Origin of the sequence: Castellaniella sp. (assembly GCF_049650445.1) — a bacterium.
GTDB lineage: Bacteria > Pseudomonadota > Gammaproteobacteria > Burkholderiales > Burkholderiaceae_B > Castellaniella.
On record NZ_JBASAD010000035.1, the window covers coordinates 57672 to 153764 of the forward strand.

Here is a 96093-nt window from a genome sequence, read left to right on the forward strand (position 1 = left end):
GGCCACGGCGCATGACGTGCTGGGTCACCGCGATCTGCTGCGTCTGAACTTTGGCGTCTTCTGCCTGCATTTCATCCTGATGTCGCTGTTCATGGTGGCGCCCGGTCTGCTCAGCCGCCTGGGGGGCTACGATTCCGCCAGTCTGTGGCAGGTCTATCTGCCCGTGATCCTGGCGTCTTTCGTCCTGATGGTGCCGGCCGTCTTCTATACCGAAACGCGCAAGGCCCACAAGCCTGCGCTCGAATGGGCGGTGCTGGGCCTGGCCGTGGTGCTGGGCGCGCTGCCCTGGCTGACGAATTCATTCTGGCTGGTGGTGGTGGCCTTCGTCCTCTTTTTCGTTGCCTTCAACATCCTGGAAGCCCTGCAGCCCTCGCTGGTGTCGCGCGTGGCGCCGCCCGCCTACAAGGGTCTGGCGCTGGGGTTCTACAACACCGCCCAGTCCCTGGGCGTATTCGCCGGCGGCGTGCTGGGGGGCATTTTGGCACGCAGTGGCGGCACTTCCATGGTGTTCTGGACCGGCGCCATGCTGGCGGCGGTCTGGCTGTACACGGCGCGCGGGGCCAAGCCCGTGCGTTGATCTGTGGGCGGCCCCCGCTTGTAGTGGAAAACCCGCCTGGGCGATAATGATCATTTGGCGCATTTCGATGCGGCATGTGCGATCATCGTCCCCGATAATGGCAGCCACATCGTTCAACTACAGGATTTTCCACCATGGCCTCCGTCAACAAAGTCATCCTCGTCGGCAACCTGGGGCGCGACCCCGAAGTCCGCTACAGCCCGGACGGCGCCGCCATCTGCAACGTGTCCATCGCCACCACGTCCCAATGGAAGGACAAGGCTTCGGGCGAGCGCCGCGAAGAAACCGAATGGCACCGCGTGGTGTTCTACAACCGCCTGGCTGAAATCGCCGGCGAATACCTGAAGAAAGGCCGTTCGGTCTACGTCGAGGGTCGCCTGAAGACCCGCAAGTGGCAGGACAAGGAAAGCGGCGCTGATCGCTACAGCACCGAGATCGTCGCCGACCAGATGCAGATGCTGGGCGGTCGTGAAGGTGGCGAGATGGGCGGTGGTGACGCGGGCGGATTCTCCCAGCCGCCGGCCCGACGCGCGCCGCAACAGCAGCAATCGCGTCCCGCCGCCCCGGCGACGGCTCCGGCCAGCAACCTGGGCGATATGGACGACGACATTCCGTTCTGAGATACACCTGAGACCAGAATGTAAAGTATTGCCTTGAGACCCCCGCGCTGCGCCATCGGTGCGGACGGTTTTTTCTTGCGATAGATCAAGGAGGGCCGTGGAATAGAAGAAGAAACTCTGAGGAGACTTCTGGAGATTCGATATGGGCAGGCTCATTTTCTTTTTTGCGGTGTTGCTTGGGATGCAGCCCTATGCCTGGGCTCAGATCGGCCAGCAAGTGACCGACATTCCCACGAGGCCCGGGGTCACACAGCGAATACTCGTGCTCTCGCCGCCCGACCCGAAGGCTGCGGTGATACTGTTCCCGGGCGGCCATGGCGGCTTGCAGGTTACCGGGAACGGTTCCATGAAATGGGGGGACGATAACTTTCTCGTCCGGACGCGGCGGACGTTCGCGGATCGAGGGCTCCTGGTCGCGGTCCTCGACGCTCCATCAGACCGGCAGGCTCCGCCTTTTCTTGCGGGTTTTCGACAGACACCAGCGCACGCCGCTGATGTCAAAGCCACCATCGCGTGGATACGCGGCATCGCAAAGATTCCCATCTGGCTCGTCGGAACCAGCCGTGGCACTCAGTCAGTCGCCTACCTGGCCACCAAGCTGACCGGCCCCGAAGGCCCGGATGGGATCGTTCTCACCGCGACGATCCTCACGGACGACAAGTCGCAGCCCGTGCCGTCCCTGCCGCTGGAGGATATCCGCGTGCCCGTGCTGGTGGTGCATCATGAGAAAGATGGCTGTAGGTACTGCGCTTTCGACAAAGTTCCGGCCTTGATGGCTCGGTTTGGCAATGCGCCCGAGAGCCGGATGTTGCCCTTCAGGGGCGGCGTGAGCACAGGGGATCCGTGCAAGGCCCACGCCTATCATGGGTTCAATGGCCTCGAACAGGATGTCGTTCAACAAATCACCGCCTGGATTCTTGCGAGGTAGCAGGGCTCGGGGGTCGGGGCGGTCGACACACAGCGCCAGCCACGCCGAGGCAAACATCAACAACCTCAACGTCATGCCGGTTGGCTTGGCGGCGTGCCGCAATTTGACGGCTGGACGTGCTTACAACAAGTGCTCTATGGGCAGCAAAGACAAAGCGCCGACATACAAGCGCTTCCAGAAGGTGATGTTGTGTACACAACTTTTTTAGAATGAGCACATCCCGCCCTCGGATTGGACTGGCTCTCGGCAGCGGCTCGGCGCGTGGCTGGTCGCACATCGGCGTCATCCGCATCCTGGAGTCGGCCGGCATTGCACCGGACATCGTGTGCGGGACGTCGATCGGCGCGCTGGTTGGCGCGGCCTACGCGGACGGGCAACTGGAAAAGCTCGAGACCTGGGTGCGGGGGCTGACCTGGCAGAGTGTCGTGGGCCTGCTGGATTTCACCGTCAGCGGCGGACTGATCCCTGGCGAGAGGCTGTTTTCCTTTCTGCGTTCGCATCTGGACGACAAGACGATCGACAGCCTGCCCAAGGCCTACGGGGCGGTCGCCACTGAACTGGTTTCGGGGCGCGAGGTCTGGCTGCGCGAGGGTTCCATCATCGATGCTGTACGTGCCTCCGCCGCCCTGCCGGGCCTGTTCACGCCTGCGCGGCGCGAGGGCCGTCTGCTGGTCGACGGCGCCCTGGTGAATCCGGTGCCCGTATCCCTGTGCCGCGCGATGGGGGCGGACCTCGTCATCGCAGTGGATCTGAATGCCGACTTGATCGGGCGGCATTCCGAAGTGGAAGCGCCGCCGGCGGAACCCAAGGCGTCCGGGACGCCACCATCCGGCGCGCTCGTCTCGATGCTGAGCAGGCTGCCACTGGGCTTCGGTGGCAGCAAGGGCGGCGCGCCGGATGCGCCGCCCGGCATGCCGTCGATCTTCGATGTACTGGGCATGAGCTTGAACATCATGCAGGTGCGCATTACGCGCAGCCGCCTCGCGGGGGAGCCGGCGGATGTGCTGATCCGGCCTCGGCTGGCGGATTTCGCCCTGATGGACTATCACCGCGCCGCCGCCGCGATCGATGAGGGCGAACAGGCTGCGCGACGGGCGCTGCCGGAACTGCGGCATGTGGTCGGCAAGGCTCCGTAAGCTTCCGGGCGCCGCAGTTCCGACAGCGCCCGCGTCCGGTAGCGATCGGTTACGACCGCTCCGTCCGCTTCTCTTTAGCATGTTGTTTTTCCCTATCGAGCGAAGGCGGGCACCGTGAATGCGATTGCGGGTGTGCGTATCCGGGGCCCCTTGGCGGGTGCGGGAGTTGAGAGCCTGTCGGCCTGGCTGTCCGACGATCGCTGGGCCGGCGCCGTCGAGGAAACACATGGGATCGACGCCCTCGGCGCGTATCGGGACCTGCGCCTGGCCCGGGACGCAGCGCGGCGCTGGATGCCTGACGGCGACACGACGCAGATCGCGCAAACCCTGGCGCTGGACCCGGACGCGCACGACGCCGATCTGGAAAAAGAGATCTTCGTCGCCTTGCTGTGCTCGCCGCTGCAGTTCGAGTTCCCGAGCGCGGGCGAACTGGCCGCCGCTGTGCGTGTGCGTCGCCGCATCGTCCAGGCGGCCCGGCGTACCGTGCTGGCCTTCGACACCGAACAGGCCGAGCGGCCCGAATGCTGGTCCTGGACCGAGGCGACCGGTTTCGTTCTGAAGCCCGGCTACGAACTGATCCCTTCGCTGGAGCGCACCCTCTGGCCGGATCTGTCGGGCCAACTGTTTTCCTTTTCATGTTATCGGGCGACGGAATATGTGCTCTTGCTGGCTTTGGCCCAGGAACTGGCCGAGAGCCACCCTGCCGCGCTCGGGGCGCTGCAGTGCCAATGGCGCACGAAGGCGATCCAGTCGGGCGCCTTCCACGACGTGTTCCTGCGGGAATACGGATCGCTGCAGGCGCCGCTGCCGCCCCGCTATTACGTCCCGGGCGACCGGCTGTGGTTCCGCAATCCGGACGCCGCTTCGGCCGAGGTCGAGGGCTACGAGGGGTCCTGGGTGTTCTATCTGGGATCGGGCCGGTTCACGAACTTCTGGAAACCCGGACAACCCTATACCCTGGTGTCGAAGTGCGTGGAGCTCTACCACTGGCGCGACGGCCTGCGCCGGGACGGCACCCGCCCGTGGATCGATGAGACGGTGGTCGAGGCCCGGGTGGCCGAGTCTCTGGCTGATCCGGCGGTGACGGCCCGCATCCTGGCGCGCATGATGCGCCTGCGCGATCCGGGCGGCGTGTATGCCGAGGGCGGCTGCATCGACGCTTCGCGCGAGGCGCTGCGCAGCCTGTTGTCCGGCACCTGGGACCTGGGGTTGCCCAGTCTGGCCGCCACGGCCTGAACTACAGGAAGTGATCCAGAATCCGGCGGCTGGTCTTGTCCAGCGCCGCCATGTCGCGCACCAGGAACTGCACGCCGTGGGCGTCGGCAATCAGCAGGGCGCCGGCCGGCAGGCGGCGGATGTCTTCTTCGGCCCTCAGCGTCAGGCGGGTCGGCCCCCGGTCCGTGTCCACGTCCCAGTGGCTGGGCGTTGCCCAGGTCGAGGCGTGGCGGATACGCAGGATTTCCGGCCGGAATTCCCGCTGGGCCAGTTCTTCCTCCACCAGGCGGCCTGTGTCGGGCGGTAGCGCGTCCAGGTGTTCGATCCAGGCCAGTTCCTGCCCCTGGGCACTGACCAGGGCGATGCTCTCGTCCGGCGCATTGATGGGAAAACTGCGCACCGGTGTCACCGTCGTGTCGGGATGTCCGGGGCGGACCAGGACCAGCCGGCCGAAGGTGTCGCGTACCAGCGACCAGTCGGGGCGGAAGGGGGCCTGGGCGCTCGCGCCTGGATGCGCGGGGTGGTCGTCGGTCCGCGCCAGTGCGGGTCGAGCAGGATCAGGACGCATCCAGGGCCTCGTCGGTATCATCGGCTTCGTCCCAGCCGGGCGGTGCGGTCGGGGACTGGCCCTGCTGCTGAGCGCGGTGCAGGCGGGCATAGGCGCCGTCGCGGGCCAGCAGTTCCTCGTGGCGGCCGATTTCCACGATTCGACCGCGGTCCATGACCACCAGGCGGTCGGCCTCGCGCAGCGTGCTCAGGCGGTGGGCGATGGAGATCGTCGTGCGGCCGCGCACCAGATTGTCCAGTGCCTTCTGGATCTCGTTCTCGGTGGTGGTGTCCACCGAGGACGTGGCTTCGTCCAGGATCAGGATGGGCGGATCGATCAGCAGCGCGCGGGCGATGGAGATGCGCTGGCGCTCGCCGCCGGACAGGGCCTGGCCGCGCTCGCCGACCAGGGAGTCATAGCCCTGCGGCAGGCGCAGGATGAATTCGTGGGCATGGGCGGCACGGGCGGCGGCGACGATCTCGGCATGGCTGGCATCGGGGCGGCCATAGGCGATGTTTTCCGCCACCGTGCCGTAGAACAGAAAGGGTTCCTGCAACACCAGGCCGATGCGGCGGCGGTAGTCGGCGATGGCGTAGCGGCGGATGTCCGTGCCGTCCAGGCGGATCACCCCGCCGGATACGTCGTAGAAGCGGCAGATCAGGTTGACCAGGGTGCTTTTGCCCGAGCCGCTGTGGCCGACCAGGCCGACCATTTCGCCTGGTGCGATATCCAGGCTCAGGTCGTGGATCACCGTGCGGTTGCCGTAGCGGAAACTGACGTGACTGAGCTCGATGCGGCCCGCCACCTGTTCGGCGTGATGCGGTGCGGCGGGTTCCGGCACGCTGGAGACGTGATCGAGGATGTCGAAAATGCGCTTGGCGCCGGCCGCTGCCCGCTGGGTGGTCGAGACGATGCGGCTCATGGAGTCCAGCCGCACGTAGAAGCGGCTGATGTAGGCCAGGAATGCGGTCAGCACGCCGACGGTGATCGAACCCTGGGCGACCAGCCAGATGCCGAAGATCCATACCACCAGCAGGCCCAGTTCCGTCAGCAGCGTGACTGTGGGTGTGAACAGCGACCAGAGGGCGTTGACGCGGTCGTTGATGGCCAGGTTGCGGTCGTTGGCCTCGCGAAAGCGTGCGACTTCCCGGCGTTCCTGGGCGAAGGCCTTGACCACGCGGATGCCGGGGATGGTGTCGGCGAGCACGTTGGTGATCTCCGACCAGACGCGGTCGGCTTTTTCAAAGCCGTGGCGCAGGCGGTCGCGCACCCAATGGATCATCCACAGGATCAACGGCAACGGCGCCAAGGTCGCCAGCGCCAGCAGCGGATCGATCGTCAGCAGCACGGCAGCCGTCATCACGATCATCAGCACGTCGGTGACGAAGTCCAGCAGATGCAGGGACAGGAACAGACAGATGCGGTCGGACTCCGAGCCGATGCGGGCGATCAGGTCTCCGGTGCGCTTGCCGCCGAAGTACTGTAGGGAGAGTTGCTGCAGGTGCTGGTATGTGGCGGTGCGCAGGTCGGCGCCGATGCGTTCGCTGACCCAGGCGAGGATGGCGCTGCGTGCCCAGCCCAGGCCCCAGGCGAGGATCGAAGACGCCAGCAGGCCGCCCAGGTACAGGGTCACCAGGTGGTAATCGATCGGGACCCCGTTCTGGAACGGGATCAGCACGTCGTCCATCAGCGGCATGGTCAGGTAGGGCGGGACCAGTGAGGCCGCCGTGGCCGCCAGCGTCAGGAGCAGGCCGATGGTCAGTTGCCGGCTGTAGGGGCGGGCAAAGCGCCACAGGCGAAACAGAGAACTGGCGCGTGGCGCGGCGGACACCGGGACCAGGGAGGGCGCTGTGGAGGTTTCGGGGGCCATGCCGGGCGGCGCGGGTTCACGCAGGGTCTGCCAGGCGGACGCCAGGCGCTGAGCTTCGGGCTGGCGCTCCAGCGTGTAGCGCCACCGCGCCAGACGGGCGTGGCCGTCGGCCAGCTCCAGGCTGCCCACCCCGGCGTGGTCTTGCAGCCGTGCTTCCAGGTCGGGACGCAGCGGCCAGGACCGGCTGGTCTGGGCGTCCGTCCCGCAGGCCAGCCAGCGTCTGTCGGTCAGGACGACCAGGCCGTCGCCGTAGCGCAGGTGGGTATCCAGGTCGGTGCGCAACCAGCCCAGGACGCGTTCACCGGTGGTCAGTTGCGCGGTCAGGACGGTGCGCCATGGCTCAGGCAGGCCAAGCTGATAGGGATCGGCTGACGAAAAATCGGAGGGGAGGCCCGGCATGAACGAGGAGGGTTGGGATGGGGTAAGAAAGGTCGCGGGTCGGGGTTGGGATCGGGCGGGTGTTCAGGGGCCTGTCAGGGTGCTTTCAGGAAGCTGTCAGCACAGAAAATCGCGTCACAATTTTCAACTTTTTTTCTGTACTGCGCAATAATGGCGAGATTAATATGTGTGCCGATGTTTTTCAGCGGCCACCGAAAAATGCCTCCACGCTGCGCCTTCGGCTTGCGTCCACCTCGCAGCTTGCATGCTGCTCGGATTCGTCAGGCTCGAAATAGTCCGCAGGGACTATTTCGTGTCCTGGCTCATCCCCCCAAGGGGGACGCTTTTTGCCTTGGGACGGCCTGGCGGCAAAAAATCCTGCCGTTTTCGCCGGTCCCGGCACCCTGACGCATGGTTCTATCATGAACGAAAAGAATATTGAGTTTCTCAATATGGTGCATCTGAGGGGGCCGAATATCTGGGCCTACCGTCCCGTCATCGAGGCGCTGGTGGACATCCACGACCTCGAGGACTGCCCGTCCAATCTCATCCCCGGTTTCTACGAACGCCTGAGCGCCTGGCTGCCGTCTCTGGTCGAGCACCGCTGCAGCGTGGGCGAGCGGGGCGGATTCCTCAAGCGGGTGCGTGAAGGCACCTGGCCGGCGCATATCCTGGAACACGTCACACTGGAATTGCAGAGCCTGGCCGGCATGCAGGGCGGGCTGGGGCGTGCGCGGGAAACACCGTTGCGCGGTGTCTACAAAGTCATCGTGCGCGCCTGGCACGAGCCCTTGACGCGCGAGGCACTGCATGCTGCGCGTGACCTGGTGATGGCCGCCATCGAGGACCGGCCTTTCGACGTGGCCGGCGCAATCGAGCGCCTGAGGGATCTGGCCGATTCGCTCGGCCTCGGGCCCAGCACGGCCTGCATCGTGGACGCGGCAGACGACCGTGACATCCCGGCGATCCGCCTGAGCGACGCCAATCTGTTGCAGTTAGGCTACGGTGCCCGTCAGCAGCGGATCTGGACGGCAGAGACCAGCCGCACCAGCGCCATTGCGGAAAGCATTTCGCGCGACAAGGACCTGACCCGCCGGCTGTTGCAATCGTGCGGCGTGCCGGTGCCCGAAGGGCGTCTGGTGGACAGCGCCGCCGACGCCTGGGACGTGGCGCAGGACCTGGGACTGCCGGTGGTGGTCAAGCCGTCGGACGGCAATCATGGACGCGGTGTGTTCACTTGCCTGAACACGCGCGAACAGATCGAGGCCGCTTATGCCGTGGCCGTGGACGAGGGCAGTGGCGTCATGGTCGAGCGCTTCATCCAGGGCGACGAGCACCGCCTGCTGGTGGTGGGCGGACGCATGGTGGCCGCCGCGCGCGGCGAGGCCGCGATGGTGGTGGGCGATGGCGCGTCCACCGTGCTGCAACTGATCGAGAGCCAGCTCAATTCCGACCCGCGCCGCGGCCGCGACGAGGATCATCCCCTGAACTTCATCCGTCTGGATTCGGCGGCCCGCCTGGAACTGGAGCGCCAGGGCCTGCAGGGCGACGCCGTCCCCGAACGCGGCCGCGCGGTGCTCGTTCAGCGCAGCGGCAACGTGTCCATCGACGTCACCGACGAAGTGCATCCCGACGTGGCCGAGCAGGTGGCGCTGGCGGCCCGCGTGGTCGGGCTGGACATCGCCGGGATCGATCTGGTGGCGCTCGACATTTCCCGGCCCATGGCCGAGCAGCGGGCGGCCATCGTCGAAGTCAACGCCGGCCCCGGTCTGTTGATGCACCTGAAGCCCGCCGCAGGCAAGCCCCGGCCGGTTGGTCAGGCCATCATCGACGATCTGTTTCCCGCACCCGAGGACGGGCGCATCCCGGTGATCGGGATCAGCGGAAGCAGGGGCGCCACGCCGGTCGCGCATCTGGTTGCGCACCTGCTGCGCCTGACCGGTCGCGTGGTCGGCCTGGCCTCGGCCGAGGGGCTGTTCATGGGGGCGGCCCAGGTGACGGCGCAGGATTCCGCCCACTGGGAGGCCGCGCGTCGCGTCCTGCTGAATCGGGCGGTCGAATATGCCGTGATCGAGAACGGCGGCCGCGCCATCCTGGGTGAGGGGCTGGCCTACGATCGCTGCCAGATCGGCGTGGTCACCGGGATCGATCCGGGCGTGACCTGGCCGGAGTTCTACATGGATGCGCCGGAACAACTGGTGCGCATCTTCCGCACTCAAGTGGACGTGGTCCTGCGGGGCGGGGCGGCTGTCCTGAACGCCGACGATCCCCTGACGGTAGAGCTGGCACCGCTGTGCGATGGCGGTGTGTTGTTTTACGGACTGGATCCCGATGGCGGTGCGCTGCGTGCCCACCTGGACGGCGGCGGGCGCGCCGTGTCCGTGCTGGGCGGCGTGGCGATGCTGATCGAGGGTGGCATTCAGATCCCGGTGATCGGCCTGGACGAGCTCGCTCCGGCAATCGATGCGGATGGCCCCGCGCCCGTGTTGGCGGCCCTGGCCGTGGTCTGGGCCCTGGGTCTGGACGTCGAGCGCATGCGCATCGGCCTGCGGACCTGGAACGTCCGGTTGCAGCCGGGCGAGACCACGCTTGCAGCCTGAGACCCGGTGCACTTCGATGTGTCCCTGACGGCACGGACGTACTGACCCTGATTTTTCCCGATCCGGCGGAACGTCCGTCGGACCTCCTACCCTCCGAGGACATTGGTCATCATGGAAGTCTCCCGAGTACGCGCCCTGCGCGGGCCCAATCTGTGGTCGCGCCAGACGGCAATCGAGGCTGTCGTCGCCTGCTCCGAGAGCGAGCGCGCGATCAGCGACATGGAGGCGTTCGAAACGCGCTTGCGTGCGCGCTTTCCGGACATCGACCTGCCGCGGCCTCCGGGCCTGGAGGGCAATCATTCGCTGGCACACATCCTGGCGGTCGCCGCCTTGCGGCTCCAGACTCAGGCGGGTTGTCCGGTCGCTTTCTGCCGCAGCGCGCAGACCGTGGACCCCGGGATCTACCAGGTGGTGATCGAGTACGTCGAGGAGGACGTCGGTCGCCTGGCGTTCGACCAGGCACTGGCACTCTGCATGGCTACATTGCGCGACGAGCCCTTTGACCTGGGACCGGTGATTGCCGAACTGAAGGCCCGGTACGAGGACGTGCGGCTGGGGCCCAGCACCGGTTCCATCGTGCAGGCTGCCGTGCGCCGGGGCATTCCGTACCGGCGGCTGACCGAAGGCAGTCTGGTGCAGTTCGGCTGGGGGCGCCGCCAGCGCCGCATCCAGGCGGCAGAGACCGACGCCAGCGGTGCCATCGCCGAGTCCATCGCCCAGGACAAGGCCCTGACCAAGACGCTGCTTGCCTCGGCCGGCGTGTCCGTGCCCCGGGGGCGTTGCGTGGAGGACGCCGAAGACGCCTGGGCCGCCGCCCGGGAGATCGGCGGGCCGGTCGTGGTCAAGCCGCTGGACGGCAACCAGGGCAAGGGCGTGGCGGTGAACGTGCAAGGCCGTGAGCCCGTGATGGCCGCCTACGCCGTGGCGCGTGTCCACGGTTCGGGCGTGCTGGTGGAAAGCTATTTTCCCGGCCACGATTTCCGCCTGCTGGTGGTGGGTGACCGCCTGATCGCGGCAGCGCGGCGCGATCCGCCGCAGGTGGTGGGTGACGGCCATCGCACCATCGCGGAACTGGTCGAGCAGATCAACCAGGACCCGCTGCGCGGCGAGGGCCACGGTACGTCTTTGACGCGCATCCGGCTCGACGAGATCGCCCTGCAAACGATGGCTGCCCAGGGCTGCGGCCCCGATTCGGTGCCGGCGCCCGGCGTCTGTGTGGTGCTGCGCAACAACGCCAATCTGAGCACGGGCGGGTCCGCCACGGACGTGACCGATCACGTGCATCCGGACCTGGCGGCCAGCGCCGTGATGGCGGCGCGCATGGTGGGCCTGGACGTCTGCGGCATCGATCTGGTGAGCCGCGACGTCTATCAGCCGCTGACACCGGAGACCGGCTGCTTCGTCGAGGCCAACGCGGCGCCGGGGCTGCGCATGCACCTGAGCCCGTCCTTTGGTACAGGGCGCGACGTAGGGGCCGCCATCATCGACATGATGTATCCCGCTGGCGACAACGGCCGGGTCCCCGTGGCGGCGGTGACCGGCACCAACGGCAAGACCACGACCGTGCGCCTGCTCGCACACCTGTGCGCCCAGTCGGGCGCCTGCGTGGGCATGACCAATTCCGACGGCGTCTACGTCGGCGCCCGGTGCATCGACACGGGTGACTGCAGCGGCCCGCGCAGCGCGCGCAACGTGTTGTTGCATCCGGACGTGGATATGGCGGTCTTTGAGACCGCGCGCGGCGGCATCCTGCGCGAGGGCCTGGGGTTTGACCGTTGCGACGTGGCCGTGGTGACCAATCTGGGCATCGGCGACCACCTGGGCCTGAACTACATCAGCACGGTCGAGGACCTGGCCACCGTCAAGCGCGTGATCGTCGAGAACGTGGCGCCGACGGGCACGGCCGTCCTCAATGCACAGGACCCTATCGTCGTCCAGATGGCGTCCAGTTGTCCCGGCAAGGTGACCTTCTTTGCCCGCGACGGCCGCCATCCGGTGATCGAGACCCACAGGGCGCAAGGCGGCCGGGTGGTGTTCGTGCACCAGGGCGATCTGGTGTTTGCGGAAGCCGGCACCGAGACGCGCATCGAACTGGCTGCCGTGCCCCTGACCCGCGCGGGCAGCATCGGCTTCCAGGTCGAGAACGCCATGGCCGCCGCTGCTGCGGCCTGGGCTCTGGGGGTGGACTGGGTGCAGATCCAGAAGGGTCTGGCTTCGTTCGTCAGCGACGCCGGGACGGTGCCGGGCCGCTTCAATGTGTTTGAGCACCGGGGGGCGACGCTGATCGCCGACTACGGCCACAACCCGGACGCGATCCTGGCGCTGGTGGAGGCCGTCGAGACCATGCCCGCGCGGCGCCGCACCGTGGTGATCAGCGGGGCAGGGGACCGGCGCGACCAGGACATCCGCCGCCAGACGGAAATCCTGGGCGACGTGTTCGATACGGTCGTCCTGTACCAGGACCAGTGCCAGCGCGGGCGCGGCGATGGCGAGGTCCTGGCGCTGCTGCGCGAGGGCCTGGGGGCGGCCCGGCGCATGAGCCGCCTGCAGGAGATCCACGGCGAATTCCTGGCCATCGACACTGCGCTGGATGCCCTGGAGCCTGGCGACCTGTGCCTGATCCTGATCGATCAGGTCGAGGAGGCCCTGGCCCACATTGCCCGGCGTATCGAGCCCCGGGCCGATGATGTGGATACAATGCCCGCCAAAGAGGAACGAGTGCGCGCGCATGCCTATCCGTAGTATCCGTCGTTCAAGTCTGTCGCGCCTGGCCGCCGGCCTGACGCTGTGGGTCGCGGCCCTGTTGGGGGCCGTGCCGGCCAATGCGCAGGGCTATATCGCACGCAAGCTCGATGTGCCCGTGCCGGGCGGCGTGGCGGTGGTGCCGCTGGGCGAGGCCGCCCAGGCGCCGCAGGCCCGTTATGCGGACCGGCGCGTCATGGTGGTTCGCGACAGCGATCAGCGCTGGATTGCGCTGGTGGGCATCCCGCTGGACACCAAGCCGGGCCGCCGGACCCTCCAGGTGCAAGGCCGTCCGGATGCCGCATTCGAGGTCCGCTCCAAGACCTATGCAGCCCAGCACATCACGTTGAAGAATCGCCGGCAGGTCACGCCCTACCCCGATGACCTGAAGCGGATCGAGCGCGAACTGGCACTGCAGACGGCGGCCTATCGGACCTACCGGGACGGTGTCGTGCCCAGCAACGTCCTGCTGGACCGTCCCGTCGGCGGGCGCCTGTCCAGCCCGTTCGGTCTGCGGCGCTTTTTCAACGGCCAGGAGCGCAACCCGCATTCGGGATTGGACTTTGCCGTGCCGACCGGCACCCCCGTCAAGGCGCCGGCCGCCGGCCGTGTGGTTCTGGTGGGGGATTATTTCTTCAACGGCAAGACCGTGTTCGTCGATCATGGACAGGGCTTCATCAGCATGTTCTGCCATTTGTCGGCCATCGACGTGAAGGTGGGCGATGACGTCGCGCGCGGCGCCATCGTGGGCAAGGTGGGTGCCACGGGCCGCGCCACGGGGCCGCATCTGCACTGGAACGTCAGCCTGAACGATGCGCGGGTGGACCCCGCCATTTTCATCGGCGCGGCGAAGCGGCCGTAGGACAGGCGCACCGTCGCTGGCCGATGGGGGCGAATTCCATGGCTACCCGGACCCGCTTGATTTAATATATGAAGCTTCACCTGCGCCGACCACCTGCGGATCCGGGCTGGCCGGCGTTTTCCAATCGACCGGCCCACAAGGCAGGCTCCCATTCGGAATCAATCATGGATACGTCTGTTTCCCGCACGCTTTTTTCCCAACGCGCCAATCAGCTGACCAGTTCGGCCATCCGCGAAATCCTCAAGATCACCGAACGGCCCGAGGTCACCTCGTTTGCCGGCGGTCTGCCTTCGCCCGAAGGCTTCCCGATTCCCGAGTTGCGGGCCGCCTTCGACCGGGTGCTGGCCACCCAGGGCGCCACGGCGCTGCAGTATGGCCGCACCGAAGGCTACACGCCGCTGCGCGAGTGGGTGGCCCAGGATCTGTCGCGTCCGGGGCTGACCATCGATCCCGAAGAAGTCCTGATCGTATCGGGTTCGCAGCAGGCGCTGGACATGCTGGGCAAGCTGTTCATCGACGAAGGCTCGCCCGTGCTGGTGGAAGCCCCCAGCTACCTGGGCGCCTTGCAGTCGTTTTCCCAATTCCAGCCGGAATACCGGGCGGTGCCCACCGACGCGCTCGGTCTGGTGCCCGAAGCCCTGAACGATGACCTCGTCCGCGACGCGCGCTTCATCTATGTGCTGCCCAATTTCCAGAATCCCACCGGCCTGACGCTGGACCAGGCGCGCCGCCAGGCCCTGGTCGAACGTTGCGCGCATCTGGGTCTGCCCATCATCGAGGACGACCCTTACGGCGAACTGCGCTACGCGGGCGAACCGCAGCCCGGCCTGCTCGAACTGGGCCGTCCTGTGGGCGCCACGGTGATCCGCCTGGGGACGTTCTCCAAGGTCCTGGCGCCCGGCATGCGTCTGGGCTACGTCGTGGCGCCGCGCCACATCATCTCCAAACTGGTGCAGATCAAGCAGGCTACCGACCTGCACACTGCGTCGGTGACGCAGATGGCGGTGTACGAGGCCGTGCGCAGCGGTTTCCTGCGTGAGCACCTGCCGAAAGTGCGCGAGCTCTACCGCCGCCAGTGCGGCTACATGCTCGACGCCCTGCAGGAATACTTTCCGTCTGACGCCCACTGGACGCGCCCGGAAGGCGGCATGTTCATCTGGGTCACGCTGCGTGAATCCATCGACACCACGCAATTGCTGCAGGCGGCGATCCAGCGCAACGTGGCCTTCGTGCCGGGTGCGCCGTTTTACGCCGTCCATGCGCCGGTCAATACCCTGCGCCTGAGCTTCGTGACCGTACCCGAGGACCGCATCCGCGCCGGCGTGCGCACGCTGGGCGAACTCATCGGTCCGGCGCCCGCGCGCGGATGACGGCGGGCGGCACCCCCACCGGCACGGAGCGCACCGGTCCCGACTTGTCGGACATGCGTTTCGATGACTGGGTGGCCCGCTGGCTGCCCGCGTCCTGGGGGCCGTATGCACGTCTGTGCCGACTGGATCGACCCGTCGGCACCTGGCTGACGCTGCTGCCGGCGCTGGCCGCGCTGGTGCAGGCCGCCGACGGTTGGCCGACCCTGTGGCGTCTGGTGGTGTTCTCTCTGGGCGCGCTGTTGATGCGCGGCGTGGGCTGCACATTCAACGACATCTTCGACCGGGATTTCGATCACCGCGTCGAACGCACGCGTTTCCGGCCCCTGACCAGCGGCCAGCTCACTCTGCGGGCGGCGCTATGGTTCGCCGTGGCGCAGATCCTGGTCAGCGCCACGCTGCTGCTGGCCATCAATGCCTACAGCCGCTGGCTGGCACTGGCGCTGATGCCGCTGGTGGTGATTTATCCCTTGTGCAAACGCTACACCTACTGGCCGCAGGCCGTGCTGGGGGCGGCCTTCAACTGGGGCATGCTGATGGCCTGGTCCGACACGCGCGATGTCGTGCCCTGGGCCGCCGTCGCGATGTGGCTGGGCGCGGTGCTGTGGCAGATCGGCTACGACGCCATCTACGCCTACATCGATCTGCGTGATGACCGCATGCTGGGTTTGAAATCGGTCGCCATGCGTTTCGGCGACCGGGGTCGGACCTGGATCGGCGGCATGTACGCCGCCACGGCAGCTTTGTGGCTGGCGGCCGGCCGGGGCATGGACATGGATTGGCCCTACTACCTGGTCATGGCGGTCATCATCGGTCATTTCATCTGGCAGATGCGCGTCTTCGATGTGCGCCACCCGGAACGCGGGCTGCGCCTGTTCCGCTCCAATATGCAGGTGGGCGTGCTGCTGATCGTCGCCGCGCTGGCCGGCACGGTGCTGCGGCCCTGGCTGTAGGCCAGGGTGCCGGGACCGCGCGGGCGGGCCGTCTGGCGCCGGCCCGGTGTTGCGGATAGACTGTTTCCATCAAAATAGCGAGGCCGTCCGACGGCCCCGCAGGAGACACACCATGACCGCAGCAACGCCGGACGCCACCGCGCTGGAGTTCGATTACGTCATCGTGGGGGCGGGTTCAGCCGGCTGCCTGCTGGCCAACCGCCTGTCGCGCGAACACCGTGTCCTGCTGCTGGAGGCTGGGGGGGCCGACGATTGGCGCTGGATTCACATCCCGGTCGGTTACCTGTATTGCATCGGCAATCCGCGCACGGACTGGTGCTACCACACCCAGCCCGATCCGGGTTTGAACTACCGCTCGCTGGGCTACCCGCGCGGGCGGGTGCTGGGCGGTTCGTCCTCGATCAACGGCATGCTCTATCTGCGCGGACAGGCCGCCGACTATGACGGCTGGGCGGCGCTCGGCAATCCGGGCTGGTCCTGGGCCGACGTGCTGCCGCTGTTCCGCGACGTCGAAGACCACCATGCCGGGGCCAGCGAATTCCACGGCGCTTCGGGCACCTGGCGGGTCGAACCCCAGCGCTTGCGCTGGGAGGTGCTGGATGCGTTCCGCGACGCGGCCGCTCAGGCGGGGATCGAACGCACCGACGATTTCAACCGGGGCGACAATGCCGGCTGCAATTATTTCGAGGTCAACCAGCGCCGGGGCGTGCGCTGGAACGCGGCCAAGGCCTTTCTGCGCCCCGTGACGCACCGGGATACCTTGCGCGTGATGACCGGCGCCCGGGTCGAGCGCATCTGTTTTTCCGGACGGCGTGCGACCGGGGTCGATTGTGTGGTGGACGGCCGCCGCCTGCGGGCCGTGGCGCGGCGGGAACTGATTCTGGCGGCCGGGGCGATCGGCTCGCCGCAGTTGCTTCAGGTTTCCGGTGTCGGCTCTGCCGAACGCCTGCGCAAGCTGGGCATCCCGATGGTCCTGGATCTGCCCGGTGTGGGCGAAAATCTCCAGGACCATCTCCAGTTGCGCACGATCTATCGTCTGCAAGGCGCCCGCACCCTGAACACGCTGGCACATTCCTGGTGGGGCAAGGCTGCGATGGGCCTGCAATATGCCTTGTTCCGCAGCGGGCCACTGTCCATGGCGCCCTCGCAACTGGGGGCCTTCGCGCGCTCGGATCCGTCGCGGCCGCGTCCCAACCTGGAATACCACGTCCAGCCCCTGTCGCTGGACAAGTTCGGCGACCCGCTGCACGACTTCCCGGCCCTGACGGCTTCGGTCTGCAACCTGCAGCCCGGCAGCCGGGGCCACGTGCGGATCGTTTCGCCCAACGCCGCCGACGCGCCGAACATCCTCTGCAATTATCTCCAGACCCCGGAAGATCGCGCCGTGGCGGCCGACGCGCTGCGCCTGACGCGGCGCATCATGGCCCAGCCTGCCCTGGCGCGCTATCAGCCCAGCGAATACCTGCCGGGCGAAGCGGTCCAGACACAGGAAGCCCTGGAGGCTGCGGCGGGCAATATCGGCACCACCATCTTCCATCCGGTCGGTACATGTAAAATGGGCGCCGATCCGTTGGCTGTAGTCGATGCGGAGTTGCGCGTCCGAGGGCTCGAAAGTCTGCGGGTGATCGATGCATCCATCATGCCGGTCATCACTTCGGGCAACACCAATTCGCCGACGATCATGATTGCAGAAAAGGGCGCACGCCTGATCCTGGGCGGCGTCTGAATCCCTTTCAGCCTTTCACACAGGACCCGGACATGGTCAGTCATACCGAGGTCGTGGCAAGCATTCTGTTTGCCATCGCCATCATTCACACCTTTTCCGTACCCGTCTTCGCCCGCCTGGCCAACAAGGGCGGATCGCATGCCGGCCTGTGGCACTTGCTGTCCGAAGTCGAGGCCGTATTCGGCGTCTGGGCCTGTGCTCTGTTCGTGTGGATGGGGCTGACCCTGGGGGTCAAGGGGGCGGTCGAATACCTCGATACGCGCAACTTCACCGAGCCGGCCTTCGTCTTCGTGATCATGGTGGTGGCGGCCAGCCGGCCCATCATCGAAATGGTCCGGCAGTTGGTCGATCTGGTCTCGCGTCTGTTGCCGGTGGCCCGCGAACTGTCACGCTTCTTCGTCATCATGACTCTGGTGCCGCTGGCCGGGTCGCTGATCACGGAACCGGCTGCCATGACGCTGGCTGCTCTGTTGCTGCGCCGGGCCTATTTTGGCCGGCATGGCCAGGACGGCTTCAAATACCTGACCGTCGGTGTGCTGTTCGTCAACGTGTCCATCGGCGGGGTGCTGACGGCCTATGCTGCGCCGCCGGTGCTGATGGTGGCCCAGACCTTTGGTTGGGACACGGCCTTCATGGCGACCCATTTTGGCTGGCGCGCCGTCACCGCCGTGCTGCTCAACGGCCTGATCCTGACGCTGATCTGCCGGCCCTTCCTGCTCGACGGCAGCATCGGCATCCAGGAGGACGAGGGCGAGCGCCGGCCGCCGGTGTCCATCGTGGTCATGGCCGTGCACGTGCTGTTCCTGGTGGGGGTGGTGCTGTCCTCGCATCACATACAGATCTTCATGGGCCTGCTGGTGCTGTTCATCGGCTACGCCCATGCGTACAAAAAGCACCAATCCCCCCTGCTGCTGCGAGAAGGCCTGATGGTCGGCTTCTTCCTGGCGGGTCTGGTGGTGCTGGGCGGCCTGCAGCAGTGGTGGCTCCAGGACCTGCTGGGCGGCTTGTCGCCCTATGTGCTGTTCCTGGGGGCGACGGCCCTGACGGCGGTCACCGACAACGCAGCCCTGACCTATCTGGGCTCGCTGGTCGAGGGCACGGGCGACCTCTGGCGCTACATGCTGGTGGCCGGCGCGGTGACGGGCGGTGGTCTGACCGTGATCGCCAATGCGCCGAACCCGGCCGGTTTCTCCATCCTGAAGGGCTGCTTCGGCGATGGCTCCATTTCGCCGCTGCGCCTGCTCGGCGCCGCCGCCGTGCCGACGCTGATCGCCGCCGTGATGTTCCTGCTGCCCAATTCCTTCAGTTGAAGAAGCATTTGTCCTAAAAGGATTAAAATCCAGGCGTTTGATTTATTTGGAATTGCTGTGCCTATTTACGCCTATCGTTGCAGCCAGTGCGGCCATGAGCAGGACGTGCTGCGGAAAATCTCGGATCCGCTGCTCAAGACCTGTCCGGCCTGCGGTCAGGACACCTATGAAAAACAGGTGACGGCAGCCGGTTTTCGCCTGAAGGGCTCCGGCTGGTACGAAACCGATTTTCGCGGGGGGAGCAAATCCGCCCCGAAGCCCGCCGAAGCGTCGGGCGGCGCTCCGGCGAGCCCGACGCCCGCTTCCAGCGGCACACCGCCGGCCTCGACGCCGAGCTGACGGCCCGGGGCCATGCGCTTTCTCAAACGCTACTTCATCACCGGCCTGCTGATCTGGCTGCCGCTGGTGGCCACTGTCTGGGTGCTGGCCGTGCTGGCCCGCACCCTTGGCTCTCTGGTGCCGTCGTTCCTGTCGCCCGAAGCCTTGTTCGGGATCGCGATTCCGGGCTTCGAGTTGGTCCTGGTCCTGGTCGTGATCCTGACCACGGGACTGTTCTGCGCCAATTTCATCGGTCGCGCCATCCTGTCGCGCTGGGAATCGCTGCTGGGACGCATCCCTTTGGTGCGCTCCATTTATAATTCGGTCAAGCAGGTCAGCGACACCGTGTTCGCGCCCAACGGCCAGGCCTTTCGCGAGGCCGTACTGGTGCAGTATCCGCGCCAGGGCGCCTGGACCATCGGCTTCCTGACCGGTACCCCCTGCACCGAAATCGCCGCGCTGCTGGACGGCGATTTCGTCAGCGTCTATGTGCCCACGACGCCCAACCCGACGTCGGGTTTCTTCCTGATGATGCCGCGTACCGATGTCCAGGTGCTCGACATGTCGGTGGAAACAGCACTGAAATACATCGTGTCCATGGGTGTGGTGGTGCCGCCCGCCCTGCCGCCCCAGACACAGATGGACTTGCCCGCCGTGGAATCCCCCGACGGGCGGTCCCATTGAAACTCGAACAATTCCTCTGACGGAGCCATTCTTGAACCGCACTTGCTACACCGGCGAGGTATCCAAAGCCCACCTCGATCAGACCGTGACCCTGTTCGGCTGGGTGCATCGCCGCCGCGACCATGGCGGCGTGATCTTCATCGATCTGCGCGACCGCGCGGGTCTGGCCCAGGTGGTGGTGGACCCGGACAACAAGGCCGCGTTCGAGACCGCCGAGCGGATCCGCAACGAATACTGCCTGCGGATCACCGGTCTGGTTCGCCTGCGCCCCGCCGGGACCACCAATGCCGACCTGCTCTCGGGCGAGATCGAGATCCTCTGCCGTGAAATCGAGATCCTCAACGCCTCGGTCACGCCGCCGTTCCAACTGGATGACGATAATCTGTCCGAGACCACGCGCCTGACGCACCGGGTGCTGGATCTGCGTCGTCCGCAGATGCAGCGCAACCTCATGCTGCGCTATCGCGTGTCCATGGTGGCGCGCAATTATCTGGATGCCCTGGGTTTCGTCGACATCGAAACCCCGATGCTGACCCGCAGCACGCCGGAAGGCGCGCGCGACTACCTGGTGCCCTCGCGTGTGAACCCGGGCGAATTCTTCGCGCTGCCCCAGTCGCCGCAACTGTTCAAGCAGTTGCTGATGGTGTCCGGCTTCGATCGCTACTACCAGATCACCAAGTGTTTCCGCGACGAGGACCTGCGCGCCGACCGCCAGCCGGAATTCACCCAGATCGATTGCGAAACCTCCTTCCTGGACGAAGTCCAGATCCGCGAGATCTTCGAAGGCATGGTGCGTGAAATCTACCGCCAGGTGCTGGATGTCGCGCTGCCGGAATTCCCCACCATGAGCTGGGAAGAAGCCATGCGCCGCTTCGGTTCGGACAAGCCCGACCTGCGCGTGAAGCTGGAATTCACCGACGTGGCCGACCTGATGCGCGACGTGGGCTTCAAGGTCTTCGCCGCCCCGGCCAATGACCCGGCCTGCCGTGTGGTGGCCCTGCGCGTGCCCGGCGGCGGCAGCATGCCGCGCAGCGAGATCGACGCCTACACCCAGTTCGTCGGCATCTACGGCGCGCGCGGCCTGGCCTACATCAAGGTCAACGACGCAGCCTCCATCCCCGAGGGCCTGCAGTCGCCCATCGTCAAGAACATCCACACGGACGCCCTGCGCGCCCTGATCGAGCGCACCGGCGCGCAGAACGGCGATCTGATCTTCTTCGGCGCCGACCGCGCCAAGGTCGTCGCCGATGCCATCGGCGCCCTGCGCGTGAAGATCGGCCAGAGCGAATTCGGCCGCGCCAACGGGCTGTTCGAGCCGGGCTGGAAGCCGCTGTGGGTGGTGGACTTCCCCATGTTCGAATACGACGAAGAAGAAGACCGCTACACGGCCGCGCACCACCCCTTCACCTGCCCGAAGCCGGGCCACGAGGACCTGCTGGAAACCGAGCCGGGCAAGGCCATTGCGCGCGCCTACGACATGGTCATGAATGGCTGGGAAGTCGGCGGCGGGTCCGAGCGTATCCATCGCGCCGACGTCCAGACCAAGGTCTTCAAGGCCTTGAAGATCGACGAGGAAGAAGCCCGCCTGAAATTCGGCTTCCTGCTCGACGCCCTGCAATACGGCGCACCGCCGCACGGCGGCCTGGCCTTCGGCCTGGACCGCCTGGTGACGCTGATGGCGGGCGCGGAGTCCATCCGCGACGTGATCGCTTTCCCCAAGACGCAGCGTGCCCAGTGCCTGCTGACGCAGGCGCCCTCGGCCGTGGACGAGAAGCAACTGCGCGAACTGCACATCCGCCTGCGTCAGACGGAAGCCAAGTAGGGCGGGGGGCCGGCCATGCCCGTCCTGCGGATCGTCAGTTACAACATCCACAAGGGCCGTTCAGCCACGGGTGGGCGGGAGTCGCTGGCCGACCTCCGGCTGGGTCTGTACGGCCTGCGGCCCGATCTGCTGTTTCTGCAGGAAGTCCAGGGCCGCAACCAGGTGCGTGGCAGTCTGGACGCGCAGCACGAATCCCTGGCGGCGGCATTGCGCATGGAGGCCGCCTACGGCTGCAATGCCGTGCACCACGCCACTGACCACGGCAACGCGCTGTTGTCGCGCTATCCCATCCTGTATTACGAGAACCAGGACGTCTCCGATCATCGCCTGGAGCAGCGCGGCCTGCTGCACGGTGTGGTCCGGGTCGGCGACGTGCCGGTGCACTGTCTGGTGGTGCACCTGGGCCTGCTGGCGGGCGGGCGGTCGCGTCAGGTACAGGCGCTGGCCGACCGCATTCAGCGCCTGGTGCCCGCGCACGAGCCGCTGCTGATCGCGGGCGATTTCAACGACTGGACCAACCGCCTGGCACCGCTGTTCGTCGAACAACTGGGCCTGGTCGAGGTCTTCGCGGCGGCTCCGCAGGGGATGGACGAGGTCTACCGGCTGCGTCGCACGGTGTCTCGTCTGCGTGAACGTCTGGCCTGGCTGCCGGGTCAGGCGCTGCCGCCGATGCCGGAATTATCCATCAACGGGCATGCGCGTCTGACGCCGCCGCCGCGCACCTTCCCGTCCGTGTTTCCCTGGTTGCGGCTGGACCGCATCTACCAGCGCGGCTTTGCCGTGCGCCGTGCGCGGGTCCTGCACGGTTTGCCCTGGAAAAAGCTGTCGGATCACGCGCCGTTGGTCGCGGAACTGGAGCTTCCCTGATTCCAGGGAACTTTTCCGCCGCAGGGCAGCCTAACTTTCGTTACCTTGAAATTAGCACTCTGCCCCATGGAGTGCTAACATCGTTGCATTCAGCACGAGGAACCTTGTCACCATGACCCCCTCTTCGTCCGCCCTGTCGCTCGCACCGTCCCAGCTTTCGCTGGCGATCGCCAATCCCGGAGCGCTCGGTACCATCGATGCCTACATCAGCACCGTCAATCGTTTGCCGATGCTGACTGCCGAACAGGAAGCCGACCTGGGTCGGCGCCTGCACGACCATAACGACCTGGACGCTGCGCGCGACCTGATTCTGTCGCACCTGCGGCTGGTCGTGTCCATTGCCCGGCAGTATCTGGGCTATGGCCTGGCGCACGCGGACCTGATCCAGGAAGGCAATATCGGCCTGATGAAGGCCGTACGCCGCTTCGATCCCGACCGTGGCGTGCGGCTGGTATCTTTTGCCGTGCACTGGATCCGCGCCGAAATCCACGAATACGTGATCCGCAACTGGCGTCTGGTCAAGATCGCTACCACCAAGGCGCAACGCAAACTGTTCTTCAACCTGCGCCGCATGCGGCCCGACGGTCGCAGCCTGGACCCGGATCAGGTCGCCGACATCGCCCGCAAACTCGATGTGCGCCCGGAAGACGTCGCCGAAATGGAAGTCCGTCTGTCGGGCGGTGATTTTGCCCTGGACGCCCCGGCCGACGACGAGGACCGCTATGCGCCCTCCGACTGGCTGGCCGACGAGGCCCAGGAGCCCGCCCAGGTGCTGGCACGCCGCAGCATGGATGCGCTGCAGGGCGAAGGTCTGGAACACGCCCTGTCGTCCCTGGATGCGCGTTCCCAGCACATCGTGCGTGCCCGCTGGCTGGCCGACGACGGCGGTGCCACGCTGCACGAACTGGCCGCCGAATATGGCATCTCTGCCGAACGGGTCCGCCAGATCGAAGCCGCCGCCCTGAAAAAATTGCGGGTTGCCCTGAGCGAGCAGCAGGCGGATTTCGAAGCCGCCTGAGCCGATGCCCCGCGGGTGCGGACACACTCTTTTGCATCTTCCCCGCGCCCGGCCGTGAACTTTCGGCACCGGAGGCGGACCAACCCTTCATGAGCGCGTGCCGGCCATGCCGGCCCCCACGTTCTGTCGTCCGCTTCTGCTTCTCCTCTTCCCCTCCCTATCGAAGCGGATGTTCATGGGATGCCGCCTGGCATCCCTTTTTTTGTCGCCTGACAGTCTTTTTTTCACATCTTTTTTCTAGGAAGCCGATCCTCCGGGCCTGTAACATATCAGCCAGATGATTTGAGCGCGCTTCCTCATGAAAATCGGCCTTCTGGTATTTGGCCTGGCCGGCCTCCTGGCTCTGGTGTCTTTCATGCCCCCCCTGGCCGGACGCCTGCGCATGCCGTATTCCGTGCTGCTGGCCATCGTCGGCTTTATCCTGGGCGTCATCATCCACGTGCACGGCTGGGCGCCGGGCGTGGCGGCTGACTTCCTCGATACGCTGCAGCACTTCGAGATTTCCTCCGAGACCTTTTTGTTCGTGTTCCTGCCCGTGCTGCTGTTCGAGACGGCATTGGCGACGAATCTGCGGCGGCTGATGGACGACATCAGCCCGATCCTGGTGATGGCCATCGTGGCCGTCGTGGTCTGCACCGTGGCGGTCGGTTTTTCGCTGGCGGCGATTTCCACTTACGGGCTGGTGGTCTGCCTGATGCTGGGTGCCATTGTGGCGACCACCGACCCGGTGGCGGTCGTGGGCATTTTCCGCGAGGTCGGCGCGCCGCGCCGCCTCACGAATCTGGTCGAGGGCGAGGCTTTATTCAACGACGCGGCCTCGATCGCCTTGTACTCGGTGCTGCTCAGCATCCTGTTTGGCGGCACCACGCCCACCGTGACGGAAATCATCAGCGGCTTTCTGATCAGCTTCCTGGGCGGCGGCCTGGCCGGGCTGGTCATGGGGCGGGCGGCCATCGAACTGTTCCGCTGGCTGCGCGGCTGGCCCACAGCCGAAGTCACGCTGACCGTGGCGCTGGCCTACCTGGCCTTCTTCATCGCCGAGCACTACTTGGGGGTGTCGGGGGTGGTGGCCACGGTGATCGCCGGCCTGGTGGTGGGTTCCAGCGGCCGTACCCGCATGTCGCCCACGACCTTCGAGCAACTCGAGGGGACCTGGGCACAGTTCGGCTTCTGGGCCAATTCTCTGATCTTCCTGTTCGCTGCCATGCTGATCCCGCGCATGATGGCGGAGATCACCTGGATGGAGGTCCTGCTGATCCTGGTCGTGTTCATCGTCACGCTGTGTGCGCGCGCGGTGATCGTCTACGGTCTGCTGCCTCTGCTGGGGCGGCTGCGGCTCAGCACCGAGGTCAGTCGGTCCTATCGGGCCGTGATGCTGCTGGGCGGCCTGCGCGGGGCCGTGTCCCTGGCCCTGGCCCTGGCCGTCACGGAGCAGCCGGCGGTGCCCCACGAGGCGCGTCAGTTCATCGCCGTCGCCACGACCGGCTTCGTGCTCATGACCTTGTTCATCAATGGCCTGACCCTGCGGCCCCTGATCCATCGGCTGGGGCTGAACCAGCTTTCGCCGGTGGACCGTACCTTGCGCGACCAGGCGCAGGTGGTGGAACTCGAAGCCCTGCGTCTGAGGATCGACGAGATCGCCCACAACGAACATATCGGCCGCGAGGTTCTGGAGCGCCTGCATGCGGTATTTGACGCCAGCCAGGCCGGCGTGGACGCGTCACAGGTGAACCAGTTGTCCCTGAACCAGAAGGTCGCGGTCGGCATGAGCATGCTGGCGGGCCGTGAAGAAGAAATGTTCTTCGAGACTCTCAAGGCTCAGATCGTCGACTGGCGCACGGCCGAGTCCTTGCTGGCGCGCGCCGAGCGGCTGGGCGATGCGGTGCGTTCGGGCGGGCTGCTGGGCTTCGAGGCGGCGATCGAGGGCGACTTGCGCTATTCGCGTGCCTTGCGCCCGGCGCTGCGCCTGCATCACCTGACGGGCTGGCAGGGCTGGCTGGTGCGGGAACTGGCCCGGCGCTTCACGAACCTGATGTGCAAGTGGTCGGTGGCGCGCCGCCTGATCCAGTTCGCTCGCACCGACGTGCAGCCGCTGCTGGGGCTTGAGGTCACTGAAATCATCGTGGCTGCGCATCAGCGCCGCCTGGCGCTGCTGGAAGGCGCGTTGCAGGCCCTGGCGCTGCAGTACCCCAATTACGCCCAGTATCTCCAGGAAGCCTATCTCGGACGCATGGCGCGCGCCATGGAGCGCATTCGCTATCGCGACATGCTGGCGCACAACCTCATCAGCGGGGAAACCTATTCCGACCTGATTCAGCAGGCGGATGCGCGTTGGGGGGCTCTGGAAAAAAGCGGCGTGCTGGACATCACCATGAGTGCGGCGACGCTGGTGCAGCGGGTGCCGATGTTCGAGGGGATGGACGAGCACACCATGGCGGCCATCCGCCGCGCGCTCAAGCCCCGCCTGATCATGCCGGGTCAGGAAATTCACACCCGCTTCGGCCGCAGCCACGCCATGTATTTCGTGGCGTCGGGCGCAGTCGTCCTGGATCTTCCCGATGGCACCACGGCGGAACTGGGCAGCGGTCAGACCTTTGGTGAAATGGCGCTGGTCATGGGTGATGATTTCCAGGCGCGTGCGCGATCGCTGGGCTACAGCCGCCTGCTGCTGTTGCAGGAGCGCGACTTCAAGCGCCTGCAGGAGCAATACCCGATGCTGCGCGAAAAAATCGACCTGATCGTCCGTCAGCGCCTGCGGGCGGTGGAGGTCTGGCGGCAGTTCGAGTCTGGCGAGCGCCAGCACGAGCCTTTGCCGGATCTGCCTACATCAGCAGTTTGACGTCGTGCGCCATGTCCTCGGGCGTCAGCGACGGTCCGAGCAGGGCGCGGGCCTCGCCCTCGCGGTCCAGCAGATAGAAGGCCGACGAATGGTTCATGGCGTAGTGCTCCGGCGACGGGCCGGGTTCCTTGGCGTAGAAGGCCTTGAAGGAGCGCGCGGTCTTGTCCAGTTGTTCCGGGGTGCCCGTCAGGCCGATGAAAGACGGGTCGAAGGCCTGCACGTAGGCGCCCAGAATGTCAGGCGTGTCGCGCGCAGGGTCTACCGAAATCATGAGGACACGTACGTCGCGGGCCTGGTCGCCCAGCAGTTGCATGACCTGGGCGGCCTGCGCCATGGCGGTGGGACAGACGTCCGGGCACTGTGTGTAGCCGAAGAACACCAGCAGGACCTTGCCCCGGTAGTCCGCCAGCGTGCGCCGCTGGCCGGTGGTGTCGATCATGTCCAGATCGCGCCCCAGGTGGGTTCCGCTGATGTCATTGCCCTCGAAGGGCAGGGGCTCGGCTTTTGAGGTGCAGCCCGGCAGGGCCAGGGCGAGAGGCAGGGTGGCGAGCGCGCCGGCCAACAGCCTGCGGCGCGGAATTGAAAGCGACATGGTCCTTCATCCAGATCGGTGAATCGGCCGGAACGGCACTGTGGCGCGTTCCGGTCGGGTATCCGCTGGGTCGGGCCGGGTGAGAACCCGTCTAGAAGTTCCCCAGGGTCAGGCCGACCCAGTGATCCAGCAGCAGCGCGGCGAACAGCAGCGACAGATACAGGATCGAATAATGGAACAGTTTACGCGCCTTGGCGTCCGAGTAGTTTCGATATAGCGCAAGGGACTGCCAGACAAAGCGGCCGCTGAGCAGACAGGCGGCGGCCAGGTAGGCGGGGCCGCTCATGCGGACGACGTAAGGCATCACGGACGCCGCGAACAAGGCGATGCTGTAGAGCAGGATGTGCAACTGGGTGAAGTTCTGGCCGTGTGTCACCGGCAGCATGGGCAGGCCGGATTTTTCGTAGTCGTGATGGCGGTACAGCGCCAGCGCCCAGAAGTGGGGCGGCGTCCAGATGAAGATGATCAGCACCAGCAGCCAGGCCTCGGCAGGCACGGCGTCGGCCATGGCGGCCCAGCCCAGGGCCGGCGGCATCGCGCCCGACAGGCCGCCGATGACGATGTTCTGCGGCGTGAGGGGTTTCAGGATGGCGGTGTAGATCAGGGCGTAGCCGACGAAGCTGGCGAAGGTCAACCACATGGTCAGTGCGTTGACCTGGGTGTACAGGATCCACATGCCGGCACCGCCCAGCACACCGGCCATCATCAGGACCTGATGGCTGCCGATCTGGCCGGAGGCCGTGCCGCGCCGTGCCGTGCGCAGCATGCGCGCGTCGGTTTCTCGTTCGACCAGACAGTTGATGGAAAAGGCCGCCGCCGACAGCAGCCAGATGCCCACCGTGGCGTTCACGGCCAGCCAGGGATCGGGCAGGCCGGGGGTGGCGAGGAACATGCCGATCACCGCGCAGAACACCGCCAGTTGCGTGACGCGCGGCTTGGTCAGTGTCAGGTACTGGCGCAGCAGGGAGGGGGTGCGGTGGGCGGCGGCGGTGGCGGTGGTCATAGTAGGATTCTAGGCGCTTCCCGGGGCGTCGTGGCGTGCTCCGTCTAATGGGTTTCCCTGCATTGGGGACCTTTGAACAAGTCCTCGCGCCGCGTGCATCTGCGGACTCGGGCGGTCGATTTTTCCGGCCCGGGAAAGGCGCCACAGCAGTGTGACGCCCACCAGGACCAGGCCGGCGGCGCCGCCGTTGTGCATCACGGCGATCAGCAGAGGCCATTGAAAAAAGATCGTGGTCAGCCCCGTCAGCAGTTGCAAGGCCAGCAGGGCCAGCAGCAGGCGCGCCGGGCCGGACAAGCCGGGGGTGCGGCGCCAGCGCCAGGCCAGCGCGCCCAGCAGGGCGATGACCAGGAAAGCGAAATTGCGGTGCGTCCAGTGGATGGCGGTGAGCGCGTCCTGGGAAATGAGTTCGCCCGACGAGAGCTGGCCCAGACCGCGCAGCAGGGCGTAGCCCTCGCGGAAGTCCATGGGCGGCACCCAGGCGCCGTGGCAGGTGGGGAAGTCCATGCAGGCCAGGGCCGCGTAGTTGGTGCTGACCCAGCCGCCCAGCGCCACCTGCAGGAACAGGACGGCCAGCCCCAGAATCATCCAGGCGCGGCCGGTGCCCGGATCGGCGGGGACGGGGGCGTGGCGCTTTTCCCGGGCTGCCAGCCAGGTCATCAGGGCCAGCAGGCCCATGCCCAGCACCAGGTGCGTGGTCACCACCAGCGGCATCAGCCGGTGAGTGACGGTCCAGGCGCCGAACGCGCCCTGGACGCAGACCATGACCAGCACGCAGCCGGCCAGCGCGGGGCTGCGATCCGGCAGGTGGCGCAGTCGCCAGGCGCATACGGTGATGGCGATGATCATCAGGCCCAGGATGGCGCCCGCGTAGCGGTGAATCATCTCGACCCAGGCCTTGAAGGCGCTGACCGGGCCGTAGGGCATGGCCTCCAGGGCGGCGCGGATGTGATCCCCGGCGCCCAGGGGGCTGAGATGGCCGTAGCAGCCCGGCCAGTCGGGGCAGCCCAGGCCCGAATCGGTCAGGCGCACGAAGGCGCCGAACATGATCAGATCCAGCGTCAGGAACCAGGCCAGGAACACCAGCCTGCGATAGCGCGTGAGGAGCCTGGTGGGGGAAGGTGTGCCCGGTCCGGACGCGTCGCGGCGTGCGGCGGACGTGCTGGCGGGGGTGCTTGCCATGCGGTTCATCAGCCGATCCGGGAATTCTTCAGCAGCGTGCGGAGGTCGTCGCGCACGGCTTCCGGTTGTTGTGCATCGGGGAAGCGCATCATCAGGTGGCCCAGGGGGTCGACGATCCACAGGCCCTGCGCCAGTTCGGCGGCGGGATCGGCGGCGCCGGGAGCCAGCCAGTCCGCCAGCCTGGCGGGGTCGGCGCGCAGGACGTGCGTGCCGACGTAGGCCTCGCCGACCACGGGGGCGGCGGGCGCGTCGTCGGTGATGAACCAGATACGTTCCAGGCGATCGACTTCCTTGCCCTGGCTGGCGTGGGAATTACGCAGCACGAACAGTCCGCGTACGCAGGATTCCGGGCAGGCGCCGGGCCCTGTGCTGATCAGCAGCCACTGGCCCTTGAGCTGGTTCAGGTCGTAAGGCTGGCCCTGCGCGTCCCGTAGTGCGAGGTCGCCGGGGATGGGGCGCTGCGGCTCGATCAGTTGGCCGTAGCGGGGGCGCGAGTCCGGACGCAGGCCCAGCGACGGCATGTAGTAGGCCAGCAGGGCGAACACCACCGGCGCCAGGGAGACCAGCAGGACGGCGATGAGGGGGCGGATGGAGCGGGTGCGAGCGGGGGAGGGTGCAGAGGTCATGCGTGCGAAGAAGGTGAGGGGCGGCGCAGGGTGCGCCAGGCCGTGAAGCCCGCCGCGATCAGCGCGATCGCGGCAAAGCTGAACCATTGCAGGGCGTAGTTGTAGTTCTGGCTGGCGTCCGTCGAGGGCCCGGGCCAGTCCTGGATCAGATCCGCGTCGTGCGTGGGCGCCTGTTGCAGCACGACCGGCAACAGGTCCAGGCCGGTGGCCGCAGCCAGAGCGTCCAGCGGCAGGTTTTGCACGGAGGGTGGCTGGCCGTCGGCAGCGGGAAAGGGTTTGGGCAGGGCAGTGTCGGGCTGACCGCCCAGGCTGCCCAGATCGAACAGGCGGGGCACCCGATGCAACAGGGTGCCCTGGACCTGGACCGGGCCGGCGGCCGCACTCAGGTCCGGCAGGTGGGTGGATGGCATCGGTCGGGCAACCCAGCCGCGCAGCACCAGCACGGCGGTGCCGGGGCTGTCTTGCAGCTCCAGCGGGGTCGCCACCCACAGGCCGGGCTGACCTTTGAGGTTGCGATTGTCCAGGAGTACAGTAAACGGGTTCAGCCAGTGCCCTCGGGCGCTGGCCGGATGCCAGTCGGGGCCGTCGCGGTGTTGTGCATCCAGCACCCGGGCCGGCGCCTGCCGGCCCGCTTCGATGGCGGCCAGAAGCCCTTCGCGTTCGTGGGCGCGGCGCAACTGCCATAGCCCGGCGCCGATGCAGGCCGCACCCACCAGCGCCAGCAGGATCAGGGCCAGGATGGCCTTGGTGCGGGTTGCGGGTTGCTGCGAGGTCATACGATGCTTATATCCTGGTGTTGCGGGGGATGCCCATGAAAATTCTGATTGTCGTGCTGTTCCTGGGAGTGCTGGTCAGCCTGGGTTCAGCCATGAAGTATCTCTTGCAGGACCGGGGCCAGACCGACCGGATGGCCTGGGCCCTGACGTGGCGGGTGGGCTTGTCGATCCTGCTGTTTCTGTTCCTGCTGCTGGCGCATGCCTTGGGGTGGATAAGCCCGAACATGGGATAGTCCCTGCGGACAATCCCATGTCTGGCGAATCCGAGCGGCGTGTAAGCCGCGAGGTGGAGAGATGCCACGGTTGAAGATCCCGTGGACTTCCAGGCGAAGGGGCGCGGCGGCCTCGGCCTGAACAGATTTACAGCCAGTACACGAAGATATACAGACCCAGCCAGACCACGTCCACGAAGTGCCAGTACCAGGCGGCGCCTTCGAAGCCGAAGTGATGTTCGGCAGTGAAGTGGCCGCGCACCAGGCGGAACCAGATCACGGTCAGCATGGTGGCGCCCAGGATCACGTGAAAGCCGTGAAAGCCCGTCAGCATGTAGAACAGCGCGCCGTAGGCACCCGAGGTGAAGCGCAGGTTCAGTTCGGTGTAGGCGTGATGGTATTCGTAGGCCTGGCAGGCGACGAAGGCGAAGCCCAGCAGCACCGTCAGACCCAGCCAGAAGATCGCCTTGGACCGGTGCGCCGCGCGCAGGGCATGGTGGGCAATGGTCAGGGTGACGCCGGAGGACAGCAGCAGCGCGGTGTTGATGGTGGGCAGCCAGAACGGCCCCACGGTCTGGAAGGAGGCGACGGTGCCCGCCGGGCCCTGGTTCGGCCAGGCGCCGCTGAAGCCCGGCCACAGCAGGGTCTGGGAGTCCAGGGTGCTCAGCCACGGCGTGGAGACCTCTCGGGTGTACCACAGCGAGCCGAAGAAGGCCGAGAAGAACATGACCTCGGAGAAGATGAACCAGGTCATGCTCCAGCGGTAGGAGTGATCGATGCGCTGGCTGTTCATGCCGCCTTCGGACTCGCGGATGGCGTCGCCGAACCAGCCGAAAAGCACGATGAACAGGCTCAGGATGCCGGCCAGGACGAGCCAGGGGCCGATTGCGTAGCTGTTGACCCACAGGGCCGCGCCGACCAGGGTGGCCAGCATGCTCAGACTGGCCCGGATCGGGTGGGCCGAATGTGGCGGGACGTAGTAGTAGGGGGCCTCGCCGGCGTGAGCCATCTGGGCGGTCGTCATCGTTGTTCTCCTCTGGATTTCGTCTTCTAGGCCGTCGCCAGGCGCACGGCCAGTATCAGCAGCAATACGAACACCGCTCCGCTGATCAGGCCCGCCGCGATCAGGTGCGACGGGCGCAGATGCGACAGGTCCTCGTCGTGGCCGGAGCGCTTGCGCAGCCCCAGAAACGCCCAGGCGACCGTGCGCATCGAGCGCAGGAAGGTGTTGCGTGGTTCGGTCATGATTCGATCCCCCACAGATTGGCGCGCACAAAGGTCCACACCAGGATGGCGACGGCGAACAGAGCCAGGACCCATCCGGTGCGACGATTGCGGCGGCGTTGCTCTGGGGTCATCTCATCCATCTCAGTGGCTGGCGTCGTACTGGGGCGGCGTCACGAAGGTGTGGTAAGGCGCCGGCGAGGGCACCGTCCACTCCAGACCTTCGGCGCCTTCCCAGGGGTTGGCTGCCGCCGGGGCGCCGTTGCCGCGTGCCGCTTTGATCACGATGTAGGCGAACAGCAGTTGCGACAGACCGAACCAGAAGGCGCCGATCGTGGCGATCTGGTGGAAGTCGGTGAACTGCGCGGAGTAGTCCGCGTAGCGGCGCGGCATGCCGGCCAGGCCCAGGAAGTGCATCGGGAAGAAGGTGATGTTGAACGAGATCATCGTCATCCAGAAGTGCCACTTGCCCAGACGCTCGTCGTACATGGTCCCGGTCCATTTCGGCAGCCAGTAATAGGTGGCGCCGAACAGGGCGAACAGCGATCCGGCCACCAGCACGTAGTGGAAGTGCGCCACCACGTAATAGGTATCCTGGACCTGGATGTCGATCGGCGCGACCGCCACCACCAGGCCGGTGAAGCCGCCGATGGTGAACACGAAGATGAAGCCGATGGCGAACAGCATCGGGGTTTCAAAGGTCATGGCGCCGCGCCACATGGTGGCCGTCCAGTTGAAGACCTTGACCCCGGTGGGGATGGAGATCAGCATCGTGCCGTACATGAAGAACAACTGGGCGGTGACCGGCATGCCGGTGGTGAACATGTGGTGAGCCCACACCAGGAACGACAGGATGGCGATGGCGCAGATGGCATACACCATCGACGCGTAGCCAAACAGCCGCTTGCGCGCAAAGGTCGGCACGATCTGCGACACCATCCCGAAGGCCGGCAGAATCATGATGTAGACCTCGGGGTGACCGAAGAACCAGAACACGTGCTGGTACAGCACCGGGTCGCCGCCGCCGGCGGCGTTGAAGAAGTGGGTGCCGAAGTGACGGTCGGTGAGCAGCATCGTGACGGCGGCGGCCAGCACCGGCATCACGGCCAGCAGCAGGTAGGCCGTGACCAGCCAGGACCAGCAGAACAGCGGCATCTTCATCAGGCTCATGCCGGGGGCGCGCATGTTCAGGATGGTGACGATGATGTTGATCGCGCCCATGATGGACGAGGCGCCCAGGACGTGGACGGCGAAGATCGCGAAATCCATGCCCGGCCCCATCTGCAGCGACAGCGGCGCGTACATGGTCCAGCCCGAGGCGTTGGCCCCGCCCGGCACGAAGAACGAGGCCGTCAGCAGGATCGCACCCACCGGCAGCAGCCAGAAGCTGAAGTTGTTCATCCGCGCGAAGGCCATGTCGGACGCGCCGATCTGCAGCGGGATCATCCAGTTGGCGAAGCCCACGAAGGCGGGCATGATCGCGCCGAAGATCATGATCAGCCCGTGCATCGTGGTGAACTGGTTGAACAGTTCGGGCTGGAAGAACTGGATGCCGGGTTCGAACAGTTCGGTACGCAGCAGCAGGGCCAGCGTACCGCCCTCCAGCAGCATGCAGAACGAGAAGATCAAATACATCGTGCCGATGTCTTTGTGATTCGTGGCGAACACCCAGCGCCGCCAGCCCGTCGGGGCGTGGTGGTGGGCGTGTTCGTCATGCCCGCTGTGGGGTGGAATGTGGTCGACCGTAACGCTGCTCATTGAATGCCTCCTTCCTGGGACGCGCCGCCTTCCGGGGCGGCGCGAGGGAAATTCGTGTGTTTTCGCCGTGTGGGTTGCGGGCCGGATCAGCGCAGGGCCTTGACGTCCGAGGGCTGGACGACAGGGTCGGGACCCTTGCCCGCATTGTCCCACGCGTTGCGCGTATACGTGATGACTGCGGCGATCTGCGTGTCGCTGAGCTGGTCGCGGAAGGCGGCCATCGCTGTGCCCGGATGCCCGTTCAGCACCGTCTCGATCTGGCCTTTCATCGGTGCCAGCACGAATTTGGTGTTCCCGTTCAGGGCCGGGAAGGTGCCCGGAATGCCCTGGCCGTTGGCCTGGTGGCAGGCCACGCAGGTGGTGGAGAAGACTTCCTTGCCCTTGGCGATCAGTTCGTCCTTGGACCAGGTCTTGTTCGGATCTTCGGCGGCAGCGGCCATGGCGGTCTTTTGCTGCGTGACCCACTGAGCGTAGTCTTCCTGGGATTTGACCTCGACTACGATCGGCATGTAGGCGTGGTTCTTGCCGCAGAGTTCGGCGCACTGGCCGCGGTAGATGCCCGGCTTGTCGGCACGGAACCAGGTGTCACGCAGGAAGCCCGGGACGGCGTCCTGCTTGACGCCCAGTTCAGGCACCATCCAGGAGTGGATCACGTCGTCGGCCGTCAGCACGACACGGACTTTCTGGTTGACCGGCACCACCATGGGCTGGTCGACTTCCATCAGGTAAGTGTTGCCGATGGGCGCCTTGCCGTTGATCTGTTCCTGAGGCGTGGTCAGGTTCGACAGGAAACGCACCCCCGTCGCCGGACCGTCGAGGTATTCATACCCCCACTTCCATTGGTAGCCGGTGGCCTTGATGGTCAGATCGGCGCTGGAGGTGTCCTTCATCGCGACCACGGTGCGGGTGGCCGGGATGGCCATGCCGATGATGATCAGAAAGGGGATCACCGTCCAGGTGAGCTCCAGACCGAGGTGTTCCTCGAACTTGGCGGCCTTGTAGCCTTTGTCCTTGCGGTGGCGGATGATGGAATACAGCATCACGCCGAACACGCCGATGAAGATCAGCGTACAGATGATCAGCATCATCCAGTGCAGGGAATAGATTTCCCGCGCGATGGGCGTGACCCCGGTGTGGAGGTTGAGCTGGTTGACCGCCGGGCCCCCCGGCATATCCTGAACCTGTGCCCCGGCAATTGTCGCCCACGATAGCGCGATCATGCCCAACGTCCCTCTGACCATCTTCATGTTGTCCCTTTGTTTGGCGTGTATTTCTCAGGGTCGGTTGACCTTCATCAAAGAAAAACGGGAGAACAACCGGGTCCTGCACACATGGCTGGATCGCCAGGCCGTAAAATGAATCGCGGATGCTGTAGCCTGGGTACCCTTATAAACCTGAAGGGATTATAGCCACTGCCCGAGGCTTGTACAGGCGCGTCCCTGCTCTCTTTGTAGGCTTTTCCGGGTTTCCACCAATCCCCCAGCCTGCGTGGATGCTGCTTGTATGCCGCTTGCGCATGCATCTCCTGCGATCCGCGCATGCATCAACGATGCATGCATCAATTACAATGCCCGGATGGATTCTTCTTCAGTGGCCTTTGCCTTGGATGACCTCCAGACGCGCAATGCGCGTCTGGTCCGCCGTGCCCAGCAATTGCCGCCCGCAGGCGCCCGGCCGGTCACGATTGCGGGCCGGGTCGGGGGCTGGATCGGGCCGATTGCACAGACGGCCGTCGCCGATCTGCCGGGCGTGCACATCGAGCCAGAGGCCGTGCATTTCACGGCCGCGCCCACTGCGCGGCTGAGCCTCGACGCCGTGCTGCGCGAGGTGGCGCTGGCGTTGCGGGACGCGGGCTGCATCCGCGCCTGGCGCGATGAACTGCTGGACGTCATGGCCGAGGGCCAGACGCTGGCGCGCATCGAGCGTGGCGCCGTGCGGCCTCTGGGCCTGTTGACCCAGGCCGTGCACCTGAATGGCTGGTCGCCGGACGGCCGACTGTGGGTGGCGCGCCGTGCCTTGAACAAATCCACCGATCCCGGCCTGTGGGATACCTTGTCAGGCGGTCTGGTCGCTGCGGGCGAAGACCCTGAATCCGCACTGCTGCGCGAGACCTTCGAAGAAGCCGGTCTGCCGGCCGTGGCGCTGGCGGCGCATGGCCCGTTGCGCACGGTGCTGCGCATGCATCGCCGCCTGGGCGATGGCTATCAGGTCGAGAACGTGCTGCTCAGCGATTGCGTGCTGGATGCGGGTGTCGCGCCCCGCAATCTGGATGGCGAAGTCCTGGAGTTCCGCTGCCTGGCGATGCCGGAGCTCTGGGATATGATCGTGCGTGGCGCCTTCACGCTGGAAGCCGAGCTGGCCATTCTGGATTCGCTGCGGCATCGCCTGAAGGCCGCGCCCGGCGGGGTGGCGTTCTAATTCAATCATCCCGGCATGGTGCCGGCGGAGGCAATCCATCATGGCGCAAGACTCCACCAATCCTTTCGTGCTGCCCGGCTTTGGCCAGCAGGGCGATGCCGCCCGCAATCCGCTGTTCGCCGGTCTGGACATGATGCGTCAGGCCTGGCAGAACATGGCGGGTGCAGGCGGCCTGAATGCGACGCAACTGACACCGATGTCGCTCGAAGAGCTCGACCGGCGCATCCGCGAGTTGCAGACGGTGCAGAACTGGCTGCAGTTGAACGCCACGATGCTGGCCAACACCATCCAGGGGATGGAAATCCAGCGCAGCACCCTGAGCACGCTCAAATCCTTCGCCGGCGGCGCCTTTCCGGGGGCGGCGGCGGATGCTGCCAGCCAGCCGGACGCGGCGAGTGCAGACTACGCTCGCGCGGCAGGCGACTGGTGGAACATGGTGCAGCAGCAGTTCGAACAACTGTCGAGCGCGACGGCCGCCGGCCTGCAGGGCATGGCCGAATCGGCCGAGCAGGCCATGGCGCCCGCTGCAAAGAAGCGCGCTCCGGCCCGCAAGAAACCGGCTGCCTCGGCACGCAAGGCACCGGCCAAGAAGGCCGCCCGCCGATAGGGCAGGTTCATATTCCACTTCCACGCGTATCTTCATGCTGAATATCATCATTCTGGCCGCCGGCCTGGGCAAGCGCATGCAGTCCGACCTGCCCAAAGTCCTGCACCCGATCGCCGGCAAGCCCATGCTGGCCCACGTCCTGGATTCGGCGCGCGCCCTGACACCCGATCGGATCGTGGTCGTCGCCGGCCATGGGGCCGAGCGGGTCCAGGCGGCTTTCGCGGGTCAGGATCTGTGCTTTGCCCTGCAGCAGCCCCAACTGGGCACGGGCCATGCGGTGATGCAGGCGCTGCCCCAGTTGCTGGAAGGCGATGCGGACGACGTCAGTCTGGTGCTGTACGGTGACGTGCCGCTGGTGCGCGCGGACACCCTGCGGGCGCTGCTGCAGGCGCGTGGCGCGGGCCTGGCGCTGCTGACCGAGACGCTGGCTGATCCGGCCGGCTACGGCCGCATCGTGCGCGACGATCAGGGCCACATCTGCCGCATCGTCGAACACAAGGACGCCAGCCCGGCTGAGCTTGCCCTGCGCGAGGTCAACACCGGCATTCTGGCCGCTCCCACGGCGGCGTTGCGGGACTGGTTGGGCCGGATCGACAACCGCAATGCCCAGGGCGAATACTATCTGACCGACATCGTCGGCCTGGCCGTCGCCGATGGCGTGCCCGTGTCGCACGCTCAGCCCTCGGCCGGCTGGGAAACGCTGGGCGTGAACAGCCGCGTGCAGCAGGCCCAGCTCGAGCGCGTCTGGCAGGGCGAGCAAGCCCGCGTGCTGCTGGAACAGGGCGTCACCCTGGCCGACCCGGCACGCTTCGACCTGCGCGGCTCGCTGTCCTGCGGGCGCGACGTCTTCATCGACGTGGGGTGCGTCTTCGAAGGCGAGGTCCATCTGGCCGACGGCGTGCGCGTCGGGCCGCATTGCGTGATCCGCGACGCACAGATCGGAACCGGCTCGACCTTGGACGCCTACACCCACGTCGAAGGTGCCCGGGTGGCCGAAGGCGCCCGGATCGGCCCCTATGCCCGCCTGCGGCCGGGCGCCGACATCGGCCCGGACGCTCATGTGGGCAATTTCGTCGAACTGAAGAAAACCCGTCTGGGCCGGGGGTCCAAGGCCAATCACCTGGCCTACCTGGGCGACGCCGAGATCGGCGAGCGCGTCAACGTCGGCGCGGGCACCATCACCTGCAACTACGACGGCGTCAACAAATTCCAGACCGTGATCGAGGACGATGCCTTCATCGGCTCGGACACGCAACTGGTCGCGCCGGTGCGAGTCGGCAAGGGGGCCACGCTGGGCGCGGGCACGACCCTGACGAAGGACGCGCCCGCAGGCGAACTGACCCTGTCGCGGGCGCGGCAGCAGTCCGTGCCGGGCTGGAAGCGGCCGACGCGCAAGTCCTGACACAGTCTGGCGCGCCATGCGCATCCTGCATCTGAATCTGGAAAAAGGCTGGCGGGGCGGCGAACGCCAGACCCTGTTCACGCTGCGCGGCCTGCGTGCGGGCGGCCACGAGGTCGCTCTGGCGGCGCGCGCGGGCGGGCCGTTGGCCGAACGTGCCGCCGCCGAAGGCATTCCGGTGCTCGCTTGCCGTGGTGCCCTGGGTCTGGCGCGCGTCCTGCTGACGGCGGGCTGGCGTTACGACGTGCTGCATGCGCAGACGGCCCAGGCCATGAGCCTGCTGGCGGTTTTCCGGCCGTTGCTGCGCGCCGCGCTGGTGTTCACGCGCCGCACGGCGTTCGACGCCCCGGGCGCGGCGGACCGGCATCGCTGGAAATGGGCGCGCGCCGATGCGCTGGTGGCGATCAGCGAGGCTGCTGCGGCGGCGCCCCGGGCGCTGGGCCTGCCCGTCACCGTCATTCCCAGCGCGGTCGAGGCCGTGCCGGCCGATCCGCAAGGGATGGACGATCTGCGGATGCGCTTTGGTCTGGAAGGCCGCCGCGTGGTGGTCACGGCGGCGGCGCTCAGCCCGGAAAAGGACCCGTTGACCCTGATCGATGCGATCGACATGCTGCGCCGCGATCACCCGGACGTGCTGTGCCTGCATTGCGGTGCGGATGGCGCGGCGGCCGGCGCGGCGCGCGCACGCGTGACCGAGCTGGGGCTGGGCGATCATTACCGGTTCGCGGGCTTTCTGTCCCGCGTGGCGGATGCGCTGGCGCTGGCCGAGGTCTACGTCAGCAGTTCGCGTTTCGAGGCGCTGGGCACCAGCGTGCTGGATGCCTGTCTGGCCGGACTGCCGGTGGTCGCCACGGAGGTGGGCGGGCACCGCGAGATCCTGGCTCCGGACCGGGGCCTGCTGGCCCCGGCGGGCGATGCCGCGATCCTGGCACGCCGCCTGGCCTGGGTGCTGGATCACCCGCAGGCCGCCCGGGACATGGGCGAACGGGCGCGGGCGATGACGGCGCGGGAATACGCCGTGCCCGCCATGGTGGCGCGCTACGAAAGCCTGTATCGCGGGCTGAGGCGGGTGTAGGGGCCTTGCGAAGCCGTGCCGCGGGGCTTCTGTGGGGCTTTACAGCGGCCGCAGCGTTTCGCGGTAATGCAGTCCGCGTTCGGCGTAGCTGCGGGCGCTTTCTTCCAGGTGGGCGACTTCTTCGTCGCTGAGGGTGCGCACCGCCTTGGCCGGCGTGCCCAGGATCAGGGATCGTTCCGGAAAGGTCTTGCCCTCGGTGACCAGGGCGCCTGCGCCGACCAGGCTGTGGCGGCCGATCACGGCGCCGTTCAGGACCACGGCCTGGATGCCGATCAATGCGCCGTCTTCGACCGTGCAGCCATGCAGCATGGCCTGGTGGCCCACGGTGACGCTGCGGCCGATCCGCAACGGCTTGCCGGCGTCCACGTGCAGCACGGCGCCTTCCTGGATGTTGCTGTTTTCGCCAACGACGATGGGTTCGTTGTCGGCGCGGATGACGGCACCGGGCCAGACGCTGGCGCCGGCTTGCAGCGTGACGGCGCCGATCAGGGTGGCCTCGGCCGCCACGAAGGTGGACGGGTCGATCTGCGGGGTCAGGTCCCCCAGGGCGTAGCAGGTCATCGGGTAGTCTCCGGGCAGGCCGCGCGGGGCGGGTGTCCGGCCCCCGAGGGGGCGGGCCGGTGCGGGCGGCGGGATGGTGTTTCGATCGTAGCACGCCCGTCCGGAGGCCCTGGGCCGGCCCTATAATCGCGCCATGACGACACGCATCCTCATCGTACGCACGTCCTCGCTCGGGGATCTGGTGCACATGCTGCCCGCCATCAGCGACATCGCCCGGCACGTGCCGGACGCCACGATCGACTGGCTGGCCGAGGAATCCTTCGCCGACATCCCGTCCTGGCATCCGGCCGTGCACGAAGTCATTCGCGTCGCGCACCGGCGCTGGCGCAGGCACTGGTGGGCGGCCGACACCCGCCGCGAACGCGCTGCCCTGCGCGCCACTCTGGGCGAGCGCCGCTACGACGTCGTTCTGGACATGCAGGCCCTGATGAAATCGATCTGGCTGGTCCGCCAGGCGCGCGGCGTGCGTCATGGGCTGGACTGGAAATCAGCGCGCGAACCGCTGGCCTCGCTGTTCTACGACGTGCGTCACCGGGTGGAATTCTGGCAGCCGGCCATCACCCGCCAGCGGACCCTGGCGGCGGCGGCGTTTGGCTACGCGATCGAAGGACCGCCGGATTTCGGCCTGCAGACCCTGACCGACGGGGTGGAGATCGAACCGGCGGCCCTGATCATGCCCTCGGCCAGCCGCGACGACAAGCTCTGGCCGGATGCCGATTGGCAACAGGTGTTCGATGATCTGCAGGGGCGCGGCCTGGGGCTGCGGCTGCTGGCCGGCAACGAGGCCGAACAGGCGCGTGCACGGGCGTTGATCCAGGGGCGGTCGGATGCGGTCGTCCTGCCCCGCATGGGGTTGCGGCAGGTGGCGGACCAACTGGCCCGGGCGCGCATCATGGTGGGCCTGGACAGCGGCCTGACGCATCTGAGCGCCGGCCTGGGCCGTCCGACCATCGGCATCTACAAGGCCTCGACTCCGGTGCGGACGCCCCTGCAAGGGCCGGCCTATACCGCCAGCCTGGGCGAACGCGGGCAGGCGCCTGACGCCGGGCGCGTACAAGCCGCCATCGCCGAGGCCCTGGACGAAGCCCGCGCCGACCCGCCCCGGGCGGATGCCCCGGTCCTCGTGGGTGGGACCTGAGCTTGGCTGCCGCCTTGCGTGTCCGGCCTCTCGGGAGTGCATGATGCGTGTCCTGTATTCCCTGCTGCTGGTCGTTCTGTCTCCCGTGCTGCTGGGCTGGATGGCCTTGCGTGCCCGCCGCGCCGGGGGCCGGTGGTCGGTGCTGGGCGCGGTGCGTTTCGGCCGCTACGGACGGACCGAGGCTGAACCCGGCGCCGTCTGGGTCCACGCGGTCAGCCTGGGTGAGACCCGGGCCGCCCATCCGCTGATCCGGGCGCTGCTGGATCGCGGCCATCGGGTGCTGCTGACGCATCTGACGGCCACCGGTCGGGCCGAGGGCGCGCGCGTCTATGCGGCGGAACTGGCCGATGGCCGGCTGCGCCAGGACTGGCTGCCCTACGATTTCCCCGGTGCGGCGCGCCGTTTCATGCGCCATCACCGTCCGGCGGTCGGGGTGCTGATCGAGCGCGAGGTCTGGCCCAACCTGGTACACGCCGCTGCGCGCGCCGGCGTGCCTCTGGTACTGGCCAGCGCCCGCATGTCTGAATCCTCGCTGCGCGGTACGCTGCGGCTGGGCGCACTGTTGCGGCCCGCCTATGGCGCGCTGACGCGCACCTATGCCCAGTCGCTGACGGACGCCTGGCGGCTGGAGCAGGCCGGTGCGCGGCAGGTCGCCGTGTCGGGCAACTTCAAGTTCGACCTGCGGCTGGATCATGAGCGAATGACACGGGGCGCAGGCTTCGCCGCCCGGCTGGGCCGCCGGGTCGTGGTGATTGCCAGTACCCGCGAAGGCGAGGACGCGCCTTTCATCGAAGCCATCCGCCGCGAGATCGGACAACGGCGCGTGCGTGGCGACGATTCCGGTCCGCCGTTGCTGTTCATTCTGGTGCCGCGACATCCGCAACGTTTCGAGGCCGCCGCCGAGTTGCTGCAGGCTGCCGGTCTGCCCTACGTGCGGCGCAGCCGTCTGCTGGAACTGGGGGACGACAGCAGCCCGGCCGTCCAGGCGTGCCATGACGCGGTCGTGATACTGGGCGATACGCTGGGCGAGATGGCCTGGTACTACGCCTGCGCTCAGGTGGCGATCGTGGGCGGCAGTTTTGCGCCGCTGGGCGGCCAGAATTTCATCGAGGCCAGTGCCCAGGGGCGGCCGGTGCTGGTGGGGCCGCACACGGAAAATTTCGAACAGGCCGTGGGCGACGCCCTGGCCGCCGGCGCCATTGCCCGGGCAGCGGATCCGGACCAGGCTGTGCGCCAGGCCGTGCGCTGGCTGGACGATCCGGCCAGCCAGCACCGCATGGGCGAGACGGCCCGCGACTGGGTCCGGCAGCATGCCGGCGCTGTGGCGCGCGTGGTGGACGGGATCGAGACGCTGCTGGCTTCGGCGCCTGGTCCCGCCATGCTGCGTTGCAAATCCTCGCGATAGTCTGACTATCGCTGCGGTTTGCGCCTTGCCTGACAAGCCCAGGCATCCGAATCAGTTAGGACGCTGGACAATCAGGCCGGCGTCAGGCCGTGGTATTTCTGGCCCAATGCGATCGTCGCCTGGAAGAAGCCTTCTTTGCTGCCGCAATCGTAGCGGACCCCGTCGTAGCGGTGGGCCAGCACGCGGCGCTGCTTGAGCAAATCGGCGATGGCGTCCGTCAATTGGATTTCGCGGCCGACTCCGGCCCGGGTGCGGCGGAGGTGGTCGAAAATTTCGGGTTCCAGGATGTACCGGCCGACGACGGCCTGGTTCGAGGGGGCGTCCTGCGGTTCGGGTTTTTCCACGATGCGTTCGACCCGCGTGTTGCGCGCGTCGATGGCCGTGCCGGCAATCATCCCGTATTTGCGTGAATCGACCGGATCGATGGTCTGGATGGCGAGCACGCTGCCATCGTGCTGATGTGCCGCGTTCACCAGTTGGCGCGTGACGGAGGTGTCGGCGTCCAGCAGGTCGTCGGCCAGCAGCACGGCGAAGGGCTCGTTGCCGACGATGGGCTCGGCGCACAGCACGGCATGACCCAGGCCCAGCGGCTGGGCCTGGCGGGTGTAGATGCAGTGGACGTGCGGTGGCAGTATGGTGCGGACCGTGTCCAGCAGGGCCTGCTTGCCCTTGGCTTCCAGCTCGGCTTCGAGCTCGGGCATGCGGTCGAAGTGGTCCTCGATGGCCCGCTTGTGGCGGCCCGTGACGAAGATCAGTTCCGTGATGCCCGCAGCCAGGGCTTCTTCGACGGCGTACTGGATCAGGGGCTTGTCGATGACCGGCAGCATTTCCTTGGGCATGGCCTTGGTGGCCGGCAGGAAACGGGTGCCCAGGCCTGCAACAGGGAAGACGGCTTTGCGGATCGGTTTCATCAGGGGGTGGCGGCGGGAGGGATGGGCGCGCCCAGCGTCAGCATCTGCTGGTTGCGTTGCGACAGCGGCCGGGGCGTGCGCCCCTGCTCGGACGGCGGCGGGCCGAAGAAGCCCTGGCCGTAGGCCAGCAGCGCCAGATTGGCGATGACCGCGAGAATCAGCAGGAAACGCATGCGTCAGCCTGGATGGAGAAAGGGATGCCTGCCAGTATATCAGCGGGGTTCGGGCATCCCGACGGAACTCAGGCCGCTCGCAGCGCAGCCCAGGCCTGCGCGAAGGCCTGCGCGTCCTCCCGGACGGCCTGTGCGCTTTTGCCGGGCTTGTACAGCGACGAGCCGATCCCGAATCCCGTGGCACCCGCCTGGGTCCAGGCGGCCATCGTGCCGGTGGCGATGCCCCCCACGGGGAATAGGTCGCTGCCCCGGGGCAGCACGGCCAGCAGGGCCTTGACCACGGCAGGCGAGGCCAGTTCGGCGGGGAACAGCTTCAGGCCGTGCGCGCCATGCGCCAGCGCGCTGAAGGCTTCGGTCGGCGTCAGGATGCCGGGCAGGCTGATCATGCCGAGCCTGACGGTCTCGTCGATCACGGCCGGATCGGCATTGGGCGAGATGATCAGTTGTCCGCCTGCGGCGTGCACATCGCGGACCTGTGCCGGGGTCAGCACGGTGCCTGCGCCCACCAGCACATCGGGAAAGGCGGTGCGCAGGGCCGCGATGCTGGCCAGCGGATCGGGAGAGTTCAAGGGCACTTCCCACAGCAGGAAGCCGGCGTCGTGCAGCGCCTGGCCGATGGCAACGGCCTCGGCCGGCTGGAGACCGCGCAGAATGGCGATCAGCGGCAGGCGGGGCTTGAGTTCGGCATAGCGTTGATGCAGCGGGTGCGGGGCGTTCATGCGGCAGTCTCCGTCAAATGTGTCTGGATGGCCAGGTGGCCGGCCCAGGTGGCCTCGTCGCCGAAGACGACCGTATCGCAGGACAATTGCGCCAGGGCCAGGCGGTAGCGCAGGGCCAGCGCGTCGTTGCCGATCAGTGCGACCGTGTCCCCGGCAGCGGGTTGCATGTCGCGCAGTTCCTGGCCGATCAGCAGGCCCGAGAGGAAACTGGACGATTGTGCGGGGTGCAGGGTGTCGAACAGACTGAGGGTGCGGACGCCGAACAGCAGGTGGCCGAGCGCCTCGTCCCGCAGGCCGCGTTGCACGCCCTGCAAGAAAGCGGTCTCGTCCAGCGGCGCCTGGACGTCCGTGGTCCGGCCCAGGATGGAATGTCGGGTGAGCAGGGCGAACAGTTCGCCCGTCATGAAGGTCCTGAAGCGGGTGACGGCACCGTCCTGCATCTGCACCCATTTGCTGTGCGTGCCAGGCAGTACCAGCAGGCCGTCGCGCCGCTGCATGAGCCGCAGCGTGCCGAAGACCTGGATCTCCTCGCCGCGCATCACGTCGGGTACACCGGCGACAGCGTCCACGCCGTCGGGCGGCACCACGCTCATGCCGGGCACGATGGCCATGGGTACGCCGTTCATGGCGGGCAGCCACGCGAGGCTGCGGCACAAGGCATCGAAGCTGGCGGGGCAAGGGCAGTAGGGGGCCTCTTGCCAGCCCTGGCGGCTGCCGACCATGCCCGAGAGCAGGCACAGCGTGGGCGCCTGTTCCAGCCAGTCGCCGAAATGCTGTTCGAAGGCCGCAGCGAAACCGTCCGGCGCCACCTGCAGGATGCCGTGCGGCAACGCGCGTCGCGCCGCGATCCGGCCTTGCGCGTCAATCAGTACGCCGCGCAGCGAGGTGGTGCCCCAGTCGATGGCGAGCAGGCGGGGGCGGGCGTCTTGCGGGCCGCGCGAGGGCGGCGTCAGGGTGTCGGTCACAGGCGGGTCTGCGCGTCAGCGTGAGTAAGAGCCTTACAGCGGCTTGTAGGCCGTGACGTCGATCTCGACCTTGGCGTCGATCATCAGGCGCGATTCCACCGTGGAGCGGGCGGGGCGGTGATCGCCGAAGCATTCCATGTAGACGCGATTGAAACTGCCGAAGTCGCGCGCATCATCGAGCCAGACATTGACCTTGGCGACGTCCTGCAGAGTGCAGCCCGCCAGCGCCAGCGCGGCTTCCAGGCGCTGGAACACCTGACGGGTCTGGGCTTCGATGCCGCCGGTCACGACCTGACCCTGGTCGTCGGTGGGTACGGTGCCCGACACGAAGACGAAATCACCCGCGCGCACGGCGGGCGAGAGCGGGCGTGACTGGCGGTCGGATGCGATGGGGGACTGACCTAGGGTAATTACCGGCATGACATCATCTCCTGAATGTAAGAATATTACATAAACAAAGCACGAAAAACACTTTTTTAAATGATAAAACGGTTTTTTGTGGTTGTGGATGTAATTTATTTTCCTAAATTATTTTCCTGAACCATCTGACCCGATCAAAGGCGAAGCCCATGAACGCACACCCCTTGTTTCCGCAAATGACGCGTCGTCGTCTGCTGGTCTCCGCCCTGCTGGTGGCCGGCTGTATGAGCCTGCCCCTGGAATCCGTGTACGCGCAAGCGAGTGTCCGGGGCGGTTCGGCCAACCTCGCCATGATCGGCGAGTTGCAGAGCATGGACCCGATGACCACACCGACCGACCTGGTGGGTACGGTGATGCAGCACGTCTACGAACCGCTCTATACCTTTGATGGTCAATGGAACATCCAGCCCATGCTGGCCGACACCATGCCTGCGATCTCGGCTGATGGCAAGACCTACACCATCGCGCTGCGCCAGGGCGTGAAGTTCCACAACGGCAAGGACATGAGCGCCGACGATGTGGTGGCCTCGCTGAAGCGCTGGATGGCGGTGTCCGCGCGCGGCAAGGCCGTGGGGCAGGTCGTGACCAGCATCGCCGCTCAGGGGCCGCTGACGGTGGAGATCCAGCTCAAGACCATCTACGCGCCGCTGCTGGCGCATCTGGCCATGCCCAGCGGCATGGCCGGCATCATGCCCAAGGAAGCGATCGCCACGCCGCTCACGGACATCGTCGGCACCGGACCCTACAAGCTCAAAGAGCGCAAGCCGGACCAGTACACGGTGTTTGTGCGTTTCGACGAGTACGCGGCGCGCAGCGAGCCCGCCAGCGGGTACGCCGGCAAGCGCGAGGCGCTGCTCGATGAACTTCGCTTTGTGCCGGTGCCCAATGCGACGACGCGCCTGGAAGGCGCGCTCGCCGGCCAGTTCCATTACGCCGACCTGTTGCAGGTCGAATCGATGGGCCGTCTGGAAAAGGCCGGTCCCGCCGTAGTGCCGATCCTGACGCAGAACTTCGGTTTCCCCTACATCGTGTTCAACACCAAGGAAGGCGTGCTGGCCAGCCAGCCGATGCGTCAGGCCGTGCAGACCGCGATGGGCGAAGCCGAGATGCTGATGGCCGGTTTCGGCGATCCGCGCTTCTTTACCGCCGAACCCAATTTCTTCCCCAAGGACACCCCCTTCTATTCCGACGCGGGCGCTGCGCTCTACAACCAGAAGAACCCGAAACTGTCCAAGGAACAGGCCGGCAAGGCAGGCTACAAGGACGAGCCCGTCCGGATCATGGTCAGCCGCCAGTACGAGTTCCACTACAACATGGCGCTGGTGATGGCCGAGCACCTCAAGCGCGCCGGCTTCAAGACCGATCTGATGGTGGTGGACTGGGCGACGTTGGTGCAGCGCCGCAACGATCCCAAGCTGTGGGACATCTACGTGACGCACTCGGGCCTGTTCCCCGAGCCCATGCTGTCGCCGCCGCAATTGGGCGAAGGCGCGCCCGGCTGGTGGGAAACCGACACCAAGAAGGCGGTGCTGGCCGCCTTCAACAGCGAACCGGACGTGGCCAAGCGCGGTCCGCTGTGGGGCCCCGTACAAGAGCTGGTCTATCAAGAGGTGCCGTTCGTGGAGGTGGGCCGCTTCAATGGCCTGTCGGCGCGCTCGGCCAAGCTGCAGGGCTATACGCCGGCCACCTGGCCGTTCTTCTGGAACACTTCGCTCGCCCAATAGGCGGGCCGGATCGCCCCGATGCTGAGTTTTCTGATCAGGCGCCTGTGCGGCGCGGTGCTGGTGCTGGCCATCGTCGCCGTGCTGGTCTTCCTGCTGACACGCCTGGCCTCGGGCGATCCGGTGGCGCTGCTGCTGGGCGACCAGGCCACGGCCGCCGACATCGCGGCTGCGCGTGTGCAGTATGGGCTGGACCAGCCGCTCTTCACGCAGTTCGTGCTGTGGATCGGCCAGGTGCTGCGCGGCAATCTGGGGCAGTCGATTTTCCTGCAGATGCCGGTTTTGCATGCGCTGGCCGAGCGGGCCGAGCCGACTGCGTTTCTCGCCCTGTTCTCGGTGGCGATCGCGGCCGGCATCGGCGTGCCCTGCGGCATGGCGGCCGCCGTCTGGCGCGGCAGCCGGGGCGATCAGATCGTCAGCACCGTGGCCATGCTGGGCGCCAGCATTCCCAGTTTCTGGTTCGGTCTGATCCTGATACAGGTCTTTGCCGTGCACCTGGGCTGGTTCCCGGCCTCGGGCTATGGCGAGCCGGGGGCGTCGATGAGCGACCGCGTCCTGCACCTGCTGCTGCCGTCCATCGTGCTGGGCGTGCTCAATTCGGCCTTGGTGATCCGTTTCACGCGCGCCTCGGTGCTCGACATCCTGGGCGAGGATTATGTCCGCACCGCGCGCGCCAAGGGACTGGCCGAACGCGTGGTGCTCATCAAGCACGTGCTGCGCAATGCGCTGGTGCCCATCGTCACTGTGCTGGGGCTGACTCTGGCGCTGATGATCGGCGGCACCGTGGTGACCGAGACCGTGTTCAATCTGCCCGGCGTGGGCAATCTGGTGGTGCGTGCGGTGCTGCGCCGCGACTACCCCGTGATCCAGGGCACTTTGCTGGTGATCGCCGCGATCTATGTGTTCATCAACCTGGCGATTGACCTGCTCTATACCGTGGTCGATCCCCGCATCCGTCTGGGGGGCTCGTCATGAACGCGCCGTCTTCCGCCATCCAGGGGACCTCGGCCACCCGCGCGCGTCCGGGCAAGTCGCGCGCGCCCTGGGTGAAAGCCCTGCGGCACCTGTTCGCCCGCCGGGTCGTGCTGGCCTCCGCCCTCGTCCTGCTGCTGACGGTCGTCGTGGCGGTGTTCTATCCCATGCTGTCCGACGCCGATCCAGGCGACATGAACATCGCCATGCGGCTGCATGCGCCTTCGTGGGCGTATTGGGCCGGCAATGACGAACTGGGCCGCGACGTGATGCTGCGCATCATCTACGGGGCCCGCTATTCGCTGATGATCGGTTTCTTCACGGCCCTGGGCGCGGTGGTGCTGGGGACGGTGCTGGGCATGCTGGCGGGGTACTTCCGCCGACTGGACGCGCCGCTGATGCGTCTGGTGGACGCGATGATGGCCTTTCCCGACATCCTGCTGGGCATCGCTCTGGTGTCGATCCTGGGGGCCTCGCTGTGGAACGTGATCCTGGCGCTGGTCATCGTCTACACGCCGCGTGTGGCGCGTGTGGTGCGTGCTTCTACCCTGGTGCTGCGTGAACTGTTGTTCGTCGACGCCGCCAAGGCCCTGGGTGTGAGAACGCCGATGATTCTGTGGCGCCATATCCTGCCCAATCTGCTCTCGCCGGTGCTGGTGCAGGTGACCTTCATCTTCGCCTACGCGATTCTGGCCGAGGCGGGGCTGTCTTTCCTGGGTGTGGGCGTGCCGCCCGAGATCCCGACCTGGGGCACCATGATCACGGGCAGCCTGCAATACGCCGATCAGGCATTCTGGACCATCCTCGCACCCGGTATCGCCATCGTGCTCACCGCCCTGTCGCTGCAGCTATTGGGCGATGGCGTGCGCGATTTGTTCGACCCCAAACTGAAGCAGAAATCATGACGGCTCACGAGTCCGTTTCCGCGCAGATCGTGCCTCGGCTCGACGTGCGCGCGCTATCCACCTCCTTTGCCACCGAGGACGGGCGCATCCAGAGCGTGGCGGACGTCAGCTTTCGCCTCATGCCCGGCCAGACGCTGGCGCTGGTGGGCGAATCCGGTTCGGGGAAGTCGGTCACCAGCCTGTCGCTGATGGGGCTGCATGCCAAGACCTCGCATGCCCGGATCGAGGGTGAGGCGCATTTCGTGCTGCGCGATGGCCGCAGCGTCGATCTGCTGCGGCTCGACCAGAAAGCGCTGCGCGGCCTGCGCGGCAACGAACTGGCCATGATTTTCCAGGAGCCCATGACCAGCCTGAATCCGGTGCTGACGGTGGGCGAGCAGATCGCCGAATCGGTGCGTCTGCACATGGGGCTGGACAAGGCCGGCGCCCTGGCCCATGCCCGCCGCATGCTGGAACTGGTGGAAATCCCCGCTGCCGCGCAGCGGGTGAGCGAATATCCGCACCAGCTTTCGGGCGGCATGCGCCAGCGTGTGATGATCGCGCTGGCCATGGCCTGCAATCCGACCCTGCTGATCGCCGATGAACCCACGACGGCGCTGGACGTCACCATCCAGGCGCAGATCCTGTCGCTGATGGGGCGGCTGCAGCAGGAGACGGGCATGAGCATCCTGTTCATCACTCACAATCTGGGCGTGGTGGCGCAATACGCCGATGCGATCGCCGTGATGTACGCGGGCCGCATCGTCGAGAGCGCCAGCGTGCACGACCTGTTCGCCACGCCGCGCCATCCTTATACCCAGGGTCTGCTGGGCTGCCTGCCGGGAGTGGTGCGCAAGCGCGAACGGCAGGCGGGGGCCGGGGCGCTGCGCCGCCGGCTGGATGCCATTCCGGGGCAGGTTTCCAGTCCGCTGGCTCCGCCGCCCGGTTGTGCCTTTGCGCCGCGCTGCAGCCGGCGCCTGGAGACCTGTGATGCGGCGATGCCGGCCCTGGAGGTGATCAATGCGGACCGCTGGCCCTTGCGCCAGGTGCGCTGCATCCGCGCGGGAGAAACGGCATGACGCAAACTCCGGCATCCGCAGAGCCTTTGCTGCGCATCCAGAACCTGAGCAAGCAGTTCGGCGTCGGCCCCGGCGCGGTACGCGCGGTGCAGGACGTGTCGTTCGACATCCTGCCCGGAGAAACCTTGGGCCTGGTGGGTGAATCCGGTTCGGGCAAAAGCACGATCGGCCGCATGCTCACCCGCCTGATCGACCCGACCGACGGCAAGCTGCTTTACCGGCACGAGGCGCGCGAGGTCGATCTGGCGCGCCTGAGCCAGGGCGCCCTGCGCCCGCTGCGCGCGGATATCCAGATCATCTTCCAGGACCCCTATGCCAGTCTGAATCCACGCATGCGCATCCGCGACGTGCTGAGCGAGGCGCTGTCTACCCATGGCCTGGCGCGAGGCGCGGCACGGCAAAAGCGCATCGAGGAATTGCTGGAACAAGTCGGCCTGCGGCCCGAGCACGCCGAACGCTTCCCGCACGAGTTCTCCGGCGGGCAGCGTCAGCGCATCGGCATCGCCCGCGCCCTGGCGGTGGAGCCCCGCTTCATCGTTGCCGATGAGCCGCTTTCGGCGCTCGACGTGTCCATCCAGGCTCAGGTGGTCAATCTGCTGGGCGAACTGAAAGAGCGCCTGAACCTGACGCTGCTGTTCATTTCCCACGATCTGGACGTGGTGGAATACCTGTGCGACCGGGTGGTGGTACTGTATCTGGGCCGCGTGGTCGAGGTCGCTCCGACGGAAGCCTTGTACACACGGCCGCGCCATCCTTATACGCAGGCTTTGCTGGCGGCGGCGCCCATCCCCGATCCGGCGCAACGTCGCGAAATCCCTTTGCTGTCGGGCGATCTGCCCAGCCCTAAGAACCCGCCCAGCGGCTGTGTGTTCCGCACCCGCTGCCCGCTGGCGGAAAGCCGGTGTGCACAGGCTGACATGCAGTTGCGCGCCGTGGGCGAGGGGCATCTGCAGGCTTGCTGGAAGGCGCAATAAACACACGCGGCACGCCGCGCAACACGTCATATGCAACGAAAGAGGCCTACGCCATGCAACCGGATTTTCTGATTGATCACCACCACAAGAGCTTTCCGCTCGCCGCCTCGCCCGTGCAGGCTTCGCGCATCGCCGAGCGCGGCTGGAACGTGCTGGCGGACGACCTGCCCTATCCGCTGGCCGTGATACGCCGCTCGGCCCTGGAACACAATGTGCGCTGGATGCAGGACTATGCCCAGGGACGTCGCGTCGCCTTCGCGCCGCACGGCAAGACCACCATGTCGCCCCAGTTGTTCGATCTGCAATTGCGGGGCGGCGCCTGGGGGCTGACCTTCGCGACGATCCATCAGCTTGCCGTCGGGCTGGAGTCTGGCATGCGCCGCGCGATCATCGCCAATCAGGTCGTGGCGCCCGCCGACCTGGACGGGCTCGATGCCCTGCTCACCCGGCACGAGGGCCTGCGGGTGTGGTTCCTGGTCGACTCCCTGGCACAGTTGCGCGGCATCGAGGACTGGGCGCGTGTGCGCGGCAGCCAGCGGGTCTTTGATGTGCTGCTGGAAGTGGGCATCCAGGGCCAGCGCACGGGCGTGCGGACGTCCGCCGAGGCGCTGGAGTTGGCGCAGGCCATCCAGGCCAGCGCGGCGGCGCGCCTGGGCGGCATCGAATGCTATGAAGGCGGACTGGCGAAGTGCGACAGCGCGCACGACGTGCCTGCCGTGACCGAACTCGTGCGCCGCGTGGTCGAGATCGTCGCGGCTTGCGACGCGCAGGGGTTGCTGCCTGCAGGCGAACCGATCCTGAGTGCCGGCGGCTCGGCCATCTTCGATCTGGTGATGCCGCTGCTGCAGGGCGCAGGCCTGGTGCGGCCGTTCCTGGGCGTGCTGCGCTCGGGCTGCTACGTGACGCACGATCATGGCAATTATCAGCGCCTGCTCAAGCTGGTGGAACAGCGCGGGGGTTTGCAGGATTCATTGCAGGCCGCGCTCGAGGTCTGGTCCATGGTGCAGTCCGTGCCCGAGCCGGGCCTGGCGCTGCTGACCTGCGGCCGGCGCGACATCTCCTATGACCTGGAACTGCCGTCCGTCCAGCGTTGGGCGCCGCGCGGCACCCGGCAGGCGCAGGACGCGCCCGCATCCTGGAAGATCAGCGCCCTGAACGACCAGCATGCCTATCTGCGGTTCGATCCGTCGCAGGCCGTTCCGGCCGTGGGCGACCGGGTCGCGCTGGGCATCTCCCACCCCTGCACCACCTTCGACAAGTGGCGCTGGATGCCGGTGGTGGACGATGCCTGGACGATCGTCGATGCGGTCGAGACGCGGTTCTGAGCCCTGCGGATGACATCATGCCTGCCATCATGCCGGTGACCGCCCCGTTGCTGACCTTGCAGCTCTTGCAGCGGCAAAAGTATGATTTGCCGCAGGCGCAGCGCCAGGTGATCGACGTCATCCTGAAAGACCCGGGTGCGGCGGTGCTCGCCACGGTCGAGCAACTGGCCGCGCAGGCCTGCGTATCCATGCCCACCATCGTGCGCATGTGCCGCCGCTTCGGCTTCGATTCGGTGCGCGAGTTCATGGTCGCGCTGGCGCAGACGCTGGCGGTATCGGGCTCGCACCTGCACCGCAGCGTAGAGGCCGGAGACCCCGCCGACGCGGTCATCAGCAAGATCACGCATGCCGCCGCCAGCGCGCTGACCCATCTGGGGCGCAGCCTGGACCCGGCCGGGATCGATGCCGTGGCCGACGCGATGGCCCGGGCCTCGCGCATCGATTGCTATTCCGTCGGCGCGGCCTCGTCCTTCATGGCGCAGGAGCTGCAAAGCCGCCTGTTCCGTCTGGGGCTGACGGCCAATGCGATCTTCGACGCGCACCAGCAACTGGTGTCGGCGTCCACGCTGGGCCAGGGCGGTGTGGCCTTCGTGATCTCGCACGTGGGCCGCATGCCCTACACCCTGGAAGCGGCTCAGTTTGCCCAGGAACATGGCGCCACGGTGGTGGCACTGACGCAGCCCGATACGCCGCTGGCCGATCTGGCTGATCTGCTGCTGCCGGTCTCGGTGCCGCAGGACGCGGTGATGCGTGTGGGCACGGAAGCCTACCTGGCGCATCTGATGGTCATCGAGATCCTGATGGTGCGCTTGGCACAGATCCTGGGGCCGCGCGTGGTCAGCGGCATGCAGCAATACAAGCGTCTGTTGGAGACGCACGGCTTCGACAGCTACGAATACATGGGGTTTCAGCAGCCCGTGCACGTGCGGCGCGGCGACGGTAAAGACCCGAGGCCCGGCACGGTCGGCACGCAGGCGCGGCCCAAGGTGGAAAAACGATGAGCAACAGAGTGTGGTTGAAGGACGGCACCGTGGTCGATGGCACGGGCGAGCCCTCGTTCAGGGGCGATGTGTGGCTGCAGGGCGATCGCATCGTCGCGGTGTATCCCGCGCAGGAGCGCGAGACGCGCGCCGATGTGCGGGCCTGGATGGCTGAGGGGCCCCGGATGCACGATTGTCGGGGCAAAGTGATCGCTCCCGGTTTCATCGACGTGCATACGCACGATGATGCCGCCGTGCTGAACACCCCGGACATGCTGCCCAAGATTTCTCAGGGCGTGACGACGGTGGTTGCAGGCAACTGCGGCATTTCGCTGGCGCCGGTGGTGACCGACCGGCCGCCCGCGCCCTTGTCGCTGCTGGGTGACCGGCAATACCGGTACGCCACCTTCCGCGACTATACGGCAGCGGTGGATGCCACCCGCCCCGCCATCAACATCGCTGCGCTGCTGGGGCATACGGCGCTGCGCATCAAGCACGTGGCGGACCTGGATCGTCCCGCCACGGCCGAAGAACGCACCGCGATGGCCGCTGACATGCGTGAAGCCATGGACGCGGGCGCTCTGGGGCTGTCCAGCGGCGTCTTTTACCGCGAAGCCTACGCCGCCGACGTGCCGGAACTGGTCGCCGTGGCCCGCGAGGCCGCTGCCCAGGGCGGGGTGTACGCCACGCACATCCGGGATGAGCTGAAGGACATTCTGGAGGCCATGATGGAGGCCGCAGGCACCGCGCGCCAGGCCGGGCTGCCGCTGGTGCTGTCGCACCACAAATGCGCGGGTTCGGCCAACTGGGGCCGGACCTTGCAGACCCTGCCGCTGGTGGATGAGCTGGCCAGCCAGCAGGAACTGGCGATGGATGTGTATCCCTATACGGCCGGGTCCACCGTGCTGCGTGAAGACCTGGTGGATGGTGTGATCGACATCCTGATCACCCGCAGCGAACCGCATCCCGAAGTGGCGGGGCGCTACCTGCGCGCCATTGCAGCCGAATGGGGCATGAGTGAATACGACGCCTGCGTCGCGCTCAAGCCCGGCAACGCCTGCTACTTTCAGATGCGCGAGGACGACGTGCAGCGCGTCATCACGCACCCGCTGTCGATGATCGGTTCGGACGGTCTGCCCAACGACGAGCGCCCGCATCCCCGCCTGTGGGGCGCCTTTCCTCGCGTGCTGGCGCAATATTGGCGGGAAAAGGGCGCGCTCAGCCTGCCGCAGGCCGTGCACAAGATGACCGGCATGTCCGCGCGGCGTTTTCGCATGGGCGACCGGGGTGTGCTGGCCGAGGGCAAGGCGGCCGACGTGGTCGTGTTCGATCCCGACCGCATCAAGGACAACGCCACCTTCGAAGCCCCGATGCAGGTCAGTGACGGCGTGGAAGCGGTCTGGGTCAACGGCGTGCTTGGCTACACGGAGGCCGACGGGGTGCGGCCGGAACGGGGCGGCCGCTTCGTGCGGCGCCAGACGGTTTAGCCGGCGCGGGCCTGGGTGGCCGGTTCAGGTGGCCGGCGTGTCCCGGGCCGCCAGGCTGGCCAGGCCGTCCAGAACGGGGCTGTCCAGCCAGCGCGGTTGTGCGGCGGCCGGGGCCGTGTGTGCCAGCGCTGCAGTCAATTCGCCCTGAACGCGCGGCCAGTCGCCGCCGCTGACGAACAGCAGCGCCTGCATGCCGGGGCAGGTGCCGGCGGCCAGTCGCCACTGACGCAGCAGTGCTCCGGCCTGGGCGGCCGCGATGCCGCTGATGATGGCGGTATCGGTGTCGGTCGGGAAATCGGCGGGTTCGCCTTGGGCCAGGGGCAGGTCCGCCGTGCCCTGGGACAGGCTGCGCGCCATCAGGGCTGCGCCGGGCAGAATCAGGCCGCCGATGAAGGCGGCGCGGCGTGTGCCGTCGGCCTGTGCCTGCCAGGCCAGGGTATCGATCGTCGTGGCCGTACCGAAGCTGGCCAGGACGCAGGGAGCGCCCGCCTGCCAGGCGGGATCGTCGCGGACGTGCCGCAGCAGACCCAGCAGGCCCAGCCAGCGGTCGGCCCCCAGCCGGGCCGGTTGATGATAGCCGTTGACCAGCAGATCGTGACCGTCGCGGGCGTCGTGCCAGCGTACGGGCAGGCGCCAGGCGGCGCGGCAGGCGTGTTCCAGCCTGTCGCGCACCTCGCTGCCGGCGACGTTGGAACCCAGGATGCGCCGTGGCGTGAAGTCCAGGCGTGCGGCCAGATCGGGGAGTTCCGTGTGTTCCAGAATCAAGGGCGGGCCCGTGCGCCGGGAAGCCCCGGGCGCCAGCCAGGCGATCTTGACCCGGGTGTTGCCGGCGTCGATCAGCAGGGTCATCGCTGCAACCGCACGGAGATCTCGCCGACCGTGATGGGCTGGATGCCGTCCGCGTTGCGCAGCAGCAGGCGGCCATCGGCGTCGATGCCGCAGGCCGCGCCCGTGTGCCGCAGGTGGCCGTCGTCGAGCACATCGAGCATGCGACCCACCAGACCGTCGACTTCCGCGTAACGGGCGGGCAGGTCGGCAAAGCCATGGGCAGTGACGTGGTTCAGCGCGTCGTACCAGGCCCGTGCCGCGCAGGCGGCCAGTTCGGCGGCGGTGGCGTGCGTGGCGACAGGGTCGTCGGCCGCGATTTCGGTCCAGTCCGCGATGCGCCGGTCCAGGGATTGCGACAGGGCGCGGCCGTCTTTCAGGTTGAAGCCCATGCCGATGATGATGAGGTGGTGGTCGGCGGTCTGGGCCGTGCCCGAACGGGTGGATTCGATCAGGATGCCGGCCAGCTTGGCCTGGTCCCAGAGCAGATCGTTGGGCCATTTCATGGTCAGGCGCGGCCGCTGGCGGGGGGCCAGGTGCGTGCGCAGGGCCTGACAGGTCGCCAGGCCGATCAGGGGCGCCAGGGTCGGCAAGCGGCGAGCCGGCAGGAACACGTCGAAGGCGCAGGAGAACATCAGATTGGCGCCGACGCGATTCTGCCAGGTGCGCCCGGCGCGTCCGCGCCCCTGGGACTGAAGATGCGTGCCCAGCAGCCAGGGCCGGTCCGGCGGCCCGCCGTCGCGGCGCGCGCGCGCCAGCAGGTCGGCATTGGTCGAGCCGGTCTGTTCGACCCAGTCCACCTGGCGAAATTGCGGCAGGGTCTCGCGCAGGGCACCGGCCAGGGCCTCGGGAGACGGCAGGGCGCAGGCGGGGTCGTGGGATGAGCCGGTCATATGGGTAGAATGAGGTCTGAAGCAGACAGGGGGATCCGCACAGCCATGAGTTTACGCACAGAACAAGCCACATGCCAGGGTCCGGCCGGTCTGATCGAGTACACCGTGGATCATCCGGAAGACACGCCGTCGGGCTGGGCGCTGGTGCTGCATCCGCACCCGCTGCATGGCGGCACCCGGGACAACAAGATCGTCACTACGGTATCGCGTGCGTGTGTGCAGCACGGCCTGCTGGCCATCCGTCCCAATTTTCGGGGGGTGGGCGCGTCTCAGGGCACCTTCGACCGGGGGGACGGAGAAACGGCCGACATGGCCGCCGTCGTCGAGCACGTCTTCCAGATCTGGCCGCAGGCGAGCTCGGGGCCTTGGGTGCTGGCGGGTTTTTCGTTCGGTTCGGCCGTGGCTGCCCAGCTTTATGCCGACCTGGCCGATCGGGGCCTGCCCTTGCCGGCCCGTCTGATGCTGATCGGCTGCGCGGTCGAGCGCTTTCGCCACCGCGCTTTGTCCATGCCGCCCGACACGCTCATGATCCATGGCGAGCACGACGAGGTCGTGCCCTTGTCCGAAGGCATGGATTTTGCCCGGGCGCATCAGTTGCCCATGACCGTCGTGCCGGACGCCGGACACTTCTTCCACGGCAAGCTGCTGGTCCTGCGGCAGATCGTCCAGTCGGGGTTGAGGGGCCTCTGAACAAGCCATCGCGCCGCGCGCATCTGCGGCTCGGGCGGGCCTCTGAGGTCCGGGCACATCGTTTCAGTTGCTTGCGTTTTGTCTCGAATTGCCCGGGTCTCGCAGTCGTGGTGGTTTTTCGTGCTGCCTATAATGGGCGCTTGTCGTTTCTTCCCCACTTCGCCGCCCATGCCCATGACTGCCTTCTCGCCGCTTCTCCATCGTTCCCGCCTGGCGCCCCTGGCGCTGGCCTGCTCGCTGCTGGTGTCTGGCGCGGCCTGGTCGCAGGCGACGTCCGCGCCCGCTGCGCCTGCGGCCGCGCAGGCCCCTGCCGGTGTCGACATGGTCAGCAACTTGTCGAGCATCCCCGCACCGACCCTGGGCGCCAAGGCCTGGCTGACCCTGGACGCCACCAGCGGCCAGGTCATCGCGGCCCAGAATCCCCAGGAAGCCGTCGAGCCGGCGTCCCTGACCAAGCTGATGTCCGCCTATGTGATTTTCGAGGCGCTGGAAAGCGGTCGGCTGAAGCTCGACCAGAAGGTCCGCATCTCTGAAAAAGCGTGGAAAACCGAAGGTTCGCGCATGTTCGTCAATCCGAACACCGACGTGTCGGTGGACGAACTGTTGCAGGGCATGCTGGTGCAATCGGGCAACGACGCCACCGTGGCGCTGGCCGAAGCCGTCTCCGGCAGCGAATCGGCCTTTGCCGCGAGCATGAACCAGCAGGCCAAGGCGCTGGGCATGAAGCACACGCATTTCACCAACGCCGCCGGCCTGCCCGACCCCGACCACATGACCACGGTCGAGGATCTGGGGATCCTGGCGCGGGCGCTGGTGCAACGCTTTCCGCAATACCGGCACTACGACAGCCAGAAGGAATTCACCTACAACAACATCAAGCAGAGCAATCGCAATCGCCTGTTGTGGGCCGATTCCACGGTCGATGGCCTGAAGACCGGCCACACCCAGTCGGCGGGCTATTGCCTGGTGGCCACGGCGCTGCGCGATGGCCGGCGCGTCGTGTCGGTGATCGTCGGTTCGGCCAGCGATGCCGCGCGCACCGAAAGCAGCCTCAAGCTGCTGAACTGGAGCTTCAAGAACTTCGACACGGTCAAGCTGCTGGACAAGGGCAAGCCGGCCGTGTCCGCGCGGGTCTGGGAAGGCGCCACGGAAACCGCCGAACTGGGGCTGTCCGACGCCCTGTGGGTGACGGTGCCGCGCGGCCGTGCCGACGACATCAAGACCGAGGCTCGCTACACCCAGCCGCTGATGGCACCCCTGACCGAGGGCGCCCAGGCCGGTTCGCTGGTGATCAGTCTGGATGGCAAGGAACTGGACCGTCGGCCCCTGCTGGTGCTGCATTCGGTGGAGGAGGCCGGTTTCTTCGGTCGGCTGCTGGACAAAGTCCGCCTGATGTTCGAATAATGGCGACATGAACCCGATCCGCCCCGAAGATTCCCTGATCGAATACCCCTGTGACTTTCCCATCAAGGTCATGGGGCGTACGCATGACGATTTCGCGCGCATCATGGCCGAGATCGCACTCGGCTTCGACCCCGCGTTCGATCCCGCCTCGATTGAAATCCGCCCCAGCGCCAGCGGCAATTATCTGGGCCTGACCCTGACGGTGCGCGTCACTTCGCGCGAGCAACTGGACGCGCTGTACCGCGCCCTGCACGGACACGAGATGGTGTCCGTCGTGCTGTAGGCCCGTCATGGACGTGCCGGCGGAAATTCAGGCGCACATGCAGGTGCACTGGCTGGACCGTCCCGCCCCTTATCTGCCGATCTGGCAGGCCATGCAGGATTTCACCGAAGCGCGCGGCGACGGCACGCCCGATGAACTCTGGCTGGTGGAGCACGCGCCGGTGTACACCCTGGGCCAGGCGGGCAAGCCGGAACACATCCTCAATCCGCATGGCATCCCGGTAGTGCAAGCCAACCGGGGCGGGCAGGTCACTTATCACGGGCCAGGCCAGGTGGTGCTCTACACCCTGGTGGATTTGCGCCGCCGGGGCGTCTTCGTCCGGGAGTTCGTCTCGCTGCTCGAACAGGCCGTGCTGGACCTGCTGGCCGAGCTGGGCGTGGCAGGTGCTTGCCGCAAGCCCGGTGCGCCCGGTATCTACGTGCCCCAGTCGGCGCTGTTGCAGCCCCAGGGAGACGCCCTGGCCAAGATCGCCGCGCTGGGGATCAAGATTCGCAATGGCCGCGCCTATCACGGCGTGGCTTTGAACGTCGCCATGGACCTCGGCCCCTTTCTGGGGATCAACCCCTGCGGCTACGAGGGCCTGCAGACGGTGGATTTGCGAGCCTGTGGCATCGAGACCGACCTGATCGCGGCCGGGAACCGGCTGGCGGGGATTTTCGCGGCCGCCTGGCATGCCGCAGGCCGACAAGGAGACACAGATGACACAAGCCTCGACCGAGCTGGTGCTGGTTGAACGCCGTGACGGTGTTCTGACCCTGACCCTGAACCGGCCCGACCAGTTCAATGCACTGTCCGATGAGATGTTGTCGGCGTTGCAGACGTGTTTCGATGCCTGTCTGGACGACGCGGACCTGAGGGTCGTGGTGCTGGCCGCCAACGGCCGCGCGTTTTGCGCCGGCCACGACCTGAAGCAGATGCGCGGCCATGCCGGTGATCAGGCGTACTACGGAGACCTGTTCGGCCGCTGCGGCCGGCTGATGCAGTCCATCGCGCGCTGCCCGGTGCCGGTCATCGCGCGGGTCCACGGCACGGCGACCGCAGCCGGCTGCCAACTGGTGGCCAGTTGCGATCTGGCGGTGGCCGCCGACAGCGCGCGGCTGGCGGTGTCCGGCATCAACGTCGGTCTGTTTTGTGCCACGCCGGCCGTGGCGCTGACGCGCAACGTGCCGCTGAAGAACGCCTTCGAGATGCTGGTGACGGGCCAATTCATCAGCGCCCGCCAGGCCGTCGAGCGCGGTCTGGTCAATCATGCCGTGCCCGACGCCGATCTGGATCAGGCAGTGCAGGGACTGGTGGACGCCATCCTGTCCAAGAGTCCGGTGGCGGTGCGTACCGGCAAGGCCATGGTCTACAGGCAGTTGGGCCTGCCGCTGGATCAGGCCTACGACTATGCGGCCGGCGTCATGGCGCAGAACATGATGGCCGAAGATGTGGGCGAGGGCATCGACGCCTTCATGCAGAAGCGCCCGCCGCAGTGGCGCGGCCGCTGAATCGGACCTGGTTCATCTGGGCTGCCGGGTGCTCAGCCAGAGGCTGCCGGCGACCACGACCACACCTGCGATCTGCGGGGGCGTCAGGGCCTGGCCCAGAAACAGCCAGCCCAGCAGCACGGCCGTCAGCGGGCTGAGAAACAACAGTGAAGACACCAGTACCGGGCTCAGCCGCCCGATGCCCCGGAACCAGAGGGCATATGTCAGCGCGGCACCGATCAGACTCAGCCAGGCCAGTCCCAGTCCGTTGACCGGTGTGGGCGCGGGTGGGGCCGGATCGAAGGCCAGGACCAGGGGGATCAGCATCAGGCCGCCCAGGCTGAGCTGCCAGGCCGTCATCGTCAGCATCGGGACGGATGTCTGCCACCGGCGGGCCAGGAGGTTGCCCAGCGCCATCGAAGCCGCGCCGGCCAGGCCCGCTGCGATGCCCAGACCGTCGAGCGTCGCGTCCGGCGTCAGCACCAGCAGGGCCACGCCGCCCAGGCCGGTCAGAGCGGCGATCAGAGAGGCCGGGCGCAGCGGGCTGCCCAGCAGCGCGGGGGCCAGCAAGGCCACCAGCAGCGGCTGGATGGCGCTCACGGTGGCGGCGACGCCGCCAGGTAACCGGTAGGCCGCCACGAACAGCAGGCTCAGGAAGATCGAGATGTTCAGCGCGCTCAGCACGAGGCTGCGCAGCCACCAGATGCCGGTGGGCAGCCGCCGCACGATCAGGAGCAGCAGCAGCCCGGCGGGCAGGGCGCGCAGCAGGGCGACCGTCATGGGCGAAAAGCCCGGCAGGCATTCGGTGGTGACGATGTAGGTGCTGCCCCAGATGGCGGGTGCGCTGGCCGTGAGCCACAGGTCGGCGCGGCTTGTCTTCATGCGAGATCCAGGACTTCGGCCAGCGGCCGGCGGGGTTTCTGCGGCCGGTTGCCCGGTGCGGCACGGCCGATGGCGCGTGGTTCGATCAGGGCGATGGCGGGATGCGTCATGGTGTTCTCTGGGGGGTTCAGGTTGATGGCCCCAGTGTATTTAATCTGCTCTCAAGTGATAATGCCATAAAATATCAATGGATATTTGACCGTTGGTTGATAATAAGATCATGGATCGCCAGATTGCCCTGCGCGTGTTCCGCGAGGCGGCGGAACGGGACAGCTTCGCCGAGGCGGGGCGACGGCTCGGGCTGTCGGCGGCGGCGGTCAGCAAGAACATTGCCGAGCTCGAAGCGCATCTCGGGACACGGCTGTTCCATCGGACGACGCGCAGCAAAACCTTGACCGAGGAAGGTCATCTCTACCTGGAGCACGTCGTGCGGGGCCTGGACGCGCTGGCCGAGGCGGACGAGGCCCTGGGCCTGGCGCGCACCGACCCCGGAGGCGTCCTGCGGGTCAGCGCGCCCATGACCGTGACCATGACCTGGCTGTCCACCCGCATTCCGGACTTTCTACGGCGCTATCCGGAACTGCGCCTTGACTTGCGGCTGGATGACCGGCGTGTCGATCTCGTGCGGGATGGCTTCGATCTGGCGATCCGGGGTAGTGACCAGCTTGAAGACAGCAGCCTGGTGGCCCGCCGTCTGGCCGACATGCCGCATGTGCTGTGCGCCGCGCCGGCCTATCTCCAGGCTCGGGGCGCGCCCTCGTCGCCTGCCGCCCTGAAGGCGCATGAATGTGTGCGTTTCAGTCTGTCGGGGCATGCGGATGTCTGGACGTTCAGAAAAGGTGCGCGCGTCGAACGGGTCACCGTCCAGTCCCGATATTCGGTGTCGTCCAGTCTGGCCGTGTGCGATGCGCTGCGGGCGGGCTTCGGCCTGAGCCTGGTGCCCCGCCCCTATGTCGAGCGGGACCTGCGGGCGGGGCGGCTCCAGGTGGTGCTGGACGACTGGCGCACCGTCACCACCACGCTCTACGCCGTCTACCCTTCGCGCCGGCATCTGTCGCCCAAAATCCGTGTGTTCCTGGATTTTCTGGCAAAAACATTTGATACGACGATGGTTTGAGCCTGGACAAGGCGCCGTGTCGCGCTTGCGTGTCCAATGAAAGGGTCCTGCAACGGAGCCTTTCTCATGACCACGAACTCGGGCGTACGTCCCGCCCCGGCACTTTCCCTGAAGCGACTCGCCGCCTGCCTGCTGTCGACCGGTGTCTGGATGGCATCACCGGCGCAGGCCGTCGCGATCGATGTCGTCGCCATTCCGGGCGGCGCCTTCACCTATCAGGCGGCTGGCGAATTCCTCGATCAGGGGCGGCCTGTGGACGCGCCCCGCGTTCAGGGCCGGGTCGAGGACGGCCGCGCCATCATGCGCCGCCAGGTCAGCCAGGCGGAATACGCCCGCTGCGTGCAGGCGGGCGCCTGCAAGCGTCTGGACAAGGGCTTTCGGGACCTGGATGCCGCCGATCTGCCGGCCGTGGGCGTCAGTTGGGCCGATGCCACCGCCTATGCCGAGTGGCTGTCGCAGGAAACCGGTCAGCGCTGGCGGCTGCCTGTCTATGCCGAATGGGTGCGGGCCGCCGCCGACCGCTACCGCGAAGACGGCGCCCTGCCGTCGGACCCCGACAATCCCTCCGCTCGCTGGCTGGCTGAATACGATCGCGAGATTGCCCGCAGCCAGGGCCGGATCAAGCCCGCTCAGCCTTTCGGGCATTTCGGTGTCAACACCCTGGGCGTGAGCGACATGGGCGGCAATATCTGGGAATGGACCGATACCTGCTTTGCCAGCCATAGCGTGGGCGCGCTGCCGCTGGCGCCGCGCGAGAACTGTGGCGTACGCATCCTGGCAGGCGCTCACATCGCCGCCATGGCTGACTTCATCCGCGATCCGCGCAACGGGGCCTGCTCCATCGGCTTGCCGCCGGCCAACCTGGGCTTCCGCCTGGTGCGCGAAGACTGAGCACGCGGCAAGGCCCGCTGTGGCGGGAATGCCTCATCAGGCGCGTGAGGGTTTGCGGTAGATCAATGGTTTCATCGAAGTCTGAATGTCGCCTGAATGGGATTGATCCAGCGCAATAAGGGTTAACCCAGGCCATGACAAGATGGAGTTGTCGAACAAGAGACGACACATCAAAGACGAAACGTCACATCAGGGAGTTGAACATGAAGGTATTCCGTCTGTGCATGGCCGCCACCGCGCTGGCTTCTTTGTTGGCTGGAGGCGTTGCGCTGGCTGATCCCGCCGACAAGCTCGAGCATATCCGCCCCATGCTGGTGGCTCCGCCCAATGTGATGAAGCACGAGCAGGCCACCACGGCCAAGCCGCGCGTCGTCGAATTCACGATGACCATCGAAGAAAAGAAGATCGTCATCGATGAAGAAACCGGCGCGACCCTGCAGGCCATGACCTTCAACGGCACGATGCCTGGCCCGACCATGGTGGTGCACGAAGGCGACTATGTGCAACTGACCCTGATCAACCCGACCAAGAACGCGCTGGAACACAACATCGACTTCCACGCCTCGACCGGCGCCCTGGGCGGCGGTGCGCTGACCAAGATCAAGCCGGGCGAGCAGACCGTGCTGCGCTTCAAGGCGGATCGGACCGGCGCCTTCATCTATCACTGCGCTCCGGAAGGCATGGTGCCCTGGCACGTGGTGTCCGGCATGAGCGGCACGCTGATGGTGCTGCCGCGCGAAGGCCTGACCGACGGCAATGGCAAGAAGCTGACCTATGACAAGGTCTACACGATCGGTGAGTTCGATCTGTACATCCCCAAGGATGAGAATGGCCAGTACAAGTCCTACGAAACCGCCCTGGAAAGCTACGGCGATACCACTGAAGTCATGCGCGGCCTGATTCCGTCGCACATCGTCTTCAACGGCAAGAAGGGTGCGCTGACCGGTGAGGGCGCCTTGACGGCCAAGGTTGGCGAGTCGGTGCTGTTCATCCACTCGTCCGCCAACCGCGACACGCGTCCGCACCTGATCGGCGGCCATGGCGACTACGTCTGGGCCACGGGCAAGTTCATCAACAAGCCCGAGCGCAATCTGGAAACCTGGTTCATTCCGGGCGGCACGGCCGGGGTGGCGTACTACACCTTCAAGCAGCCTGGCATCTATGCCTACGTCAACCACAACCTGATCGAAGCGTTTGAACTGGGCGCTGCGGGTCACGTCAAGGTCGAAGGCAAGTGGGACAACGATCTGATGAAGCAGGTCGTCGCCCCCACCGCCATCAAGTAGTCAGCCATCAGTACCCGGGGCGGTCCTGGAGACCGCCCCGACATAACGGAGATAGACAAATGTTCAAGATCGTGAGTGTGGCCGCCCTGTCACTGGCTCTGCTGCCGGCCCTGTCGATGGCCAGCGATGCCGCCACCCTGCAGGCCGGAGAAAAGCTCTACAAGAGTTCCTGCGTGGCATGTCACAGCACGGGGGCTGCCAATGCGCCCAAGCTCGGTAACAAGCAAGCCTGGGCGCCGCTGATCGCCAAGGGCATGGACGAGATGATGAACGTGGCGCTGCACGGCAAGGGTGCCATGCCCGCGCGCGGCGGCACCAAGGCCGACGACGCCGCACTGCGCGCTGCCGTGGAATACATGGTCAGCCGCGTGCAGTAAAGCAAATGGCCCGCCACGCCTGTCCGCGAGCCGTCCCGATCCGTCGGCAGGCCGCGGCTGCGGATTCAGGCGTCCTGTTGCGCGGGCATTGAGCCCGGGTCCTCGGGGCGTCAGTTCCCCTCGGGTTCCAGCAGGACCTTCTGCTTGATGGCGAACCCGATCAGTTTGGCCTGCTCCTTGGGGCCGATGCCTGTGCACTTGTGCACTGCGCTGTCGTCGTGCCGCTCCCAGTCGTTTTCGCCCTGTTTCGAATACATGTAATAGTGGCCGGAGGTGGCGCCTCCTTGCTGGATGACAATCTCTTTCGGCTCGAAGGTGACCATCCACTGCTTGCCTGTTTTTTCGTCCAGGACGTTGAGTGTGACCTCATCGGTGAAATTCGCTTTCGCCAGGGTCGCCTTGCGCAACTGGAATGTATCGAGGTCGTACTCCAAGGTGTTGAGATGAAGGTTGAACCGATGGAGTGTGGACAGGTCTGGAACAGTCCATTGCTTGACCTTGGTGGCCTCCGTTGCCTTTGGGTCGTCGCGGTTCCATTTCAATTCGATCGTTTCCGACCGATGGGTGTCGTCCAGGATGTCTTGCAGCGTGGCCTTCGGGTTTGTCGCAGTGATGTCATGGCAATAAGCCGGCTCGCTGGGCAAGGGGCGGTGCATCTTTCCATTGGCCAGCGATTCCTTGCAGGTCATGGCGCAGCCTTCGATCTCGGATAGATTGAACGCTTCCGTCAATTTCGCCAGGAATTCCTGCGCATCATTCTGCGTGCCGACGATATTGAATGAAAATTGGCCATCTTCCTCTTGCTTATTGAACACATCCAGCTTCTGGAGGCTTGAAAAAAGCGCTCGCAGTTCTTTTTCAAGCGGCTTGTCCATGGCGAAAGACGCCTTGATGACGTGAGCGAGCTTGTCCGCGGCGTCACGCTTGCCGGCATCCGCGGTGGTCTTGCCGAAGTTTTCAAGATGGCTGAGCAGACGGTCCGGACCCAGGGAGCTCAGCAAGAATTTCAGCGTGGAGTTGGCGTAGCAGGTATTCCCGAGGTTCCTGAATCCGCAAATTTTCGGGGTCTCGGCGCCCTTGGTGGATTGAGCCTGGGCTGCCATGTCTTTGGCGTCATGGATGATCTGCGCTACGATCCGCCCCTTGAGCGGGGTGCCACCCGTCAGGTCCACGTTGTTCTTCGTCAGGGCCATTTCTGTGGCCGCGCCGCCGAATTTCTGCGAGAGGGAGTACAGGAACAGCCCCAGCGCCTGGGCATTGTCGGTCTTGATCTGCTGGCGGTATTCCTCGACGGCATGCAGGTTTCTGAGGATGGGCACGTGGCTGAGCGCCGACAGGATCCTTCCTTTGAAGCTTTGCGAGGCGGCTTGCAGCACCGGCACGCCTTGATCATTGTCCCGGACCGCGATGCTATGGCCCTGGCTGGCCAGATCGGAGAATTTTTCCAATTGGATCATGATTTTTCCTTTCCCAGAGAAGGGAAATATGCTTTGGTTCTTTTATTGGGACAGCAGATTCGCTCTGACTTTTTCGAGTTGATTGGCGAACTCTCCCAGGAATTCGTAAGCGTCATCGACATCGAGTTGGGAGGCGGGGAGACGATGCGTATACAGCAAGGCATCCGATGTGGGTTCGTAGGCGATCGCGCCGGCCTGCTGCTCGGCCAGCGACAGGTTGAGCGTCAGCAAACCCCGCCAGAAATCCTTTTCCTGCCAGCCCGCACTGCTTTGCAGCAGTCCATAAAATACCCAGCCCGACGATTTGCTCTCGATCGAGATGATCAAGGTCTGGTCCAGCAGCAGGCAGCACTTGCCGGTCTCGCCAAAAGAAAGATCCAGCCCCAGCCGGTCTCCCAGTCTGGACAATATGTCGCCATGTTCTTGCATGCCCCTGATTCCTTATGCCGTGAGAGTCTTGCACGATGCATATGAGTGACCAGAGGGCGCGCAAGGTTCCGTCGTCGGCTGGCGTGCGGGGCCGGGCCACCGCGCGGAATGCGGCGCGTTTACAGGCGGCGCAGGCCCTCGAACCGGTAATGCGGCTCGGCCGCGCCGGGAGCGTACACCGCCCAATGGGCGGTGTTTTTGCTGAGGTCGATGTCGGCGGTGGCCAGGGTGTTTTCCTGGTCGGTGTCGCCGGGAGAACGCCGCAGGATCGGCTCGGCGGCGTCGCCCGTGTCGGCCAGGATGGCCCGCGCCTCCACGCCTTGTTCCAGGAGCGCATCGCCGCGTGTCTGGCGGTGCGCCGACGAGGCGGTGATGATCTGCGGCAGGTGCTCCTGGGCGCTGTGCACGGCATGGTTGGCGTGCAGGATCGCCGCCCGGGTCACCGGGCGCACGGAGACGGCCGTCCGGCTGAATTCCACGCTCCAGGTCTGTGCGGCCCCGGCCTGTCCCAGGCCCAGGTGAAAGGCCCCCATGCGCGGGTGTGCCTGCAGGATCGACACGGCTTCGCTGGCCGATCCCGCAGCCAGCAGTGCGCGGCACAGGACCATGCGGGGCATGCCTGCTTCGGCCCGGCGGGCGCGGATATTGTTGACCGTCATCGCCAGGCCGGTTGCATTGACGGCGAAGGTGTGGCCGGGCAGCGAGCCCGGATAGACGAAGGATGCGAAGGCCGGTGCGCCGTCGGGCTGCGCATCGACCAGACCGCAGGCCCCGGCAAAGCCCGGGTCGCCGTCTTCGTTGTGGCTCAGGCGCTGCGGCGCCAGCACGGTGGTGCAGCCGTCGGGTGCCAGCGCCCACAGGTCGCCTCGGCAGTTCCACAGGAAGACCTCGTCGGGCGGCAGTTCCAGGCCCTCGGCCAGTCCGGCCAGTTCGGCCTCGATCCAGGGAAAGGCCTGGCGCAGCAGCGCCCGCATGACCGGGACTTCCGCTTGGTCACGGCAGGCCATGATCTGCGCCCAGGCATCTGAATGGACAAGATGGCGGTGGCAGGCCTCGGCGCCCCAACGCCCCAGGGCGCGGCCGACCTCGTGGTGAGAGCCGTGGGCCTCGACCCGATGCAGTTCAAGAGAATGGAGGGGGGCTGCGTCGTTCATTGGTAAGCGCCTGTGGCGTGGAGCCGGGCTTCGGTCCGGTTGAGTTCGGCCAGGGCATGCTCGCCGGAATGGACCAGCAATTGCTGGGCCAGCATTTCCACCAGTGCCTGGAGGGTCACGGTGGACGGGAAGAACGAGTGTCCACGAGTGGGGAAGGTCAGCACGCAGTCGGCGTGCAGCGCCATCGGCGCAAGCCGGCTGTCGCACAGAGCCAGCACGCGACAGCCCTGGGGGCGGATCGCCTCGGCCAGTTCGGTCATCTCGCGCGAGTAGGGGGCGTAGCCGATCAGCACGGCCGTGTCCTCGGGCTGCAGATGGTACGCATCCAGGCTCATGGTGCCGCTGGTGTCATGCAAGAGATGCGCGTCGGGGCGAAACAGGCTGCACAGATAGCGCAGGCTGAAAGCCGCCGGATGGCAGGACCGGAAGCCGGCGATCATGATGCGCCGGGCGTCCGCCAGCAGGGTCACTGCTTGCGTCAGGGCCTCCTGGTTGGCGGATTCCAGCGCTTTCAGATTGAGGATCTGCTGGTGGGCGGTGGCCTGCCAGGCGGCCTGGGCGGATTCGGGGCGGTTGACCAGGGATCGGGCGCGCGCCGAGTAGGCGCCGGGGTAGTGCAGTTCCTGGGTGAAGACGGCCTTCAGGGCGTCCCAGCCCGCGTAGCCCAGGTGCTGGGCCAGCCGCACCAGCGTGGCCGGCTGCACCCCGGCCAGCGCCGCCAGTTTGCGTGCCGACAGGGTCGAGACCTGGGTCGGGTGGTCGATCAGGTAGCGGGCGCCTGCCTGGAATTGGGGACTGAGGTCCGGATACCGGGCCTGGATATGACGGGTGAGTTCATCCAGAGACTGTGGTGCCGACATGACGTTTCATTAAAAAAGAATACCCAATGATTTGATTTATTTGTTGCGTGATCTATGATACATGAAACATTCGTTGAGAAACTGCCATGACTCATGTATTTCATCGCAATCCCCAGCATACGCTGAAGCAGGCCGTGCGCGGCCAGGGAATTTTCCTGTTCGATCAGGAAGGGCGCCAATATCTGGACGCGTCGGGCGGGGCGGCGGTGTCCTGTCTGGGACATGGCCACCCGGACGTGATCGCCGCCATCAAGGCGCAACTGGATCAGGTGGCGTATGCCCATTCGTCCTTCTTCACCACTCAGGTGTGCGAAGACCTGGCGGATTTCCTGGTCAGCCGGGCACCGGGCGATCTGGACCATGTGTATTTCGTGTCCGGCGGGTCCGAGGCGGTCGAGGCGGCCTTGAAGCTGGCCCGTCAGTATTTCGTCGAGCGCGGAGAAACGCAGCGCAGCCAGTTCATCGCGCGCCGCCAAAGCTACCACGGCAACACGCTGGGCGCGCTGGCCATCGGCGGCAATGCCTGGCGGCGCGAGCCTTTTCTGCCGATGCTGGCTCCTGCGCATCACGTCTCGCCCTGTTACGCCTACCGCGACCAGCGGCCCGGCGAGACCGAGGAGCAGTACGCCGCCCGTCTGGCCGACGAACTGGAACAAAAAATCCTGGAAATCGGTCCGCAGCGGGTGGCCGCCTTCGTGGCGGAAACCGTGGTCGGCGCCACGGCCGGCGCACTGGCACCGGTGCGGACCTATCTGCGACGCATCCGCGAGGTCTGCGACCGGCATGGCGTGCTGCTGATCCTGGACGAGGTCATGTCCGGCATGGGGCGCACCGGCCACCTGTACGCCTGCGCCGAGGATGGCGTTGCCCCGGACATCCTGGCCATCGCCAAGGGGCTGGGGGCGGGCTATCAGCCGATCGGCGCCATGCTGGCCAGCCGCCGCATCTACGACACCATCGTGGGCGGCAGCGGCTTCTTCCAGCACGGCCACACGTATATGGGCCACGCCACGGCCTGCGCCGCTGCCCTGGCGGTGCAGCGGGTGATCGAACGCGACGGCCTGCTCGCCAACGTCCTGGCGCGCGGCGAACAATTGCGGGCGCGCCTGCGCGAGGTCTTTGCCGATCATCCCAATATCGGCGACGTGCGCGGACGCGGCCTGTTCGTGGGCGTCGAGTTCGTGCGTGACCGGTCTGACAAGTCGGTGCTGGACCCGGCCCTGAAGACGCATGCGCGCCTGAAGCGCCAGGCCATGGAAAATGGCCTGATGATGTACCCCATGGGTGGCACCATCGATGGCGTCCACGGGGATCACGTGCTGCTGGCGCCGCCTTTCATCTGCACGGCGGCGGACATCGACGAGATCGTCGCACGGCTGGATCGTACGGTGCGTCAGGTTCTGCCTGCTTGAGCGCGGTACGCGACCTTTTCATGTTTATTTCCTCCGGCCCGCGGGTCGGGGAGCATCACGGAGATTTCCATGGCCCGAATCGACTACGCCGACCTGAGCCAGGGGCCGGCGGCCGCGTTGGCGGATCGTATCGCCGCCGAGCGCGGCAGCGTGCTGCATCTGTACCAGATGCTGCTGCACAGCCCCCCGGCCGCCGAAGGCTGGCTGACCTATCTGACCGCCATCCGCCATCATTGCAGTCTGGACGGCGCGACCCGCGAACTGGTCATCATGCGTATCGCATACTTGAATCGCGCGCCCTACGAGGCGGACCAGCACGCGCCCATTGCCTTGCGCGAGGGGCTGCGCCAGGACCAGCTCGACGCCCTGGTGCTGGACGCCATCCCGGCGGATCTGTTCGATGCGCGTGAATGTGCCGTGCTGGCGTACGCGGATGTGATGACGCGCTCCGTCCAGGTGCCCGACGCCGTGTTCCAGTCCGTGCGAGCGCATTTCGCGGACCGGGAACTGGTGGAACTGACGGCCACCATCGCGGCCTACAACATGGTGTCGCGCTTTCTGGAGGCGCTGCAGGTGCATTCGGACGATCAGCGCTGATCGTCCCGCTCCCACAGTGTGTCCGGCTCCCCCGCTGCCCGGTTCAAATACCGCGCCAGCACGAAACACAGGTCGGACAGGCGGTTCAGGTAATGCAGGACGGGCGGGTTCACGGTTTCCTGGCGCGAGAGCGTCACCACGGACCGTTCCGCCCGGCGGGCGATGGTGCGGGCCATGTGGGCGTGGGCGGCGGCGCGCGAGCCGCCGGGCAGGATGAATTCCCGCAGCGGGCCCAGTTCGGTGTTGTAGTGCGCCAGGGCTTCGTCCAGCCGCAGCACGTGCTCGTCCTTCAGCGCCGTCCAGTCCGGGATGCAGAGCTCGCCGCCCAGGTCGAACAGATCGTGCTGGATGCGGCCCAGCAGGGCGTCCACTGTGGCGGGCAAGGCTTCCGTCCGCCACAGGCCGATCGCGCTGTTCAGCTCGTCCACGTCGCCCAGCGCGGCGATGCGCGGGGCGTCCTTGGGGACGCGGGTCTTGTCGCCCAGGCCGGTGGTGCCGTCATCGCCGGTGCGGGTGGATACGATGGAGACGCGGATCGACATGGGGGCTCCCGGTGTGGGTGTGGATGAAAGGCGGGGTCAGTCCTGCCCGGCAAGCTGTCGCAGCGCGTCGCCGGTGACGCGCACCACACGCCAGTCGTCCAGGATTTCGCCGCCGTGGTGCCTGTAGAACTCGATGGCGTTCTCGTTCCAGTCCAGCACGACCCATTCGAAGCGGCCGCAGCCCAGTTCCACGGCCAGCGCCGCCAGGTGCTTGAGCACCCAGCCGCCCAGGCCGCGCCCCCGGTGGGCGGGGGTGATGTACACGTCCTCCAGGTACAGGCCACGCCGGTCCAGGAAGCTGGAGTAGTTGTGGAACCACATGATGTAGGCGATCGCCGTGGCCGGGTCCTCGACCGTCGTGATGACCAGGCAGCGCGCGGCCGGCTCCGGGCCGAAGAAGCTGTGGTTCAGGCTGTCGTGGGTAGCCTCGAAAATGTCGGTCAGTTTCTCGAATTCCGCCATTTCGCGCATCAGGGCGTGGATGGCGGGGATGTCGGATGCGGTGGCGGGCCGCAGGTCGTAGCCGGGGACGGGGGTAGGCAAGAGGTTCTCTGTTTCGCGGTATGCTGGGGATGTCCTGGGGGAACATTCGGAACATTCCCGGGGAAAAAGGAGTTTAGCCCATGCGTTTTCATGCGCTGCGCCCCCGGTTGGTGGCGGCTTTCAGTGCCTTGGTCGTGGCCGGCGCCCCGGCGGTGCCGGCAGGCGCGTGGGTGCTCGTGGCGGCCAGCATCTGGAGCCCGTCCGCCGCCGCACAGGCGGCGCCCGTTCAGGCCAGCGCCAGCGGCGAAGTCGTGCGGGTGAAGGCGGCCGACGGCAAGATCGCCATCCGCCATGGTGCCATCGGCAAGCTCGACCTGCCGGCCATGACCCTGGTCTACCACGCGGATCCCGCGCTGCTGTCGGGGATCGCGGTGGGTGACCGGGTCAACTTCACGGCCGAACGGGCCGCAGGCCAGTACCGGATCGTCGAGCTGAAGAAGAACTAGGAGGGAGGCCCGTGCGGGGCCTCCGACTTCGTTACAGCACGTAGCGCGCCAGATCCTGGCTGCCGGCGGCTTCGGACAGTTTGTCGTTCACGTAGGCGGCGTCGATCACCACGGTTTCCGCGCCCGGGCTGGCCGCTTCGAAGGACAGATCCTCCAGCAGCTTTTCCATCACCGTGTACAGGCGCCGGGCGCCGATGTTTTCCGTGCGCTCGTTGACCTCGAAGGCCAGTTCGGCCAGGCGTCGCACCCCGTCCTCGGTGAATTCCAGGGTGACGTCTTCCGTGGCCAGCAGTGCGCGGTACTGCTTGGTCAGCGAGGCGTCGGTCTCGCTCAGGATGCGCACGAAGTCCTCGGCCGACAGGGAATCCAGTTCCACCCGGATCGGGAAACGGCCCTGCAGTTCCGGGATCAGGTCCGATGGCCGGGACAGGTGGAAGGCGCCGGAGGCGATGAACAGGATGTGGTCGGTGCGCACCATGCCGTATTTGGTGTTGACGGTGGTGCCCTCGACCAGCGGCAGCAGGTCGCGCTGCACGCCCTGGCGCGAGACGTCGGCGCCGCCTTGTTCCTGGCGCGCGGCGATCTTGTCGATCTCGTCCAGGAAGACGATGCCGTGCTGTTCGGCCAGCGTCACGGCGTGGGTGCGCAGTTCTTCCTCGTTGATGCGGCGCGCGGCTTCTTCCTCGACCAGCAGGCGGAAGGCTTCCTTGACGGACAGCTTGCGCGACTTGGTCTTGCCCTGGGACAGGCCGGCGAACATGCCGCGCAACTGCTCGGTCATTTCCTCCATGCCCGGCGGCGCCATGATCTCCATCTGGGGCGTCGTCTGGGCGACCTCGATGTCGATCTGCGTGTCGTCCAGCTTGCCCTCGCGCAGGCGCTTGCGGAAGATCTGGCGGGTGTTGTTTTCCTCGCGCTCGGGTTCGCCATGGGCGTTGCGCGGTGGCGGCAGCAGGGCGTCCAGGATGCGGTCTTCGGCGGCATCTTCGGCCTGGGTGCGCACGCGGCGCGTCTCGGTCTCGCGCGTCTGCTTGATGGCGACCTCGACCAGATCGCGCACGATGGTGTCCACGTCGCGGCCCACGTAGCCGACCTCGGTGAACTTGGTGGCCTCGATCTTGATGAAGGGGGCATTGGCCAGGCGGGCCAGGCGGCGGGCGATCTCGGTCTTGCCCACGCCGGTGGGGCCGATCATCAGGATGTTTTTAGGGACGATCTCGTGGCGCAGGGGCTCGGGCACCTGCTGGCGGCGCCAGCGGTTGCGCAGCGCCACGGCGACCGAACGCTTGGCCTTGTCCTGGCCGACAATGTGCTTGTCCAGTTCCGAGACGATTTCCTTGGGGGTCATGGGGGTGGCGTCAGACATGGGGATGGCCTAGAGCGTTTCGACGATGTGGTTCTGGTTTGTGTAGATGCAGAGATCCCCGGCGATTTCCAGGGATTTCTTTGCGACCTCGGCGGGTGACAGGTCGGTCGCGTCCAGCAGCGCGCGCGCCGCCGCCTGGGCATAGGCACCGCCCGAACCGATGGCGGCGATGCCGTGCTCAGGTTCCAGCACGTCGCCGTTGCCGGTCAGGATCAGGGTGTGTTCGCGGTCCGCCACGATCAGCATGGCCTCCAGGCGGCGCAGCACGCGGTCGGTGCGCCAGTCGCGCGTCAGTTCGACGGCGGCGCGCATCAGGTGGCCCTGGTGCTTTTCCAGCTTGGCCTCGAAGCGTTCCTGCAGGGTGAAGGCGTCGGCCGTGGCGCCGGCGAAGCCGGCCAGGACCTTGTCGTGATAGAGCCGGCGGATCTTGCGGGCCGTGCCCTTGATGACGATGTTGCCCAGTGTGACCTGGCCGTCGCCGCCCAGGGCGACTTCTTCGCCGCGCCGGACGCAGACGATGGTGGTGGCGTGAAATTGTTCCATGCGGTCCTCTCGGGTGGAGAAGACCACATGGGGGCGGCCAGGGGAAAATTCAAGCCGCCGGCATTCGGATGCCCGGACGTGCCAGGCGCCGGAATTCAATCCCCGTAGAGTTTCTGGCGCATTTCGCGGCGTTCCTGCGCCTCGAGCGACAGGGTGGCCGTGGGGCGGGCCAGCAGACGGGCGATGCCGATGGGTTCGCCGGTTTCCTCGCACCAGCCGTATTCGCCGGCGTCGATGCGGGAGATGGACTGCTGAACCTTTTTCAGGAGCTTGCGTTCGCGGTCGCGGGTGCGCAGTTCGAGCGCGTGTTCTTCCTCGATCGTGGCGCGGTCGGCCGGGTCGGGCACGTACTGGGTTTCACGCAGGTTTTCGGTCGTGGCGCCCGCGTTGGTCAGGATTTCGTGTTCGAGCTGATGCAGGCGTTCGCGGAAGAACGCCAGCTGGGCGTCGTTCATGTAGTCCTTTTCAGGCATCGCCAGCAGCTCTTTTTCCGTGAGCGGCTTGCCCTGCGGCTTGGTGCTGGATTTGGTAGCCATGTCGTGTCCTCTTTTTATGTACCGGGTCCTGTCTGCCGTGCCCGGAAGGTCCGGAGGGGCGGCAGTGCTGCGGAGTTCAGGCCAGGCATTGTTCGAGCCCCTGGGTGAAGATGTCCTGAGGCAGTTTACGGCCGATGAAGACCATGCGGGTATTCGGTTTTTCACTGGCAGGCCAGGGTTTGCCGGGTTCGGCACCGAACATCATGTGGACGCCCTGGAACAGCATGCGGCGGTTGATGCCTTTGATGTACAGGATGCCTTTGTAACGCAGCAGGTCGGGGCCATAGACCTGGACGATGCCGCTGAGGAAGTCTTCCAGGCGCTCCGGGTCGAAGGGGCGCTTGGAGCGGAAGACGAAGGCGCCGATCTCGTCGTCGTGATGGGCGTGGTGATGATCGTGGCCGCAGTCGGGACCGCAGGCGTGGTGGCCGTCCTCGTCGTCGTGATCGTGGTGATCATGATGGCCGTGTCCATGGTGGTCGTGGCCGTGATGATCGTGTTCGGCTTCCTCGGCGAGGAATTCCGGGTCGATGTCCAGGATGGCGTCCAGGTCGAAGCCGCTGACGTCCAGCAGGGCGTGCAGATCGGTTTCGCCGAAGTGCGCGGGCAGGATGGAGGCGCGCGGATTGATCCGCACCAGACGGGCGCGCAGGGCCTGGTAATCGGCCTCGTTCACCAGGTCTTTTTTCGAGACCAGGATGCGGTCTGCGAAACCGACCTGGCGTTGGGCTTCTTCCTGGCGGTCCAGGGTGGCCATGCCGTGCTTGGCGTCCACCACGGTGATGACTGCGTCCAGCCGATAGGTGGCGGCGATGTCGTCGTCCATGAAGAAGGTCTGGCAGACCGGGCCGGGGTTGGCCATGCCGGTGGTCTCGATGATCACGCGGTCGAAGCGCACGCCGCCGGCGGCGCGCCGGGCGGCGAGGTCGCTCAGGGTCCGGATCAGGTCGCCGCGCACCGTGCAGCAGACGCAGCCGTTGCTCAGTTCAATGACCTGTTCGTCACTGTCCTGGACCAGCAGGTCGTTGTCGATGTTCTCCTCGCCGAATTCGTTTTCGATGACGGCGATGCGCTGGCCGTGGAATTCCGTCAGGATGCGGCGCAGCAGCGTAGTCTTGCCTGCTCCCAGAAAACCGGTGAGCACGGTGACGGGAATCAGGGAATCGGCGGATGGAGCAGTGTTCATGATGGCCTCGAGTGCGATACGCCGTCCTCGTCGAGCCGGATGCCGGGAAGAAGTGACCGTCCCGGTAGCGGGGGCGGCGATCAGCATGCGATTACATCATAGGCCCGGGTTTAGGGCAAACTCGGCCTTCAGACTGCACTGGGTGGGGATGTTACGCAACGCTTGCCCGAGCCAGCAGCGCGATCAGCTGACCCTGGCGGGTCGTGCCGGTCTTGCGCAACAGACTGGCCAGTTGGCTGCGTACTGTGGCCAGGCCGACGTGTCGCTCCAGAGCGGCTTCGTGCAGGGACAGGCGCGTCAGGCTGTTCGTATCCAGTGCCATGTGGGGGGCTCCCTGTACAGGGAGGTTCGCGGCCTTGCCCGGGCCGTCTCCGTCGCGTTCTTGCTGTTTTCCCTGGACTATAGTGTCCGCGCCGTTGATGTAAAGCAATCGGCCGGCGTTTCAGCCTTGTTGGCAGCGGGGACAGAGCGCGCGCAGTTCGGTCTCCTGGCCGTTCAGGGCGTAGCCGGCCTGAGCGACGCATGCGGCCAGACGGCGGCCCAGATCGGGGTCGCTGAGTTCGGCCACATTGCCGCAGCGGGTGCAGACGATCAGCACGTCGTGGGGCTGGCCGCCCGCGTCGGTGCAGGCGCTCCAGGCGTTGACGGCGTCCAGCCGGTGGATCAGGCCCTGTTCCGTCAGGAAGTCCAGTGCGCGGTAGACCGTGGGGGGCGCGGCGCCGGGTTGGGCGGCTCGCAGGGCGTCGAGCAGTTCGTAGGCCTTGAGACTGCCGTGATGGCGCAGCAGCGTTTCCAGCACCAAACGCCGCAGGGGCGTCAACCGCGAGCCGCGCTGGGCGCAGAGCCGTTCGGCCGTGTCCAGACGTGCGGCAATCTCGGTATGAGCGTGGGAATGGGCCTTCGTATTCATGATAGTTATGTTATAACATAACAAACCCTGGGCGTCCCCCGGACGCCGACCACGGATCATCATGTCTCTCTCTTCCCTGTTCTCCAGACCGGGCCGCTATCGCGGCTCTTCCCTGCTGATGTCGGCCGGCCAGCGCATGCGCCGCACCGCGCTGGCCGTGGCATTCCTGTGGCTGCTGACCGGATGGGCGCTGCAATGGTGGTGAATCCGGCGCCCGGTGAGGCGCCGCCCGCCATCGAATTGCAGCAGGTCTGGCTGGGCTGGCGCGACCGGATCGCGGTGCGCGATGCCAGCGGCGTGTTTCCCCAGGGCTCGTTGACGGCGGTGGTGGGGCCGAACGGGGCCGGGAAATCCACGCTGGTCAAGGCCATATCGGGTCGCCTGAGCCCGGTGCGGGGGCGCATCCGGATCGATCCGGCCCTTGCAGACGATCTGGCCTGTCTGCCGCAGTCGGCTGAACTGGACCTCGATTTCCCCATCAGCACCTTCGATCTGGTGGCCATGGGAGCCTGGCATCGGCTGGGCGCCTGGCGCGGCTTGGACGATACGGACCGCGACGCTGTCGAAGCCGCGCTGCGCACCGTGGGGCTGGCCGGCTTTGGCCGTCAGCCCGTGAATACCTTGTCGGGCGGCCAGCGGCAGCGCGCGTTGTTCGCGCGGCTGATGCTGCGCGACGCGCGGGTGATCCTGCTGGACGAACCCTTCGCCGCCGTGGACCAGGCCACGACCGAGGATCTGCTGGCCCTGCTGCATCAGTGGCATGGCGAGGGGCGTACCCTGATCGCCGTGCTGCATGATCTGGATATGGTGCGCGCCTATTTTCCGCAGACCTTGCTGCTGGGGGGGCAAGTCGTGGGCTGGGGTGACAGCGGTCAGGTGTTGTGCGCCTCCAATCTGCACCTGGCCCGCCACCTGTGCGCCGGGGAGACCGTCTGATGGACTTGTGGAATCTGCTGGCGCAGCCCTTCATCGAATTCGGCTTCATGCGCCGCGCGCTGGCGGGCGCCCTGGCGCTGGCCTTTGCCGCCGGGCCTCTGGGGGTGTTCCTGGTGCTGCGCCGTCTCAGCCTGATGGGCGATGCCATGGCGCACGCCATTCTGCCGGGCGTGGCGGTCGGTTTTCTGACGGCGGGGCTGTCCATGACGGCCATGACGGTGGGCGGGCTGGTGACCGGCGTCGCGGTGGCGGTGCTGGCCGGTCTGGTGTCGCGCATGACGCCGCTGCGTGAGGATGCAAGCTTTGCGGCCTTCTATCTGGTGTCCCTGGGTCTGGGGGTGCTGCTGGTGTCCCTGAAAGGCACCAATATGGATCTGATCCACGTGTTGTTCGGCACGGTGCTGGGGCTGAGCGACGCGGCCCTGATTCTGGTCACGGTGGTCAGCAGCGTGACGCTGCTGGCGCTGGCCGCGCTGTTGCGTGTGCTGGCCATGGAGTGCCTGGACCCCGGTTTTCTGCGCGCCGAGGGGCGGGCGGGAGCCTGGGCGCATATCGGTTTCCTGCTGCTGCTGGTGCTGAACCTGGTGGCTGGCTTCCAGGTGCTGGGGACCTTGATGGTGGTGGGCATCATGATGCTGCCTGCGACAGCCGCCCGGTTCTGGGCGCGGCCGGTGGGCGCCCAGATGGTGCTGGCTGCCGCGCTGGGCGCCCTGGCATCCTACGCAGGCCTGCTGGTGTCCTATCACGCCGACGTACCCGCCTCGCCGGCCATCATTCTGGCGGCGGGCGTGCTTCATTTCATTTCGGTCGCGTTCGGGCCGCACGGCGGCGTCCTGCTGGCTCTGCGCGAATCGCGGGCGCGCCGCGCCCGGCTGCTGCAATCCATGAAGGAAGGTTATTGATGAAAGAGTACCGATTGCTTGCCCTCTGCCCACGCTGGGTGATACAGGGTCGTGTGCGGCGAGGGCCGGGCGCGCTCGTTGCGTGGCTGGCGGGGACCGTGCTGGCGCTGTGTGTGGTGGTGGGCATCGCACCGTCAGCCGCTCAGGCTGCCGGCGCGTCCGAGGACGGCCGCTTGCCCGTGGTGGCCTCGTTCTCGATCCTGGGCGACATCGTGCGCGAGGTGGGCGGAGACGACATTCGCCTGGACGTCCTGGTCGGGCCGATGCGCGACGCCCATACTTTCGAGCCGACGCCCAAGGACGCGCGCGCCCTGGGTCGTGCCCGAGTGCTGGTGGTCAACGGCCTGGGCTTCGAGTCCTGGATGCCGCGCCTGGTCGAAGCGGCCGGTTTCAAGGGGCGCACGATCGAGGCTTCGCGGGGCGTGCAGCCCCGGCGCCTGGACGACGAGGACGAGGCGCATGGTCACGGCAGTGCGGACCACGACCACGACCATGCGCATGCGGGACATGGCCACGATCACGGCGGCGTCGATCCCCATGCCTGGCAGGATCTGGCCAATGGCGTGATCTACGCGCGCAACATCGCGCGCGGGCTGGCCGAAGCCGACCCCGTCCACGCGGCTGCCTACGAGGCGCGGGCCGAGGCTTATGTCCGGGCGTTGCAGCAGGCCGATGCCGACTGGCGTCAACGACTGGCCGCCATCCCAGCCGACCGGCGCGTGTTGGCGACCTCGCACGACGCCTTCGGCTATTTCGGCGCCGCCTATGGAATCGAAGTCCTGTCGGTGGTCGGTCTGTCCAGCGAGGCGGAACCGTCCGCGCGCGCGATGGCGGACCTGGTGACGCGCATCCGTGCGCACCACATCCGTGCGCTGTTTCTGGAGCAGGGTGGCAACGCGCGCGCTTTGCAGCAGATTGCGGCCGAAACCGGTGTGAAGCCGGGCGGCGCGCTCTATGCCGACACGCTGGACCTGCCGGGGCACGAGGCCTCGACCTATCTGGGCATGTTCCACTGGAATACGCAGCAGTTGCTGCAGGCGTTTCAGGCGCCGTAGGGTCAATTTTCCGTCTTGCGCTTCGCCCGCGGATGCGCCTGATCGTAGCTGGCGGCCAGGTGCTGGAAATCCAGCCGGGTGTAGATCTGGGTCGTGGAGATATTGGCGTGCCCCAGCAGTTCCTGGACGGCGCGCAGGTCCTGGGCGGATTGCAGCAGGTGGCTGGCGAAACTGTGCCGCAGGCTGTGCGGATGCACGTGCAACGGCAGGCCGACGCGTTGCGCCAGCGCTTGTAAACGCAGTTGCACCACGCGCGGGCTGATGCGCTGGCCGCGTTCGCCCAGGAACAGCGCGGCCCGGGCGTCTTCGTCGGACTTGGGGGTCAGCATCCCGTCACGGACCTCCAGCCAGGCGTGCAGGGCGGTCAGGGCCTGGCGGCCCAGCGGCACGATGCGGGTCTTGCCACCCTTGCCCCGAACGACGGCCTCGCCTTCGCCGGCCAGAATCCAGCTATGCGAGACGTGGCCGGGCGCGCGTACCGGCTGCCAGTCCAGGCCGATCAGTTCGGACAGCCGCAGGCCGCCGGAATACAGGATCTCGAACATCGCCATGTCGCGCCGTTCGACCGGAGTTTCGGCGGGCGGCAACTGGCTGCGGTCCAGCAGGGCCTGGGCCTGATCCACGGACAGGGCTTTGGGCAGGCTGTGCGGGATGCGGGGCGCGCGCACCCCGTGGGCAGGGTTGCGCGTCAGGCCGGCGGCGGGCGCGCGCCATTCGTAGTAGCTGCGCCATGCGGCCAGCGCGCGCGCCAGGCTGCGGGGTTGTAGCCCGGAGGCGTGCAGCCGCCCCAGGGCCTGGCGAATCCTCGCCTCGTCCAGGGCGTCCAGCGGCTGGCCGGGAAAACACTGCCGCAGCGCCCGCAGATCGCGGCGGTAGGCGGCGATCGTGTGAGCGGAATAGCGCTGTTGCGCGCCAAGTTCGGACAGCCAGGCTTCCGTGAGCGCGTCGTCCGGCGCGGAGGGCGCCGCAGTCGCGGCCATGGCCTCAGGCCGCGTCGGGCGCCGGGCGGGCCAGCCGTCCCAGGGCAGCCCCCGCCAGCGAGGCGATCAGCGACAGAAAGGCCGTGCCCATGTCCGGGGTGAAGCGGCCGATATCGTCCGAGCCCAGGACCAGCAGGCCGACCGGCGTCGCGCCGTTCAGCGTGCGCAGGGGCAGGATCGCCAGCGAAGCGGGTTCGGACGCCAGCCAGCGGGCGGGCTCCTGATCCTTGCGCGGGCCGCAGTAAGGCTGCTCCAGCGTGTCGGCATAGGCGCGGATGTCGGCGTCGATGTCCTGAGCGAACTCGCTGTCCGCCAGCGACGGCAGATCCCAGACCCGCAGCGCGATGGCGCTGAGGTCGAACTGATCCGACAGGCTGCGGATGATGTGGGCCGGGATGCGCTCGGCGTCGGGTTCGGCCAGCATGCGCGCGCACCACTGCATGAGCGACTGGTTGATGCGTTCGTTGCCGCCGGCATTGTGCAGCAGCTGCATCAGCCGGTGTTCGTGTTCCTTGACGCGCGCGCGCAGCGTCAGAATCTGCCGTTCCCCCAGCGAGATCGCGCGCGCCTGGTGAGGGTGGGGCACGTTCATCGAAGCGAATACATCGGCGTGCGCCTCGAAGAAATCGGGGTTTTGGCTGAGATAATCCGCCACGTCCTGGGCGGTGAAGGCATCCTGCGTCATATGGGCTTTTCCGTGAGTCAGAGGGTCGCGGTCAGGGCGTCGATGTCGATTTGACCATGAAAAACCGTGGTCGCCGGACCCTGCATGCGCAGGACCTGGCCGTCCCAGTCGATCCGCAGGATGCCGCCACGCGTGTCCACCCGCACCGGACTGTCCAGCAGGCCGCGCCGGATACCAGCCACGGCGGCGGCGCAGGCGCCGGTGCCGCAGGCCAGGGTCTCGCCGGCGCCGCGCTCGTGGACCCGCAGCCGGATGTGGTGGCGGTCGAGCACCTGCATGAAACCGGCGTTGACGCGCTGGGCAAAGCGGAGATGGGATTCGATGACCGGCCCCAGACGGGCGACCGGGTGCGTGTCCACGTCGTCCACCTGGACCACGGCGTGGGGGTTGGAGATCGCCACCAGCGAGCACCAGACCTCGCCCGCCTCGGGCGGGAGGTCCAGCCGGTACAGGGTGTCTTCGCCGCAGCCCCGGGTGTCCAGGCCGGCCGGATCGAAGGCGACGGATTCGGGCGTGAAGGCGGTGCGGCCCATGTCGACGCCGACCTGGCCGTCATCGGCCTCGTGCAGCACGATCAGCCCGGTGGAAATTTCGGCGCGCAGCGGGTTGCGCCGCGACAGGCCCTGTTCGTGCACGAAGCGCACGAAGCAGCGCGCGCCGTTGCCGCAATGTTCGACTTCGCCGCCGTCGGCGTTGAAGATCCGGTAGCGGAAGTCCGCGTCCGGGTGCAGCGGGTTTTCGACCAGCAGAATCTGGTCGGCACCGACGCCGAAATGCCGGTCGGCCAGCGCCCGCGCGCGGACAGGCGTCAGTTCGATGGACTGGCGCACGCCGTCCAGGACCACGAAGTCGTTGCCCGCGCCGTGCATTTTGGTGAAGTTCCAGATCATCGGGACATTATCCGCTCAAATACCTGACGTCACGGCGTCCAGTGCGGCCCTGACCTCGTGCGCGCGATGGGCGATCGACAAGATCGGTTGGCGTAGCAGGCGTTTGTCCAGGGGGGCGGCCAGATGCGGCATCAGGGCCAGTGGTTCGTGGTCGATTTCGACGATGGGGCATAGTCCTTGCGACATCAGCCCTGCCCTTGCCAGACCACCAGACGGTCGCACCACAGGCTGTTCTGCTCGAAGTCACGATTCTGCTCGGCCAGCCATTCCTGGTGGGCTTCGTTGAAGGCCTTGCGTCGTTGTGCCAACGTCCTGGTAGGTGCGGCGGTGGTCAGTGCCAGGTCATCGGCGTAGAACACGATGACGGAATCGGGGCGGCCGTCTTTTTCCACGATCACGGGCGCCGTTTTTGCCTGGGCGCAGACGTGGCCGAATCGGTTCTTCGCTTCGGTCGTGGTGACGGGCATGACGGGTTCCAGGGGATTCAGGGGTTGTTTAGCGATTTTGGCTGTCCGGAATGTTCTCGTCGCCACTTTCGCTCAAGAGACTGCGCTATTTTTCCATTTAATTAAACAGGACGTTAGGGTTTACGTGGATGAAAGTTTTTTTTCATCAATCTTGTTTTGATGTAAATTATTTTTCTTTTTGAAGAAGACGGCAGCCCAACACGCGGCGGCCGAATCCACGAGCCCGCTGTGAACCCCGATCCCACCTCCGCATCATCACCGACGATCGCCAGTCGTATTGCCGACAGGGTCCCGTCGTTCAGCGTCGCGCAGCGGCGCCTGGCCGATTTTGTGCTGGCGCACCCGTTCAAGGTCGCCACCATGTCGATCGATGAATTCGCGCAAAGTGCGCAGGTGTCGGTGGCGACGGCTAATCGGTTTGCCCGCGCGCTGGGGCTGCCCAGCTATGCGCAATTCCGGGCCGAGCTGGCCCGGGGGTTCGAAGAGGCGTTGGAGCCCATCGAACGGTTGCGCCTGGAGCGCGGCAAGGCCGCCAGCGCTGCCGACATTTTTGCAGCGTCGCTCTACGAGGATCAGCGCAACGCCGAAGCCACACGCCTGGGTCTCAGCGCGGAGCAATGCGAGCGCGCCGTGAAGGCGGTGCTGGACGCCCGACGAGTGTTCATCATCGGGTTTGGGTCCAGCGGGTTTCTGGCCGGCTTGCTGCAGCGCGGCCTGAGCCTGCATTGCGAGATGGTCGAATCTCTGGCCGGCCCCGGCGGCGTGTCCCATACTGCCCGGGAACTCTCGCGTATCCGGACCGGCGATCTGGTGATTGCCATTTCGTTTCCTCGCTATCTGGGCGATACCATCACGTTGGCGAAAGTCGCCCGGGATGCTGGTGCCACTCTGTTGGCGCTGACCGACCGTCCGGGCGCACCCATCGCCGAGCTGGCCCATATCTGCCTGTGCGCCCATAGCGGGCGGCAGATGCTGGCCAATTCCGAAACCGCCGTTCTGGGCCTGATTGAGGCCCTGTCGGTTGCCGTCGCCCACCAATCGAAACATTCACTGCTCACGGCGGCACAACTGACGGAATCCGTCATGCCGTGGCTCAGCTATGGAAAAAGACCCCATGATTGAACCCGTTCTCGCCATACACGGCGGCGCCGGCGCCATCACGCGCGCGCAGATCACGCCCGAGATCCAGCGAGATTACGAAGAGGCGCTGCGCGCCGTCCTGGCGGGCGGCGAGCGGGTGCTGGCGGGTGGCGGCTCCGCACTGGACGCTGTGACAGAAGCTGTGCTCCTGTTGGAGGAATGTCCGTTGTTCAATGCAGGTCATGGTTCAGTTTTTACGCGTACCGCCGAACATGAACTCGATGCATCCATCATGGACGGGCGTACGCTGGGTTGCGGTGCTGTCGCCAACATCAAGGTCATTCGCAATCCGGTGCTGGCGGCGCGAGCCGTCATGGAACGCAGTCCTCACGTCTTTCTGGTCGGAGAAGGTGCCGAGGCCTTTGCCTGCGATGCGGGGCTGGAACGGGTGGAGCCGTCCTTTTTCTCTACGCCAGCACGGCGCGATCAATTGCGCCTAGCGCAGGAAAGCGGAGTGGAAACCATCGTGCTGGATCATGATGGGCACCGCGATGTCATGACGGCCCGCGCGCCCCTGGATGAATCCCGGAAGATGGGAACAGTGGGGGCCGTGGCCTTGGATGGCTGCGGCAACCTGGCTGCGGCCACCTCCACTGGCGGACTGACCAACAAATGGCCGGGGCGCGTCGGTGACAGCCCGGTGATCGGGTCGGGCTGCTACGCCCGCAACGCGACCTGCGCCGTGTCGACGACCGGCAAGGGCGAGGCGTTCATCCGGGCGCAGGCCGCTCATGACGTGTCGGCCATGATGGAGTACGCCGGCATGTCGTTAAGTCAGGCAGCCGATCGCATGGTGTTCCACAAACTGCCGCCATTGGACGGCGCCGGCGGCTTGATCGCCGTGGATCGGTCCGGCAACGTCGTCATGCCCTTCAATACTGAAGGTATGTATCGGGGCAGTGTGGTCGTGGGTCGGCCTGCCTTTGTCGGTATTTATCGTTGATCACCTCCGAGCCCGTTTCGTCAGTTTGCCTTTCTGTCTGTGTGTGTGATGAGTCTTGACCGCTTCCCCTATCGCGTTCCGCTGCTCAATGCCAGCCTCGTCGAGGACGACGCCGTGCGCGCCGCTACCCTGATGCGGGATGGTGATCCGGCCCGTGGCGTCGTCGATGCCCTGCATCGACATGTGGCCGACGCCTGGGCCATGCCCTACGTCGCCTGTTTCATGGGTGGGCGGTCGGCGCTGTTCGCCATTGTCCGCGCCCTGGGGTTGCAGCCCGGCGATCAGGTTCTAGTACCAGCGTTCACTTGCCAGGCGGTGACTAATGCCTTTTCGTTTCAGGGGGTCGAGGTCCGCTTCGTCGACATCGAGCTGGACACCTTTGGCATGGATGCTGCGGCGGCTCGCCGGGCCATCACACCCAGGACGCGGGCGATCCTGCTGCAGTACACATTTGGCCTGGTGTGTCGGGACATGGACGCGCTGTGCGATCTGGCCCGTCAGCGTGGGCTGCGCCTGATCGAGGACTGCGCGCATGCCACGGGCGGCACCTACCGGGGGCAATTGCTGGGGACCTTTGGCGATATTGCGTTTTTCAGCAGCGAGCGCTCCAAGATCGTCAACAGCATCCACGGCGGCTGGGCCATGACCCGCGACCCGGCCCTGGGGGCTGCGCTGACCGCGATTCATGCATCCGCCCCCGAACCTGATGCCGGTTACGTCCGGGCTTTGCTGGGCACGATGTGTCTGGCCTATCGGCAACGGCCGGATGTGGCGACGTCGTCATTGCCGCCCTGCCTGGCGGAACTATCCGTGCAGACAATGGCGGCGGTGCCGCAGATGCAGCCCGCCGAACTGAGCGGCCTGTTCACGCCACAGTACGGATGGAGGATGCCTGACGCAGTGGCGACGCTTCTGTTGCCGCAGTTGCAGCGACTGGATCAAATGCTGGCGCGCCGACGCGCCGGTGCCCACCGCTGGCGCGTCTGGGCCGAGCGCCACAGTGTGGCCCATGCCCGTGTGCTACCGGAGTCCGAGCCGGCCTGGCTGCGTTTCCCGATTCTGGTGGACGAGCAGATCAAGCGCTGTCCGGGCGATCTGGCGGACCAGTTGGGGTGCGAGATCGGCGTCTGGTTCACCACCCCCATGCACCCGCAGGCCCTGACGTTGCCGGATTGCCCACAAGGCATGCAGGCATCCCGGTGCTGCGTGAACCTGCCGACTTGGTTGCCTGGGCAGGGCGGTGACGGCCTGTCGGCCGTCTGATGATTTTTCAGTCCGATGTTTTTTCATTGAGCCGGTGGGAGCCGGCATGCGCGATTTTTCACATCTGGAGGTGAGCGATGGATATGCGCAGCAATACTTTCGAGCGTAGATGGTTTTTAGGTTTCATGCTTATGTACGTATTGATCATGATTCCATTCCCATTTTTCTTTAATACAAGCTATGTGCCAGGTTGGTTAGGGGTCCCGGTTTTCGTGTACGGGTGGCTGATCCATGGCGGCATCGTGCTGCTGATGATCGTTATGTTCGCACGGCAGTGCCTCAAGCGCCCAGAATATCGGGATTTCGACGATGAGTCGTCGCAAGGGGAAGTACGATGAACGAAGCGCCCATCCTGGTGCAGCCGGATCCCGGCCCTTTTTATGTGACGCTGGCGATCTTCTTTCTGGTCATGCTGGGCATCGGCTGGTACGCGACCCGCCAGACCAAGTCCCTGAGCGACTTCCTGGTGATGGGGGGCAAGGCCGGTGCTGTCGTCGGCGGCTTTGCGTATTTCGCCAGCCAGTACAGCATGAGCACGTTCATGGGGGTTCCCGCCATGACCTATGGAACCGGTTTTGCGGGCATGAGCATTTCCGTGCCGGGTCTGGCCTTCTCCATGATCGTGCCTGCGCTGTTCGTGGGCCGCAAACTTATGCTGATGGGCAGACAGTACGGCTTCATGACGATGACGGACTATCTGTCGGACCGGTATGAATCCAACGCCATCCGCGGCGTGCATGCAGTGATGATGCTGGCGTTCGTTATCGCCATGATGGGAGCACAGACCGTGGGCGCCGGGGTCATCTTCAACGTCTTCACCGGCGGACCCGAATGGGTCGGTGTCGTGGCGATGGGCATTGTGGTGACGATCTATTGCATCGCGGGGGGCATGCGCGGTGCGATGATGACCGACGTCCTGCAGGGCGCCTTGATGGTGATCACCGCTGTGGTGACATTCGTCGTCACCGTGCACATGGGCGGCGGCATGGAAACCATCACGGCCAAGCTGGCGGCGGACAATCCCGCCCATCTGACGTTCCCCGGCACCAAGGGCAACTTCCCCTGGGCGACCTACATGTCCATGATCGTGATGTGGAGTTTCTTCACGATCGGGCAGCCGACGCTGTTCACGAAGTTCTTCACCATGAACAGCTACCGCACCATGTTCAAGGCTGTGATCCTGGGCACGATGGGCATGCTGTTTTCGGCCACGCTGATCGAATGGTCGGGCGTCAACGCCTCGACGTTCATTCATGGGCTGTCGGGCAAACAGGCGGATTTCATCGTCCCGATGGTCCTGCAGCAAAGCTTGCATCCCTTCCTGGCAGCCCTCTTGATCACCGGCATCGTTTCGGCCGGGATGTCGACGATTTCCGCGCTGCTGGTGGTGGCCACGGGCGGGGTGACGCGCGACCTGTATCAGAACTTGCTGCATCCGCAGGCGTCACAGGAACGCTTGCTGCGGCTGTCGCGCTGGATGACGGTGGTGCTGGGCATGCTGGCCGTCGTGATCGGTATCGAGAAGCCGGCCGGCATCTTCGCGCTGATCCGTTTCGCGTTCGGCGGGCTGGGTATCTGGGTAGCACCGGTGATCCTGGGCATGTACTGGAAGCGGGCGACCCGCACGGGCGCCATCAGCGCGGTGATTCTGGGTGAGGTGTTGTATGTCGTGATCGTGGCCTGGCATAAGGAATGGGCTTTTGGCTTCGATCCGCTGATCGTCAGTTGGTGCTGCACGATGGTCGTGATGGTCGGCGTCAGCCTGGTCACGCGCAAGGCCAGCCAGGAAACCCTAGATCGCCATTTCGACAAGTTGCACCATGCAGAGCATGCACTGGGTCAGTCCGTGGCATCGAGGCGGGTGGCAAGCGCGACGCAAGCTTGAACATGGACGCCGGGGCACGCCCCGGCGTCTGAACAGCAGACAAGGAGATCAATCATGCAGATCGAACAAATGAACTGGTTTCAGGCCGAAGAACACCTGAAACACGATGACCGCGTCATCATGCCCCTGGGCAGCACGGAACAGCATGCATACCTGAGCCTGTGCACGGATTTCATCCTGTCTTCGCGGCTTGCCCAGGAAGTCGGTGATCGTGTCGGGGTGCCGGTCTATCCGGGACTGCCGTTTGGCATGACGTCCTATTTCAAGGAATTCCCGGGCACTGTCAGCCTGCGCCCGGACACCTACGGCGCGCTGATCACCGATATTCTGGACAGCCTCTATTACAGCGGGTTTCGCCGTGTCTTTCTGATCAATGGCCATGGCGGCAACAGCCCGGTCCAGACCTACATCGGCAACTGGCTGAATCAGCACGAAGACGCCCGCGTCGTCATCCACAACTGGTGGGCCTCTCCCGCTGTCATGTCGCGGGTGCGCGCCATTTCCACCAACGCTTCGCATGCGTCCTGGATGGAGAACTTCCCCTGGACCCGGATCGAAGGCGTCCAGATGCCGAACGAGGAAAAGCCCGGCATCAACCCCGCGAAACTGGGTCAGTTACCTGCCAGTGCCGTGCGCGCCTACATCGGTGATGGCAACTATGGCGGCGAATATCAGCGTCCGGATGCAGAAATGGCCGACATCTGGGCGGCTGGTGTCGAGGAAACCTGCCAGTTGCTCGATACCGTGTGGATGAAGTGATCGGTGGGCACCGCAGACCGCCCGAGTCTGCCGATGCGCGCGGCATGAGGTCTTGTCCAGAGAGCTCCTAATAAAACCCCCGCTCCCCCTCCGGCCGCGTCTTGAATCTCCGGTGCACCCAATAGTATTGCGCCGGGTCGCGGCGGACCTCGTCTTCGATCAGGGTGTTCAGGCGCGCGGTGGCGGTTTCGGGGTCGTCTTCACCGGGGAAGCGCTCCACCGGCGGGCCGACGTCCACGCGGTAGCGGCCCGTGTCGGGGTCCAGGCGGCTGATGACGGGCACCACCGCGGCGTCCCAGGCGGCGGCGATCTGGGCGGCCGACAGCAGGGTGGCGGCGGGCACGCCGAAAAAGGGGATGAAGGCGCTGCCCTGGCGGCCGAAATCCATATCCGGCAGGTAGTACACGGGGATGCCTTTGCGCAGATGCCGGATCAGGCCGCGCACGCCGTCGTGGCGGCTGACCAGGTGGACCTGGTTGAAGCGCCCGCGTCCCAGGCGCACGATCTCGTCCACGTCGGCGTCGCTCTGGCGCGTGTACAGCGTGGCGGACTCCTTCAGAAACAGGGTCAGGCGCGTGGCGGCGGCGTCCAGGGCGGTGAAGTGCGGCGCGAACATCAGGATGCGGCGCCCCTGATCCAGCAGCGTCTGCAGATGCTGTTCGCCATGCAGTTCGACCGTGTCCAGAATGCGCTCGGGCGTGCCGAACCAGCACAGGCCGCGGTCCACGACGGACTGGGCCAGCAGGCGGAAATGGCGGCGCGCCAGGGCGTCCCGCTCGGCCGGCGGCAGGTCGGGAAAGCAGCGCTCCAGGTTCACCCGGACGATGTGGGCACGGGAGCGCAGCAGGTGCGGCGTCAGCCGCCCCAGGACGCGCCCCCAGCGCAGCCGCGTGCGGTCGGAACAGCGGCCGAAATAGCCCAGGATGGCGCGCAGCAGGGGTTTTTTATCGAAAGCCATATCGGGGAAATCAGGATCGGGCAGCGATGGAGACTGGGTATTCAGGGATTCTTTGGATCAGTCGGGCGGAAACTCAGCGCTCAAGCCGGATCATGCGGCGCCGATGCAGGTGCTTCAGGCATGGGCGGGGCATCGTCCGGGATCTTGTAGCGGTTGTAGCTCCACAGATATTGTTCTGGAAAGCGCCGGATCAGGGTTTCCATCGCCTGGTTGATGGCGGCGGCCAGGGCCTCGGGCGTGGCGGGCAGCGGTTCGGGCAGGCGCAGGTAGTGGATGCGCCAGCCGCGTCCGCCCGGCAGGCGTTCGCCGGCGGTCAGGATCACGGCCACGCCTGTTTGCAGGGCCAGGCGCGCGGCCAGGGTCATGGTCAGGGCATAGCGGCCGAAGAAGGGCAGCCAGACACCGTCGCCTTCGCGCGGCACCTGATCGGGCAGCATGCCCACGGCCTCGCCGCGCTTCAACGCGCGCACGAATTCGCGCACGCCGTTGCGGTTGGCCGGCACGGCATGCAGATTGTGCATGTCGCGCGCGGACTCGACGATAGGGTCCAGCACCGGGCTGCGCGAGGGGCGGAACATCACCGTCAGCGGGCCGTATTGCGTCAGGTGGCGGGCAGTGATCTCGAAGCAGCCCAGGTGGGGCGTCAGGTACAGCACGCCCCGGCCCTCGGACAGGGCCTCGCGCACCACGGATTCCTGGTCGCCGCCCGTCAGGGCCAGGCATTGCGGGGTACGCCACCAGACCTTGGGGATCTCCAGAATCATGGCGCCGGATTCGGCGGCTGCGCGGCGGCCGAAGGCCGGGTCGGTGTAGCCGGCTTGCGCGGCGTTGGTCCGCAGGCGACGGCGGTAGCGGCCCGGGAACAGGTAGACGGCCGTGCCGAGCAGCCGGCCAATGGCCTGAAGCCAGGACAGAGGCAGCGCGGCCAGAAGGCGGACGAGAAGCAGCGGCATGAGGGGTCGAGTGACGGTTTTTCCCGGTGCGCCACACGGTCCGCGCGAGTGCGCGTATCGTGCAAACACCACATCGGGAATATGCTTTCTTTTGGACAACTGCCATTTTCGCTTAAAATGGCGGGGATCGCTGAGTTAACCCGACAACTTGCGGAGCGATCACCTGGCGGTGCAATCCGTCCGGGCTTTTTTCCGCTAAAGCGTCGCGCCCCGATACATCCAGAGGTGCAACGCGTTTCGTTCAACCTCTCGCCGGCACCCCGGCGTTCATACAGGACGTATCGCTGTGGCAAACAACGATTTTCTCTTTACTTCCGAATCCGTCTCCGAAGGCCACCCCGACAAGGTCGCCGATCAGATTTCCGACGCCATCCTCGACGCGCTGCTCGAACAGGATCCGAACTCCCGCGTCGCCGCCGAAACCCTCTGCAACACCGGGCTGGTCGTGCTGGCCGGCGAGATCACCTCGCGCGCCAACGTCGACTACATCCAGGTCGCTCGCGACACGATCCGCCGGATCGGCTATGACAATACCGACTACGGTATCGACTACAAGGGCTGCGCGGTGCTGGTCGCCTATGACAAGCAATCCCCCGACATCGCCCAGGGCGTGGACCGTTCGCCGGAAGACATCCTGAACCAGGGCGCCGGCGACCAGGGCCTGATGTTCGGCTACGCGTGCGACGAAACCCCCGACCTGATGCCCGCGCCGATCTGGTACGCGCACCGCATCATGCAGCGCCAGGCCGAACTGCGCAAGGACGGCCGCCTGCCCTGGCTGCGTCCGGATGCCAAGTCTCAGGTCACCTTCCGCTACATCGACGGCAAGCCGGCCGCGGTCGATACCGTGGTGGTGTCCACTCAGCATCATCCCGACATCTCCCAGGCCGATATCCACGACGCCGTCATTGAACACATCATCCGCCCGGTCTTCGCCGACGGACTGCTCACGGACAAGACCAAATTCCTGGTCAACCCCACCGGCAAGTTCGTCATCGGCGGCCCGCAGGGCGACTGCGGTCTGACGGGTCGCAAGATCATCGTCGACACCTACGGCGGCGCCTGCCCGCACGGCGGCGGCGCGTTCTCCGGCAAGGATCCGTCCAAGGTCGACCGCTCCGCCGCCTATGCCGCGCGCTACGTGGCCAAGAACATCGTGGCCGCCGGTCTGGCACGCCAGTGCCAGGTGCAGGTCAGCTACGCCATCGGCGTGGCCGAGCCGATCAACATCACGGTCTACACCGAAGGCACGGGCGTGATCCCCGACGACCAGATCGCGCGCCTGGTGCGCGAGCACTTCGACCTGCGTCCCAAGGGCATCGTCAATATGCTCGACCTGCTGCGTCCCATCTACGCCAAGTCCGCCGCCTACGGCCATTTCGGCCGCAGCGAACCGGAATTCAGCTGGGAAGCCACTGACAAGGTTCAGGCGCTCAAGGCCGCGGCCTGATCCCGCAAGGCCTTCAAGACCCCGTCAGCGCCTCGTACACCAGGACCGCGCCCGTCAGCGGCAGGCGGCGATATAATGATCCCCTTTTCCTGAGGGGCGCTGCACCGGTCCCGCCACCCGTCCCGGGTGAGCATGCGGACCGCCAGGCTCAGGAACCTTCTTCATGAACGGCGCCCATCGTTGCCCTGCGCGGGCGGGGATGGGCGTAACCGTCCGCCCCTCGCGCAGGCTCTACAGGACCACCATGAGCACTGCACACGACTACGTCATCGCCGATATCGCCCTGGCCGATTGGGGCCGCCGCGAACTCGCCATCGCTGAAACCGAAATGCCCGGCCTGATGGCCACGCGCGAAGAATTCGCCGCTTCGCAGCCCCTGAAGGGCGCGCGCATTGCCGGCAGCCTGCACATGACCATCCAGACGGCGGTGCTGATCGAAACACTGAAGGCGCTGGGCGCAGAAGTCCGCTGGGCTTCGTGCAACATCTTTTCCACCCAGGACCATGCGGCGGCCGCCATCGCCGCCGGCGGTACGCCGGTATTCGCCGTCAAGGGCGAATCCCTGGAAGACTACTGGCAGTACACGCACCGCATTTTCGACTGGCCGGGCGAGCAGGCCAATATGATTCTGGACGATGGCGGCGACGCCACGCTGCTGCTGCATCTGGGCGCGGACGCCGAAAACGACGCGTCCGTCATTGCCAAGCCCACCAATGAAGAAGAGCGCGTGCTGTTTGCCGCCATCAAGGCGCAACTGGCTCGTGATCCGAAGTGGTATTCCACGCGCCTGGCGCAGATCCAGGGCGTGACCGAGGAAACCACCACCGGCGTGCACCGCCTGTACCAGATGTCCCAGCGCGGCGAACTGAAGATCCCCGCCATCAACGTCAATGACTCGGTCACCAAGTCCAAGTTCGACAATCTGTACGGCTGCCGCGAGTCTCTGGTGGACGGCATCAAGCGCGCCACCGACGTGATGGTGGCGGGCAAGATCGCCATCGTGTGCGGCTTTGGCGACGTGGGCAAGGGCTGCGCCCAGGCCCTGGCCGCCCTGCGCGCCCAGGTCTGGGTCACGGAAGTCGATCCGATCTGCGCCCTGCAGGCCTCGATGGAAGGCTACCGGGTGGTGGATCTGAATGACAAGGACGTGGTCGAGCAGGCGGACATTTTCGTCACCGCCACCGGCAACTATCACGTCATCGACCGCGATCACCTGTATCGCATGAAGGACCAGGCCATCGTCTGCAACATCGGCCACTTCGACAGCGAGATCAACGTCGCTTCGGTGGAAGACCTGCAATGGGAAGAAATCAAGCCCCAGGTCGATCACATCATCTTCCCGGACGGCAAGCGCGTCATCCTGCTGGCCAAGGGTCGCCTGGTGAACCTGGGCTGCGCCACCGGTCACCCGTCCTTCGTGATGTCGGCTTCGTTCACCAACCAGACCATCGCCCAGATCGAGCTGTTCACGCGCGGCGATCACTACAAGGCCGGCCAGGTCTACGTGCTGCCCAAGCATCTGGATGAAAAGGTCGCCCGCCTGCACCTGAAGAAGCTGGGTGTGCGCCTGACGACGCTGTCGCAGAAGCAGGCCGACTACATCGGCGTGCCGGCTGCGGGTCCGTTCAAGCCGGAACACTACCGCTATTGATCCCTGCGGCGCCCCCGGTGCGCCGGGGGCGGGCGCCCGTCCGATTCCGATTTCTTTTCCGGGAGTTCCATCATGCTGCTGCTCGTCTGGATCCTGAATGCCGTGGCCCTGCTGATCGTGGCCTACATCCTGCCCGGCATCACCGTGGCCTCGTTCGGTTCGGCCCTGATCGCCGCGCTGGTGCTGGGCCTGCTCAATACCGTGATCAAGCCTTTGCTGATCCTGTTGACCTTGCCGCTGACCATCGTCACGCTGGGCCTCTTCCTGCTGGTGCTCAACGCCCTGGTGTTCTGGTTCGCCGGTTCCGTCCTGAAGGGCTTTCAGGTGGACGGCTTCTGGTGGGCCGTGATCGGCGCGATCGTCTACAGCATCGTCTCCACGGCGTTGGCGGGGTTGCTGGCTTCATGAACGCGCCTGCTTCCCCCACGATCAGTCTGGAATTCTTTCCGCCACGGGACATCGCCGCCCAGGAACGCCTGGTGCGCTCCGCCAAGCGGCTGTCGGCTCTGCGGCCGGCCTACGTCAGCGTGACCTTCGGCGCGGGCGGCTCGACCCGCTCGGGTACGGTCGATACTGTGCAGATGATGCAGAACCTGGGTGTGGACGTGGCGCCGCACCTGTCCTGCATTGGTGCGACGCGCACTGATCTGCGCGCCATCCTGGACGACTACCGTGCGCGCGGCATTCGCCGCCTGGTCGCCCTGCGCGGCGACCTGCCTTCGGGCATGGGCGGCGATACGGGCGAACTGCATCACGCCGTCGATCTGGTGCATTTCGTGCGCGAGCACTATGGCGACCACTTCCACATCGAAGTTGCGGCCTATCCCGAAATGCATCCCCAGGCCGAAAGCGCCGAGACTGATCTGCGGCGTTTCGTGGACAAAGTCCGCGCCGGGGCCAATGGCGCCATCACGCAGTATTTCTTCAACCCTGACGCCTATTTCGATTTCGTCGACCGGGTGCGCGCGCACGGGCTGGACATCCCCATCACGCCGGGCATCATGCCTTTGACCAACTACACCCAACTGGCGCGCTTCTCGTCCATGTGCGGGGCGGAAATCCCGCGCTGGGTGCGGTTGCGGCTGCAGGACTTCGGCGACGACAAGGCGTCCATCCGCGCCTTCGGCGTCGACGTGGTCACACGGTTGACGGCGCGGCTGCTGGAGCACGGCGCGCCGGGAGCGCACTTCTATACCTTGAACAACGCCGACGCGGTGGCGCAGATCTGCGCCAACCTGGGGCTGGACGCCTAGCTGTGAGGTTCCAATAGCCTACAGTTCCGGCGCCGGCACGGCCCAGCCCTTGTCGGTCAGGATCGTGTCCAGCCGGACGTCGTGCGCGGCGGGCGTATAGGATTCGCCGCTGAGGTCGCCGCAGGCCCAGGCAATGCCCACCGTCGTGAACGCATGGCCGGTCGCCTTCAGCGCGGCCAGGGTGCGGTCGTAGTAGCCGCCGCCGTAGCCCAGACGGTCGCCCTGGCGCGTGTAGCCCAGCGTGGGGACCAGCACGATGTCGGGGGCGGGGGCTTCGGGACCGTCGGGTTCCTGGATGCCGTAGGCGCCCGGTTTCATGGGGGTGTCCGAGGTCCAGGCGCGAAACTGCAGCGGCTGGGCGGGCGCGGTGACGACCGGCAGCGAGACCGTCAGGGTTTCGTCTTCCGCCCATTGGTCCAGCAGGGCCCGCAGGGCGGGCTCGTCGGCCATGGACCAGAACGCAGCGATGTGGCGGACGTCGGGACGGCCCGATTCGCGCAGACGGGTGCGGTTGGTCGCCAGCCAGGTGTACAGGCGGCCGCGAATCAGCAGTGCGCCCCGGTCGCGGTCCTGGGGCGGAAGGTCGGCGCGGCGCTGTTTGAGTCGCGCCCGCAGGGCGGCTGCGTTATCCTGTGCGTTCTGATTCATGGTGTGACTGGCTTGCGGGGTTTGGGGCGATGGGGCGTAACGTTATAGGATATCCGGGATTGGCCGGAGGTGCAGGGGCGGTGTCGCCCCGGCCGTGCCATGGGGCCTTGGCCTGGGGCCTGGCGGCCTTGTTGGGGCTGGCCGGCTGTGCGGGCGCCCAGGCGCCCACGGCGGCTGAACAGCAGGCGGGCGAGGCCCCGCGCATGGCCCTGGCC

General features: G+C 66.3%; 99 protein-coding genes, 1 pseudogene and 1 riboswitch (1 of these 101 cut by a window edge). Of the genes and pseudogenes, 59 read left to right on the forward strand and 41 right to left on the reverse strand.

The features are described from left to right. The 5 genes from WA983_RS12110 to WA983_RS12130 form a co-directional block, all read left to right on the forward strand. Window positions 1-577, forward strand: the 3' end of a protein-coding gene (locus WA983_RS12110; protein ID WP_424250121.1) for an MFS transporter. Its footprint begins 620 nt before the window's first position; 577 of the gene's 1197 nt are visible here — the last part of the coding sequence; its start codon lies beyond the left edge, outside the window; it ends in the stop codon at window positions 575-577. A 134-nt stretch (window positions 578-711) separates the two neighbouring features. After that, window positions 712-1197: a single-stranded DNA-binding protein gene (ssb, locus tag WA983_RS12115; protein ID WP_424250123.1), complete on the forward strand. Its 486-nt coding sequence runs from the start codon at window positions 712-714 to the stop codon at window positions 1195-1197. A gap of 142 nt (window positions 1198-1339) precedes the next feature. Beyond that, window positions 1340-2125, forward strand: coding sequence for an alpha/beta hydrolase (locus tag WA983_RS12120; protein ID WP_424312097.1), 786 nt, complete (start codon window positions 1340-1342; stop codon window positions 2123-2125). 209 nt (window positions 2126-2334) lie between these two features. Then, window positions 2335-3261 carry a patatin-like phospholipase family protein gene (locus WA983_RS12125; protein WP_424312098.1) on the forward strand — a complete coding sequence of 309 codons (927 nt, stop codon included), beginning with the start codon at window positions 2335-2337 and terminating at the stop codon, window positions 3259-3261. Window positions 3262-3375: 114 nt separating this feature from the next. Then, window positions 3376-4497: a hypothetical protein gene (locus tag WA983_RS12130; RefSeq protein WP_424250064.1), complete on the forward strand. Its 1122-nt coding sequence runs from the start codon at window positions 3376-3378 to the stop codon at window positions 4495-4497. 1 nt (window position 4498) lies between these two features. On the opposite strand, the gene WA983_RS12135 is transcribed toward WA983_RS12130, so the two are convergent. Together WA983_RS12135 and WA983_RS12140 are read right to left on the reverse strand one after the other, a co-directional pair. Beyond that, complete coding sequence (locus tag WA983_RS12135; protein ID WP_424250062.1) at window positions 4499-5044, reverse strand: DUF1854 domain-containing protein; 546 nt, start codon at window positions 5042-5044, stop codon at window positions 4499-4501. Then, entirely contained in the window at window positions 5034-7292 is a 2259-nt protein-coding gene (locus WA983_RS12140) for an ABC transporter ATP-binding protein (protein WP_424312099.1), read from the reverse strand. Before WA983_RS12140 ends, WA983_RS12135 begins: the two co-directional genes overlap by 11 nt. Window positions 7293-7693: 401 nt before the next feature. On the opposite strand from WA983_RS12140, the pseudogene cphA (WA983_RS12145) reads away from it, so the two are divergent. The 13 genes and pseudogenes from cphA (WA983_RS12145) to WA983_RS12205 all read left to right on the forward strand — a co-directional run. Further along, a pseudogene (gene cphA / locus WA983_RS12145) lies at window positions 7694-9862 on the forward strand (cyanophycin synthetase); the annotation flags it as partial. Window positions 9863-9982: 120 nt separating this feature from the next. Further along, complete coding sequence (cphA, locus tag WA983_RS12150) at window positions 9983-12613, forward strand: cyanophycin synthetase (protein WP_424250058.1); 2631 nt, start codon at window positions 9983-9985, stop codon at window positions 12611-12613. Continuing rightward, the gene (locus WA983_RS12155; protein WP_424250056.1) at window positions 12600-13475 is read left to right on the forward strand and encodes a peptidoglycan DD-metalloendopeptidase family protein; all 876 of its coding nucleotides are present in this window, start codon (window positions 12600-12602) and stop codon (window positions 13473-13475) included. Before cphA (WA983_RS12150) ends, WA983_RS12155 begins: the two co-directional genes overlap by 14 nt. A 164-nt stretch (window positions 13476-13639) precedes the next feature. Then, window positions 13640-14845: a PLP-dependent aminotransferase family protein gene (locus WA983_RS12160; protein ID WP_424250054.1), complete on the forward strand. Its 1206-nt coding sequence runs from the start codon at window positions 13640-13642 to the stop codon at window positions 14843-14845. After that, the gene (gene ubiA, locus WA983_RS12165; protein WP_424250052.1) at window positions 14842-15795 is read left to right on the forward strand and encodes a 4-hydroxybenzoate octaprenyltransferase; all 954 of its coding nucleotides are present in this window, start codon (window positions 14842-14844) and stop codon (window positions 15793-15795) included. The genes WA983_RS12160 and ubiA overlap by 4 nt, the downstream gene beginning before the upstream one ends. Window positions 15796-15907: 112 nt before the next feature. Beyond that, a complete protein-coding gene (locus WA983_RS12170; protein ID WP_424312100.1) occupies window positions 15908-17521 on the forward strand; it encodes a GMC family oxidoreductase in 1614 nt (537 codons plus the stop codon). Window positions 17522-17553: 32 nt separating this feature from the next. Further along, entirely contained in the window at window positions 17554-18831 is a 1278-nt protein-coding gene (locus WA983_RS12175; RefSeq protein WP_424248904.1) for a putative Na+/H+ antiporter, read from the forward strand. Window positions 18832-18888: 57 nt separating this feature from the next. Continuing rightward, complete coding sequence (locus WA983_RS12180; RefSeq protein WP_424312101.1) at window positions 18889-19170, forward strand: FmdB family zinc ribbon protein; 282 nt, start codon at window positions 18889-18891, stop codon at window positions 19168-19170. A gap of 12 nt (window positions 19171-19182) precedes the next feature. Next, the gene (locus WA983_RS12185; protein ID WP_424248908.1) at window positions 19183-19833 is read left to right on the forward strand and encodes a DUF502 domain-containing protein; all 651 of its coding nucleotides are present in this window, start codon (window positions 19183-19185) and stop codon (window positions 19831-19833) included. A gap of 31 nt (window positions 19834-19864) precedes the next feature. Beyond that, window positions 19865-21655 (forward strand): aspartate--tRNA ligase, encoded by a 1791-nt coding sequence (gene aspS / locus WA983_RS12190; protein WP_424248910.1) that lies wholly within the window; start codon window positions 19865-19867, stop codon window positions 21653-21655. Between the two features lie 15 nt (window positions 21656-21670). Continuing rightward, window positions 21671-22522 carry an endonuclease/exonuclease/phosphatase family protein gene (locus tag WA983_RS12195; RefSeq protein ID WP_424248912.1) on the forward strand — a complete coding sequence of 284 codons (852 nt, stop codon included), beginning with the start codon at window positions 21671-21673 and terminating at the stop codon, window positions 22520-22522. Window positions 22523-22634: 112 nt separating this feature from the next. Continuing rightward, a complete protein-coding gene (rpoH, locus tag WA983_RS12200; protein ID WP_424248914.1) occupies window positions 22635-23540 on the forward strand; it encodes an RNA polymerase sigma factor RpoH in 906 nt (301 codons plus the stop codon). Between the two features lie 298 nt (window positions 23541-23838). Next, window positions 23839-26379 (forward strand): cation:proton antiporter, encoded by a 2541-nt coding sequence (locus WA983_RS12205; protein WP_424248916.1) that lies wholly within the window; start codon window positions 23839-23841, stop codon window positions 26377-26379. Here WA983_RS12205 and WA983_RS12210 read toward each other — a convergent pair. The 5 genes from WA983_RS12210 to WA983_RS12230 all read right to left on the reverse strand — a co-directional run bounded on the left by WA983_RS12210 (window position 26363) and on the right by WA983_RS12230 (window position 30555). Then, window positions 26363-26971 carry an SCO family protein gene (locus tag WA983_RS12210; RefSeq protein ID WP_424248918.1) on the reverse strand — a complete coding sequence of 203 codons (609 nt, stop codon included), beginning with the start codon at window positions 26969-26971 and terminating at the stop codon, window positions 26363-26365. The two genes, WA983_RS12205 and WA983_RS12210, sit on opposite strands and share 17 nt — an antisense overlap. A gap of 91 nt (window positions 26972-27062) precedes the next feature. After that, window positions 27063-27974 carry a heme o synthase gene (cyoE, locus tag WA983_RS12215; protein ID WP_424248920.1) on the reverse strand — a complete coding sequence of 304 codons (912 nt, stop codon included), beginning with the start codon at window positions 27972-27974 and terminating at the stop codon, window positions 27063-27065. A 9-nt stretch (window positions 27975-27983) separates the two neighbouring features. Beyond that, the gene (locus tag WA983_RS12220; protein ID WP_424312102.1) at window positions 27984-29162 is read right to left on the reverse strand and encodes a COX15/CtaA family protein; all 1179 of its coding nucleotides are present in this window, start codon (window positions 29160-29162) and stop codon (window positions 27984-27986) included. After that, window positions 29162-29779 carry an SCO family protein gene (locus WA983_RS12225; RefSeq protein ID WP_424248924.1) on the reverse strand — a complete coding sequence of 206 codons (618 nt, stop codon included), beginning with the start codon at window positions 29777-29779 and terminating at the stop codon, window positions 29162-29164. The genes WA983_RS12220 and WA983_RS12225 overlap by 1 nt, the downstream gene beginning before the upstream one ends. Then, on the reverse strand, window positions 29776-30555 hold the full coding sequence (locus WA983_RS12230; RefSeq protein WP_424312103.1) for an SURF1 family protein: 780 nt from the start codon (window positions 30553-30555) through the stop codon (window positions 29776-29778). Before WA983_RS12230 ends, WA983_RS12225 begins: the two co-directional genes overlap by 4 nt. Window positions 30556-30590: 35 nt before the next feature. On the opposite strand from WA983_RS12230, the gene WA983_RS12235 reads away from it, so the two are divergent. Beyond that, window positions 30591-30788, forward strand: a complete 198-nt coding sequence (locus WA983_RS12235) for a twin transmembrane helix small protein (protein WP_424251404.1) — start codon at window positions 30591-30593, stop codon at window positions 30786-30788. 127 nt (window positions 30789-30915) lie between these two features. Here WA983_RS12235 and WA983_RS12240 read toward each other — a convergent pair whose 3' ends face one another. The 5 genes from WA983_RS12240 to coxB all read right to left on the reverse strand — a co-directional run bounded on the left by WA983_RS12240 (window position 30916) and on the right by coxB (window position 34996). Then, complete coding sequence (locus tag WA983_RS12240) at window positions 30916-31791, reverse strand: cytochrome c oxidase subunit 3 (protein WP_424251402.1); 876 nt, start codon at window positions 31789-31791, stop codon at window positions 30916-30918. Window positions 31792-31817: 26 nt separating this feature from the next. Further along, on the reverse strand, window positions 31818-32012 hold the full coding sequence (locus WA983_RS12245; protein ID WP_424251401.1) for a DUF2970 domain-containing protein: 195 nt from the start codon (window positions 32010-32012) through the stop codon (window positions 31818-31820). Next, window positions 32009-32125, reverse strand: coding sequence for a cytochrome oxidase small assembly protein (locus WA983_RS12250; protein ID WP_424251399.1), 117 nt, complete (start codon window positions 32123-32125; stop codon window positions 32009-32011). The genes WA983_RS12245 and WA983_RS12250 overlap by 4 nt, the downstream gene beginning before the upstream one ends. A 10-nt stretch (window positions 32126-32135) precedes the next feature. Next, entirely contained in the window at window positions 32136-33749 is a 1614-nt protein-coding gene (gene ctaD / locus WA983_RS12255; RefSeq protein WP_424251397.1) for a cytochrome c oxidase subunit I, read from the reverse strand. An 86-nt stretch (window positions 33750-33835) separates the two neighbouring features. Further along, complete coding sequence (gene coxB / locus WA983_RS12260; protein WP_424251395.1) at window positions 33836-34996, reverse strand: cytochrome c oxidase subunit II; 1161 nt, start codon at window positions 34994-34996, stop codon at window positions 33836-33838. A 328-nt stretch (window positions 34997-35324) separates the two neighbouring features. Between coxB and WA983_RS12265 the strand changes: the two genes are divergently transcribed. Genes WA983_RS12265 through WA983_RS12280 form a run of 4 tightly spaced genes read left to right on the forward strand, consistent with a single transcriptional unit; the run spans window position 35325 to window position 39248 of the window. After that, entirely contained in the window at window positions 35325-36167 is an 843-nt protein-coding gene (locus tag WA983_RS12265; RefSeq protein ID WP_424251393.1) for a DUF4743 domain-containing protein, read from the forward strand. A 40-nt stretch (window positions 36168-36207) separates the two neighbouring features. Next, complete coding sequence (locus WA983_RS12270; RefSeq protein WP_424251391.1) at window positions 36208-36774, forward strand: PhaM family polyhydroxyalkanoate granule multifunctional regulatory protein; 567 nt, start codon at window positions 36208-36210, stop codon at window positions 36772-36774. Between the two features lie 34 nt (window positions 36775-36808). Next, a complete protein-coding gene (glmU, locus tag WA983_RS12275; protein ID WP_424312104.1) occupies window positions 36809-38176 on the forward strand; it encodes a bifunctional UDP-N-acetylglucosamine diphosphorylase/glucosamine-1-phosphate N-acetyltransferase GlmU in 1368 nt (455 codons plus the stop codon). 16 nt (window positions 38177-38192) lie between these two features. After that, window positions 38193-39248 carry a glycosyltransferase family 4 protein gene (locus tag WA983_RS12280; protein ID WP_424312105.1) on the forward strand — a complete coding sequence of 352 codons (1056 nt, stop codon included), beginning with the start codon at window positions 38193-38195 and terminating at the stop codon, window positions 39246-39248. 39 nt (window positions 39249-39287) lie between these two features. Here the strand turns inward: WA983_RS12280 and WA983_RS12285 are convergent, their stop codons facing one another. Next, window positions 39288-39809 carry a gamma carbonic anhydrase family protein gene (locus WA983_RS12285; RefSeq protein ID WP_424249662.1) on the reverse strand — a complete coding sequence of 174 codons (522 nt, stop codon included), beginning with the start codon at window positions 39807-39809 and terminating at the stop codon, window positions 39288-39290. Between the two features lie 133 nt (window positions 39810-39942). On the opposite strand from WA983_RS12285, the gene waaC reads away from it, so the two are divergent. Both waaC and WA983_RS12295 read left to right on the forward strand, forming a co-directional pair. Further along, on the forward strand, window positions 39943-40947 hold the full coding sequence (gene waaC, locus WA983_RS12290; RefSeq protein ID WP_424312106.1) for a lipopolysaccharide heptosyltransferase I: 1005 nt from the start codon (window positions 39943-39945) through the stop codon (window positions 40945-40947). Between the two features lie 40 nt (window positions 40948-40987). Further along, entirely contained in the window at window positions 40988-42352 is a 1365-nt protein-coding gene (locus tag WA983_RS12295; protein WP_424312107.1) for a 3-deoxy-D-manno-octulosonic acid transferase, read from the forward strand. Window positions 42353-42423: 71 nt separating this feature from the next. On the opposite strand, the gene galU is transcribed toward WA983_RS12295, so the two are convergent. The 5 genes from galU to WA983_RS12320 all read right to left on the reverse strand — a co-directional run bounded on the left by galU (window position 42424) and on the right by WA983_RS12320 (window position 45540). Beyond that, window positions 42424-43263, reverse strand: a complete 840-nt coding sequence (galU, locus tag WA983_RS12300; protein WP_424251051.1) for a UTP--glucose-1-phosphate uridylyltransferase GalU — start codon at window positions 43261-43263, stop codon at window positions 42424-42426. Further along, complete coding sequence (locus WA983_RS12305) at window positions 43263-43436, reverse strand: hypothetical protein (protein WP_424251049.1); 174 nt, start codon at window positions 43434-43436, stop codon at window positions 43263-43265. The genes galU and WA983_RS12305 overlap by 1 nt, the downstream gene beginning before the upstream one ends. Before the next feature lie 68 nt (window positions 43437-43504). Further along, window positions 43505-44155, reverse strand: a complete 651-nt coding sequence (locus WA983_RS12310; RefSeq protein ID WP_424251047.1) for a 2-dehydro-3-deoxy-6-phosphogalactonate aldolase — start codon at window positions 44153-44155, stop codon at window positions 43505-43507. After that, entirely contained in the window at window positions 44152-45120 is a 969-nt protein-coding gene (locus WA983_RS12315) for a 2-dehydro-3-deoxygalactonokinase (RefSeq protein ID WP_424312108.1), read from the reverse strand. The genes WA983_RS12310 and WA983_RS12315 overlap by 4 nt, the downstream gene beginning before the upstream one ends. 33 nt (window positions 45121-45153) lie before the next feature. Beyond that, the gene (locus tag WA983_RS12320) at window positions 45154-45540 is read right to left on the reverse strand and encodes a RidA family protein (protein ID WP_424251044.1); all 387 of its coding nucleotides are present in this window, start codon (window positions 45538-45540) and stop codon (window positions 45154-45156) included. A 149-nt stretch (window positions 45541-45689) separates the two neighbouring features. Here WA983_RS12320 and WA983_RS12325 point away from each other — a divergent pair, with 149 nt between their 5' ends. From WA983_RS12325 to WA983_RS12360, 8 genes are read left to right on the forward strand one after another with little or no spacing between them, the layout of a single operon-like run. Then, a complete protein-coding gene (locus WA983_RS12325) occupies window positions 45690-47264 on the forward strand; it encodes an ABC transporter substrate-binding protein (RefSeq protein ID WP_424312109.1) in 1575 nt (524 codons plus the stop codon). Between the two features lie 18 nt (window positions 47265-47282). Beyond that, window positions 47283-48236 carry an ABC transporter permease gene (locus WA983_RS12330; RefSeq protein ID WP_424251040.1) on the forward strand — a complete coding sequence of 318 codons (954 nt, stop codon included), beginning with the start codon at window positions 47283-47285 and terminating at the stop codon, window positions 48234-48236. Further along, window positions 48233-49138, forward strand: coding sequence for an ABC transporter permease (locus tag WA983_RS12335; protein ID WP_424251038.1), 906 nt, complete (start codon window positions 48233-48235; stop codon window positions 49136-49138). The genes WA983_RS12330 and WA983_RS12335 overlap by 4 nt, the downstream gene beginning before the upstream one ends. Next, a complete protein-coding gene (locus WA983_RS12340; protein ID WP_424251036.1) occupies window positions 49135-50196 on the forward strand; it encodes an ABC transporter ATP-binding protein in 1062 nt (353 codons plus the stop codon). The genes WA983_RS12335 and WA983_RS12340 overlap by 4 nt, the downstream gene beginning before the upstream one ends. Further along, complete coding sequence (locus WA983_RS12345) at window positions 50193-51170, forward strand: ABC transporter ATP-binding protein (RefSeq protein WP_424251035.1); 978 nt, start codon at window positions 50193-50195, stop codon at window positions 51168-51170. The genes WA983_RS12340 and WA983_RS12345 overlap by 4 nt, the downstream gene beginning before the upstream one ends. A 53-nt stretch (window positions 51171-51223) precedes the next feature. Continuing rightward, window positions 51224-52495, forward strand: a complete 1272-nt coding sequence (locus WA983_RS12350; protein WP_424251034.1) for an amino acid deaminase — start codon at window positions 51224-51226, stop codon at window positions 52493-52495. A gap of 17 nt (window positions 52496-52512) precedes the next feature. Next, entirely contained in the window at window positions 52513-53496 is a 984-nt protein-coding gene (locus WA983_RS12355) for a MurR/RpiR family transcriptional regulator (RefSeq protein ID WP_424312110.1), read from the forward strand. Then, window positions 53493-54962, forward strand: coding sequence for an N-acyl-D-amino-acid deacylase family protein (locus WA983_RS12360; protein WP_424251030.1), 1470 nt, complete (start codon window positions 53493-53495; stop codon window positions 54960-54962). Before WA983_RS12355 ends, WA983_RS12360 begins: the two co-directional genes overlap by 4 nt. A gap of 24 nt (window positions 54963-54986) precedes the next feature. On the opposite strand, the gene WA983_RS12365 is transcribed toward WA983_RS12360, so the two are convergent. After that, window positions 54987-55811, reverse strand: coding sequence for a type III pantothenate kinase (locus tag WA983_RS12365; protein WP_424251028.1), 825 nt, complete (start codon window positions 55809-55811; stop codon window positions 54987-54989). Then, window positions 55808-56680, reverse strand: coding sequence for a biotin--[acetyl-CoA-carboxylase] ligase (locus WA983_RS12370; RefSeq protein ID WP_424312111.1), 873 nt, complete (start codon window positions 56678-56680; stop codon window positions 55808-55810). Before WA983_RS12370 ends, WA983_RS12365 begins: the two co-directional genes overlap by 4 nt. Before the next feature lie 45 nt (window positions 56681-56725). On the opposite strand from WA983_RS12370, the gene WA983_RS12375 reads away from it, so the two are divergent. The 5 genes from WA983_RS12375 (at window position 56726) to WA983_RS12395 (ending at window position 60547) form a co-directional block, all read left to right on the forward strand. After that, the gene (locus tag WA983_RS12375; RefSeq protein WP_424251024.1) at window positions 56726-57370 is read left to right on the forward strand and encodes an alpha/beta hydrolase; all 645 of its coding nucleotides are present in this window, start codon (window positions 56726-56728) and stop codon (window positions 57368-57370) included. A gap of 174 nt (window positions 57371-57544) precedes the next feature. Continuing rightward, entirely contained in the window at window positions 57545-58774 is a 1230-nt protein-coding gene (locus tag WA983_RS12380; RefSeq protein ID WP_424312112.1) for a D-alanyl-D-alanine carboxypeptidase family protein, read from the forward strand. 7 nt (window positions 58775-58781) lie between these two features. Then, window positions 58782-59057 carry a DUF493 family protein gene (locus WA983_RS12385; RefSeq protein ID WP_424251020.1) on the forward strand — a complete coding sequence of 92 codons (276 nt, stop codon included), beginning with the start codon at window positions 58782-58784 and terminating at the stop codon, window positions 59055-59057. A 7-nt stretch (window positions 59058-59064) separates the two neighbouring features. Then, the gene (gene lipB, locus WA983_RS12390; protein ID WP_424251018.1) at window positions 59065-59790 is read left to right on the forward strand and encodes a lipoyl(octanoyl) transferase LipB; all 726 of its coding nucleotides are present in this window, start codon (window positions 59065-59067) and stop codon (window positions 59788-59790) included. Then, on the forward strand, window positions 59756-60547 hold the full coding sequence (locus tag WA983_RS12395) for an enoyl-CoA hydratase (protein ID WP_424312113.1): 792 nt from the start codon (window positions 59756-59758) through the stop codon (window positions 60545-60547). The genes lipB and WA983_RS12395 overlap by 35 nt, the downstream gene beginning before the upstream one ends. 12 nt (window positions 60548-60559) lie before the next feature. Here the strand turns inward: WA983_RS12395 and WA983_RS12400 are convergent, their stop codons facing one another. Then, on the reverse strand, window positions 60560-61408 hold the full coding sequence (locus tag WA983_RS12400) for an EamA family transporter (RefSeq protein ID WP_424251014.1): 849 nt from the start codon (window positions 61406-61408) through the stop codon (window positions 60560-60562). A 220-nt stretch (window positions 61409-61628) separates the two neighbouring features. Between WA983_RS12400 and WA983_RS12405 the strand changes: the two genes are divergently transcribed. The 4 genes from WA983_RS12405 (at window position 61629) to WA983_RS12420 (ending at window position 65079) form a co-directional block, all read left to right on the forward strand. After that, window positions 61629-62525: a LysR family transcriptional regulator gene (locus tag WA983_RS12405; protein WP_424251012.1), complete on the forward strand. Its 897-nt coding sequence runs from the start codon at window positions 61629-61631 to the stop codon at window positions 62523-62525. A gap of 66 nt (window positions 62526-62591) precedes the next feature. Further along, the gene (locus tag WA983_RS12410) at window positions 62592-63416 is read left to right on the forward strand and encodes a formylglycine-generating enzyme family protein (protein WP_424251010.1); all 825 of its coding nucleotides are present in this window, start codon (window positions 62592-62594) and stop codon (window positions 63414-63416) included. A 203-nt stretch (window positions 63417-63619) separates the two neighbouring features. Then, a complete protein-coding gene (gene nirK, locus WA983_RS12415) occupies window positions 63620-64702 on the forward strand; it encodes a copper-containing nitrite reductase (RefSeq protein WP_424251008.1) in 1083 nt (360 codons plus the stop codon). Between the two features lie 59 nt (window positions 64703-64761). Then, entirely contained in the window at window positions 64762-65079 is a 318-nt protein-coding gene (locus tag WA983_RS12420; RefSeq protein WP_424251006.1) for a c-type cytochrome, read from the forward strand. A 110-nt stretch (window positions 65080-65189) separates the two neighbouring features. On the opposite strand, the gene WA983_RS12425 is transcribed toward WA983_RS12420, so the two are convergent. The 4 genes from WA983_RS12425 to WA983_RS12440 all read right to left on the reverse strand — a co-directional run bounded on the left by WA983_RS12425 (window position 65190) and on the right by WA983_RS12440 (window position 68979). Then, window positions 65190-66536 carry a type III secretion system effector BopA family protein gene (locus WA983_RS12425; RefSeq protein ID WP_424251004.1) on the reverse strand — a complete coding sequence of 449 codons (1347 nt, stop codon included), beginning with the start codon at window positions 66534-66536 and terminating at the stop codon, window positions 65190-65192. A gap of 42 nt (window positions 66537-66578) precedes the next feature. Then, window positions 66579-66965: a chaperone SicP gene (gene sicP, locus WA983_RS12430; RefSeq protein WP_424251002.1), complete on the reverse strand. Its 387-nt coding sequence runs from the start codon at window positions 66963-66965 to the stop codon at window positions 66579-66581. Window positions 66966-67084: 119 nt separating this feature from the next. Next, window positions 67085-68119, reverse strand: a complete 1035-nt coding sequence (locus tag WA983_RS12435; protein WP_424251000.1) for a C45 family autoproteolytic acyltransferase/hydolase — start codon at window positions 68117-68119, stop codon at window positions 67085-67087. Then, window positions 68116-68979, reverse strand: a complete 864-nt coding sequence (locus WA983_RS12440) for a MurR/RpiR family transcriptional regulator (RefSeq protein ID WP_424250997.1) — start codon at window positions 68977-68979, stop codon at window positions 68116-68118. The genes WA983_RS12435 and WA983_RS12440 overlap by 4 nt, the downstream gene beginning before the upstream one ends. An 86-nt stretch (window positions 68980-69065) precedes the next feature. Here WA983_RS12440 and WA983_RS12445 point away from each other — a divergent pair, with 86 nt between their 5' ends. Together WA983_RS12445 and WA983_RS12450 are read left to right on the forward strand one after the other, a co-directional pair. Next, complete coding sequence (locus WA983_RS12445) at window positions 69066-70391, forward strand: aspartate aminotransferase family protein (RefSeq protein WP_424250995.1); 1326 nt, start codon at window positions 69066-69068, stop codon at window positions 70389-70391. Window positions 70392-70460: 69 nt separating this feature from the next. Beyond that, the gene (locus WA983_RS12450; RefSeq protein WP_424312114.1) at window positions 70461-70988 is read left to right on the forward strand and encodes a carboxymuconolactone decarboxylase family protein; all 528 of its coding nucleotides are present in this window, start codon (window positions 70461-70463) and stop codon (window positions 70986-70988) included. Here WA983_RS12450 and WA983_RS12455 read toward each other — a convergent pair. Continuing rightward, window positions 70979-71530: a cob(I)yrinic acid a,c-diamide adenosyltransferase gene (locus tag WA983_RS12455; protein ID WP_424312115.1), complete on the reverse strand. Its 552-nt coding sequence runs from the start codon at window positions 71528-71530 to the stop codon at window positions 70979-70981. The two genes, WA983_RS12450 and WA983_RS12455, sit on opposite strands and share 10 nt — an antisense overlap. 36 nt (window positions 71531-71566) lie before the next feature. After that, on the reverse strand, window positions 71567-72001 hold the full coding sequence (locus tag WA983_RS12460; protein ID WP_424312127.1) for an N-acetyltransferase family protein: 435 nt from the start codon (window positions 71999-72001) through the stop codon (window positions 71567-71569). 152 nt (window positions 72002-72153) lie between these two features. On the opposite strand from WA983_RS12460, the gene WA983_RS12465 reads away from it, so the two are divergent. After that, the gene (locus WA983_RS12465) at window positions 72154-72519 is read left to right on the forward strand and encodes a copper-binding protein (RefSeq protein WP_424312116.1); all 366 of its coding nucleotides are present in this window, start codon (window positions 72154-72156) and stop codon (window positions 72517-72519) included. 31 nt (window positions 72520-72550) lie between these two features. Here WA983_RS12465 and hslU read toward each other — a convergent pair whose 3' ends face one another. The 6 genes from hslU to WA983_RS12495 form a co-directional block, all read right to left on the reverse strand. Beyond that, window positions 72551-73867 (reverse strand): ATP-dependent protease ATPase subunit HslU, encoded by a 1317-nt coding sequence (gene hslU, locus WA983_RS12470; protein WP_424251063.1) that lies wholly within the window; start codon window positions 73865-73867, stop codon window positions 72551-72553. 27 nt (window positions 73868-73894) lie between these two features. Beyond that, window positions 73895-74428, reverse strand: a complete 534-nt coding sequence (hslV, locus tag WA983_RS12475; RefSeq protein ID WP_424250987.1) for an ATP-dependent protease subunit HslV — start codon at window positions 74426-74428, stop codon at window positions 73895-73897. A 95-nt stretch (window positions 74429-74523) separates the two neighbouring features. Next, window positions 74524-74964 carry an RNA polymerase-binding protein DksA gene (gene dksA / locus WA983_RS12480; RefSeq protein WP_424250985.1) on the reverse strand — a complete coding sequence of 147 codons (441 nt, stop codon included), beginning with the start codon at window positions 74962-74964 and terminating at the stop codon, window positions 74524-74526. Between the two features lie 76 nt (window positions 74965-75040). Continuing rightward, window positions 75041-76150, reverse strand: a complete 1110-nt coding sequence (locus tag WA983_RS12485; protein WP_424250982.1) for a CobW family GTP-binding protein — start codon at window positions 76148-76150, stop codon at window positions 75041-75043. A gap of 151 nt (window positions 76151-76301) precedes the next feature. Further along, window positions 76302-76472, reverse strand: a complete 171-nt coding sequence (locus tag WA983_RS12490) for a hypothetical protein (protein ID WP_424250980.1) — start codon at window positions 76470-76472, stop codon at window positions 76302-76304. Window positions 76473-76592: 120 nt separating this feature from the next. Beyond that, on the reverse strand, window positions 76593-77060 hold the full coding sequence (locus tag WA983_RS12495) for a Fur family transcriptional regulator (RefSeq protein WP_424250978.1): 468 nt from the start codon (window positions 77058-77060) through the stop codon (window positions 76593-76595). Between the two features lie 61 nt (window positions 77061-77121). Here WA983_RS12495 and WA983_RS12500 point away from each other — a divergent pair, with 61 nt between their 5' ends. The 4 genes from WA983_RS12500 to WA983_RS12515 all read left to right on the forward strand — a co-directional run bounded on the left by WA983_RS12500 (window position 77122) and on the right by WA983_RS12515 (window position 79953). Further along, the gene (locus tag WA983_RS12500) at window positions 77122-77265 is read left to right on the forward strand and encodes a hypothetical protein (RefSeq protein ID WP_424250976.1); all 144 of its coding nucleotides are present in this window, start codon (window positions 77122-77124) and stop codon (window positions 77263-77265) included. Further along, a complete protein-coding gene (locus WA983_RS12505) occupies window positions 77256-77996 on the forward strand; it encodes a metal ABC transporter ATP-binding protein (RefSeq protein WP_424312117.1) in 741 nt (246 codons plus the stop codon). Before WA983_RS12500 ends, WA983_RS12505 begins: the two co-directional genes overlap by 10 nt. Further along, window positions 77996-78898 (forward strand): metal ABC transporter permease, encoded by a 903-nt coding sequence (locus WA983_RS12510; RefSeq protein WP_424312118.1) that lies wholly within the window; start codon window positions 77996-77998, stop codon window positions 78896-78898. Before WA983_RS12505 ends, WA983_RS12510 begins: the two co-directional genes overlap by 1 nt. A gap of 86 nt (window positions 78899-78984) precedes the next feature. After that, window positions 78985-79953 carry a metal ABC transporter solute-binding protein, Zn/Mn family gene (locus WA983_RS12515; protein WP_424312128.1) on the forward strand — a complete coding sequence of 323 codons (969 nt, stop codon included), beginning with the start codon at window positions 78985-78987 and terminating at the stop codon, window positions 79951-79953. Between the two features lie 2 nt (window positions 79954-79955). On the opposite strand, the gene WA983_RS12520 is transcribed toward WA983_RS12515, so the two are convergent. The 5 genes from WA983_RS12520 to WA983_RS12540 are packed head-to-tail and all read right to left on the reverse strand — an operon-like array spanning window position 79956 to window position 82975. Further along, window positions 79956-80933, reverse strand: a complete 978-nt coding sequence (locus WA983_RS12520; RefSeq protein WP_424312119.1) for a tyrosine recombinase XerC — start codon at window positions 80931-80933, stop codon at window positions 79956-79958. Window positions 80934-80937: 4 nt separating this feature from the next. Next, window positions 80938-81618 carry a DUF484 family protein gene (locus WA983_RS12525; RefSeq protein ID WP_424312120.1) on the reverse strand — a complete coding sequence of 227 codons (681 nt, stop codon included), beginning with the start codon at window positions 81616-81618 and terminating at the stop codon, window positions 80938-80940. 17 nt (window positions 81619-81635) lie between these two features. Continuing rightward, window positions 81636-82508, reverse strand: a complete 873-nt coding sequence (gene dapF / locus WA983_RS12530; protein ID WP_424249862.1) for a diaminopimelate epimerase — start codon at window positions 82506-82508, stop codon at window positions 81636-81638. Between the two features lie 15 nt (window positions 82509-82523). Continuing rightward, window positions 82524-82694, reverse strand: coding sequence for a CcdB family protein (locus tag WA983_RS12535; protein WP_424249860.1), 171 nt, complete (start codon window positions 82692-82694; stop codon window positions 82524-82526). Then, entirely contained in the window at window positions 82694-82975 is a 282-nt protein-coding gene (locus WA983_RS12540) for a prevent-host-death protein (protein ID WP_424249858.1), read from the reverse strand. The genes WA983_RS12535 and WA983_RS12540 overlap by 1 nt, the downstream gene beginning before the upstream one ends. 228 nt (window positions 82976-83203) lie before the next feature. Here WA983_RS12540 and WA983_RS12545 point away from each other — a divergent pair, with 228 nt between their 5' ends. The 6 genes from WA983_RS12545 to WA983_RS12570 all read left to right on the forward strand — a co-directional run bounded on the left by WA983_RS12545 (window position 83204) and on the right by WA983_RS12570 (window position 88965). Continuing rightward, window positions 83204-84097, forward strand: a complete 894-nt coding sequence (locus WA983_RS12545) for a MurR/RpiR family transcriptional regulator (protein ID WP_424249856.1) — start codon at window positions 83204-83206, stop codon at window positions 84095-84097. Then, complete coding sequence (locus tag WA983_RS12550; protein WP_424249867.1) at window positions 84090-85058, forward strand: isoaspartyl peptidase/L-asparaginase family protein; 969 nt, start codon at window positions 84090-84092, stop codon at window positions 85056-85058. The genes WA983_RS12545 and WA983_RS12550 overlap by 8 nt, the downstream gene beginning before the upstream one ends. A 48-nt stretch (window positions 85059-85106) precedes the next feature. After that, complete coding sequence (locus WA983_RS12555; RefSeq protein ID WP_424249855.1) at window positions 85107-86321, forward strand: DegT/DnrJ/EryC1/StrS family aminotransferase; 1215 nt, start codon at window positions 85107-85109, stop codon at window positions 86319-86321. A 77-nt stretch (window positions 86322-86398) separates the two neighbouring features. Further along, complete coding sequence (locus tag WA983_RS12560) at window positions 86399-86659, forward strand: hypothetical protein (protein ID WP_424249853.1); 261 nt, start codon at window positions 86399-86401, stop codon at window positions 86657-86659. Then, entirely contained in the window at window positions 86656-88206 is a 1551-nt protein-coding gene (locus WA983_RS12565; RefSeq protein ID WP_424249851.1) for a sodium:solute symporter family transporter, read from the forward strand. The genes WA983_RS12560 and WA983_RS12565 overlap by 4 nt, the downstream gene beginning before the upstream one ends. A 54-nt stretch (window positions 88207-88260) precedes the next feature. After that, entirely contained in the window at window positions 88261-88965 is a 705-nt protein-coding gene (locus WA983_RS12570; protein WP_424249849.1) for a creatininase family protein, read from the forward strand. Between the two features lie 67 nt (window positions 88966-89032). Here the strand turns inward: WA983_RS12570 and WA983_RS12575 are convergent, their stop codons facing one another. Together WA983_RS12575 and WA983_RS12580 are read right to left on the reverse strand one after the other, a co-directional pair. Next, complete coding sequence (locus WA983_RS12575; protein ID WP_424312121.1) at window positions 89033-89923, reverse strand: lysophospholipid acyltransferase family protein; 891 nt, start codon at window positions 89921-89923, stop codon at window positions 89033-89035. A gap of 80 nt (window positions 89924-90003) precedes the next feature. Continuing rightward, complete coding sequence (locus WA983_RS12580; RefSeq protein WP_424312122.1) at window positions 90004-90876, reverse strand: lysophospholipid acyltransferase family protein; 873 nt, start codon at window positions 90874-90876, stop codon at window positions 90004-90006. 286 nt (window positions 90877-91162) lie between these two features. Here WA983_RS12580 and metK point away from each other — a divergent pair, with 286 nt between their 5' ends. The 4 genes from metK (at window position 91163) to metF (ending at window position 95230) form a co-directional block, all read left to right on the forward strand. After that, window positions 91163-92326 carry a methionine adenosyltransferase gene (gene metK, locus WA983_RS12585; protein ID WP_424248058.1) on the forward strand — a complete coding sequence of 388 codons (1164 nt, stop codon included), beginning with the start codon at window positions 91163-91165 and terminating at the stop codon, window positions 92324-92326. Window positions 92327-92411: 85 nt separating this feature from the next. Further along, window positions 92412-92509: riboswitch (S-adenosyl-L-homocysteine riboswitch) on the forward strand. Between the two features lie 61 nt (window positions 92510-92570). Beyond that, a complete protein-coding gene (gene ahcY, locus WA983_RS12590) occupies window positions 92571-93977 on the forward strand; it encodes an adenosylhomocysteinase (RefSeq protein ID WP_424248056.1) in 1407 nt (468 codons plus the stop codon). Between the two features lie 69 nt (window positions 93978-94046). Continuing rightward, complete coding sequence (locus WA983_RS12595) at window positions 94047-94385, forward strand: phage holin family protein (RefSeq protein ID WP_424248070.1); 339 nt, start codon at window positions 94047-94049, stop codon at window positions 94383-94385. Then, on the forward strand, window positions 94382-95230 hold the full coding sequence (metF, locus tag WA983_RS12600; RefSeq protein WP_424312123.1) for a methylenetetrahydrofolate reductase [NAD(P)H]: 849 nt from the start codon (window positions 94382-94384) through the stop codon (window positions 95228-95230). The genes WA983_RS12595 and metF overlap by 4 nt, the downstream gene beginning before the upstream one ends. An 18-nt stretch (window positions 95231-95248) precedes the next feature. Here metF and WA983_RS12605 read toward each other — a convergent pair whose 3' ends face one another. Next, a complete protein-coding gene (locus tag WA983_RS12605; protein ID WP_424312124.1) occupies window positions 95249-95878 on the reverse strand; it encodes a 5-formyltetrahydrofolate cyclo-ligase in 630 nt (209 codons plus the stop codon). Window positions 95879-96093 lie beyond the last annotated feature (215 nt).

Excerpts from the sequence above, each read along its gene's own strand:
- ssb (WP_424250123.1), top strand. The coding sequence starts at position 712 with ATGGCCTCCGTCAACAAAGTCATCCTCGTCGGCAACCTGGGGCGCGAC.
- WA983_RS12120 (WP_424312097.1), top strand. The coding sequence starts at position 1,340 with ATGGGCAGGCTCATTTTCTTTTTTGCGGTGTTGCTTGGGATGCAGCCC.
- WA983_RS12125 (WP_424312098.1), top strand. The coding sequence starts at position 2,335 with ATGAGCACATCCCGCCCTCGGATTGGACTGGCTCTCGGCAGCGGCTCG.
- WA983_RS12135 (WP_424250062.1), bottom strand. The coding sequence starts at position 5,044 with ATGCGTCCTGATCCTGCTCGACCCGCACTGGCGCGGACCGACGACCAC.
- WA983_RS12140 (WP_424312099.1), bottom strand. The coding sequence starts at position 7,292 with ATGCCGGGCCTCCCCTCCGATTTTTCGTCAGCCGATCCCTATCAGCTT.
- cphA (WP_424250058.1), top strand. The coding sequence starts at position 9,983 with ATGGAAGTCTCCCGAGTACGCGCCCTGCGCGGGCCCAATCTGTGGTCG.
- WA983_RS12155 (WP_424250056.1), top strand. The coding sequence starts at position 12,600 with ATGCCTATCCGTAGTATCCGTCGTTCAAGTCTGTCGCGCCTGGCCGCC.
- WA983_RS12160 (WP_424250054.1), top strand. The coding sequence starts at position 13,640 with ATGGATACGTCTGTTTCCCGCACGCTTTTTTCCCAACGCGCCAATCAG.
- ubiA (WP_424250052.1), top strand. The coding sequence starts at position 14,842 with ATGACGGCGGGCGGCACCCCCACCGGCACGGAGCGCACCGGTCCCGAC.
- WA983_RS12170 (WP_424312100.1), top strand. The coding sequence starts at position 15,908 with ATGACCGCAGCAACGCCGGACGCCACCGCGCTGGAGTTCGATTACGTC.
- WA983_RS12175 (WP_424248904.1), top strand. The coding sequence starts at position 17,554 with ATGGTCAGTCATACCGAGGTCGTGGCAAGCATTCTGTTTGCCATCGCC.
- WA983_RS12185 (WP_424248908.1), top strand. The coding sequence starts at position 19,183 with ATGCGCTTTCTCAAACGCTACTTCATCACCGGCCTGCTGATCTGGCTG.
- WA983_RS12195 (WP_424248912.1), top strand. The coding sequence starts at position 21,671 with ATGCCCGTCCTGCGGATCGTCAGTTACAACATCCACAAGGGCCGTTCA.
- rpoH (WP_424248914.1), top strand. The coding sequence starts at position 22,635 with ATGACCCCCTCTTCGTCCGCCCTGTCGCTCGCACCGTCCCAGCTTTCG.
- WA983_RS12205 (WP_424248916.1), top strand. The coding sequence starts at position 23,839 with ATGAAAATCGGCCTTCTGGTATTTGGCCTGGCCGGCCTCCTGGCTCTG.
- WA983_RS12210 (WP_424248918.1), bottom strand. The coding sequence starts at position 26,971 with ATGTCGCTTTCAATTCCGCGCCGCAGGCTGTTGGCCGGCGCGCTCGCC.
- cyoE (WP_424248920.1), bottom strand. The coding sequence starts at position 27,974 with ATGACCACCGCCACCGCCGCCGCCCACCGCACCCCCTCCCTGCTGCGC.
- WA983_RS12220 (WP_424312102.1), bottom strand. The coding sequence starts at position 29,162 with ATGAACCGCATGGCAAGCACCCCCGCCAGCACGTCCGCCGCACGCCGC.
- WA983_RS12225 (WP_424248924.1), bottom strand. The coding sequence starts at position 29,779 with ATGACCTCTGCACCCTCCCCCGCTCGCACCCGCTCCATCCGCCCCCTC.
- WA983_RS12230 (WP_424312103.1), bottom strand. The coding sequence starts at position 30,555 with ATGACCTCGCAGCAACCCGCAACCCGCACCAAGGCCATCCTGGCCCTG.
- WA983_RS12235 (WP_424251404.1), top strand. The coding sequence starts at position 30,591 with ATGAAAATTCTGATTGTCGTGCTGTTCCTGGGAGTGCTGGTCAGCCTG.
- WA983_RS12240 (WP_424251402.1), bottom strand. The coding sequence starts at position 31,791 with ATGACGACCGCCCAGATGGCTCACGCCGGCGAGGCCCCCTACTACTAC.
- WA983_RS12245 (WP_424251401.1), bottom strand. The coding sequence starts at position 32,012 with ATGACCGAACCACGCAACACCTTCCTGCGCTCGATGCGCACGGTCGCC.
- WA983_RS12250 (WP_424251399.1), bottom strand. The coding sequence starts at position 32,125 with ATGACCCCAGAGCAACGCCGCCGCAATCGTCGCACCGGATGGGTCCTG.
- ctaD (WP_424251397.1), bottom strand. The coding sequence starts at position 33,749 with ATGAGCAGCGTTACGGTCGACCACATTCCACCCCACAGCGGGCATGAC.
- coxB (WP_424251395.1), bottom strand. The coding sequence starts at position 34,996 with ATGAAGATGGTCAGAGGGACGTTGGGCATGATCGCGCTATCGTGGGCG.
- WA983_RS12265 (WP_424251393.1), top strand. The coding sequence starts at position 35,325 with ATGGATTCTTCTTCAGTGGCCTTTGCCTTGGATGACCTCCAGACGCGC.
- WA983_RS12270 (WP_424251391.1), top strand. The coding sequence starts at position 36,208 with ATGGCGCAAGACTCCACCAATCCTTTCGTGCTGCCCGGCTTTGGCCAG.
- glmU (WP_424312104.1), top strand. The coding sequence starts at position 36,809 with ATGCTGAATATCATCATTCTGGCCGCCGGCCTGGGCAAGCGCATGCAG.
- WA983_RS12280 (WP_424312105.1), top strand. The coding sequence starts at position 38,193 with ATGCGCATCCTGCATCTGAATCTGGAAAAAGGCTGGCGGGGCGGCGAA.
- WA983_RS12285 (WP_424249662.1), bottom strand. The coding sequence starts at position 39,809 with ATGACCTGCTACGCCCTGGGGGACCTGACCCCGCAGATCGACCCGTCC.
- waaC (WP_424312106.1), top strand. The coding sequence starts at position 39,943 with ATGACGACACGCATCCTCATCGTACGCACGTCCTCGCTCGGGGATCTG.
- WA983_RS12295 (WP_424312107.1), top strand. The coding sequence starts at position 40,988 with ATGATGCGTGTCCTGTATTCCCTGCTGCTGGTCGTTCTGTCTCCCGTG.
- galU (WP_424251051.1), bottom strand. The coding sequence starts at position 43,263 with ATGAAACCGATCCGCAAAGCCGTCTTCCCTGTTGCAGGCCTGGGCACC.
- WA983_RS12305 (WP_424251049.1), bottom strand. The coding sequence starts at position 43,436 with ATGCGTTTCCTGCTGATTCTCGCGGTCATCGCCAATCTGGCGCTGCTG.
- WA983_RS12310 (WP_424251047.1), bottom strand. The coding sequence starts at position 44,155 with ATGAACGCCCCGCACCCGCTGCATCAACGCTATGCCGAACTCAAGCCC.
- WA983_RS12320 (WP_424251044.1), bottom strand. The coding sequence starts at position 45,540 with ATGCCGGTAATTACCCTAGGTCAGTCCCCCATCGCATCCGACCGCCAG.
- WA983_RS12325 (WP_424312109.1), top strand. The coding sequence starts at position 45,690 with ATGAACGCACACCCCTTGTTTCCGCAAATGACGCGTCGTCGTCTGCTG.
- WA983_RS12330 (WP_424251040.1), top strand. The coding sequence starts at position 47,283 with ATGCTGAGTTTTCTGATCAGGCGCCTGTGCGGCGCGGTGCTGGTGCTG.
- WA983_RS12335 (WP_424251038.1), top strand. The coding sequence starts at position 48,233 with ATGAACGCGCCGTCTTCCGCCATCCAGGGGACCTCGGCCACCCGCGCG.
- WA983_RS12340 (WP_424251036.1), top strand. The coding sequence starts at position 49,135 with ATGACGGCTCACGAGTCCGTTTCCGCGCAGATCGTGCCTCGGCTCGAC.
- WA983_RS12345 (WP_424251035.1), top strand. The coding sequence starts at position 50,193 with ATGACGCAAACTCCGGCATCCGCAGAGCCTTTGCTGCGCATCCAGAAC.
- WA983_RS12350 (WP_424251034.1), top strand. The coding sequence starts at position 51,224 with ATGCAACCGGATTTTCTGATTGATCACCACCACAAGAGCTTTCCGCTC.
- WA983_RS12355 (WP_424312110.1), top strand. The coding sequence starts at position 52,513 with ATGCCTGCCATCATGCCGGTGACCGCCCCGTTGCTGACCTTGCAGCTC.
- WA983_RS12360 (WP_424251030.1), top strand. The coding sequence starts at position 53,493 with ATGAGCAACAGAGTGTGGTTGAAGGACGGCACCGTGGTCGATGGCACG.
- WA983_RS12365 (WP_424251028.1), bottom strand. The coding sequence starts at position 55,811 with ATGACCCTGCTGATCGACGCCGGCAACACCCGGGTCAAGATCGCCTGG.
- WA983_RS12370 (WP_424312111.1), bottom strand. The coding sequence starts at position 56,680 with ATGACCGGCTCATCCCACGACCCCGCCTGCGCCCTGCCGTCTCCCGAG.
- WA983_RS12375 (WP_424251024.1), top strand. The coding sequence starts at position 56,726 with ATGAGTTTACGCACAGAACAAGCCACATGCCAGGGTCCGGCCGGTCTG.
- WA983_RS12380 (WP_424312112.1), top strand. The coding sequence starts at position 57,545 with ATGACTGCCTTCTCGCCGCTTCTCCATCGTTCCCGCCTGGCGCCCCTG.
- WA983_RS12385 (WP_424251020.1), top strand. The coding sequence starts at position 58,782 with ATGAACCCGATCCGCCCCGAAGATTCCCTGATCGAATACCCCTGTGAC.
- lipB (WP_424251018.1), top strand. The coding sequence starts at position 59,065 with ATGGACGTGCCGGCGGAAATTCAGGCGCACATGCAGGTGCACTGGCTG.
- WA983_RS12395 (WP_424312113.1), top strand. The coding sequence starts at position 59,756 with ATGACACAAGCCTCGACCGAGCTGGTGCTGGTTGAACGCCGTGACGGT.
- WA983_RS12400 (WP_424251014.1), bottom strand. The coding sequence starts at position 61,408 with ATGAAGACAAGCCGCGCCGACCTGTGGCTCACGGCCAGCGCACCCGCC.
- WA983_RS12405 (WP_424251012.1), top strand. The coding sequence starts at position 61,629 with ATGGATCGCCAGATTGCCCTGCGCGTGTTCCGCGAGGCGGCGGAACGG.
- WA983_RS12410 (WP_424251010.1), top strand. The coding sequence starts at position 62,592 with ATGACCACGAACTCGGGCGTACGTCCCGCCCCGGCACTTTCCCTGAAG.
- nirK (WP_424251008.1), top strand. The coding sequence starts at position 63,620 with ATGAAGGTATTCCGTCTGTGCATGGCCGCCACCGCGCTGGCTTCTTTG.
- WA983_RS12420 (WP_424251006.1), top strand. The coding sequence starts at position 64,762 with ATGTTCAAGATCGTGAGTGTGGCCGCCCTGTCACTGGCTCTGCTGCCG.
- WA983_RS12425 (WP_424251004.1), bottom strand. The coding sequence starts at position 66,536 with ATGATCCAATTGGAAAAATTCTCCGATCTGGCCAGCCAGGGCCATAGC.
- sicP (WP_424251002.1), bottom strand. The coding sequence starts at position 66,965 with ATGCAAGAACATGGCGACATATTGTCCAGACTGGGAGACCGGCTGGGG.
- WA983_RS12435 (WP_424251000.1), bottom strand. The coding sequence starts at position 68,119 with ATGAACGACGCAGCCCCCCTCCATTCTCTTGAACTGCATCGGGTCGAG.
- WA983_RS12440 (WP_424250997.1), bottom strand. The coding sequence starts at position 68,979 with ATGTCGGCACCACAGTCTCTGGATGAACTCACCCGTCATATCCAGGCC.
- WA983_RS12445 (WP_424250995.1), top strand. The coding sequence starts at position 69,066 with ATGACTCATGTATTTCATCGCAATCCCCAGCATACGCTGAAGCAGGCC.
- WA983_RS12450 (WP_424312114.1), top strand. The coding sequence starts at position 70,461 with ATGGCCCGAATCGACTACGCCGACCTGAGCCAGGGGCCGGCGGCCGCG.
- WA983_RS12455 (WP_424312115.1), bottom strand. The coding sequence starts at position 71,530 with ATGTCGATCCGCGTCTCCATCGTATCCACCCGCACCGGCGATGACGGC.
- WA983_RS12460 (WP_424312127.1), bottom strand. The coding sequence starts at position 72,001 with ATGCGCGAAATGGCGGAATTCGAGAAACTGACCGACATTTTCGAGGCT.
- WA983_RS12465 (WP_424312116.1), top strand. The coding sequence starts at position 72,154 with ATGCGTTTTCATGCGCTGCGCCCCCGGTTGGTGGCGGCTTTCAGTGCC.
- hslU (WP_424251063.1), bottom strand. The coding sequence starts at position 73,867 with ATGACCCCCAAGGAAATCGTCTCGGAACTGGACAAGCACATTGTCGGC.
- hslV (WP_424250987.1), bottom strand. The coding sequence starts at position 74,428 with ATGGAACAATTTCACGCCACCACCATCGTCTGCGTCCGGCGCGGCGAA.
- dksA (WP_424250985.1), bottom strand. The coding sequence starts at position 74,964 with ATGGCTACCAAATCCAGCACCAAGCCGCAGGGCAAGCCGCTCACGGAA.
- WA983_RS12485 (WP_424250982.1), bottom strand. The coding sequence starts at position 76,150 with ATGAACACTGCTCCATCCGCCGATTCCCTGATTCCCGTCACCGTGCTC.
- WA983_RS12490 (WP_424250980.1), bottom strand. The coding sequence starts at position 76,472 with ATGGCACTGGATACGAACAGCCTGACGCGCCTGTCCCTGCACGAAGCC.
- WA983_RS12495 (WP_424250978.1), bottom strand. The coding sequence starts at position 77,060 with ATGAATACGAAGGCCCATTCCCACGCTCATACCGAGATTGCCGCACGT.
- WA983_RS12500 (WP_424250976.1), top strand. The coding sequence starts at position 77,122 with ATGTCTCTCTCTTCCCTGTTCTCCAGACCGGGCCGCTATCGCGGCTCT.
- WA983_RS12505 (WP_424312117.1), top strand. The coding sequence starts at position 77,256 with ATGGTGGTGAATCCGGCGCCCGGTGAGGCGCCGCCCGCCATCGAATTG.
- WA983_RS12510 (WP_424312118.1), top strand. The coding sequence starts at position 77,996 with ATGGACTTGTGGAATCTGCTGGCGCAGCCCTTCATCGAATTCGGCTTC.
- WA983_RS12520 (WP_424312119.1), bottom strand. The coding sequence starts at position 80,933 with ATGGCCGCGACTGCGGCGCCCTCCGCGCCGGACGACGCGCTCACGGAA.
- WA983_RS12525 (WP_424312120.1), bottom strand. The coding sequence starts at position 81,618 with ATGACGCAGGATGCCTTCACCGCCCAGGACGTGGCGGATTATCTCAGC.
- dapF (WP_424249862.1), bottom strand. The coding sequence starts at position 82,508 with ATGATCTGGAACTTCACCAAAATGCACGGCGCGGGCAACGACTTCGTG.
- WA983_RS12535 (WP_424249860.1), bottom strand. The coding sequence starts at position 82,694 with ATGTCGCAAGGACTATGCCCCATCGTCGAAATCGACCACGAACCACTG.
- WA983_RS12540 (WP_424249858.1), bottom strand. The coding sequence starts at position 82,975 with ATGCCCGTCACCACGACCGAAGCGAAGAACCGATTCGGCCACGTCTGC.
- WA983_RS12550 (WP_424249867.1), top strand. The coding sequence starts at position 84,090 with ATGATTGAACCCGTTCTCGCCATACACGGCGGCGCCGGCGCCATCACG.
- WA983_RS12555 (WP_424249855.1), top strand. The coding sequence starts at position 85,107 with ATGAGTCTTGACCGCTTCCCCTATCGCGTTCCGCTGCTCAATGCCAGC.
- WA983_RS12560 (WP_424249853.1), top strand. The coding sequence starts at position 86,399 with ATGGATATGCGCAGCAATACTTTCGAGCGTAGATGGTTTTTAGGTTTC.
- WA983_RS12565 (WP_424249851.1), top strand. The coding sequence starts at position 86,656 with ATGAACGAAGCGCCCATCCTGGTGCAGCCGGATCCCGGCCCTTTTTAT.
- WA983_RS12570 (WP_424249849.1), top strand. The coding sequence starts at position 88,261 with ATGCAGATCGAACAAATGAACTGGTTTCAGGCCGAAGAACACCTGAAA.
- WA983_RS12575 (WP_424312121.1), bottom strand. The coding sequence starts at position 89,923 with ATGGCTTTCGATAAAAAACCCCTGCTGCGCGCCATCCTGGGCTATTTC.
- WA983_RS12580 (WP_424312122.1), bottom strand. The coding sequence starts at position 90,876 with ATGCCGCTGCTTCTCGTCCGCCTTCTGGCCGCGCTGCCTCTGTCCTGG.
- ahcY (WP_424248056.1), top strand. The coding sequence starts at position 92,571 with ATGAGCACTGCACACGACTACGTCATCGCCGATATCGCCCTGGCCGAT.
- metF (WP_424312123.1), top strand. The coding sequence starts at position 94,382 with ATGAACGCGCCTGCTTCCCCCACGATCAGTCTGGAATTCTTTCCGCCA.
- WA983_RS12605 (WP_424312124.1), bottom strand. The coding sequence starts at position 95,878 with ATGAATCAGAACGCACAGGATAACGCAGCCGCCCTGCGGGCGCGACTC.